Origin of the sequence: Burkholderia sp. S171, from assembly GCF_009766085.1 — a bacterium.
GTDB lineage: Bacteria > Pseudomonadota > Gammaproteobacteria > Burkholderiales > Burkholderiaceae > Caballeronia.
Window position 1 is genome coordinate 57,672 of sequence record NZ_LMUF01000038.1, and the last position, 98,192, is coordinate 155,863.

89 protein-coding genes and 3 pseudogenes (1 of these 92 only partly in view) are annotated in these 98,192 nt (G+C 59.1%); 42 read left to right on the forward strand and 50 right to left on the reverse strand.

The features are described 5' to 3' along the window. Together GSQ93_RS19760 and GSQ93_RS19765 are read left to right on the forward strand one after the other, a co-directional pair. On the forward strand, positions 1-548 hold the end of the coding sequence (locus tag GSQ93_RS19760; protein ID WP_158937340.1) for a CoA transferase. It extends 685 nt beyond the left edge of the window; only the last 548 of its 1,233 coding nucleotides appear in the window; the start codon falls outside the window, past its left edge; it ends in the stop codon at positions 546-548. An 8-nt stretch (positions 549-556) separates the two neighbouring features. Continuing rightward, positions 557-1,798 carry an acetyl-CoA hydrolase/transferase family protein gene (locus tag GSQ93_RS19765; RefSeq protein WP_174254652.1) on the forward strand — a complete coding sequence of 414 codons (1,242 nt, stop codon included), beginning with the start codon at positions 557-559 and terminating at the stop codon, positions 1,796-1,798. On the opposite strand, the gene GSQ93_RS19770 is transcribed toward GSQ93_RS19765, so the two are convergent. The 4 genes from GSQ93_RS19770 to GSQ93_RS19785 are packed head-to-tail and all read right to left on the reverse strand — an operon-like array spanning position 1,793 to position 6,513. After that, complete coding sequence (locus GSQ93_RS19770) at positions 1,793-2,812, reverse strand: NAD(P)-dependent alcohol dehydrogenase (protein ID WP_158937341.1); 1,020 nt, start codon at positions 2,810-2,812, stop codon at positions 1,793-1,795. The genes GSQ93_RS19765 and GSQ93_RS19770 overlap by 6 nt on opposite strands. A 13-nt stretch (positions 2,813-2,825) precedes the next feature. After that, entirely contained in the window at positions 2,826-3,965 is a 1,140-nt protein-coding gene (locus GSQ93_RS19775) for a thiolase family protein (protein ID WP_158937342.1), read from the reverse strand. After that, positions 3,958-5,586 (reverse strand): AMP-binding protein, encoded by a 1,629-nt coding sequence (locus GSQ93_RS19780; RefSeq protein ID WP_158937343.1) that lies wholly within the window; start codon positions 5,584-5,586, stop codon positions 3,958-3,960. The genes GSQ93_RS19775 and GSQ93_RS19780 overlap by 8 nt, the downstream gene beginning before the upstream one ends. Before the next feature lie 24 nt (positions 5,587-5,610). Continuing rightward, positions 5,611-6,513: an SMP-30/gluconolactonase/LRE family protein gene (locus GSQ93_RS19785; RefSeq protein ID WP_158937344.1), complete on the reverse strand. Its 903-nt coding sequence runs from the start codon at positions 6,511-6,513 to the stop codon at positions 5,611-5,613. 110 nt (positions 6,514-6,623) lie between these two features. Here GSQ93_RS19785 and GSQ93_RS19790 point away from each other — a divergent pair, with 110 nt between their 5' ends. After that, entirely contained in the window at positions 6,624-7,583 is a 960-nt protein-coding gene (locus GSQ93_RS19790; RefSeq protein WP_158937345.1) for a LysR family transcriptional regulator, read from the forward strand. Between the two features lie 753 nt (positions 7,584-8,336). On the opposite strand, the gene GSQ93_RS19795 is transcribed toward GSQ93_RS19790, so the two are convergent. The 3 genes from GSQ93_RS19795 to GSQ93_RS19805 all read right to left on the reverse strand — a co-directional run bounded on the left by GSQ93_RS19795 (position 8,337) and on the right by GSQ93_RS19805 (position 11,273). After that, positions 8,337-9,143, reverse strand: coding sequence for a CoA ester lyase (locus GSQ93_RS19795; RefSeq protein WP_158937346.1), 807 nt, complete (start codon positions 9,141-9,143; stop codon positions 8,337-8,339). Between the two features lie 88 nt (positions 9,144-9,231). Further along, positions 9,232-10,395 carry an acyl-CoA dehydrogenase family protein gene (locus GSQ93_RS19800; protein ID WP_158937494.1) on the reverse strand — a complete coding sequence of 388 codons (1,164 nt, stop codon included), beginning with the start codon at positions 10,393-10,395 and terminating at the stop codon, positions 9,232-9,234. A gap of 35 nt (positions 10,396-10,430) precedes the next feature. Continuing rightward, complete coding sequence (locus tag GSQ93_RS19805) at positions 10,431-11,273, reverse strand: MaoC family dehydratase N-terminal domain-containing protein (protein ID WP_158937347.1); 843 nt, start codon at positions 11,271-11,273, stop codon at positions 10,431-10,433. Between the two features lie 526 nt (positions 11,274-11,799). Between GSQ93_RS19805 and GSQ93_RS19810 the strand changes: the two genes are divergently transcribed. The 7 genes from GSQ93_RS19810 to GSQ93_RS19840 all read left to right on the forward strand — a co-directional run bounded on the left by GSQ93_RS19810 (position 11,800) and on the right by GSQ93_RS19840 (position 19,553). Continuing rightward, the gene (locus GSQ93_RS19810) at positions 11,800-13,146 is read left to right on the forward strand and encodes an MFS transporter (RefSeq protein WP_254073950.1); all 1,347 of its coding nucleotides are present in this window, start codon (positions 11,800-11,802) and stop codon (positions 13,144-13,146) included. 178 nt (positions 13,147-13,324) lie between these two features. Beyond that, positions 13,325-13,984 carry an NADPH-dependent F420 reductase gene (locus GSQ93_RS19815; protein WP_158937348.1) on the forward strand — a complete coding sequence of 220 codons (660 nt, stop codon included), beginning with the start codon at positions 13,325-13,327 and terminating at the stop codon, positions 13,982-13,984. Between the two features lie 881 nt (positions 13,985-14,865). Continuing rightward, positions 14,866-15,450 (forward strand): hypothetical protein, encoded by a 585-nt coding sequence (locus GSQ93_RS19820; protein WP_158937349.1) that lies wholly within the window; start codon positions 14,866-14,868, stop codon positions 15,448-15,450. A gap of 198 nt (positions 15,451-15,648) precedes the next feature. Beyond that, positions 15,649-16,848: a hypothetical protein gene (locus GSQ93_RS19825; protein WP_158937350.1), complete on the forward strand. Its 1,200-nt coding sequence runs from the start codon at positions 15,649-15,651 to the stop codon at positions 16,846-16,848. An 88-nt stretch (positions 16,849-16,936) separates the two neighbouring features. After that, the gene (locus GSQ93_RS19830) at positions 16,937-17,128 is read left to right on the forward strand and encodes a hypothetical protein (RefSeq protein ID WP_158937496.1); all 192 of its coding nucleotides are present in this window, start codon (positions 16,937-16,939) and stop codon (positions 17,126-17,128) included. Between the two features lie 159 nt (positions 17,129-17,287). Continuing rightward, complete coding sequence (locus tag GSQ93_RS19835; protein ID WP_158937351.1) at positions 17,288-18,658, forward strand: hypothetical protein; 1,371 nt, start codon at positions 17,288-17,290, stop codon at positions 18,656-18,658. A 460-nt stretch (positions 18,659-19,118) separates the two neighbouring features. Then, positions 19,119-19,553, forward strand: coding sequence for a pyridoxamine 5'-phosphate oxidase family protein (locus GSQ93_RS19840; RefSeq protein ID WP_158937352.1), 435 nt, complete (start codon positions 19,119-19,121; stop codon positions 19,551-19,553). 493 nt (positions 19,554-20,046) lie between these two features. Here GSQ93_RS19840 and GSQ93_RS19845 read toward each other — a convergent pair whose 3' ends face one another. The 10 genes from GSQ93_RS19845 to GSQ93_RS19890 form a co-directional block, all read right to left on the reverse strand. Beyond that, positions 20,047-20,451 carry a DUF1488 family protein gene (locus tag GSQ93_RS19845; protein WP_367889768.1) on the reverse strand — a complete coding sequence of 135 codons (405 nt, stop codon included), beginning with the start codon at positions 20,449-20,451 and terminating at the stop codon, positions 20,047-20,049. A gap of 980 nt (positions 20,452-21,431) precedes the next feature. Further along, positions 21,432-21,905: an RES family NAD+ phosphorylase gene (locus GSQ93_RS19850; protein ID WP_158937354.1), complete on the reverse strand. Its 474-nt coding sequence runs from the start codon at positions 21,903-21,905 to the stop codon at positions 21,432-21,434. Beyond that, positions 21,905-22,345: an antitoxin Xre-like helix-turn-helix domain-containing protein gene (locus GSQ93_RS19855; RefSeq protein ID WP_158937355.1), complete on the reverse strand. Its 441-nt coding sequence runs from the start codon at positions 22,343-22,345 to the stop codon at positions 21,905-21,907. Before GSQ93_RS19855 ends, GSQ93_RS19850 begins: the two co-directional genes overlap by 1 nt. A gap of 199 nt (positions 22,346-22,544) precedes the next feature. After that, positions 22,545-22,943 carry an antitoxin Xre/MbcA/ParS toxin-binding domain-containing protein gene (locus GSQ93_RS19860; protein WP_158937356.1) on the reverse strand — a complete coding sequence of 133 codons (399 nt, stop codon included), beginning with the start codon at positions 22,941-22,943 and terminating at the stop codon, positions 22,545-22,547. 280 nt (positions 22,944-23,223) lie between these two features. Next, positions 23,224-24,267: a YhcG family protein gene (locus tag GSQ93_RS19865; protein ID WP_158937357.1), complete on the reverse strand. Its 1,044-nt coding sequence runs from the start codon at positions 24,265-24,267 to the stop codon at positions 23,224-23,226. 171 nt (positions 24,268-24,438) lie between these two features. After that, entirely contained in the window at positions 24,439-24,594 is a 156-nt protein-coding gene (locus tag GSQ93_RS19870) for a helix-turn-helix domain-containing protein (protein ID WP_158937497.1), read from the reverse strand. A gap of 372 nt (positions 24,595-24,966) precedes the next feature. Continuing rightward, positions 24,967-25,749 (reverse strand): ABC transporter substrate-binding protein, encoded by a 783-nt coding sequence (locus GSQ93_RS19875; protein WP_158937358.1) that lies wholly within the window; start codon positions 25,747-25,749, stop codon positions 24,967-24,969. Positions 25,750-25,837: 88 nt separating this feature from the next. Next, positions 25,838-27,289: an NAD(P)/FAD-dependent oxidoreductase gene (locus GSQ93_RS19880; RefSeq protein WP_158937359.1), complete on the reverse strand. Its 1,452-nt coding sequence runs from the start codon at positions 27,287-27,289 to the stop codon at positions 25,838-25,840. Then, entirely contained in the window at positions 27,286-27,579 is a 294-nt protein-coding gene (locus tag GSQ93_RS19885) for a (2Fe-2S)-binding protein (RefSeq protein WP_158937360.1), read from the reverse strand. Before GSQ93_RS19885 ends, GSQ93_RS19880 begins: the two co-directional genes overlap by 4 nt. Next, a complete protein-coding gene (locus tag GSQ93_RS19890) occupies positions 27,572-28,708 on the reverse strand; it encodes an FAD-binding oxidoreductase (RefSeq protein WP_158937361.1) in 1,137 nt (378 codons plus the stop codon). The genes GSQ93_RS19885 and GSQ93_RS19890 overlap by 8 nt, the downstream gene beginning before the upstream one ends. 127 nt (positions 28,709-28,835) lie before the next feature. Between GSQ93_RS19890 and GSQ93_RS19895 the strand changes: the two genes are divergently transcribed. The 9 genes from GSQ93_RS19895 (at position 28,836) to GSQ93_RS19935 (ending at position 38,639) form a co-directional block, all read left to right on the forward strand. Further along, positions 28,836-29,741: a LysR substrate-binding domain-containing protein gene (locus GSQ93_RS19895; RefSeq protein WP_158937362.1), complete on the forward strand. Its 906-nt coding sequence runs from the start codon at positions 28,836-28,838 to the stop codon at positions 29,739-29,741. 340 nt (positions 29,742-30,081) lie between these two features. Continuing rightward, positions 30,082-31,371 (forward strand): MFS transporter, encoded by a 1,290-nt coding sequence (locus tag GSQ93_RS19900; RefSeq protein WP_158937363.1) that lies wholly within the window; start codon positions 30,082-30,084, stop codon positions 31,369-31,371. A gap of 155 nt (positions 31,372-31,526) precedes the next feature. After that, a complete protein-coding gene (locus GSQ93_RS19905) occupies positions 31,527-32,711 on the forward strand; it encodes a porin (RefSeq protein ID WP_158937364.1) in 1,185 nt (394 codons plus the stop codon). Positions 32,712-32,885: 174 nt separating this feature from the next. Continuing rightward, positions 32,886-33,281 (forward strand): cupin domain-containing protein, encoded by a 396-nt coding sequence (locus GSQ93_RS19910; RefSeq protein ID WP_158937365.1) that lies wholly within the window; start codon positions 32,886-32,888, stop codon positions 33,279-33,281. Next, positions 33,282-34,055 (forward strand): HpcH/HpaI aldolase/citrate lyase family protein, encoded by a 774-nt coding sequence (locus GSQ93_RS19915; RefSeq protein WP_158937366.1) that lies wholly within the window; start codon positions 33,282-33,284, stop codon positions 34,053-34,055. 34 nt (positions 34,056-34,089) lie between these two features. Continuing rightward, entirely contained in the window at positions 34,090-35,037 is a 948-nt protein-coding gene (locus GSQ93_RS19920; protein ID WP_158937367.1) for a DUF6282 family protein, read from the forward strand. Between the two features lie 43 nt (positions 35,038-35,080). Beyond that, positions 35,081-35,995, forward strand: coding sequence for an IclR family transcriptional regulator (locus tag GSQ93_RS19925; RefSeq protein ID WP_216857639.1), 915 nt, complete (start codon positions 35,081-35,083; stop codon positions 35,993-35,995). Beyond that, complete coding sequence (locus GSQ93_RS19930; protein WP_158937368.1) at positions 35,992-37,041, forward strand: dihydroorotate dehydrogenase; 1,050 nt, start codon at positions 35,992-35,994, stop codon at positions 37,039-37,041. The genes GSQ93_RS19925 and GSQ93_RS19930 overlap by 4 nt, the downstream gene beginning before the upstream one ends. Before the next feature lie 248 nt (positions 37,042-37,289). Further along, the gene (locus GSQ93_RS19935; protein WP_254073951.1) at positions 37,290-38,639 is read left to right on the forward strand and encodes an MFS transporter; all 1,350 of its coding nucleotides are present in this window, start codon (positions 37,290-37,292) and stop codon (positions 38,637-38,639) included. Positions 38,640-38,718: 79 nt separating this feature from the next. Here GSQ93_RS19935 and GSQ93_RS19940 read toward each other — a convergent pair whose 3' ends face one another. After that, on the reverse strand, positions 38,719-39,330 hold the full coding sequence (locus GSQ93_RS19940) for a fumarate hydratase C-terminal domain-containing protein (RefSeq protein ID WP_367889769.1): 612 nt from the start codon (positions 39,328-39,330) through the stop codon (positions 38,719-38,721). Beyond that, on the reverse strand, positions 39,330-40,202 hold the full coding sequence (locus tag GSQ93_RS19945; protein WP_158937369.1) for a fumarate hydratase: 873 nt from the start codon (positions 40,200-40,202) through the stop codon (positions 39,330-39,332). The genes GSQ93_RS19940 and GSQ93_RS19945 overlap by 1 nt, the downstream gene beginning before the upstream one ends. 157 nt (positions 40,203-40,359) lie before the next feature. On the opposite strand from GSQ93_RS19945, the gene GSQ93_RS19950 reads away from it, so the two are divergent. Beyond that, complete coding sequence (locus tag GSQ93_RS19950) at positions 40,360-41,394, forward strand: ketopantoate reductase family protein (protein ID WP_158937370.1); 1,035 nt, start codon at positions 40,360-40,362, stop codon at positions 41,392-41,394. A gap of 21 nt (positions 41,395-41,415) precedes the next feature. Here GSQ93_RS19950 and GSQ93_RS19955 read toward each other — a convergent pair whose 3' ends face one another. The 4 genes from GSQ93_RS19955 to GSQ93_RS19970 form a co-directional block, all read right to left on the reverse strand. Next, complete coding sequence (locus tag GSQ93_RS19955; RefSeq protein ID WP_158937371.1) at positions 41,416-42,276, reverse strand: hypothetical protein; 861 nt, start codon at positions 42,274-42,276, stop codon at positions 41,416-41,418. Positions 42,277-42,302: 26 nt separating this feature from the next. Further along, positions 42,303-42,929, reverse strand: a complete 627-nt coding sequence (locus GSQ93_RS19960; protein ID WP_158937372.1) for a flavin reductase family protein — start codon at positions 42,927-42,929, stop codon at positions 42,303-42,305. 29 nt (positions 42,930-42,958) lie between these two features. Further along, positions 42,959-43,921 (reverse strand): amidohydrolase, encoded by a 963-nt coding sequence (locus GSQ93_RS19965; protein ID WP_158937373.1) that lies wholly within the window; start codon positions 43,919-43,921, stop codon positions 42,959-42,961. 91 nt (positions 43,922-44,012) lie between these two features. Then, a complete protein-coding gene (locus GSQ93_RS19970; RefSeq protein WP_158937374.1) occupies positions 44,013-45,185 on the reverse strand; it encodes a porin in 1,173 nt (390 codons plus the stop codon). Positions 45,186-45,559: 374 nt separating this feature from the next. Between GSQ93_RS19970 and GSQ93_RS19975 the strand changes: the two genes are divergently transcribed. The 4 genes and pseudogenes from GSQ93_RS19975 to GSQ93_RS38185 all read left to right on the forward strand — a co-directional run. Further along, positions 45,560-46,879 carry an MFS transporter gene (locus GSQ93_RS19975; RefSeq protein WP_158937375.1) on the forward strand — a complete coding sequence of 440 codons (1,320 nt, stop codon included), beginning with the start codon at positions 45,560-45,562 and terminating at the stop codon, positions 46,877-46,879. Positions 46,880-46,906: 27 nt separating this feature from the next. Continuing rightward, complete coding sequence (locus tag GSQ93_RS19980; protein ID WP_158937376.1) at positions 46,907-47,638, forward strand: HpcH/HpaI aldolase/citrate lyase family protein; 732 nt, start codon at positions 46,907-46,909, stop codon at positions 47,636-47,638. Positions 47,639-47,736: 98 nt separating this feature from the next. After that, positions 47,737-48,513, forward strand: a complete 777-nt coding sequence (locus GSQ93_RS19985) for a DNA-binding transcriptional regulator (protein WP_254073952.1) — start codon at positions 47,737-47,739, stop codon at positions 48,511-48,513. Positions 48,514-48,787: 274 nt separating this feature from the next. Next, a pseudogene (locus GSQ93_RS38185) lies at positions 48,788-49,070 on the forward strand (ABC transporter permease); the annotation flags it as partial. A 350-nt stretch (positions 49,071-49,420) separates the two neighbouring features. Here the strand turns inward: GSQ93_RS38185 and GSQ93_RS38730 are convergent. Continuing rightward, positions 49,421-49,828 carry an FAD-binding protein gene (locus GSQ93_RS38730; protein WP_121947658.1) on the reverse strand — a complete coding sequence of 136 codons (408 nt, stop codon included), beginning with the start codon at positions 49,826-49,828 and terminating at the stop codon, positions 49,421-49,423. 373 nt (positions 49,829-50,201) lie between these two features. Here GSQ93_RS38730 and GSQ93_RS20000 point away from each other — a divergent pair, with 373 nt between their 5' ends. From GSQ93_RS20000 to fahA, 6 genes are all read left to right on the forward strand, one after another. Next, positions 50,202-51,020, forward strand: a complete 819-nt coding sequence (locus GSQ93_RS20000) for a LuxR C-terminal-related transcriptional regulator (protein ID WP_158937378.1) — start codon at positions 50,202-50,204, stop codon at positions 51,018-51,020. 117 nt (positions 51,021-51,137) lie between these two features. Then, positions 51,138-52,640, forward strand: a complete 1,503-nt coding sequence (locus GSQ93_RS20005; protein WP_254073953.1) for an MFS transporter — start codon at positions 51,138-51,140, stop codon at positions 52,638-52,640. A gap of 117 nt (positions 52,641-52,757) precedes the next feature. Next, the gene (locus GSQ93_RS20010) at positions 52,758-54,455 is read left to right on the forward strand and encodes an FAD-dependent oxidoreductase (protein WP_158937379.1); all 1,698 of its coding nucleotides are present in this window, start codon (positions 52,758-52,760) and stop codon (positions 54,453-54,455) included. Between the two features lie 29 nt (positions 54,456-54,484). Then, a complete protein-coding gene (locus tag GSQ93_RS20015) occupies positions 54,485-54,664 on the forward strand; it encodes a hypothetical protein (RefSeq protein ID WP_121947662.1) in 180 nt (59 codons plus the stop codon). Positions 54,665-54,753: 89 nt separating this feature from the next. After that, positions 54,754-56,049, forward strand: coding sequence for a homogentisate 1,2-dioxygenase (hmgA, locus tag GSQ93_RS20020; protein ID WP_121947663.1), 1,296 nt, complete (start codon positions 54,754-54,756; stop codon positions 56,047-56,049). A gap of 22 nt (positions 56,050-56,071) precedes the next feature. Further along, the gene (gene fahA, locus GSQ93_RS20025) at positions 56,072-57,388 is read left to right on the forward strand and encodes a fumarylacetoacetase (protein WP_158937380.1); all 1,317 of its coding nucleotides are present in this window, start codon (positions 56,072-56,074) and stop codon (positions 57,386-57,388) included. 82 nt (positions 57,389-57,470) lie between these two features. Here fahA and GSQ93_RS38190 read toward each other — a convergent pair. Beyond that, a pseudogene (locus tag GSQ93_RS38190) lies at positions 57,471-57,693 on the reverse strand (DUF6429 family protein); the annotation flags it as partial. A 209-nt stretch (positions 57,694-57,902) separates the two neighbouring features. Here GSQ93_RS38190 and GSQ93_RS20030 point away from each other — a divergent pair. The 3 genes from GSQ93_RS20030 to GSQ93_RS20040 all read left to right on the forward strand — a co-directional run bounded on the left by GSQ93_RS20030 (position 57,903) and on the right by GSQ93_RS20040 (position 60,261). Continuing rightward, on the forward strand, positions 57,903-58,163 hold the full coding sequence (locus GSQ93_RS20030) for a hypothetical protein (protein ID WP_158937381.1): 261 nt from the start codon (positions 57,903-57,905) through the stop codon (positions 58,161-58,163). Positions 58,164-58,351: 188 nt separating this feature from the next. Next, complete coding sequence (locus GSQ93_RS20035) at positions 58,352-59,620, forward strand: M20 family metallopeptidase (RefSeq protein ID WP_158937382.1); 1,269 nt, start codon at positions 58,352-58,354, stop codon at positions 59,618-59,620. Continuing rightward, positions 59,617-60,261 (forward strand): trimeric intracellular cation channel family protein, encoded by a 645-nt coding sequence (locus tag GSQ93_RS20040; protein WP_158937383.1) that lies wholly within the window; start codon positions 59,617-59,619, stop codon positions 60,259-60,261. The genes GSQ93_RS20035 and GSQ93_RS20040 overlap by 4 nt, the downstream gene beginning before the upstream one ends. A gap of 61 nt (positions 60,262-60,322) precedes the next feature. Here GSQ93_RS20040 and GSQ93_RS20045 read toward each other — a convergent pair whose 3' ends face one another. From GSQ93_RS20045 to GSQ93_RS20090, 10 genes are all read right to left on the reverse strand, one after another. Next, positions 60,323-61,699 (reverse strand): MFS transporter, encoded by a 1,377-nt coding sequence (locus GSQ93_RS20045; protein ID WP_158937384.1) that lies wholly within the window; start codon positions 61,697-61,699, stop codon positions 60,323-60,325. 86 nt (positions 61,700-61,785) lie between these two features. After that, complete coding sequence (gene purU, locus GSQ93_RS20050) at positions 61,786-62,655, reverse strand: formyltetrahydrofolate deformylase (protein ID WP_158937503.1); 870 nt, start codon at positions 62,653-62,655, stop codon at positions 61,786-61,788. A gap of 41 nt (positions 62,656-62,696) precedes the next feature. After that, complete coding sequence (locus GSQ93_RS20055; protein WP_158937385.1) at positions 62,697-63,137, reverse strand: dihydroneopterin aldolase; 441 nt, start codon at positions 63,135-63,137, stop codon at positions 62,697-62,699. Between the two features lie 45 nt (positions 63,138-63,182). After that, positions 63,183-63,770: a sarcosine oxidase subunit gamma gene (locus GSQ93_RS20060; RefSeq protein ID WP_158937386.1), complete on the reverse strand. Its 588-nt coding sequence runs from the start codon at positions 63,768-63,770 to the stop codon at positions 63,183-63,185. Next, a complete protein-coding gene (locus GSQ93_RS20065; RefSeq protein WP_158937387.1) occupies positions 63,760-66,756 on the reverse strand; it encodes a sarcosine oxidase subunit alpha in 2,997 nt (998 codons plus the stop codon). Before GSQ93_RS20065 ends, GSQ93_RS20060 begins: the two co-directional genes overlap by 11 nt. After that, on the reverse strand, positions 66,753-67,034 hold the full coding sequence (locus GSQ93_RS20070; RefSeq protein ID WP_158937388.1) for a sarcosine oxidase subunit delta: 282 nt from the start codon (positions 67,032-67,034) through the stop codon (positions 66,753-66,755). The genes GSQ93_RS20065 and GSQ93_RS20070 overlap by 4 nt, the downstream gene beginning before the upstream one ends. Before the next feature lie 30 nt (positions 67,035-67,064). Continuing rightward, positions 67,065-68,309: a sarcosine oxidase subunit beta family protein gene (locus tag GSQ93_RS20075; RefSeq protein WP_158937389.1), complete on the reverse strand. Its 1,245-nt coding sequence runs from the start codon at positions 68,307-68,309 to the stop codon at positions 67,065-67,067. A gap of 11 nt (positions 68,310-68,320) precedes the next feature. Beyond that, positions 68,321-69,697 (reverse strand): L-serine ammonia-lyase, encoded by a 1,377-nt coding sequence (locus tag GSQ93_RS20080; RefSeq protein ID WP_158937390.1) that lies wholly within the window; start codon positions 69,695-69,697, stop codon positions 68,321-68,323. A 10-nt stretch (positions 69,698-69,707) separates the two neighbouring features. Continuing rightward, positions 69,708-70,967 (reverse strand): serine hydroxymethyltransferase, encoded by a 1,260-nt coding sequence (gene glyA / locus GSQ93_RS20085; protein ID WP_158937391.1) that lies wholly within the window; start codon positions 70,965-70,967, stop codon positions 69,708-69,710. 81 nt (positions 70,968-71,048) lie between these two features. After that, positions 71,049-72,260, reverse strand: a complete 1,212-nt coding sequence (locus GSQ93_RS20090) for a M24 family metallopeptidase (RefSeq protein ID WP_158937392.1) — start codon at positions 72,258-72,260, stop codon at positions 71,049-71,051. A 562-nt stretch (positions 72,261-72,822) separates the two neighbouring features. On the opposite strand from GSQ93_RS20090, the gene GSQ93_RS20095 reads away from it, so the two are divergent. Continuing rightward, positions 72,823-73,557, forward strand: coding sequence for an IS6 family transposase (locus tag GSQ93_RS20095; protein WP_158937393.1), 735 nt, complete (start codon positions 72,823-72,825; stop codon positions 73,555-73,557). 52 nt (positions 73,558-73,609) lie between these two features. On the opposite strand, the pseudogene GSQ93_RS20100 reads toward GSQ93_RS20095, so the two are convergent. Then, positions 73,610-73,882, reverse strand: a pseudogene (locus tag GSQ93_RS20100) (IS6 family transposase); the annotation flags it as partial. 449 nt (positions 73,883-74,331) lie between these two features. On the opposite strand from GSQ93_RS20100, the gene GSQ93_RS20105 reads away from it, so the two are divergent. The 5 genes from GSQ93_RS20105 (at position 74,332) to GSQ93_RS20125 (ending at position 79,446) form a co-directional block, all read left to right on the forward strand. Then, on the forward strand, positions 74,332-75,525 hold the full coding sequence (locus tag GSQ93_RS20105) for a phosphotransferase family protein (protein ID WP_158937394.1): 1,194 nt from the start codon (positions 74,332-74,334) through the stop codon (positions 75,523-75,525). A gap of 2 nt (positions 75,526-75,527) precedes the next feature. Next, complete coding sequence (locus GSQ93_RS20110; protein ID WP_158937395.1) at positions 75,528-76,076, forward strand: hypothetical protein; 549 nt, start codon at positions 75,528-75,530, stop codon at positions 76,074-76,076. A 58-nt stretch (positions 76,077-76,134) separates the two neighbouring features. After that, positions 76,135-77,625, forward strand: a complete 1,491-nt coding sequence (locus tag GSQ93_RS20115) for an aldehyde dehydrogenase family protein (RefSeq protein WP_158937396.1) — start codon at positions 76,135-76,137, stop codon at positions 77,623-77,625. Between the two features lie 50 nt (positions 77,626-77,675). Next, entirely contained in the window at positions 77,676-78,548 is an 873-nt protein-coding gene (locus tag GSQ93_RS20120; RefSeq protein WP_158937397.1) for an oxidoreductase, read from the forward strand. A 202-nt stretch (positions 78,549-78,750) separates the two neighbouring features. Next, entirely contained in the window at positions 78,751-79,446 is a 696-nt protein-coding gene (locus tag GSQ93_RS20125) for a tyrosine-protein phosphatase (RefSeq protein WP_158937504.1), read from the forward strand. A 106-nt stretch (positions 79,447-79,552) separates the two neighbouring features. On the opposite strand, the gene GSQ93_RS20130 is transcribed toward GSQ93_RS20125, so the two are convergent. The 5 genes from GSQ93_RS20130 to GSQ93_RS20150 form a co-directional block, all read right to left on the reverse strand. Then, a complete protein-coding gene (locus GSQ93_RS20130) occupies positions 79,553-80,926 on the reverse strand; it encodes an MFS transporter (RefSeq protein ID WP_158937398.1) in 1,374 nt (457 codons plus the stop codon). A 438-nt stretch (positions 80,927-81,364) separates the two neighbouring features. Beyond that, entirely contained in the window at positions 81,365-82,198 is an 834-nt protein-coding gene (panC, locus tag GSQ93_RS20135; protein WP_158937399.1) for a pantoate--beta-alanine ligase, read from the reverse strand. Positions 82,199-82,221: 23 nt separating this feature from the next. Continuing rightward, positions 82,222-83,889 (reverse strand): AMP-binding protein, encoded by a 1,668-nt coding sequence (locus GSQ93_RS20140; protein ID WP_216857641.1) that lies wholly within the window; start codon positions 83,887-83,889, stop codon positions 82,222-82,224. 81 nt (positions 83,890-83,970) lie between these two features. Then, positions 83,971-84,819, reverse strand: a complete 849-nt coding sequence (locus GSQ93_RS20145; RefSeq protein ID WP_158937400.1) for an enoyl-CoA hydratase-related protein — start codon at positions 84,817-84,819, stop codon at positions 83,971-83,973. Positions 84,820-84,894: 75 nt separating this feature from the next. After that, the gene (locus tag GSQ93_RS20150) at positions 84,895-85,746 is read right to left on the reverse strand and encodes an enoyl-CoA hydratase/isomerase family protein (RefSeq protein ID WP_158937401.1); all 852 of its coding nucleotides are present in this window, start codon (positions 85,744-85,746) and stop codon (positions 84,895-84,897) included. Between the two features lie 217 nt (positions 85,747-85,963). On the opposite strand from GSQ93_RS20150, the gene GSQ93_RS20155 reads away from it, so the two are divergent. Together GSQ93_RS20155 and GSQ93_RS20160 are read left to right on the forward strand one after the other, a co-directional pair. Further along, positions 85,964-87,175 (forward strand): CaiB/BaiF CoA-transferase family protein, encoded by a 1,212-nt coding sequence (locus GSQ93_RS20155; RefSeq protein WP_158937402.1) that lies wholly within the window; start codon positions 85,964-85,966, stop codon positions 87,173-87,175. Positions 87,176-87,267: 92 nt separating this feature from the next. Then, entirely contained in the window at positions 87,268-88,914 is a 1,647-nt protein-coding gene (locus tag GSQ93_RS20160; protein ID WP_158937403.1) for a class I adenylate-forming enzyme family protein, read from the forward strand. Here the strand turns inward: GSQ93_RS20160 and GSQ93_RS20165 are convergent. Together GSQ93_RS20165 and GSQ93_RS20170 are read right to left on the reverse strand one after the other, a co-directional pair. After that, positions 88,911-89,792 carry a PaaX family transcriptional regulator C-terminal domain-containing protein gene (locus GSQ93_RS20165; protein ID WP_158937404.1) on the reverse strand — a complete coding sequence of 294 codons (882 nt, stop codon included), beginning with the start codon at positions 89,790-89,792 and terminating at the stop codon, positions 88,911-88,913. The two genes, GSQ93_RS20160 and GSQ93_RS20165, sit on opposite strands and share 4 nt — an antisense overlap. A gap of 164 nt (positions 89,793-89,956) precedes the next feature. After that, positions 89,957-90,274 (reverse strand): PaaI family thioesterase, encoded by a 318-nt coding sequence (locus GSQ93_RS20170; RefSeq protein WP_254073967.1) that lies wholly within the window; start codon positions 90,272-90,274, stop codon positions 89,957-89,959. On the opposite strand from GSQ93_RS20170, the gene GSQ93_RS38195 reads away from it, so the two are divergent. Further along, positions 90,164-90,427 carry a hypothetical protein gene (locus tag GSQ93_RS38195; protein WP_254073970.1) on the forward strand — a complete coding sequence of 88 codons (264 nt, stop codon included), beginning with the start codon at positions 90,164-90,166 and terminating at the stop codon, positions 90,425-90,427. The genes GSQ93_RS20170 and GSQ93_RS38195 overlap by 111 nt on opposite strands. 185 nt (positions 90,428-90,612) lie before the next feature. Here the strand turns inward: GSQ93_RS38195 and GSQ93_RS20175 are convergent, their stop codons facing one another. The 7 genes from GSQ93_RS20175 to GSQ93_RS20205 all read right to left on the reverse strand — a co-directional run. Further along, the gene (locus tag GSQ93_RS20175) at positions 90,613-91,146 is read right to left on the reverse strand and encodes a hypothetical protein (protein WP_158937406.1); all 534 of its coding nucleotides are present in this window, start codon (positions 91,144-91,146) and stop codon (positions 90,613-90,615) included. Beyond that, positions 91,146-92,381 carry a phosphotransferase family protein gene (locus GSQ93_RS20180; RefSeq protein ID WP_216857642.1) on the reverse strand — a complete coding sequence of 412 codons (1,236 nt, stop codon included), beginning with the start codon at positions 92,379-92,381 and terminating at the stop codon, positions 91,146-91,148. Before GSQ93_RS20180 ends, GSQ93_RS20175 begins: the two co-directional genes overlap by 1 nt. Further along, positions 92,378-93,364 carry a hypothetical protein gene (locus GSQ93_RS20185; protein WP_158937407.1) on the reverse strand — a complete coding sequence of 329 codons (987 nt, stop codon included), beginning with the start codon at positions 93,362-93,364 and terminating at the stop codon, positions 92,378-92,380. The genes GSQ93_RS20180 and GSQ93_RS20185 overlap by 4 nt, the downstream gene beginning before the upstream one ends. Positions 93,365-93,419: 55 nt before the next feature. Then, the gene (locus GSQ93_RS20190) at positions 93,420-94,769 is read right to left on the reverse strand and encodes an MFS transporter (protein WP_158937408.1); all 1,350 of its coding nucleotides are present in this window, start codon (positions 94,767-94,769) and stop codon (positions 93,420-93,422) included. Positions 94,770-95,126: 357 nt separating this feature from the next. Beyond that, entirely contained in the window at positions 95,127-96,356 is a 1,230-nt protein-coding gene (locus GSQ93_RS20195) for a porin (RefSeq protein ID WP_158937409.1), read from the reverse strand. Between the two features lie 942 nt (positions 96,357-97,298). Continuing rightward, positions 97,299-97,496: a hypothetical protein gene (locus GSQ93_RS20200; RefSeq protein WP_158937410.1), complete on the reverse strand. Its 198-nt coding sequence runs from the start codon at positions 97,494-97,496 to the stop codon at positions 97,299-97,301. Between the two features lie 549 nt (positions 97,497-98,045). After that, the coding region (locus tag GSQ93_RS20205) for a BON domain-containing protein (protein WP_158937507.1) at positions 98,046-98,192 on the reverse strand (147 nt) is incomplete at its 5' end.

A 98,192-nucleotide genomic window follows, 5' to 3' on the forward strand; every position in this document is an offset into this window, starting at 1 on the left:
ATGGCGCGTTTGGCCGTGACTTCGTGTGCGCGGATGGAGTCCGCGTCATGGTCGTGGCGCTGACCGGAAAGCAGTGGAAAGCGCTCTGTCGCGCGACGGAGCTTCAGCCGGCTATCGCCCAACTGGCGGCGAACACGGGACTAGATCTCGACAGGGAAGGCAACCGCTTCATCGCCCGGGCGGCGATCGCCGGGTTGATCGAACCGTGGATATCCGCGCGTGCCTTTGCATATGTTGCCGACACGTTCAAGGCCCACGGCGTCTGTTGGGGAAAGTACCAGACAGTGTCGCAACTGGTGCTTGACGACCCTGCTTGCTCAACCGCGAACCCGCTTTTTTCACACGTCGATCAACCCGGTGTCGGACGCGTCCTCGCACCGGGGTCCCCGCTGAATTTTTCCGCGTTCGAGCGGTTGTCCGCAAGCGCGGCACCGCTTCTCGGCCAGCATACCGAGGAGGTGCTGGCGTCCGTGCTTGGTTTGAGCGGCGCGGCGCTTGGACGGTTGGTCGATAAAGGCGTGGTCGGTCGTCTGGTCGACGCCGCATAGGGGATACGATGCGCGATGACATGCTTCCAGACCTGACGCCGTATCTGCGCAGCGGAGACACCGTCCTGTGGGGGCAAGCCACGGCCGAGCCGCTCACGCTAACACGCGCGCTGGTCGAGCAGCGGTATCGCATAGGGCGGCTGCGGCTCATCCTTGGCATTGGTCTCGGCCAGACGCTCAAGCCCGAACACGCGGACAGCTTCGACTTTGTCAGCTACTGTGGCACGGGCGCGAATCGCGCTCTTTCGCGCGCGGGATTGCTCGATATCCTGCCTTGTTCCTATTCGCAGCTGGCCCGCTGGCTGCGCGACGGCGCGCTGAAAATCGACGTGGTATTCGTGCAGGTGTCTCCACCCGACCACGAAGGGCGTCACAGCCTTGGCCTGGCGAACGACCTGCTGCCAGGCGCGCTGGACAGTGCGCGGGTCGTGATCGCGGAAATGAATCCGGACGTGCCCTGGACGTACGGCGCGCGGACGTTACGCTCGGTGGATGTCGACCTGATGGTGCCGGCAAGGTCTGGCCCGCTGGAACATCGGCTGGATCGCCCGTCGGATACGGATATGAAGATCGCCGGTCATGTCGCCTCTCTGATCGACGACGGCGCGACTTTGCAAGTGGGCCTGGGAAGCGTCCCGGACGCGGTCCTCGGCCTGCTGACAGCGCGGCGCGATCTGGGGATACATTCGGGCGTTATTGGCGACGGTTTGGTGGATCTGGCGGAAAGTGGCGCGCTGACGAACGCCCGGAAGAGCATTGATCCCGGCAGCAGCGTTGCGGGCGTCCTGATGGGAAGCCAGCGTCTGTTCCGCTTCGCGCACTGCAACCGGGCCCTGCAATTGCGCGGCTCCGAGTACACACACGGCGCATCGGTACTGAGTCACATAGATCACTTTGTTGCGATCAATTCTGCGATAGAAGTGGACCTGACCGGCCAGGTCAATGCCGAAGTGGCCGGCGGTACCTATCTTGGCGCGGTAGGCGGCGCGCCGGACTTCTTGCGCGCCGCGCAGCTGAGTCGGGGTGGCTTGCCGGTCATCGCGTTGCCAGCCACGGCAGGCGAGCGCAGCCGCATTGTCGCGGCGTTGTCCGGCCCCACCACTACCCCACGGTGCGACGCGGGAGTCATGATAACCGAGCACGGCATTGCCGATCTACGGGGCCTGAGCCTCAAGGGCAGGGTCCGCCGAATGATAGACATTGCCGCGCCGGAACACAGGGAACGACTGGAACGCGAGGCATGTCTATGAATTCCCCATCGATACGACGACCTTGCCGAAGAACATTCGCTGCTCGTAGAATCGTAGTGCATCGGCTGCGTGTTTGAACGGAAAAATGCGGTCAACTACCGGTCTGACGCGCGTGTATTCAAGCGCGCGGATCAGGTCCTCGAGCGCCGCCCGGTTGCCCGCTGAGCTGCGACGAATTAATGCTGCACTCCGGAATAATTCCTGGAAATCCACCTCGGGGCTGGAGCCGTCGAGGAAGCCGATCAGCACAACCTCGCCACCGGCGGCCACCGCCCTGATCGATTGCGGAAGTGTTCCCGAACCGCCTACTTCCACAACACGGTCTACACCCCTTCCTTGCATGAGCTCGCGCGCCTTCTCGCCCCAACGGGGGTGGTCCAGGTAATTGATGACCTCGTCCGCGCCGAGTGTTAGTAGTTTTTCGGCCTTGCTGGCGCTGGATGTGGTGGCGATCACGCGCGCCCCCAACATCTTGGCGAACTGCACGGCAAAGATCGAAACGCCACCCGTTCCTTGCGTCAACACTGTGCAGCCGGCGCGAATCGGCGCACCGTCCGTCAGTGCGGACCATGCGGTGAGGGCGGCGCACGGAAGCGTCGAAGCCTCCTCGAACGAAAGATGAGATGGACATGGGACCAGTGCTTCCTGATTTACGGTCTTGTATTCCACAAGCCAGCCGTCCCGAGCCGATCCATAGCTATCCTTCGATAAGGTCGAAGGAGGCGCTCCGGCGTACCAACGGGGATGAAACGAGTTGATGACTCGTGCCCCGACGCTGAACCGGTCGACGTCCGCGCCCACTGCGACGACCTCTCCTGCCGCGTCGCTGACCGGAATCAATCCCGCGCGCTGCCCTCGAGGGTAGGAACCTTTGATCATCGCCAGATCACGGTAGTTCAACGATACCGCGCGCACGCGAATAAGTACCTCTGAGCGTTGCGGCTGTAGCATCGGTTCATCATGAAGCGTCAGATGCTCGATAGCGCCACCGTTGATAAAACGATACGCCTTCATGCTTGCTCCATGTTCACGGCGTATCCGAAAAGATGATCGAACTGCACAGCGGCGATGCGCACATGTAGTGAACATTGTGGGCATTTTTAACTTGCCGCGCGCCAGCCGATTGCCTTACCTGACGCACGCTTTCCGCTATCAAGCCCCACCCCTGCATGTAGCTTTCCGAAAGATGTCCGCCATTGGTATTGGCAGGGTAACGGCCGCCCAGCGCAAGATGCCCTTCGGCCACCCAGGCGCCCGACTCACCCGGCTCGCAGTAGCCGAAACCTTCAAGCGAAAACAACACGGTAGGACTGAAGTTGTCATAGATCATCAGCGCGTCCATGTCGTCGCGCGAGAGACCTGCCATCGAATAGACCGACTCGCCCACCGCCTGCATCGGTGCCCGCCAATAATCTGCAGGAGGAAACCCGGACCCGACCATTTTGGTTTGCGTACCAATCCCGCGCACATAGACCGGAGGATGCGGCTGATCTCCTGCGGTCTCTGCGTTAGAAAGAATGACTGCGACGCCACCGTCGTTGATCAGGCAGTAATCGAACAAACGCAGCGGCTCTGCGATAAACCGCGAGTTCTGATGATCCGCCACGCTGATTGGCTTTTGCATGACCGCGTTCGGATTGAGCGATGCGTGTCGTCGGAATGTCACCGCAATGTTGGCCAGCGCAAGCGGGTCCGTTCCGTACTCATGCGCATGCTGGGCGAACATCATGGCGTGCACCGCGCCCGGCGAGGTCATCCCGTAGGCCCGCCAGATACCTGCATTACCGCTCCCGTAACCGTCGGCCTTACCGCCGTACTTCGCGCCGGCCGAGCGACCGTCGTTGCCGTACACGATAGCCACGGTGCGCGCCGCACCAGATGCTATTAGCGAGGCGCCGAGTTGCATTGCAACGCCGGTCATGCGTCCTTGTCCCTGCAAAGCAAATGCAAGGTTCGGGTCGACGCCGTAGCCTTCAGAGAACTGCTGATAGTCGGGAATACGGACAACAATCAGCGCATCGATATCACTCCGATCGATGCGCGCGTCGGAAAGCGCTTCTGTGAGCGCTTTCGTGCCAAGCGAATAAGCGTCCTCGTCGGGCAGCACGCCAAACCTCGTAGCGCCGATACCCGTCACTATCGCCTTGCTGCGCATTTTTTCAGCCATGCGGCACCTTGGCTTCAAGGGTGGCTGAGACACTACCCGCGAGGTTGCGGCGGTCCCAATGTGACGGAGGCAGGCCAGCGTCCATGATGCGAAATTTCTCTATCTTGCCCGAGGCGGTCTTCGGCAGGCTAGCCTGGTACTCGATATAACGCGGCAGCATGAACTTGGGCAGTCGCGAATCGAGCCACTCGGCCAGCCCGGCTTCGGCCAGCGTCGCCTGCTCCTGAATCACGACAACCAGTCTGATATCGTCTTCGCCGTCGCCCGCCGGGTGCGCGACGACCGCGCATTCGACTACTGCTGGATGCTGCATGACAATTCCTTCAAGTTCGTACGACGATACGTTCTCGCCGCGACAGCGAATACGCTCCTTCTTTCGGCCATCGAAATAAAAATAGCCTTCTTCATCCTGGCGCATGTAGTCACCGCTGTGAAACCACAGGTTGCGCATGGCACCCAGCGTTTCGGCGGGCTTGTTCAGGTAGCCCTTCATCATCAGCGAGGGCATTTTTGGACGCATGACCAGTTCGCCGATTTCGCCCGCCGGCACATCGCGGTCGAGTTCATCCACCACGCGCACTTCCCAGTCCGGCGCGGCCCGTCCCGATGAACCTTCGCGCCGCTCAGGATGTGGACTGTAGACGGTCAGGCCCAACTCAGTCATCCCATGCGCCTCGACCAGACGAACCCCGAAACGCTCTTCAAACTCGCGGTCGTGATGAGCGTTGAACATGACGCGCAGACTATGCGCGCGGTCAAGGGGCGACGGTGGCAAGGCCTTGAGTGTCGGTGGAATGGTAAAGATAGTGACGCCAACCGTCGCGCGGGCCTCGGTTACTTCCTGCCAGAAGCGCGAGCCACTGAACCGCGGCGCCAAATGCACATGTGCTCCGAGCAGCAGCGCCGGAATCGTGCCCATCGTGCGGGACATGCCATGAAAGAGCGGCAACGGCGCATAGATGATGTCGTCGCGACCTATTCCGGCTGCGTCGATGCAGGTCAGTGACGTATGGACCGTTTGTGCGTAAGGAACAATGACACCCTTGGACGGACCCGTTGTGCCCGAGGTGTAGGGGATGATATGAACGTCGTCGAAATGCGCGGGGTCGCACACTATGCCGGTTGCTTGGCCTGCATCGACAAGTTCTGCATACGATGTGATGCATTTTATGTCGAGGTCCGGATGGGAAACGGGGCCGCCACCGACCACAGCTAGAACGTCGACTTTAGCCATCGGTTCCGGTCCCAAGCCTATCAGGTTGGCAACTAGATCCGCGTCCGCAAGGATTGCCCGCGCGCCGTTGTCCCGCAGGATATAAGCGAGTGTGTCACCCTTTAGAGCCGTGTTGACCGGAACGATAATGGCGTTCAAAAACGTCAGCGCCCAGTAAGCGACCATGAATTCAGGGCGGTTGTTCATCAGAAGGACGACAGGATCCTGACGACCGATGCCCACTTTCTTCAGGCCCTTTGCGAGCGCCTGCGACTCGGCAAAGAATTCCGCGTAGGTCCACTGGCTTTGCTGGAAACTTAGGTACGGGCGTTCTGCGTCGATCTCGACGCGCTCGATAATCAACTGGCCGAAAACCCGCTTCTCCAGCGGGATGCTCAATGCGCTCACAATGTCTCCTTGTTTGGATATTAGCTAGTCGTGCTTTGGGATAAACCGATGTTCGGGAAGGCCTTGCGCGTCTACCTGGTAAGCGAGCAAAGCGCCGGCGGCGGCTTCATTGGCAAAGGCGGGCTTGTCCGGCGGGTAGCGCGAACTGGTGACGAACAGCGTTTTCAGATCCGGGCCTCCAAAGGTGCAATGGGTTGGATGAGAAACGGGAAGTTCCAGTACGTCTACCAGCCGTCCGTCGGGTGAATATCGGTCTATTCGGCCACCCCCCACGCGCGCGCTCCACAAACAGCCCTCGCCGTCGACGGTACAACCGTCTGGTCGCCCCGCGTCGCCATCCAGTCGCGCGAAGACGTGGCGTTTCCCGAGACGGTCGCCGCTCGTGGTGTCACCCGCGGACAGTTCGTATCGGTAAAGAGTCCGTTCGAAGGTGTCGGAGAAATAGAGCGAGTCATTTTCGGGACTGAAGCACACGCCGTTGCCTAATATGGCGTGGGTTGGCGAGACGGCCGTGTTCAGCCTGGAATCAACACGAACGAGCGAGCCTATGTTGCTCTTGAGCGCCCGGTCCATTGTGCTGATCCAAATATGTCCGCGGTGATCGCATCGTCCGTCGTTGAAACGCTCGTTAGTGGAGGGCGGTAACACGAGCGGAAGGGCGGAGAGATCGCCGCTCGTCGTGTCCATGAAGGCGAGCGATCCGCGCATAGCGACAAGCAGGGACCCTGTTTCGTTGATGAAAATGGAAGCGGGTGGCTTCGGCAGGGTGAACCGGCGAGTCATCTGGCTGGCCATGTCCCAGCGCAAAACGGCGAGTCCGATTACGTCGATCCAATACAGCGCCGACTCTGCTGCGCACCAGAGCGGACTCTCTCCAAGAACGCATTTTTGCGTGGATATCTCAACGACCTTCGAACGCAGTTTCATAACGAGCCCTTGCAGCAATTCAACTCATGTTAGGCATCGAAAGGACATAGCACAACGCACAAGCGAGGCATATAATTAATAACTAAAAGTATGAGAAGCAGGAGACATGAATGGACGAGTTTGACGTGCGATCAATTCGCTATTTCCTGGCAGTCGCACACCACGGAAGTTATTCGGAAGCAGCCTTTCATCTGCAGATCACGCAGCCTGCGGTAAGTCGGCAAATCCTTCTGATGGAACGCGCTCTCAACGTTAGATTGTTTAGGCGGGACGGCCGCAGGTCGCTCCTCACCGAGGCAGGACAAACCCTGCGCGCGCAAGGGCAAAAGATCGTGGACCAGATGGACGCGCTCAAGCACGCTGTTGGGCCCTCCGTGCAGGAGCCGAGCGGGCGTCTCAATGTCGGCATTCCGATCACTACAGCCGAATATCTGATGCCGGGCGTGGTACAGCGCTATATGGAAAAGTATCCGCGCGTGTCGCTGCATCTGGTTCAGAGTTATGGTTCGGACTTGTGCAACCAGTTGGTGGCCGGGAAGCTCGACCTTGCTTTGATATATGGCAATCCGAGACTTCCCGAAGTGGAGTTGAAAGGGCTGATCGACCTGGAAATGGGGGTTATCGGCGCGGCGGACTGTCAGTGTCCGGAAGTCATGTCAAACGATGGCGCGAGGAGTATTACTCTCGAGCAAGCCGCTATGCTTCCGTTGATCCTGCCGGGAGAAAACCAGGAACTGCGGCGCTTTATCGAAGAGGCCTGTTTGCGTCAGGGCGTGGCGCCGAACGTGGTCATGGAAGTCGACGGTATCACGCTGGCAAAAGCGCTGGTCAGCAAGGGCATGGGCTATATGTTTCTGGGCTATAACGGCGTTCACGACGATGTACAGCGAGGGGTCCTCCGCTATATCCCCATCTCCCAACCTGCCTTGCCTTGGCGGCTCAGCGTGGCAGTGCGCTCGCTAAAGCAGGAAACGCTTGCCGCGCGTGCAATGACAACTGAAATATCCGATGCAATAGTGCGGGGCGTGAGCGACCATACGTGGACGGGCACGCTGTTGCCTTCGGGCTGATCAAACCGGCGCTTGAGGCCACCAGGGTGCGATGTCAGGGCGGAGTTGCCCGGGTAGGCGTTCAGCCCGTGATGAGCGAGACAACGTCGTGATCGAACGCGATGGCAAAGCGTCAAGCACATTGCCTAGGTTGACTGAAAACGTGGACTCGAATGCGGCGGAGAAACGCCTTGCATCGCCCATGCCGGACATCCGAAGAGTCGGGTCGCGTAAGGCGCGCTCGTGAAGCAGGCCCAGCAGCGCGCGCATCAGTCGCTGTTTTAGAACGATGCCGTTGAAGCTCTCGCACTGTGCGAAGAGCAGCGCACGCAGTTTTGACTGCGTGCATCCGAGTCTCGTTGCGACTTCGCCGCAAGTCCATTCATATTCCGGTGCGCAGAAGATATGACGCTTGATCGCGTGAACCAGCGTCCCGCTTTCGCGTTGCACGGGCTTTGCGTCTGTTATGGCGGTGATGGTCGTTAAGTCGATTTCCCATGTTGCCGATGCACCGCCTTGATTGTCGGGTTCGGCGACATAGTCGAATTGTACGAAAGAGGGAATCCTCAGTATATCGCGACTGCTGGCGCGCTCCAGCCGCCGGTCGTATCTGAAGGAATGCGTGCCTCCTTCAACGCAGCACGTCATGTCGAACGGAAGCGCAATTTCGCACAAACGCAGCGGTTTAGAAATACAGATACGAATCAGCATGAGCGTTATAGTCGACCAGGAGAGCGGATGAGACTTGTCGAACCCGGGAGGCTTGCTCGCCTATCAAGCCGTTGACGCGATTCGCTTGGCTTTTAGCATGACGGGCAGGTCGACCATCTTGCCGTCAACAGCCACTGCTGCGCCCATGCTTTTGTCCACTGCGGCGAGCACGCGCTGCGCCCACGCCAGCTCTGCGTCGCTCCACGAATATGCACGATGCACAGCGCCAATCTGCGCTGGGTGTATGCAAAGCTTGGCGCCGAAGCCAAAGCGCCGTGCGCGCCGGCTCTCGGCTTCGATCACGTCCTCTTCCATAATGTGGGTAGAGACACCATCGACGGGCGGCGCAATATCGGCCAGTCGCGATGCGGCCACGATTTGAGACCGGAAGAAATCGAGCTCTTCGGCGTCTCCGTCGATGCCAAGATCGATCTGAAAATCAAGGGTCCCGAACGCAATTCGGCTCACATGTCGCGCATCGCACAGTTCCCGAAGATTCCCGAATCCGCGCGCCGTCTCGATCATTGGCACGATCGCCAAAGCCGGGTGCGCGTGCTCTAGTACCGCCATCACCTGATCGCCGGTCTCGGCCTTAGGCAGCAGGATGCCGGCCACGCCGAGGATGCAGCTGAGCGCAGCGATGTCATCGGCAAACCACGGCGTCTGCGAGCCGTTGATTCTCACCCAAGCCGGCCGCGCGGCGTCCGCGGCCGCGAGCACGGCCGCGCGCGCGTCGGCTTTGCGGTCGGGCTGCACCGCGTCTTCGAGATCAAATATCACCGCGTGAGCGCCTGCCGCGCGAGCTTTGTCGAAGCGTTCCGGGCGGTTGCCCGGAACGAACAGGTAGGAACGCGGCAATGCGGCGCTCATGCCTCTGCCCGCATGCCGACCGATCGTACTTCGAGAACCGAGTAGCGCGCGCTGCCCAGGTAGTATGGAAATTTCATATCGATGCCTGTCAGAAGGAGCGCGGCAAACCAAGAACGTGCTCGGCCACATAAGAAAGAATGAGGTTGGTCGAAATCGGCGCGACCTGATAAAGACGTGTCTCACGGAATTTGCGTTCGACGTCGTACTCGCACGCAAAGCCATATCCGCCATGGAATTGCAAACAGGCATTGGCCGCTTCCCACGAGGCATCGGCAGCCAGGAGTTTCGCCATGTTCGCCTGCGCGCCGCAGGGTTCGCGGGCATCGAAACGCCGGGCTGCCTCGAAACGCATCAGGCTTGCCGCCTCGACGTTGATGAACGATCGCGCGATCGGGAACTGTACGCCCTGGTTCTGCCCGATGGGCCGTCCGAACACGATGCGTTCCTTGGCATAGGCACTGACCTTGTCGACGAACCAGTAGCCATCGCCGATACATTCGGCCGCGATCAGCGTGCGCTCCGCGTTGAGGCCGTCGAGGATATATCTGAAGCCCTGACCTTCTTCGCCAATCAAATTCTCGGCCGGGATCTCGAGATTATCGAAGAACAACTCATTGGTCTCGTGATTGACCATGTTGAGGATCGGCTGCACCGTCATGCCGTGCCCAATGGCGTCCCGCAGATCGACGATAAAAATCGACATCCCCTCGGACTTCCTGGTCACGTCCGCGAGCGGCGTGGTTCGCGCGAGCAGGATCATCAGGTCGGAATGCTGAATTCGCGAGATCCAAACCTTCTGGCCATTGATGACATAGCGATCGCCGCGCCGCTCGGCGGTGGTCTTGATCTTGGTTGTATCGGTTCCGGTGCTGGGTTCGGTGACGCCCATCGATTGCAGTCGAAGTTCGCCGCATGCGATCTGCGGCAGGTACCTGCGCTTTTGCTCTTCTGAACCGTGGCGCAGCAGCGTCCCCATGTTGTACATCTGTCCGTGGCAGGCGCCCGAATTGCCACCCGCCCGGTTTATCTCCTCCATGATGACCGAGGCCTCTGTCAAGCCAAGGCCTGAACCGCCGTAGTCCTGGGGAATCAGCGCGGCAAGCCAACCGGCTTTCGTTAGCGCGTCGACGAACGCTTCGGGGTAGCCACGCGCCTCGTCGATCTTGCGGAAATAATCGCCGGCAAATTGCTTGCACAGATCGCCAATTGCTTCACGAATGTCTTGAAAAGAATCTGATTGCGTAGTTTGCATTGGGAAGTGATCGAGTCGGGAAAGATCTGAAGAGATCAGGAAAGAGTGGCGGTCGCGCGCATCGTCAGATAACCCTCGTGGTCTCTTGCCCAAAGGTCGACGGTATTGCCGTCGTCGGATGGCTTGCCGCAAAGCGTAAGCGGGCAGTCCGCAAATGCCGGACGCAGTGCCTTGAAGGTGAAGCTCTGAAGCGTGGCGTGCTTGCGCTCGCGCCGAATGAGATCGACAAGCAGCGTCGCAATAAGCGGCCCGTGGACGACAAGACCTGGGTAACCTTCCTCCCGGATCACATAGGGGTGGTCGTAGTGAATGCGATGACCATTGAAAGTCAGTGCTGAATAGCGGAACAGCACGACAGCGTCGGGGATGACGGTGTTATGCCACGATTCGTCGTCCGGCGCACGTGCCGGTTGCGGCGCCGCTGCTCCGGGCTGAGGCGCCCCGCGATACACGATGTCTTGCTCTTCCTCTATCTTTAACGCGCCGCCGACCTCAACCGTGTGCCGCGCCGTGACGAATATCAAGCGCCCGGAGCGGCCCGTCTTGTCTTCGATGGCGGCTATGCTGGAGCGCCTTGTAGCGGTATCGCCGAGCTTGAGCGGCGCGTGAAAGGTGATGCGCCCGCCAGCCCACATGCGCCGCGGCAGCGGCCCCGGTGACAGCAGACCGCCTCGGCGTGGATGCCCGTCCGCTCCGATGTCCACAGCCGGTGCGGCGGACAGGAAATAAAGCCAGTGCCATAGTGGCGGAAGGTCGTCGCTCGTTCCAGCACAATCGAGCGTAGCTGCAAGCGCATTCATCGGAAAGAATGTAATGGAGTCCTCTATAATTGTTTCCTTGACGGACCGGTCGTCGAGTTCCTGAATCTGTTCAGCCACGCAATGTCTCCTGATTTCCGCACTCGTCTGTAATCTTGAACACGCATGTGGCTTTGTGTTCCCGATTGAGACTGTAAGTAATACGGCGGTTTCACGAAAAATCATAGGTTCCCACGGGCCATAATTCAATCCCGTGTCGTGGCATATGACGTATAACTGAATGTATGGGCGCTGGCCGGCAAAACGTCAGGAAGCGCTCGCTTGTTGCGCATATAGCCGCGGCGTACCTAGGGGATTTCACCAGTCAGAGTAAATGGCCTTTGTCGGAAAATTACACCGCGGGCAAGGGTGCGCGCCCGGCAGCGGGTGCAACGAGGCGCGTTATACCGATTCGGTATAACGCGATAGCTAAATCGCTCTACCGGGAGACTTGCGACGGCATATATATTGGAGTCGGGCCTTGTCATGTCGCAAAAAAAAAGCCGGTTCCACGAGATGCCTTGCAAAGCAATGAAGCTATCCGCCGCGTGATCGAGTTTGCGTTTTGAACCAACGCACCAGCATTCAAAAAATAAATGGAGACATCTTGCAACCCGCCTCATCGACTCTGACTGACCGTTCTCCTGCCGACGCGACTTATCGCAAGATTACGCTCCGCCTAATACCGCTGCTATTTATCTGCTACACCCTCAATTACATGGATCGCGTGAATATTGGCTATGCGCAGTTGCAGATGAAACATGCGCTCAATTTCAACGACGCTATCTATGGTCTGGGTGCGGGGATTTTCTTTCTTGGCTATTTCATTTTCGAGGTGCCGAGCAACCTGCTGCTCAATCGGATAGGTGCCCGCAAGACAATCTTGCGGATCATGTTCTGCTGGGGTGCGATGTCGGCAGCCACGCTATTCGTTACCACCTCTTTGCAGTTTTACATCGTGCGATTCCTGCTGGGTGTTTTCGAAGCAGGACTGTTTCCCGGGATCATCCTGTATCTCACCTACTGGTATCCGCCGGCGCGACGCGCGCGCGTAGTCTCGCTGTTCATGCTTGCGACCGTGGCGGCTGGCCTCATCGGCGGCCCCACGTCAGGCTGGATCCTGCAGAACATGAACGGCGTGAATGGCTGGGCTGGCTGGCAATGGATGTTCTTGCTGGAAGGCCTGCCGAGCAGCGCGCTGGGTATCCTGACATACCTTTACTTGTCCGATGGCCCGGCCGCCGCGCGCTGGATGAGCGACGCGGAAAAAGAGCTCGTCAGGCGTGATGTCGCGTCGGCTACGGCAGCTCAGGGGGTCCCCGAACGGGAGCGTTCGCATCACGCGTTCCTCGACCTAAAGGTGTATCTGTTGAGCTTCGTGCTGTTCTGCGTACTTTGCGGTTCTTACGCGCTCAGCTTCTGGTTGCCGACCGTGATCCACGAACTGGGCGTAACCAGCATGCAACAGGTCGGCTTGTACGCCACTATCCCGGAGATAATAGCCGCGGTCGCGACTCTTTTATATAGCCGTCATTCTGACAAACATGCGGAACGCCACTGGCACTTCGCGATCGCAGCACTGCTGGGTGCGTTGGCGTTAAGCGCCACGACCTTATTTCGCCAGGATCTCGGCATGTCGCTCGCGATGTTCGGCCTGGCGCGCGCCTGCATTGTCTCTTCGTTGCCGGTATTCTGGGCCATGTCGACGAGTCAACTGTCGGTGCGCTCAAGCGTCGCGGGCATCGCCGTCATTGCGAGTCTGTCGAATATGTCTGGTGTGTTGAGCCCGTATTTGCTGGGCCTTATCAAGAATGCAACGGGCAGTCTGGACAACGGGCTCTATGTGATTTCGATACTGATGGTGATCGCGGCAATCTGCGTTCTCCGGTTCATTAAGCGCCCCGACTTGCGCAACGCGTCGGGCCCAACCCAGCCATCGGAGGTGCAGGTTTAGGGCGCACCCGTCGGCTTCGAGTGGTTCGAACAAATAGGGCCAGTAACGACGCGTCAAACAGCTGTCTCGCGATATTTCCGAGGGGCCCATGTATCAAGTAGCAAGGGAAGGGCGGCAAGTTTCAGCATAGAGGAGCTCCATGCAATGAGGCCGATAACTTCAACAACTGGAAACTACGATGAAAATTGGGATTCTTGGCGCGGGGTTCATAGGTCGCGCGCTTGCTACGTTGGCAACAAACGCCGGTCACGAGGTCATGGTGAGCAATTCGCGCGGCCCCGAAACGCTGTCAAGCACCGTGGCAGCGATCGGCTGCCGGGCGGGTACCGCCCAGCAAGCAGCGGAATTTGGCGACGTGGTCGTGGTCGCTGTACCTCTACGCAACTATTCGGCGTTGCCGTACGCGGCGCTCAACGGCAAGATCGTCATCGATACATGCAACTACTATCCACAACGTGATGGGCACATTGGTGCGCTTGATCGGCACGACACCACGACTAGTGAACTCATCGCAGGGCAACTGCTAGGTGCGAGGGTGGTCAAGGCTTCGAACGCGATTCTGGCGAAGGATCTCGATACGGACGGCAAAGTTCCCGGCACGGCGGACCGGCGGGCTTTGCCCATGGCAGGCGACGACGAGAAGGCGAAATGCGTGGTCGCCGAACTGATGGACCAATTTGGCTTTGATACGGTCGACGTTGGCGCACTGTCGGAAGGATGGCGCTTCGAACGCGCAAAACCGTCTTACTGCATCCGTTTGACGCGCGCGGAACTCGAGCAGAAATTGGCGGAAGCCCAGCGCGATGTCGAGTTGCCACACGGTTCGTGGCGCCATTAAGCTAGTCCAGCATCGGTGATTATATAACTTTGATTCTCGGGCCGGCGTCAGAACGCCGGTTCACTAAGGCTTTGCGGCCCCCATACCGTACGGATACACAAAAATTATATTTCTTTCAGATTAATGACTGTATGAGCAAGTAGCTAGCCGACGTCCAGATCGCGTAACGGCTTAAAACAGTTTCTAACACGCGATGGTTGTTCGACTCGAAGGGTATCGTGTCGAGACCGCCGTCAACGGGGATGCGGGCTTGGCCGACGCGAAGGAGGTGCAACCAGCCCTCGTGATCGTTAACCGTTCGACGTCGCAATGGATGGAGTTGCGTTCTGCCGTCGACTTATGGGCAATACTTCCTTGCGTTGCGCCAGACAATCGCCAACCGCCGGGTGAGAGGCAGCACTGTTAAACAGGCGACGCCATCAATGATGGTTACTGCCACCTTCCCGATTGATTTTACATAATTAACATTAACAACATTTGAGCGATCGTTCTATTCAGCTTCATTTATCCATTTCCTACGCCAGCAGATGACTCGCACGACGGAGCCCAAGCCGACTGCTCCTCAAACTAAATTATCAACCTTAGTAAGCAATCTTTATCAATGAACAAAGCCGACCGGCTGGCGCGAGCTACCCGATAAACACGCCGATTGAGTCGACTCAGCTCGCGCTCAGCGCTTGGCCGCCAGAGATCAGCCATAGAGCAACACGAACTCGAGATGTCGTGCACGTTGCCGGCGCCTAGTCAGGCTCCAGTGTCTTCTCAGGCGTGAGAAAATAGGCACATCGCAGACGAAACCGATCTTTTGTGCTGCACACGGCACCGCGAGGTGGCATGCGGTGAACAGCGCGCTGCCTATCCGATTCACCTGGAGCTCCGTCATGTCCGTCAGCCAATGCGCAGCGTGCGGCGCCATCGTGCCGCAGTACGACACCGTCAATACCGTCAGCGAGGGACATGGCGACCGATTGTTGTGCACCGCCTGCTTCAACCGAGAAGTGGCTCACCACACCGATCTTGATGGTTTCGGCGAAGTCAAATTTAAACCGGTCCACCTGTCCGATGCCAGTGGAACCGTCCACGAGTACCATTTTCGAAGTCTTTTGTTTGGCGACAAACTTTCTCTGGAGGCATTCGACTCGACGAGCGAGGAAGAACCATCGGGATATCGCTTTCAGATCCTCGGCGATCCGTTATCGGATCAATTTGTTTTGCTGGGAAAGCTGATTGAAAAGATGCGCCGCTTGCTTGCGGTCTCCCACATAAAGGATGGCGATCTCGGATTGCGGATCGTCGACGAGACCGTCCGAGGCAGAATCGAATGGGACGGTGTCGAGAATTCTCGTAAGCCATGCGTCGTCATAGATGGTCGCCGCGTCGAGTGGGACGAACTCGGACGCATGCTGATGCCGTTTGAAGGTTGGCAGTTCAAGCTCGAAGTGTGCGATCCGAGTGACGAGATCTGAGTGTGGTGGCCACAATCAAGTTCGACATACTGCCGTGCTGTTTCGGCCGGTGACGCAATGCGAATCTAATTGAAGCTGAGAGCCGCGTGTGCCGATGCCGGGCCCGCTAATTGAACAACTTCGTGCCTGAAATTAGACTTGGCGTGGTTTGAAGTGCGACCTGCTTGTCCAGTCCCGAACACGTCTACGAAATAGGTCATGAGCGAATATCAATACTATGAGTTTGCCGCGGTTGACCAACTACTGACGGAGCAAGCTCAATCCGAATTGAGAAGCCGCTCCACACGGGCGACGATCACGGCATCGTGCTTTATCAACGAATATCACTGGGGCAATCTGAAGGGCGAACCGCTTGACTGGGTCGAGCGGTTTTTCGACGCCCATGTCTATTCCTCGAGTTGGGGAAATTGCCGCCTGCTGCTCCGTATCCCACGGGACGTCATCGACGCGAAGCTCCTACTCGACTGCGTCGGCACCCCAGGTCTCTCGGCGAGTGCTTCCATGCCGACGGCTTTCGAGGTAAATCGAACCGCTCAGCACTCGATTCTTGATTTGTCGTTCAATGATGATTCCGGCGAACACGCCAGATTTTATGAACAGGCGGACGGTCCGGGGTGGATGGAAAGGCTGTTGCCTTTGCGTGATGAACTACTAAGAGGCGACACACGCCCCCTGTACCTCGGCTGGCTCGCCCGGCTAGGCAATGGCGAACTCCGCGACAGCGACCGTGAACCCCCGTTGCCGAACGGGCTGCAAACACTGACGCCTGCGCAGGCGTCATTGGCAGAGTTCATGATGCTCGATCCAGACTGGCTCGCAGCTGCAGCCGAAACCAGCCCGCCTCTATCGGCCGACGTCGACGACGACGCGCGCTTCGAGCCATGGTTGCTTGCACTCACCGCAGCGGAAATGCGCGATGCTTTGCGCCAACTGCTGCGTGGGAACGCTCAGGAAACCGAACGTGGTTTGCGCACTCGGTTTCTAAACTGGGATCGCACTCGTAATCCCGGCGGGGCCGAGCCAGTGACGCGTCGGACGGTTGCTGAAATAGACGCTCGACGCGATGCTGCCCGCGCGCTTCGACTACGTCGCGAACGGGCAGCAAATGACGCTGCACAGGTGCGCCGTATTGCCGAACGTCGCCGCTATCTGGATTCGCTGATCGAGCACGAAAGCACGATATGGGAGCGTATCGACACCACACTAGAGCGCGGGTCCGGCCACGCATACGGTCAGGCGTTCCAACTTCTTCAGGATCTTGCAGAGGCCTACGCGTGCGTCAAAAACGAAGCCGTATTTCGCAGAGGCCTCGTTCATTTGATGGCGAAACACGGGAACCGTGGAGCGTGGGTGAAGCGCCTAATGAACGGCGGCTTCATGTGGACGCCGAAAACGTAAGCCGGAATGTCACCGTAAAAGGAGCCGGCAAACGACCGCGCTGATAAAATCCGGCGTGACAACGACCTTCCCCGGACTCTCCCGCATCATGGACTATCGCGTCAGCTACGAGCACAGCCTGGCGAGCGCGCCCGATGACTACATCGCCAAGGTTCCGTCGCAGGTTGTCGAAGGCGTGCCCGCGAACATTCCGCGCGCCCTTCTTCCCGAGTACATCACTGATCTCATCCTGAAGCGCTCCATGCGCATCGGCAAGATTCGCCATCTACGAATTATTTAGCGAACGCTGCCCCTCGATCCTGACATAGAGGTCACCGACACAAGACAGTCAGCACCCGGGTTACGAGAATGGTTCATCGGCTTACGGCGAGTCGTGTGTCAACACCCTCGCCTATAATGCCAAAACTGATAGTGATTTCACGGCGGGGAGCCCCACTTTATGAGTCAAGCACACGGGCGATACTCGGGATCTCGAGACAATGGCCAGCGTCAATCGCGCCAACCTTCAAAAACGACATCCCACCGACAGAACAAGCCATACATCAAAGCTTCGACTGCTCGAGACCCGGCGCAAACGGCGTCCATCTTCAAGACGCGTTCATTTAAGCTGTTGGTCGATGCCGTGGGCGCAGAGAACATCGCGCTAGGACTCGACTCCAATTTAACGCGTGTGGCTGAATTGGTAAATGGCGAAAGATTCACGCCCGAGACAGCCTTTCACATGGAAACGACGCTCGGTCTGCCGGATGGGTTTTTCGATCAGCCAAATCCTGTCCTTACACCCGAAATCATCGCTCGCTTAAGTTCGCCGCTAGACTTCATTCATGCGAACGTTGAGCCGGAATCTGTTCACGTGGATGCTATCAGGCCGGCTCCCGACACTCAGGCCGATCACGACGCTACCCTTATCGATCCTCTGTCCAGAGAACCAGAAATGCCCAAGAAACCAAATGGCGGGTCACCCAAGGCAGTCGCCAAAAGCAATGTGACGACGGCAACACCGGCCAAGGTAACGCCGCCGGAAACAGCCCCCGCGAAAGTCAAAGCGCCGTCAAAGTCGGGGGCTCAGCAATCCTTGCCGTTGAACGACGTCGCCGCTCTGGAAAAAATTCGTCGCGCCAATCTGCACATACTCACGACCGTCAAGGGATCGAAGGTGCGGCTCGGCGCAGTGATGGAAATTAGTGGCCCGAACATGGCCAATCGTTTCTATGGACAAAAACGCATAGATGATGTCGAAGCAAAGCGGTTCACGGATCGCCTTGGTCTGCCGACTGGCTGGCTGGACGTACCTCGGTCAGTAACGGACATTCCTGAGCCAGTTTCGAACTTGCTTGTCCCTCCGCCGCGTCTAAACGCGATCACTCAGGAAGAACTGCCGCCCGTGGCTGAGCCAAAAGCCACAATGGCAAAGAAGCCTGCGAACACCAAGACGCGGACAGCGGGCGCTCGAGTCGTCCCACTCCATGATACGGATGGCACGAGCGATCCAATGGGTGTCGCGTCCGGGGCAGATGCGCCGGCAGTACAAAAGGATGAAACGGTCTCGTCGGCCGCCGAATCTGCAGTTCGGCACTCCGCTGATCGTGGCGTCTCGTTGTCCACTGTCCGTCAGCAGCGTGCGCCGACCCCCGTAATGCAGGGCACAGTAGAGCTTTCCCGCCTCACTCCGACGACCAGGTTGGACGATTTGCTCGGCATTGCACCAATCGCGGAGGCGCTGCTAAAGACGCTCGCGGGCAAAGCACGCACAGGTCGCCTGGACGAATTGAAAGCCTTGGAACTCTTGCGACAAGCCGTATTGCTTTGATCTCATTTGATATGGCAATTGATATCGCCCGTCGGCGGTTTTGCAGGTTCATCCCGCTTGGCTGCGGTGACGATACTCGCTGGCGACTCAAGTGCACGTGGAATATCGAAAAGGTATCGGAGTTTCGGACCTAACGTACCGCAAACTTTGATCGTGCGGCTGCGCGCGCCATATCAACGTTGCGTTTGCTCACAGGATTAGGTCACCTCGCGTCGTCCCTCGCGTGACTCACGGCAGGAATGGCGCGACTTGTTTTTCCAATCCGATTGCGGATCCGGGAAGATCATTGCGTCCAATTGGGTAAGGAGCGGTCTTTGAACGTCATGCGTACGTCGCCGTCCGGCGATCTGAGCGTAGGCGTTAACTCTTTGCTCAGCCCAGCGCCCTTTGAGCCGTGTATGGGCGCGTGAGGAACGGCGCTTGCAAGGGGAGGGTGACTTATAACCCTACCGGAGCAGACATGACTGCTATGACCCTAGCTGAGATTTCCAAGACAATGGCGAAAATCGATTTCGCGATGCTTTCGACTCGATCGGCGGATGGCGAGATCGCCAGCCGCCCGATGAGCAACAACGGCGACGTCGAATACGATGGTGACAGTTACTTTTTCACCTCCGAAGAATCACACACAGTCAGAGACGTTCAGCGCGACCCCATGGTCGGATTGACCTTCACGGGCGCAAAGCACCTGCTCGGCAAGCCCGGGGTGTTTCTTTCGATAGAAGGCCGTGCCGAGTTGATCCGCGAGAAGCCGGCGATCAAGGCGCATTGGTCGAAAGAGATTGATCGCTGGTTCGAGGAAGGCTTCAATACGCCGGGTGTCGTGTTGATCAAAGTGACTGCGAAACGCCTCCATTACTGGGACGGCGAGGAAGACGGCGAAGTGGTCATGTAACAGTCCTTGCTCGCCAGTTGGTAGCCTGTACGTACGGGCCCCGGCTTAAACGAGCGTTTAGCTTAACTCGCTTCGCCGCAGGCGCTGCGCGTGTGCGTAGGGCGCCTGTCTCAACGCTCGTAGGCTGCAACAATAAGAAAATTCTGAACACGCCTCGGCATAGCGCAGCTACGCTGCTGGAGGAGGGGACCCGCCAGCTAAAAGCAAGTCGAACGCTTCTCGCGCATCCTTTAGCTCCTGCATCGCAGCCGAGAAACGGGCTAACTCAAGGAGTAACGGCTGCTGAGCATCGCGCTCGCCATAGCGACGCTCTAATACAGAGGACGCAGCCTGCACCTCGCGCGCTGCCCCGGCTACTCGTTCAAGTGCCTGAGCTTCCGGTGAGCGTCGACGGACAGGCGTAGGCTCTTCGCGTTTCAACGGCACCAAAGCCCCTCGTAGTAATAGTCCACGAGAATTATCCGCAACATGTGAGTAACAGACGACAGGGCGACTATCGCTCAAAGTCACTAGCCGTAAGCTTCAAAGAATCAGTCTTGGTCTGCATTGCCCTACGCACGGCCAAAGCGAAGATGCGGTTGCGCCCGTCTGCGAATGCTTTGAGCAAACGAGCTTCGTCGGCATTAGATGGCAGCCAAAAGCACTGTTCCAGCGCATCTCGCGTTAGCACACAACGAACCTCGCGACCACCAACGACAATCGGAAATTCGACTGCGGTTCCATCGGTTGCGAGGACAATTTCGGAAACGTTAGTTGTGTCCATCTTGCACCTCTGCCTTTTCGCTGAAATCCGTCTGCCACGGAGCTGAGGTTTATTTTGACCTCGCCGCTTCGAAGCCAAAGAGAAACCCCCATGCTTCGCAATTGATGAGGCGCACTGTACGTCCATACAGCTCATTTTGCCATCAATGGCGCGTCTGTGACCTCCAAAGATGCAAACTCGTCGCTCGGGCGGAAAGGATTTCCTCAGATACGGGAGAGATGTCGTGGCCGGTTACGCGTTCCTGCTGGGAAAAGTTGCCCGGAGGCGTCGGACAGGACGAGCATACCCCTGCCTTACCACGCCGGATTTCACGCTATGAACGCCGTGCGCAACTCAAGTTGATTGAACTCTGGGCAGAAGATCGCAATGTCGCGGCCGACCTCGGGTGATATGCCTGGCACGGGTTGGACATGCTGAAACGACGGGGCGACATCGAGATCGTGTTGGCCAAGCCAGTTGCAGCGAAGCACGGACTTGGCGCAAGGCAACCTCGCGGTAGTCCTTCTCTTCCGCATAACATGTCCGCCTGTCCATCTGAATGCGCGGACTTTTCTCGCCTATGCGCGGCCCAAGTTTTATGGTGAAACTGTGTCGTGCGGTTCCACGATAGCCACGATTGTGAACATCGCTCGATGTCGCGCACGACGCTCTCATGAGTCCTGCATGGACACGCCGGGCTAGCATTCTATGGCCCAAGGTAATTGGATCGGGGACGCGGGTGTGGGTGTCGGTGTCGGGCTTGTCATGGGGGCAATCACGACAATGTTTCAAGCTTTCAAGCGGCAGCAGCCACAAAGGAGCAACGAGCGAGGGTGACTCACTGGCTCGCCTCGGCATTTCATGTTGGGGGCAACTGCTGGCACCGACCCGGAGCAGTTGTCCTGGCCGTCAGACTTGTTCTTTTTCCAACGTCGAAGGAAACGGTAATACAACTAACTGTCATCCATTACAGCATCGACCAACACGCGGCCCTGATCTCTCCTGTATTTCTATGAAGAATCGGTACTCAAGAAAAGGAAGGCGATGCCAGCAAGCAGCTTTGCAAAGGCTGGGGGTATTCCGCGCCGGGTCAGGGGTGGTTGGGATCTCGGTCCAGACCAGTACCCGAGGGCGCGCTATTTAGGACCGGGCGCGCGCCGCAATAACCTCTGGTCAGTCAACCACTCTGTTCGCGTCCCGATCTCGAGCAGCGGGTAATCGGGATGAGCGGGATTGAGTAGAAAGTTAAACTCTGCAGGCACGACCGCGCTCGGAACTGCAAGCACGGCACTCGTTTCTGAGCGCACCCAGGCGGCCCCAATTTGTTGAAGCTCGTTCCTAGCGGAAAGCTCGCGCCAGTCAGTGGGCAATGTTGCTTGATCGATGTGGGTAACGATTTGCTCCGGCACGCGAACTGGAATCATCACGTAACTGGCATGAAGTGGCGCGTCCTGCACCAGCATTTCTAGAAGAGCAAGCGACTGCGTTTGAGCCGTATAAACCATCGCGCAGCCCTTGGGATTCCACCGCCCGCCATACAATCGCGCGCCTTCACCCGAAAAGGCCGTATCTGCGTATCGTTGCGAGACCACTCGCCATACCGTACGCATCAAGCAAACACACCATGCTCAATGCGGCCCAACGTGTCCATTACACTATCCGCCCCGATATCGGTATCTATAAGACTGAGCGGTGTCGCACCTTCCAAAGCCTCAATGGGAGTTTTTAGCCAATTGAGCGCTGCGTCGAGTCCCTCGAATACCTCCGCAGCCCGAGCTACGGTCCGCGCGAGTCGGAGAAGTTTCGCAGACTCTTCACGGCTGAACACGCCTTCGCGCTTGCGCCGCGCCAAGGTCCGCTCGGGAATATCCAGTGCCTGCGCAAGTTCCGCCTGCGACAAGCCGATCGACTTCAGCATTGAATCGAGGGCTCTCGAGGAGATACCATGGCGGACCACATCGACCCATTCAAGGCCTGACCGAGGGGCGCGGGCAAATACCGCTCGTCCACCAAGTAATGCGTCTGCCGAAACAGTCTCTATAGCGCTCATAATTTCTCACTCCTCCAACCTGCCATTTGGCATCTATTTTACACAAAAATGGCGTAGTTGACACTCTATGAGGGTGGCAGCGCAAGTAACACTAAGTGGTTGTGTGTCGGCAGCGAAAGCCCGGTCACGCGCATAGTTAATATGCCGACACGGCTGCTTATCGCGGTGTATAGGGTGGCATTAAATCAGAGAATGACAATCATCCGGCCGCGCCTGCTTCGAGCGATACCACATAACGAATCACATCGTCAGCCCGACCGTCGGAGACGAGTTGTTCAGCAGTTTTATAGCCAAATACAGGCAGAGGTTCGTTTCGATACCAAAACAACGCTCGCTCAACGTCGCCGGAAACATCGCTTGCGGCACGCAGGACTCGTACCGCTTCGCGCAAGAACCGTTGTACGCTCTCAGAGCCAGGCGCCCGGCTGAGCGTATTCCGGTGCACATGGGCTTGCTGGGCCAAGGTTTGCAGGTCAATTTTCAGCGCTTGCCCGAATGCCCGCGCAGACAAGGCCGGCGAGTCCGAGTCACGCAGGGACTCCATGAATTGGTCGAAGCTTGCCCGATGACCGACAGCTTGTGATAGTGACGTATCCATTTTTTTAATCCGGGACGCACAATATTTGCACCATTATAGCAGCTTAATCGCACAAGACCGTGTGACCCATATCTGGCCGGTGCCCGAACCGTCCTACCAGCTCGCGGCGCTCGGGAGGGATGATTGACATGTAGCCGGGCGCCGAACTACATGCATTCGAGTCCAAACAACCCTATCACGTCTCCAATTACTTAATGTTGATAAATAACCTTATGTCAAATTATGATCGAACGAGCCCGGAGCACACTCATGTATTCACGCACCTGCTGGTGCGCCTGCATTAAATGTCAGGCAAATCTGGCCGAAGCTCTGCTTCGATCTGGTCGATCGACGGGAGCGTTGTTTCCAGTGATTCGGGCACCTGCCTAAGCAGCTGGTACTCGGCCACGCCCATTGGCTTGGCGACGCCTCGCAGCGCATATTCCGCGACCAGCCGATTCTTTTCCTTGCACAGGAGCAAGCCGATCGTAGGTTGATCATCCGGTGCTTTCACCTGCGCATCGATCGCGGAAAGGTAGAAGTTAAGCTGGCCCGCATACTCTGGACGGAATGGGGTCGTTTTCAGTTCAACCACCACGTAGCAGCGCAGCTTCAGGTGATAGAACAGGAGATCAACGAAAAATTCGTCGCCTCCGACGTCCAGCCGGTATTGCCGCCCGACAAACGCGAATCCTGCGCCTAACTCAAGAAGGAACCGGGTGATATGGCGGGTAAGCGCCTGCTCAATGTCACGTTCCTGCGCATCTTCTGTCAGACCAAGAAAGTCGAAGATGTATGGATCCTTCAGCGCATCCCGGGCAAGATCGGACTGTGGCGGTGGTAAGGTTTCCCCGAAATTGGTCACGGCGCTGCCGGCTCGCGTATAGGCGGCTGTCTCGATCTGCATCGTCAGCACCTGCCGCGACCAGCCATGCTCAAGCGTCTTGCCGGCATACCAGCTTCGTTGCTCCGGATCCTTGACCTTGTCCAGCAAGGTACAAAGATGGAACCAAGGCAATTGTGCAGCAGGCTGCTGCACAAATTCCGCGTCGGGCCACGCCTGCGCCAGCGAGCGCATATATTTCAGGTTCCGCGGGGAAAAACCGCGCATGTCGGGAAACGCTGCTTTCAGGTCCCGGGCAAGCCGGTCAACTACTGCGGCGCCCCACCCCTGGCGCTGCTGACGATCCAGGATTTCCCGGCCAATCTGCCAGTACAGCGTCACGAGTTCGCGGTTCACGCTCGTGACTGCGCGAAGTCGGGTTCGCTCGACCCTCTGTTTAAGTTCAGCGAGCCAGCGTCTGTAGTCTTCGCCCCACGAATCGTTGGGCAGGTTATTGGTCATGCAGTCTCTACGGTTGCCGTTGATCAAAAGCTCATTATCCGGGTATCGACAACCTCGGGCAATCGCGGGCTTCGAGAACGTACAGGTCCAATGGGCGTGAAGGCGCACGAGGCGACGTCAATTAAAAAGGGGTACTTCAATTCCGTCAACTGAGACGGCACTGGTGAATAGTCAGCGGGTACGCCTCGCGATCCCGATCCACTTTCTCCATAGCGTCGTCTTGCTAATTCCGAGCGCCTCACAGACGGGACCGCGTTCGCCGTTATTTGACGCCAGTGATGCGCGGATTTCAATTGACTTTATGTGACGGCTTGTTTCCTCATGTATCCGAGTTTCGAGGGTTTCCGGGCACTACGACCGGGTGCGAGAAATTGGTCAGCCAGCGTTTGATAGAGCTTGGTTGCTTTCGGGGCATGCACGCCAAACAACAACCCAAGCGGCGAGGCAACCGATAAAGCGAATTCGACCAATTCGTCACTCCGTAGGCGACAACTGCAACGCGTTTGTATGGACCGCTCCCGCCGACTCCATCCTGGCCAAGATACATCGGCTTCGTATCGGGATCAGCGCGACCGAACTCCGAGCATGCTAAGACGTAGCTCGTGTCGAGCCAGAGCAGACTCTCAATAATGAAAGAGGTAATGCTTTCCACGAGAGTCAAGCGCCTCCAAGCTCGATCGCACCGCCGGTCTGCGCATTTTATTTGCCATACATGTCGAAGTCGAAGTAACGCGCTTCGATCTTCTTGTAGGTGCCGTCGGCGAGCAAACCGGCAAAGGCTGTGTTCAGCGTGTCGCGGAGATCGGAATCGCTCTTGCGGATCCCGGCTGCATCGCCGTCGCCCATGATCGTGGGGTCATACACCGTGTCGCCGACAAATGCGTAGTCCTTACCACGCGGCGTATCGAGAAACCCGAGCTTGCCCTGGACCGCATCCATCAGCACCCCGTCGAGCCGGCCCGTGGTCAGATCGTCGTATGCCTGATCGTAGTTCTGATAGGAAACGATCTGTGCGCCCGATGGCGCCCATTTCTCGCGTCCGTAGGTTTCCTGCACGGTACCTTGCTCGACGCCGATATGCTTGCCCTGCAATGACGACGCCTCCGGCTTCACGCCGGAATCCCTGCGCGCCACCAGTTTCGTCTGATTGCGATACAGCCGGTTCGTGAAATCGATCTGCTCGCGTCGCTTTGCCGTGGCGGCCATCGACGAGAGGATCACGTCGAACTTGCGCGCCTGCAAGCCAGGAATGAGACCATCGAAACTACTTTGTACCCAGACGCATTTCGCCTTGAGCCTGGCGCAAAGTGCATTGCCCAGATCCACGTCGAATCCCACGACACGACCATCCGGCGCCACCGATTCGAATGGCGCATAGGTCGGGTCCACACCAATGCGGATCGTCGTCCAGTCCTTCGCCGATGCAACGCAAGACAACGCAAGCAGCGCGGCGGAAACACTCAATTTGAGGCTTGTTTTCATTGCATCACTCCGGCAGGGAAAGGATAAAGAAACTGCAGTCGCTGTTGATAACTTTGTCTCTGGCCATCCAGTTAATGATCCGATGTCGTCAACTTGGAAACTCGCCTCGATGCAGGACAGCATCAGCGGGAACGGCTGCCGCGATTTCGGCGATCGTCACGGGCTTCACCGGCGGACGGATTCGGAAATAACCGACGTCGCCAGGGGTGCGCCCTTGTGCATCGGCGATCAGTTCTGTGACTGTGCTGCCGCACCAGCGGCCTTGGCACGGCCCCATGCCGCAGCGAGAAAACGCTTTCATCTGGTTCGGGCCGGTGCAGCCCAGTCCGGCGATCTTGCGGATGTCCCCCGCTGTCACTTCTTCGCATCGGCAGACGATGACATCGTCGGCGGGGAGGCGCTGCGCGCGCGGCGGCGTGTACAAAACGTCGAGCAGTGGCCGGATTGCAGCGTGCTGCACACGCCGGGCGCGGATTGGCTTGATGGCGTGCTCGAACGCGGCCATATCGATCCGTTCCTGCACCCGCGCTATATCAAGCGCAGCCATCTCGCCATCGCATTCGGCAAGCTGCGCGCCGCCAATCGCAGCGCCGTCACCGGCAATCCATATAAGCGGTACGCTCGTACGGCCGAAAGCGTCGACTTCCGCATGCCAGCATGCTTGCGCCTCGCTCCATCGATGCCGGCAGCCGACGGATCGACTCAGGTTCGTCCCGGGGATCACGCCCTGATGCAGCAGTACCAGGCCAGCCGCGACTTCATGCGTCTTGGCGCCCACGCGAAAGCGCAAGCCTTCGGCGCGCTGCTCTCCGAGCACTTCCACCGCCTGCGCCGAGCGATAGATACTTACGCCGGCGCGGCGGACGTCCCGCATCATGCTCAAACCTTTTGCCAGATAACTCGTTGCACGCAGCGCACGCGGTAATTTCGGCATCGCACGCCAGTACGCGCCTTCCGGCGCGGTATCGACGATTGCGCGAAATGAACGGCCCGCGCAGATCAGTTGAGATGCGTAGAGCCACAGCAACGGCCCGCTTCCGGCAATCACCGTATCCGCGCCAGGAACCAGGGCGGCCGACTTGAGTAGGGTTTGCGCCGCGCCCACGTTCATGACGCCGGGAAGCGTCCAGCCGGGCACGGGCCATGGTCGCTCCTGCGCGCCGGTGGCGAGGAGGATTGCGGTTGCCTGAACTCGCAGCGTGCCTGGAGAATCGCCACGGCGTGTCAGCATCGCTTCGCCATCCTTACCGATCTGCCAGACAAGCGTCTGTGGGAGAAACGACGCGCCGCTCTGCCTGAAACGCTCGATCAGCGGTCTGCCATGCGCGTAGTCGCGCCCGAGCAGGCTGGCATCGGCCAGGGGCGAGTCACTGGCCTGCCGATAGACTTGTCCCCCCGGTCCCGTGCCCTCCTCGGCGACGACGACCGACAAGCCGTACCGGCGTGCGGCAATGGCCGCTGCCATCCCGGCCGGGCCGGCGCCCACGATCAGGAGGTCGCAGCGGGCCGCGCCGGTCCCCGTGCTAGCGTCACTGGTCATGCAATCCTCGCTTTGCCATGCATCGGATGGATTCGCATGCCATCGCGGACTTGCACCATGCAGCCCTGTTGATTGGGCACGCCATCGATTTCCACAAGGCAATCGAAGCACACCCCCATCAAGCAAAACGGGCCACGTGGCATGCCGCTGATGGGGGTCGTACGGCACGCCTGCAGTCCCGCCTCGAGCATCGCGGCCGCAACGTTCAAATGCCCGGAAACGACATGCGCCTCTCCGTTTATATCGACGCAAACCTTCGCCCCTTCTGAAAGAGGCAGCAGTTCAAACATGGATCGGTCCAGGTTGAATGTGAAAACGACGGCTACTGAACGTGTCCAGCGCGGCGGGTCGCACGCCGCCCGCAATCCACGGCGCGATGCAATCCGCATGGGTCGCGGCGAGCGTCACGCCGCTATGGCAGATCGCGATGAATGCGCCGGGATGCGTCGGTGATTCTTCATAGACCGGCAATCCGTCCGGCGTCATGATGCGCAGCGCGCCCCAACTGCGGACAATGCGCGCGTGGGCGAGCATGGGAAACGCGTTCTGCGCGCGACGGGCAATATCAGCCATGACGGTGGTACTCACTCCGTCGTGCAGACCGACGTCCTCGGCTGAATCGCCGATCATCACCGAGCCTTCGCGTGTCTGACGCACGACAAGCGTCGGATACGCGAGGAATGGCGCGAGCTTCTCGGTCACCATGATCTGGCCGCGCAGCGGCTTGATCGGCGCATCGAAACCGAGCATCTGGCCGAGCTCGGCGTTGCCCAAGCCGGCGGCGAGAACCACCCGCCCCGCTTCTAAAACGCCCTCTGCCGAGACAATCTCGAAGTGACCCACCCGCGCCCGAACCTCCGATACCTTACGCCCCGGCAAATAGGCGCCGCCGCGCAGTTGAAACGCCGCGTGCATGGCGCGCAACGTAGTGAGGGGGTTGGCGTGGCCATCGTTCGGGGAATAGAGCGCCCCCGTCAACTCGGGCGATGCCGCCGGAATCCTGCGACGCAACTCGGTGGTACTGAAGACCTCGTAGGTGAGCCCGGCATCGCGACCATGCAGCGACGCGAGCAAAGCCTGGGCATCGGCAAATTGGTTTTGCGTCTCGCACAGTTCGAAACCACCCGGACGTTCGAACGCGGGATCGACGCCCGTTTCGCGAATCAACTGCGCGGAAAACGCCGACCAGCGTTGTGACGATTCGAGCGACCACTGCGCGTATGGCAGGCAGCGCCCGCCTTTGCCCTGAACCCATACCAGTCCGAAATTGCCGCGTGCCGCGCGATAAGACGTGTCTTCGCCGTCGCAGACCGCTACGCGCAGCTTCTCACGCACCAAGCCATATGCGATAGCCATGCCCACGAGCCCGCCGCCGACGACCACGACGTCGAAGTTGCCGGGAGCGCTCAACGAGTGCATCGCTTAAGATTTCTATTATGAACAACCATGGAAGCCTTTTATGCGCTAAAACAAGCTTATCCGGAGCTTCGGTGATACAAAATGCGTGGTCAAATACCATTTTTTTCGTCAACCATTCACAAATGTTATGGCCTCTCCCGACCTCAAGATTCGCCAGGTAGAAGCGTTCCGGGCGCTGATGCAGCGGCACACCGTCACCCGCGCCGCACAGATGCTGCATATTTCGCAGCCGGCGATGAGCCGTCTTATCGCCGATTTCGAGGAGCGCGTCGGCTTTGCATTGTTCACGCGGCAGCAAGGACGGCTGTTGCCGACTGTCGAGGCGAATGTGCTTTATACGGAGGTCGAGCGGGCTTTTGTCGGACTCGATTCCATCACCCAGGCAGCGCAGCAAATACGCGCGATGCGACGCGGTTCCCTGCGCATCGCAGGCTCGCCGGCGGTGGCGCTGGAATGGCTGCCGCGCTTGTTGACGTCGTTCGCGCGCGACCATCCGGGTGTGGATATCACGCTCCTGACCCACAGTTCATCGACGGTTGTCCAGCTCGTGGCGTCGCAACGAATTGACATCGGCTTCATTGCCGAAGCCATGCCTCATCCTGCCGTCCGGCTCGACCGGCTCACGCACGAACCCATGCGCTGCATTCTGCCGGCGGGCCATCGGTTGGCGCGCAAGCGCGTATTGAAACCGGAAGATTTACGCGACGAACCTTTCGTGTCATTTCCGCTTTCCTTCGACGCCCGCCGCACGATCGACCGGGTGTTCGTTGAGCACGGTGTGGCGCGGCAGATGACAGTCGAAGCGCAACTCTCGCAGACCATCGTTGCATTCGTGGCACAAGGCGCCGGAGTCGCGCTTATCGATCCGGTCACGGCGAGCTTTGCAGGTGAGCGCGTAGCAGTTCGCCGGTTCGAACCGGCTATCGCTGATGAGCTTTATCTTGTTAGTGCAGTGGGATCGCCTGCGTCGAGTCTCGTGACTGCGTTCGTGGCGGATATGAAGTTGGCGCTTGAGAAAATCAAGACGACGTAAGGCGAAATTAAGAGGAAGGGACTGTTTTGGATGTGCGCATATCCAGATATGCCCTCACCCGGCAGCCCGTTCGGGTAAGCGCAACCGCCCCTCTCCAATAAAGGCGGCCCGATCATGCCCGCGAGGCGCATGCTCGTATTCCCTCAGCAATACCCAATCTACCCGCGCTGTTCTGGGCCGCCTGCCGGCTCCCGCCGCTCGTCGCAAAGCTCGTCCTTGACAAAAACAAATGATCAACATATTGTTTCGCCCAAGAGAACGTAATTCTCTACAAAAAAATGAAGTGCACGAGTAATACCGCTCCGTGTCACACAAAACGGCCCGCAGGAGACGCCTCAAAATGCAAAGTTCCGATTCGCCGGCAGACCACGCGTTGCTAAATCGCGTGTTCTGGCGGGTAATGCCCATCGTCATGCTGATGTACATGGTCGCGGTCATCGACCGGCAGAACGTCGGCTTCGCCAAGCTGCAAATGGTGCATGCGCTCGGCATGAGTGAAATGGCGTATGGCCTCGCCTCGTCGCTATTCTTTATCGGCTATCTCGTCTTCGAGGTGCCGAGCGCACTTGCGGTCCACCGCTTTGGCGCGAGGGTATGGTTTGCGCGCATCGTGCTCACGTGGGGATTGCTCACGATCCTGCTCGGCTTCTGCGTATCGGGCTCGATGTTTACCGCCATGCGCTTTCTCCTGGGGTCCGCCGAGGCCGGACTGTATCCGGGTCTCATCTATTACCTGACGCTGTGGTTTCCGCGGAGCTATCAGGTCCGCGCGCTAGGCGTGCTGACGCTCGGAAGCGCGATCGGCAACATGGCTGGCTCCATCATGGGCGGCCTGTTTCTCGACATCAATGGCTGGCTTGGTTTCGCAGGCTGGCAATGGGTGTTTATCGCCACCGGCATTCCCGCCCTGATCGTCACCGCGTTGATATGGATTTATCTGCCGGACACACCAGGGCGCGCCGGCTTCTTGACGAGCCCGGAGAAAACCCGCCTCCTCGCCGCGATCGAACGTGAACGCATCCCTGTTACCGGGCATGCAAGTATCTGGTCCGCCCTTGTCGACCCGCGCACGTTGCTGTTTTCCTTCGCCTACGTGCTCATCCTGACTTCCCTGTACGGCGTGATCTATTGGCTGCCGACGGTCATCAAAGGTTTCGGCGCGACGGGTTCGCTCAATGGTTTGCTCAATGCGATTCCCTGGGGCATCGCCACGGTCATGCTGTTGATCCTGCCGCGGCGCTTGCGCGACGAACAGGAGGTACTGCTGACCATGGCAGCAATCGCCGCGCTCGGCGTGGTGTGTTTCCTTGTCAGCATCAGCGCGGATTCCGTCATGGTGCGCTTCATTGCGCTGGCCATCGGCACACCCTGCATCTCGCTTGTCCTGCCCTGTTTCTGGTCGATTCCGCCGCGATATTTCAATGGTGCACAAGCGGCGGCAAGCGTTGCGGCAATCAGCAGCTTCGGCAACATTGGCGGTTTTCTCGCCCAAAACATCATGCCCTGGGTCGCTAAACAGGCCGGCACTCCCGGCGCCGCGATGTACGTCCCGGCCGCATGCCTCGTTGTGCTGGCGATCGGCGCGATCCGTTTTCGCACCCGGCGGACGGCGCTCCCCGCTAAAGCCTGACGCCGCCCGGTTCACTCGTCCGGCCTGACCATTCGTTTTTCGATCAAGGCGCCGCGAATTTCGCGGCGCGTGGATAGTGACATCGGCTTTACTTCAATGCATCTTTTTTAATTTATTTAGTCATTCTAAGAAATATAAAAAACCGGAGACCCTTGATGAAGAAAATACTCGTTGCTACGCTCGCCTCTGCCTTTGCAAGTGGCGCATTCGCTCAAAGCAGCGTCACGTTGTACGGAATTGTCGATGCGGGCATTCTCATCAACACGAACGCGGGAGGCAAACCGCTAACGGCGCTTACAGGGGGTAACCAGAGCGCGAATCGCTTTGGCTTTTCGGGCACGGAAGACCTTGGTGGCGGGCTGAAGGCCATCTTCACAATGGAGAACGGGTTTAATCTCGCCAACGGCACGATGTCGAGCGGACTCGAATTTGCCCGTCAGGCCTTTGTCGGACTGAGCGGGCCATTCGGCACGATCAGTCTGGGACGCCAGTATCTGACGCTGACCGCGTTCCTCACGCCGTTCGAAGCGGGCGCGGACTGGGCGGCGCGCGGATCGGGCTACGGCTATCACCCTGGCGGCCTGGACGATGTGGACGGCTCCGAGCGCGCCAACAACGCAATCAAATTCACCAGCAATTCCTATCGCGGCTTGCGCGTGGGCGCCACCTACAGCTTCGGCGGCGTAGCCGGCGCGGTGACGCAGAACGAGTTGCTCTCCGCGGGTTTGGCGTACAACAATGGCCCGTTTGCTTTTGCCGCGGCCTACCTGTTCGTCAAGGCCCCGAACTTTTCGTTGTTCGGCAATAACGGCACCAGCAATGCACCTACGAGCGCGAGTGCCATCAACATCACCAGTCCCGTGTTCAGAGGCTATGCATCGGCGGCCTCCCAGCAGGAATTTGGCGCGGGTGCGTCGTACACCATCGGCCGGGCAACGGTCGGCGGAATATTTACCAGCACGCAATTCAAGGACATCGGCGGCACGGTCATCAACGGTGCGAAGCCGGCTACGGCCATCGCCGGTTCATCGCCCACCTTCAATACCGCCGAAATCAATCTCAAGTACCAGCTCACCCCGTCCTTTCTGCTTGGCGTGATGTACGCGTACACCCGGGCAAGCTCGTATGCCGGGGAGAGCGGCGCGAGCTACCAGCAGCTCAGTCTCGGCGCTGATTACTTCTTGTCGAAGCGGACCGACCTGTATCTCGTCGGGCTCCACGAAAAGGCCGCAGGCATTGATTCGACCGGCAAACCCGCCGTCGCCGCCATGACGTTCGCGACCCCCTCTACGAGCAACGAGCAAACCGTGCTGACGTTCGGCATGCGCCATACGTTCTAACGGGAAAAAGAAGGTTACCGAAGCACTAAAGCGCCTTGACACCGCATCGGCCGATGTCTAGTATTGTTTCTACAAACGAAATACGATTCTTTTGAAAAGAACTTAAAAGATCATCGGAAAGCGACGAGACGGGTCGCTTCCGACCGCCCCCAACAGAATGGAGAGACAGCCAGAATGACAACTCAAGACTTGCTGCATAACTGGAATGACCTGCCCCGTGAAGTCGTTCGGAAGGGAGTCGAGCGGGTTGGCTTCCGCGGCGACAACGCCATGTGCGTGATGAACTGGCTGACGCCCGGCATGACGGTTTTTCCGCATAGCCATACTTTCGAACAGCTCGTCATCATCGTGCAGGGCCGGGTGCGGTTTCACCTCGGCGACGAGGTGGTGGAAGGCGGCCCGGGCACCATGATTCGCATCCCGCCGCATGTCATGCACTACGCAGAACCGGTTGGCGACGAGGTCGTGCTCAACCTGGACGTATTTGCACCGCTGCGTGAGGACTACCGGCATCTGGTGGAATATCAAGCCGCGGAATTCGAACCACAACGCGCAAGCACAGGTGTTTGAATGAGCCAGCATTTCGCGGCCCGACTGCGGGACCGGCAATTATTAGGCGGCACGTTCATCAAGACGCCGCAGTCGCATCACGGGGAGATCGCCGGTCTCGCGGGGCTTGATTTCGTGGTGTTCGACAGCGAACACGCGCCCTTTTCCGCCGCCCAACTCGATCATTGCCTGCTCGGCGCACGCGCCGCGGGCATTGCATCGCTGGTGCGCCTCCGTCAATCAAGCCCTTCTGACGTGTTGCAGGCACTCGATATGGGCGCTACCGGCGTACTGGTGCCGCACGTCACTTCCGCCCGGCAGGCGCGTGAGATTGTCGCGAGCGCGCGTTACCGGGACGGGTTGCGCGGCTTCAGCAACTCGCCGCGCGCCGGTGCCTACGGTGGCCATTCGATGCTCCAACACATCGAGCGCAGCGATAGTGAAACCGCTGTGCTCTGCCAGATCGAAGACCGCGAAGCCGTCGAGGCAATCGACGAGATCGCGGGCGTGGCGGGCATCGACTGCCTCTTCATCGGCCGCGCGGATCTCTCGGTGTCGTATCGATTGTTCGACGTCGATCATCCCGAGGTCGAACGTGCAATTCAGCGCGTGGCATCGGCTGGGCGCTCGGCATGCGTGCCGGTTGGCATGTTCGTCGCCGATACCGCGGCGATGGCCCGTTATGCCGCCCTCGGCGTCACGCTGTTCGTGATCGGATCAGACCAGAGCCTCTTGCGCAGCGGCTTCAGCAAACTCAGCCAGAGCGTTGCCGAACTGCGCAGCCAAATTCAATAGCCGTTACGACGTGCTCAACCAGACGGAAAATCTCATGTCCACACTAGACGACACCCGCACCACGCGCGATCCGGCCTATATCGGCAGCCTGCTGCGCGGCACGATCGACCTGCATTGTCATAGCGGCCCCTCAGTCATGCCGCGTTACCTGGACCACATCGAAGCAATGCGCGAAGCGTCATCGGCGGGCCTGCGCGCGGTGCTGCTCAAGGATCACTACTACTCGGCAACGCCCGTTACGGCGCTGCTGAACAAGCACTTCGCGGATCTCGGCGTGCTGATGCTCTCTGGCGTTCCTCTGAACAACACGGTCGGCGGCATCAATGTTCACGCGGTCGAGCACGGCATCAAGCTGGGCGCGCGGCTTGTGTGGATGCCCACGTTCTCGTCGGCGAACCACATCAACCATCACAAGCAAGACGCGCATTTCGACCAGAAATTCCCGCAGACCACGCAGAAGATGCTTGCTCCCATTCCGCTCTCGGTGCTCGACGGCGACGGCAAGCTCAAGGAGGAAGTCAAGGCGATCCTCGATCTCATCGCGGATGCGGACATTGTTCTCTCAGCCGGGCACCTGAACATAACTGAAATCTGGCCGCTCTTCGAAGAAGCGCGCAAACGCGGCGTGAAGCGGCTGCTCGTGAATCATCCGACCTATGTGGTGGACGCGACACTCGACGACATGCGCCAGCTCGCAAAAGAAGGCGTGTACATGGAGCATTCCATGTGCATGTGGGTACCGGGCTCGAAGTTCCGCTTCTATGATCCAGAGTTCCTGCGCGACGTCATCGAAGCGGGCACAGTCGATCTCACCATTCTCGGCTCCGACCTCGGTCAGAAGGGCAACCCGACAATCGTCGAGGGCTTTCGCAGCGTGATCGAAACCGCGCTCGACATTGGGTATAGTGAAGCGGACATCCGGAAGATGACCTCCACGAATGCGGCGCGATTGATGAACATTGAACTGCCCGCGTCCCGCTGAGCATCCCCCGCCAACCATCACGAAAACGGCACAGGAGATCGAGTTGCCCAAGAGTCTGCCCCGTCCCAGGAATGCCGTATTGCCTTCAGAGCCGGCTATCGAGGCCAGCAATACCACGCCGATCGACAAGAGCGGCCCCGCGCTGCTCGAATCGGTGGCCATCGTGTTCAGGCTGCTCGACGAGCTGTCGGCGGCACGCCGGCCGCTCGGCGTCACCGAGCTTGCGGATATCGTCGATGAGCCGAAGCCACGTGTGTACCGACATCTGGCGTCGATGCGGCAAATGGGCGCCGTCGAACAGGACCCTTCGACCGAGAAATACCGGCTGGGGGCGAAGCTCGTTATTTACGGCACAGCCGCCAGCGAGCAGTTCGACTTGCGCGCCATCGCCGATCCGTATCTGACGAAGTTGCGCGACACACTCGGTCAAAGCGCGGTGCTGTCGGTCGTCACGCACGATTCGGCACTGGTTGTCGCGGCGGTCGACTCGAACAACGGCGTGTGCATCACGGTCAAGCCGGGCAACCGGGTGCCGGCGCACTGCTCCGCCCAGGGACGGCTCGTGCTGGCGTTCCTGCCGCCAGAGGACCAGCAGCGCATCTTGCGCCGCAAGCTGCAAAGGTTCACGGCCCGCTCGATCACGGACCCGGTGGTGCTGGCGAGGCGCCTCGAAGCCGTGCGTGCGCAACTGTACGAAGATGCGAACGGTGAAATGATCGACGGCATCAACGTGCTGAGCGCGCCGATCTTTCGCGACAACGACGTGATGGTCGGCGCAATTGGCATTATCGGTCCCACGCACGACGTGCCGTCGCCGCCGCCGCCGGCCTTGCTTGAACACGTGCAGCAGGCCGCCGCCGAATTGAGCGAGCGGCTTAACTGCGACAAATATCGTCGCGCCGGTCTGCCGTCGACCGTGGGTGACCAGACAAAAGCATTAGCAGGAAATCACCGATGACCTCCCTGACCACCCGGATCGGGTCGATCGTGCTGAAAAACCCGGTGATCTGCGGATCGGGCGAGCACACCATGACGGCCGCCGGCATCCGCGCCGCACTCGAGGCTGGCGCGGCCGCCGTGGTGGCGAAATCGACCAATGAATCGAACGCTGCCAAAGCTCAGCTCGACAAGACCGATTACGCGCTCTTCGACAGCAACTGGACGCGCTTGCCCTGGAATTTCCAGCCGCCCGCCGATGCGTCGCTCTTCTGCCGCTCGGGTCTCGTGCAGAGCGAATTCGAGCCGTGGCTCGACCAGCTCGCGGCATTGGATAAAGAAGCTGCCGAGCGTAACGCCTACGTGATCCCCAGCCTGATTCTCGCCGACCTGGATCGCTGCGTTGAACAGGCGCAGCGGATCGAAGCGCGTGGGCTGCGTGTCCTCGAGCTGAACATCGGCGCGCCGCATGGCGAAGAGGCCGCAAAGGGCGCCATCGTTCTCGAACGCGATGTCGAACGTATCGAAATAATCGTGGCCCGCGTACGTGCCGCGATCCGCCTGCCGCTGTGGATCAAACTGACGGGTCAAAGCGAGAACGTCGTTGCACTCGCGGATGCCGCGAGACGGGGCAGCGCGGACGCGGTCGTGATGATGGGGCGCTTCATGGGCTTCCTGCCCGACCTCGATACCGGCGCGCCTGTGCTGGGCACATCGGCGGCTATCGGCGGCGGCTGGGCATTGCCGCTGACGGCGCGTTGGCTGATGCTCACACGCAAGAAGCTGGGCACGTCGTTCCCCTTGCTCGCCACGAACGGCGCCCGCAATGGCCTCGATGTCGCGCGATTTCTGCTGTCGGGCGCGGCTGCGACTGAAATGACCTCGGCCGTTTTCACGCGTGGTTATCGCGTGCTCACAGAGGCGATCGAAGAACTGGATGGATACGTAAAACAACGCGGAAAATCGGTGGAAGAACTGCTGGGTTCGGCCGCCGACCGCGTCGAAACCTATCAGGAACAGAATGACCGGCCGCAGTATTGGCAGGAATTCGCGCCGCCTGCTGGATAGCCTGCCCGGGCGCAGGAAACCTGCTGTCGTTTGCGGCCGTAGCTGATTCAAACGCATCAGGTTGCTTCACCCGGCCTTAAGTCGTTGCAACCCCGCTGCATCTATTGAATACGCCCAAGCCCGCGTCCGATCTGTCGAACGCGGCGGGACACCCCTGCCCGTCATTCATGGCGTGGACAGACCGAACTCACGATACGAGCCGGCTCGACCGGCCACTCGCACCGCACATCCTGCGTGCGCAAGGAGACATGATGAGATTTCTCACCGCCGCTTCGTTCGACGATCCAGTCGACGATCGAATCTACAATCGCGTCGCCACGCGTTTGCTGCCGTTCCTGATGCTGCTCTATATCGTTTCGTTTCTCGACAAGATCAATGTCGGGTTTGCGAAGGCGGGCATGTCGGCGGAACTGGGGCTCAGCAACACCGCGTTTGGCATAGGCGCCGGCATATTCTTTATTGGCTACTGCATCTGCGAAATCCCGAGCAACCTGGCGTTGCAACGCTTCGGCGCACGCGTGTGGATCGCCCGCATCATGATCGTGTGGGGCGCCATTTCGGTCGCCATGATGTTCGTCACGACCGAGCGCGAGTTTTTCATTGCGCGTTTCGTGCTCGGTGTCGCCGAAGCGGGATTCTATCCGGGGGTCGTCTTCTATCTGACCTTCTGGTTTCCGGCTCGGCTGCGTTCGCAGGTTTGCGCATTATTCTTCCTCGGCATATCGCTCTCGGGTGTCGTGGGCGGACCCTTGTCGGGCGGGATTCTGACGATCTTCGAAGGCGTGCACGGACTGCACGGCTGGCGTTGGTTATTTCTGCTCGAAGGCCTGCCCGCCGTACTCCTCGGCGTCGTCACGCTGTTCTGGCTCGACGACGGCCCCGCCAAGGCGAAGTGGCTGCCGGCCGCTGACCGGGAGCGGATTGCCGCCACGCTGGAACAGGAGAATACGAGCCGCGCCGGCGAATCCCAACACCGTTTCGCCGATGCCTTTCGCAATCGCAACGTGTGGCTGATGACCGCCGTGAACTTTGCGCTGCTGGGTAATACTTATGGCGTGTCGTTCTGGCTGCCGCAGATCGCTCGCGGTCTCGGCGTGCGCAACCCGATGGCCAACGGACTCGTGACCATGCTGCCGTTTGTCGTCGCTTCGATCGCCATGCTCGTCATCAGCCGCAGCTCGGACCGCCACGGTGAACGGCGTTTCCATTTGATTGCGAGTTCTTTCGCATCGGCGGCCGGCCTTGCACTCGCTGCCGTCTCGGCGGGCATGCCGGTGCTTTCGCTGACCGGTCTCGCGCTTGCGCTGTCCGGCGCGCTGGGCGGTCTCGCGGTGCTCTGGGCGATCCCCGGCACGTTGCTGAGCGGTACCGCCGCCGGCGCGGCGATCGCGCTGATGGCGACCGTCGGCAACCTCAGCGGCTACGCAAGTCCCGTGCTGATCGGATGGATCAGTCAGCGCACCGGACATGTCGAAGACGGCCTGCTGGCGTTGGCCGCTATCACCTGCGCGTTGTCGGTATGCGCGTGGGGCCTGGCTCGCGTCATGGTCGTCGCCAGCCCGGACAGCGAGCCGGCGTTGCTCTCGTCCCGTCCCTGAACTGAGTCCGCTCTTCGCTCTTTCGGAGTCCGTTGTAAATTCACTCTCGCTGACCATTTGACCGGTCAGCGAGCAACGATCAGCGATGCCCGAGCGTATCGACAATGCCCGGCATCCGCGCCGTGGCTTGCTCGTGAAGCTGCGTATAGAGACTGTTGCCATGCGCGTCGATCGCGACTGTCGCCGGTCCGAGCTGCTCGACTTCGAGCGTGAGCAGCCGGAACTGCGAGATGTACTCGGTCCAGTTCATCGCCACGACCCGGCGCAGCGCACGCGACAGCAGATTCGCGCCGCCGCCGAGAAACGACAGATAGACGCAGCCGCTTTCGCGCAACGCCGTCGTGCTGGCTTCGTCGAGGCCGCCCTTGCCACCCACCAGCCGCACGCCGAGCCCGCGGATCAGTGTCGGCATCCACGGGTTATAGCGCGTGCTGGTGCTCGGGTTCAGATAAAGCGGCACCGGTCCGTCCGCAGTCTCGTCAACATAAGTGCTCAGATGAAAGAACGCGCCGCCGCGCAGGTCGATCGGCAACGGCGCGCCTTGCGTCACTGCCTCCGCGAGCCGGCAGTGGGTCGGCAGGCCGATGCTGACGGTGATCTCACCGGACAGCCGCACCATGTCGCCGAGCTTGAGATCGAGCACGCTGTCACGCGTGAGCGGCAAACGTAGATCGTGTAATTTGCTCATCATCAGCTTTCCATGAATTCGACGCGGCCATCGCCGTGAATACGGGCCGCCGTGCGCCGGTTGATCCAGCAGTTGAAACACACCGCGATCGGCACGAAGCCATGGCTCGCGGCATAGTCGATGTGCACGGCCATCGCCGTGGTATCCCCGCCGGTTCCCATCGGTCCGAAACCCATCGCGTTGACGGCGTCGAGCAGGCGCTGCTCCATGCGAGCAAGAATGGGCTCGGGATTGGTCTGGCCGAACGGCCGCAGCATCTGCTCTTTCGCGAGCCGCGCCGCGTAGTCGAAGGTGCCGCCTATGCCGACACCGATCACGAGCGGCAAGCAGGGCTGCGAGCCGGCCCGCAGCATTGTGTCGAGCACGAAGCGCTCGATCTGGTCGAGCGTCGGATACACGAACGCTTCGATCGCTTCCCAGCGGCCCGTGCCCATCGCCTTCGGCGCGCAGACGATATCCACGTAGTCGGCGTCGTCGATCACGTCGAAGGCGACGATCGGCATGTCCTTGCCTGCATAGCTGCGTTCGTGCGTCAGCGGGTTCGTGACCATCTTGAGGATCGGTGGCGAGATGTTCGCCGCGAGCTCGGCAAAGCCTTCGCGAATCGCGGCTCGCACCGGCCCGTCGAATTGAACCCGGGTGCCGATCTTGATGCTGTAGGTCGGAATGCCGACGTCGCTGCACACCAGCGTGCCGTCGCGCTTCGCGCCGTCGGCGCTTTCCAGCATGATGGTCAGCGTGGCCTTCCCGGTCGGATGGGTCTCGGCGCCCGACGCGCGCTGCAGAAACGCGCGCGTATCGTTGGGTATCGCCTTGAGTGACCGTTCGTAAAGTTGCGCGGTGACGCGCTTGAGAATCGAGCTGTCAATAGACATTGTCGTGCTTCCTTCAGATATAACCGGGCCGGCCACGGCCGGCGCATGTCATGCGAGCGCGCCGGATTCCGCCAGGAGAAAAGCCCGTAAAAACGCGGAGGCCGAACGGGCGGCGCAGCGACAATAGGCGAATTCCATCGATAAAAATGAGGCCACCATGAATCCACTCCTCACTACTACGCGACGCATCGGCATCGTCGGCGCGGGCGCGATCGGCGGCCATTTCGCCGCGCGTCTCGCGCTCGCCGGCCATCGCGTGTCGATACTCGCACGCGGCGCGACGCTGGAAGCGCTGGCAACTTCCGGACTGCGTTATACGTGCCCCGGCGAAGCCGAACGCACCGTGCCGGTCGACGCCCACGCAAATTGTGCGGACATGGGGCCGCAGGACCTGGTGATCATCGCGCTGAAGTCGCATGAGTTGCCCGGTATCGCCGCATCGCTCGCGCCGCTGCTTGGGCCTGAAACCGTCATACTGCCGGTCGGAAACGGCTTGCCGTGGTGGTACTTCCTCACGCCAGGCCAATCCACCCAATCCAGCGCCCCGCTCGAAGGCTTGCGCCTCGCCAGTGTCGACCCGGACGGTGGTATCGAGCGGGCACTGGCATTCGAACAGGTGCTCGGCGGCAGCGTGATGGCGTCGTGCAGTTCGCCGGCGCCCGGCGTGGTGCATCACCACAGCGGCGGCAAGATCGTGATCGGCGAGCCGTGCGGCGGCATTAGCGCGCGCGCAAGCGACTGGGCGCAAGTGCTGACGGCCGCGGACCTGCCCGCCCACGCCAGCGACGACATTCGCCGCGATCTGTGGATCAAATTGCTCGGTAACGTGTGCTCGAATCCGCTCAGCCTGATCACGCAGGCAAGCACCGACCGCCTGCTCGACGATCCCGGCACGCACGCGCTGTTCGCAAGCCTGATGGCGGAATGCCTCGCGCTCGGCCGGCGCGCCGGTCTCACGCTCGACATCTACATCGCGCAACGCATTGCCCAGACGCGCCAGCTCGGCGCGGTCAGGTCCTCGATGCTGCAGGACCTGGAGGCCGGACGCCGCGTCGAGCTCGACGCGATTCTCGGCGCGCCGCTGGAGTGTGCTGCAAGGCTCGATTTCGAGGCGCCATTGATGCAGACCGTATTTGCGCTGAGCCGCCTGCGCGCGGCGCAAGCCGGCCTGTATGGCGCACGCTCTCTCTGATGCTGATTCGGACACGAGCGCTCAGCCGCGCGTGGAGTCAGGCGTGGAGTCAGGCGTGTAGTCAGGCGTGTAGTCGGCTGAATTGGCGACCCAGCCTTTGTCGATAAAGTCCTTGCGCGGCGGCGAGAACACGTCGATCAGCAGATGACGGCCCGCGCCGACGCCTTCGGTCGTATGGATCAGTTGAACCGGCACCGTGATCATCGAAGCCGGGCCGGCTTCGAGATGCTGGTCGTCGCGCCACTGGTTCGCATCGGCACCCCATTGCACGCGCAGGTGATGAACAAAATGCCCGTCGATGGCGAGCGAGCCCTGTTCGAACTCGCCGTGGCTGTGCGGGCTCAATTTCGAGCGGTCACGCGCGTCCTGATACTCGACCCAGTTGATGCTGAGCGTGTCCGTTTGCAGCATTTTCAGACGCGGCTTGTCAGCCGGCGGCTGAATGCCGTCGATCGCGATCACCTGTAGTTCACCGTTGCCGCGCGTGCGCCGGTAACCGGCGTCGCTGCCGATAATCCGGGCGTCGGGCGACGCATAGTCGTGGTCGTTGCGCGCGGTGCCGGGCGCAAGATCCTCACGCGACGACGCGATCAGCACCGCGTGGGCGCCGTGGTGCGGCTGCACGGCGATCTCGCCGGCCGGCAGCACGCACACGCTGCGGCCCGCCACCGTTTGCGCGGCGTTCTGTCCGCTGCGTCCGATGCGCACTTCAGCGCCGTCCCCGGGAAGCAGCAGCAGCATTTCATGCGCGCTGTGCGCTTCGAACACCTTGCCGTCGCCTTCCAGCCATTGCACGAAGAAGTTCTGGCCGCGCGCCACGGCGCCGGGTGCGAGATCGTAGACAGCGGTTTCCCGCACGCCGGTTTCGGTTGTAGTCGTCATGTTGGTTCCTTCAATATTATGTGGAGTTAGTCGCGCCGCGGGCTCGGCCGGCCCAGGATGTCCATGCGGCCGACGGTCGAATAGCGGTTGCCGTCCATGCGGGTCAGTGGCTCGGCGCGGGCGGTGTCGAAATTCCCGTCTGCATCGACGAAACGCTCGTCCAGATGCACGCCGACGATGCGCCCGAACACCACGTTGCTGAACGTTTCGCCGGGCCCTGTCGGCTCGATGTCGACGATCCTCAGCAACCGGCACTCCATGCTCGCCGGCGACGCTGCGACCCGCGGCGGTTTGACCATCACGCTCGGCGCTTTTTCGAGGCCGGCCAGTTCGAACTCGTCGACGCCGTACGGCGCGTTCATCGAACTGAGATTCATGGGCTCGCGCAAATCCCAGGTGGCGAGGTTCGTGACGAATTCACCGGTTTCGCGCACGTTGGCGATGGTGTCCTTCTCGTGCCGGTCGGCCGGCGCGTTGCACGAAAAGATCACCACCGGCGGTGACGTCGAGACAAGATTGAAATGCGAGAACGGCGCGAGATTCACCTGGCCTTTGCCGTTGATCGTGCTGATCCAGCCAATCGGGCGCGGTGCGACGATCGCGTTGAACAGCGTGCGCTTGAAGCCGGGCGTATCCGCCGGGTCTAGAAACATTGTTATCTCCTTGTGCGGACCTGGCGCCCTCAGGCGCGTACGCCGCCTTTCACGAACACCTTCTTGCCCGTTTCGTACAGCACGGCGTGGCGCTCCGCATCGGTCAGCAGAACAGTCGCGTCAAGGATGCGTTGCACCATGTTCTGGTACGTGCCCGACGACGTGCCGATATCGGAACCCCACATGATCCGGTCGGCGCCGAACATATCGACCGCACGGCGCAGCACCTGATCCGCCGGCGTATCAGTCTCGCGATAGATGTCGAGGTTGATCGACGTGAACTTGAAGAAGATGTTCGGCTCGGCCGCGAGCGGCACGAAGCGCTCGTCGAAACCGTAGTTGTCATCTTCGACCTCCGGTTCGAGCATGTGATCGAGCACCACCCGCAGATTCGGGAAGCGCCGCGCCAATTCGATAATGGCCGGCACCGACGGTCCGCCGCCCCCAATCGCCAGAACTTCCAGATCCATCACGATGCCGTATTCGTCGGCCACGGCCCACGTCTGCAACGCGCGTGGCGAATTCAGCCACGGCATCGTGCCGTCGGCTTCGCGGCCGCCGAACAGGCGCACGCCCGCGAGGCCGTGTTTCTCGATGTACGAGCGCACCAGCGACGGCGTGCCTTCGTCTTCCGCATCGAGAATGACGACGGCGGAAAAGATCTCCGGATGCTCATCCGACGAATCGAGGATGTAGCTGTTGTCGAAGCGATAGACCATGCGCTTTTGCACCGCCACCGCGCCCTCGACACGCTCATCCGCCATCCAGGGCAGCATGCGCGCCACGTCCGGCACTTCGTTGACCGGATGCTCGCCGTGTTTGCCGCCGGGCAGCCCGATCACGCCGGGCAGGCGCGGCGGCGCATTCGGCGAGCGCTTCATCGGATTGCGCGGATATCGCACCTGGTCGTCGGCCACGAGATGCGCGTGCGAGTCGAACAGTTTGACGGTCTGGCCAGCAGCGGCATTCGTGTTGTCTTGCGGGGAAGGCATGATGTCTCCAATGAAGTACGGGGGGTGCAAAAGCGGATCAGGCACCAAGGCCGGCAGTCGCGCTCGATCACCGGCCTTGCGCGCGTCACGTCTAGAACATATGGCGGATGCCCACGGTGACGCCAGTTTGCGCGTCACTCGTCGACGGCGTCGCGAACGTCAGCGCGGCGACCGCGCGATGGCCGGTCGAGTCGAAACCGCCGGCGGTCTCACGCAGCACGACGAAATACAGATCGGTCCGCTTCGACAGCGCATAGTCCGCGCCGAGATTCCATTGCTGATAGCTCGCGCCGCTCTCGCCGTTGTACGAACTCGCGCGCGTGTACGCGTAAGCGACGCCGAGCAGCAACGACGGTGTCAGACGATATTTCAAATTCGCTTCGGCCGTATTGAACGTCGCGGTCTGGCCGACTTCGCCTGCCGGCGGTTTCGAGCCCGCGACAGCAACGCTGCCGATATTAAAGAATTTCGTGTTCGTGTAGATGCCGCCGACCGTGAACGATCCGAACGCATACGACGCACCGGCGCCCGCCACCTGTTGCGAAGCGGCGGTCGCATAGCCGCTGAAGATCGGGCTTGCAAAGTTGTTGCCGGTCGCGCTGCTGGTAGCGTTGTTGCCGAACAGCGAGTAGTTGGGATTCTTCAGGTACAGGTAGGCCGCAGCGAACTTGAACGGTCCGCCGTCGTAATCCACGCCGGCGGAAATCATCTCGTTCTGCGTGGCGTTGCCCGCTACGCCGCCGAGGCTGTACGTCGCGCCGACCTGCACTCCGTGATAACGCGGGCTGACATACTTGACCGCATTGTTCGCACGCTCTGTACCGTCGACGTCGTCGAGGCCGGCCGGGTGATAGCCCCAGCCGGCGCCACGCGCCGCCCAGTCGGTGCCGGACGCAAACGGTCCCAGATAGCTCGACAGTGTCAGGTACTGGCGGCCGAGCGTCACCGTGCCGTAAGGCGTGCCAAGTCCGACGAAAGCCTGGCGGCCGAACATCAGTCCGCCTTGCAGTGCGCCGGTGGTCGTGGTGAAACCGTTTTCCAGCGTGAAGACCGCTTTATAGCCGCCGCCCAGATCTTCAACACCGCTCAGGCCGAAGCGCGACGCGCTCTCGTTGCCGCCGGCAATAGCGAATTGTGATTTGCCGCCCGCATTGGTGTTGTAGCGAAACCCGGCATCGACGATGCCGTATAGCGTCACGCTGCTTTGCGCATGTGCGGTGACAGCGGTGCCGCAGGCGGCAATCAGAAGTAGCGATTTTTTCATGTGGGGTCTCCTCACAATATGTTGGCCCGTTCGCGCTTGCATGACGGATCTTCCGAAAGCCGGCCGCCATTACGTTGGCAGCGCAACCTTCGATGCCTCATATGGTTTCATGCGAACCCGGCTGCGCCAAGCGCGCTTCCGCAACTTTCCGCACCGCGAAAAGCATGCGTCGCCGTGTGGCCCTCAATTCCATCCTCCCGATATCGATTCCGCCACGCGAAATTTTCATGATTCGCACTTGGACGACCGCTGGCCGCGACGTAGTATTGCTCGCCATTGACCCCGCGCCGTTCCGACCGGGGTCACCCCATAAAACCGGTGCCGCGCCGCGTGTCTTGCGCGCCGTTCAGCCGGTCCGCTACGTTGGAGGAGACATGCAGATTTCAGTTGCCCAGGCGGCCCACCCTGAAGTGGCGCAGGACGAAAGCCTGATCCGGCGCGTCTGGTGGCGCATCATGCCGTTGATCCTCGTGACCTACCTGGTGTCGGTCATCGACAAGATGAACGTCAGCTTCGCCAAGCTGCAAATGGTGCATCAGATCGGCCTGACCGAAACGGCTTATGGCCTGGCGTCGTCGCTGTTTTTCATCGGCTACCTGATCTTCGAGCTGCCGAGCGCGCTCGGCGTCCACCGCTTCGGGGCGCCGAAATGGATCTTCCGCATCGTATTTAGCTGGGGCATCGCGACCTTGTTGATCGCGTACACCTCGTCGGGTTCGATGTTCGCGGCGCTGCGCTTCCTGGTCGGCGCGGCTGAGGCCGGGCTCTATCCGGGCATCGTCTATTACCTGACCGTGTGGTTTCCGCGCCGCTATCAGGTGCGCGCGCTCGCACTGCTGACGCTGGGCAGCGCGCTGGGCAACATGCTGGGCTCGGGGTTCGGCGGCTTGCTGCTGTCGCTCGACGGCGTCTGGCATCACGCGGGCTGGCAGTGGGTGTTCATCGTCACCGGCGTGTTGGCGCTGGTGCTCGCACCGATCGTGCTGTTCTATCTGCCGCGCAGCGTGGAGACCGCGTCGTTCCTGAATCCGCAGGAGCGCAGCCGCCTTGCGCGGATGGTCGCCGACGAAGCGCCGGCCGCGCATCACGAAGGCAGCCTGTGGTCCGTGCTGTGGGACCGCAGGGTGCTGGCGTTCTCGCTCGGCTATACGTTGCTGCTCACGTCGCTCTACGGGCTGATCTACTGGCTGCCGACGGTGATCAAGGGGTTCGGCGTCTCGAGTTCGATGAACGGCCTGCTCACGTTGATTCCGTGGGCGCTGACCGCCGCGTTACTGCTGATCGTGCCGCGCCTGCTGACGAAAGAGCGTCACGTGCGGGTGGCCGCTGCGGCGATCGGCATGATCGGCTGCGTGGCGTTCGTGGTCAGCCTGCTGGTGAGCGATCCAACCTTGCGCTATCTCGCGCTCGTGGTCGGCACGCCTTGCACGTCGTTGCTGCTGCCGTGCTTCTGGTCGCTGCCATCGAAGTATTTCAGCGGCAAGCGCTCCGCCGCGAGCCTCGCCATCATCAGCAGCATCGGCAACTTCGGCGGCTTTCTCGCCCAGAACGCGATGCCGTGGATCGGCAAGACGCTCGGCCACCCCGGTTACGCGATGCTGCTGCCGGCGCTGTGCCTGCTGCTGCTCGGCTGCACCGCACTCGCGATGCAGTTCAACAGCGCTCGCGAGCCGCTCAATCCTGCCGCGTTCTGATACGGCCCTTCCCTTCTGCTTTCGTCCATGTCCACTTCTACGCAAGACCACACCGCACGCCAGATCGGCACTTTCGTCAAGACGGGCGCGCCGCAGATCATCGAGATTCTCGGCGCCGCGGGTCTTCATTTCGCCGTGATCGACGCAGAACACGCACCGTTCGATCGAGCGACGCTCGACGTCATGGTGATCGCCGCGCGCTCCGTGCAGCTGCCGCTGTTCGTGCGGATTCCCGACATGAACGCCGCGACGATCCAGTCCGCGCTCGATCTCGGCGCGTCGGGGCTGCTGGTGCCGCACGTCGACTCCGCCGACCAGGCGCGCACACTGGTCGCGCGCACCCGGTTCATCGACGGCGAGCGCGGTTTTTCGAGTTCACCGCGCTTTGCCGGTTACGGCGCGCTCGGGATGCAGGCGGCCATCGCGGCCGGCAACGGCACGGTCGTCATGTGTCAGATCGAGAGCCGTGCGGGTTGTGAAGCCGCGCGTGAAATCGCGGAGGTGGAGGGCGTGTCCGGTCTGTTCGTCGGCCGCGCCGATCTGGCTTTGTCGTTCGGGCTTACCAGCGCCCGCGCGCCCGACGTGATGCGAGCCACCGTTGAAGTACTCGACATCGCGCGGCGGTCCGGCAAGACGCCCGGCGTCGCGCTCGGCGAAGTCAGCGAATGCGCCGAATTCGAGCAGATGGGCGCCTCGTGGTTCGTGATCGGATCGGATCAATCGCTGCTTCGCAAGGGCGCGCTGACGTTGATGGCCTAGGTATTCGCCTTGCCTCGGGGCCACCGAAAAACTGCGATAATTCGCGTTTTTCGAGGAGCCTGCGCCTGACTCATCCGGCGCGGCCGACCACTGAGACCATGCAAGGCGAAAAGATGGCGGAACGCGAGTCCTCGATCCGGGCAGTGGAGCGAGCGATTACCCTGCTGCGCGCACTGAACCGGATGCCCGTTTCGACGCTCGACAGCCTGCATCAGTCGACTTCACTGCCCAAGCCCACCTTGATCCGGCTGTTGCGGACGTTCGAAGAACTGGGCCTCGCCGCACGCGGCGCGCGCCCTGGCGAATACCGTCTGCTCGACGGCGTCAACGCACTTAATTCGGGCTATCACCATGTGCCGCGTGTGGTCGAAATCGCTGCGCCGCTCGTGCGCAAACTCACTGAAGAAATCAAGTGGCCCATCGCTGTCGCCATGCTCGATGTCGACGCGCTGGTCGTGCGCTACAGCACGATTCCCTATTCGCCGCTGTCGCTGCTGCATTCGTCGATCAACATGCGCCTGAGCCTTGTCTCCCGTGCGTTGGGACGCGCGTATCTGGCGTTCTGCTCGTCCGAAGAACAGGAGATGCTGCTCGAAGTGGTGCGGCAAAGCCATCATCCCGAAGACCGGCTCGCCCAGGATCGCGAAGCGGTGCAAGCGATGCTCGATCAAACTCGTGGACGGGGATACGCGTTGCGGGATTCCACCGTTCGGCCGGTGTCCGGCACGATCGCCGTGCCGGTGATGGCGAAGGAATTCGTCGCCGCGTCGATTGGGCTGACGTGGTTTTCTTCTGCCCTGACGAGCGAGAAAGTGGTCGATAGATATCTCGATCGGATGCTCGACGTGGCGCTGCAGATTTCCGAACAGCTTTAACCGTCTAGTTCGGAACGTAGTTTAGCCGAAGGCTTGAACGGATCTCCACGAGATCGAACTGATGGACTCGTTCCGCGTATGTCAAGGTGCAAGAAGCTTGCTACGCTTTTGAACTTCCGGAACACCGCTTACGTCACTTGGCTAGACATGCGACGAAGGGATCACAACATTAAAGGCTCAGTGGCACCGAGACAAGTTTGCAAAAAAAACGGGCCAAAGGCTTCTGGGCTATCCAGTGGCAACGGCTGCCTTCTACGGGCCAGACGACACGGTGCTGGCGGCTTTGTTGCTGGCAGCATTCTCGGGCGGCGCAACGCTCGACATGGGCGCGGACGACGTGCTTTTATCGGTCGCCGTCGTGGTGATTGGCGGCACGCAGGTATCGGGCGGCCGAGCGGGTCCGTCTGGTGTCTGGAGCGCGGCCTGCTTTTTTGTTTCTGATCAATGCGCTGTTGAATGCGACAGGCGCAGGAGCCGGCTTGTGGGCGATTGTTTATGGGCTCCTGATTGTGGGCGTGACGGCCGTGGCGAGTGGGTCGGCTGCAGCGCGGCTTTGATGGGGATAGCCGATCTTTCGCTGCTTGGCAAGCGAGTACCGTTGCGCTCAAAACTCTCCGGACCGCAGGTGGCAATCACCGACAATTTTGATGCAATCGTCAATATTGCTCTGTTCATACGGCTGAGCTTTCGAAGACGATCCTTTATATGGCAGCGTTCGCATTAGTGACTTGAACGACGTATACGGAGCCGCCTCAGCACGCGCCACAGCGATTAGCTACTCAAGTATTTGTATATACTAAATACTAAAAATCGGTCAATTTTAGCTTTATGTCAAATTAAGTTACACCGGTCGTCGGCGGCACTGGTAATTGGCGCTTTCAGATCCTGGTTGATCGAGACGATCACCTTAGACTTTTTCCATGCCGCTCAGGTGGTGGATCGAGCCCGAGGTACCGACGCCGACATCTAGGTGTGGCGCGACGATCTTGTCGATCTGGCCCGGCAGACAATGCTTCCGCGCGAAGCCAGCATCGACCGCGGTACGCGAGGCACCCAATGCCGCTTTGAGCTTGTCGGCGAGCGCCCACCACCTTCGCGTAGTTCTCGTCGCCTCAGACCGAGGCCGGCCGGCACGACGAGGTGCATCGACATCCGTTTCGGGCGGTCCAGTTTCGGCGCTTCGCGGCTCGCGAACTAGGACAGGCCTGTGTGGGCGGCGGGTTTGAGCTTTTCTACTGCGGCGCTTCCGGCTTTGGATGCAACCGAGACGAAGCCCCTTCCCCGCACGGTAACTGCCTTGATCGCGGCGGCCGATTCAACGACGGCGATCGCGGCCCCTTACGTATCGGACGAACCCGCCGCCCACTGCGATGGACTCGACTGACCCGATGTCGAGCAGGGCCTAGAGCGCGCGCCCCACTGTCTTGGTCCCGCTGGGAAATCCAGTTAAATCGCCGCCCTTGCTGATCGCGAGTAAAATGCATCCGCAACATTTGACTGTGAGGCGCCGGCGGAGGCCGAAACGAGCATATTCCTCGGCTAACAAAATGTCCCCCAGCCTGTGATAATCACTTGTCGTCATGCGTGTTGGTGCGTCGTCGCCGCCCTCGCATATGGGTTTCTATCTGCGACATGATCGGACACCGGTCGCTCAGCGGGCGGGTAATTCACGGTTTCGGAAGCCAATCATGCGCTCATGGCGTCTCGATCGCGCAAGTCCGACGGGCCACCTAGACCTGTCCGGAGCGACAAGCCTAGTCTCATCCATCGGGTGTGAAGATTCCAATGCGTTCGCCGCGGAAGTCTTGAAGTTGTTAGGGGATGCCGCGGGAATCTCACAGTGCACCGTATTTGCATACGAGTTCGGCAATCGCCCCAGGACGATCTCCGTGGCGGATCACCGCGGCGGCCGATATTTGCGTGACGTGGCAGATACGTACGCCAAGCGCTTCTACGCCCTGGACGGCAACCAAACGATTATCTCGGCGGTCAGTCCCCAGAAGCTCGGCTCATCCGTCTTGCTACACCAGCAAGGCAGCGAAGACATCTTGCATGAGGGCTATCGGGCCGCGTGCTATCACCAGCCCGACGTGTCGGGCCGACTTTCCCTTTTGCTGCAACCGTCACAGGAAATCTGGCTCTCAGTCAATCTCTATCGGGATCGTAGGCGGGGAAATTTTCACCCGAGCGAAATCGCGCTGATCGAAGCCTTCGCCCCGCTGATCGCTAATGCCGCCAAGCATCATTACGCGCTTTGTGGCCAAATTCAGACCGGCATTCCGCAGCTCATGTTGGCGCGGGTCCGTGGGATCTGCCCGGACTTATCCAAGCGAGAACTCGATGTGCTCTGCGGCGTGTTGGAGGGCCGCACGGCGCAAGAAATCGGCGAACTGATGGGCGTCAAGGCCTCCAGCGTCGTGACCTACCAGAAGCGCGCTTACCGCCGCCTCGGCATTTCGAGCCAACGTCAGTTGTTCGCCTTGTGCCTGGCTCCCGGCAGAAACTGATCCTGCACTGTCCCGTCAATCCGACGTCGACTGTCCATTTGGTCGCGTGACGTTAAGGGTTTCCCCCATCCCATCTCGCCCTTCAAGTCGTACCCATTTTGGGGACAGCGCGAGCTAGTGGCACCCCATACTCCAGTCATCGCCATACCTCGCCGCCCTGACGAACCTGATGCGATTGCATTGAGCGCTGTGGCGCTCGACATAGACCTGATTCTGGAGACGACCTACATGGAAACCACCCCATCGGCCGACCGCGGCCCACTGCCTGGCGGTCCGGCGAACGGTGCTGGACCGGGCGCTTCACTGCAAGAGCAGCATGTCATTGCCAAGGTTTCTCGACACTTGCTTTGGTTTCTCTTCGTCCTGTTCTTCGTCTCGTTCCTGGATCGAATCAATATTGGATTTGCCGGACTAACCATGATGAAGGACCTCGGCCTTTCCGGAGTCCAGTTCGGTCTGGCCACAACGTTGTTCTATATCGCCTACATCGCGTTCGGCATTCCGAGCAACATCGTTTTGGCGCGCATCGGTGCGCGGAAATGGATCGGAACCATCATGATCGCATGGGGTCTGGCATCCACGGCAACCATGTTTGCGTCCAGCCCGGGCACGTTATATCTATTGCGCATTTTGGTCGGCGTGACGGAGGCCGGTTTTCTGCCAGGCATTTTGCTTTACATGACCTACTGGTTTCCGAGCGCATATCGCGCGAGAGCCAATGCCTTGTTCATGATCGCAATGCCGGTGACGGCCGCTGTCGGCTCCGCGCTGTCGGGATACATTCTGGCACTGGACGGGACTCTCGGACTTAAAGGTTGGCAATGGCTGTTTTTTCTTGAAGGCTTGCCCTCGGCAATCCTAGGACTCGTCGTGTTCGCTTATCTTCACGACGGCCCGGCAAAGGCGACCTGGCTCAGCGCAGATGAAAAGCGCACGCTGTCGCTCACGCTCGCCGCGGAGCACCGGGTCGATCCCGTGCCGCGCACATCGGCAACGGAAGAAAGAAGCCTTCTCAGCGAACTCGTCTCGCCGACCGTTATCAAGTTTGCGCTCGCCTATTTCTGTCTCGTCAACACGCTCGCCATGGTCGCCGTCTGGACACCGCTGATCGTGAAGAGCTTCAATACCGACGCGAGCAACCGCACCGTCGGTCTAATGGCTGCGATCCCGCAAATCTGCACGATCGTCGCGATGATCTGGTGGGGAAGGCGTTCTGATCGTAAGCAGGAACGCAAGTGGCACCTGTTGCTGCCCATGCTCTTCTCCGCTGCTGGCTGGCTTTGCACGGCTTACTCGGCAAAGCCCGTGGTTCAAATGCTGGGTATTTGCCTGGCGTCGGCAGGATCGTACACCGCCATGTCCATCTTTTGGACGACCCCCGATCACGCGCTGAGCTTCCGAGCCCGTGCGATCGGCATCGCAGTGATCAATGCTACAGGCAATATCGGCTCGGCCTTGAATCCACTGGTGGTGGGATGGCTGAAAGACCTGACGCATAGTTTCTCGGCCGGGTTGCTGTATGCGGCTGCACTGCTCGTGATTGGCGCCGTCGTAGTGGCTGTACTGCCGATCGAGCCGACGCGCCAGCGCCGCACTGAACCGGCAAGCAGCGTGAGCTAGACGGTGCTCGCTGCGCCGGCTGTTCGACTCAAACTATGGCGAAGTGTCTAGCGACGAGGGACGGGCCAACCACGATCCCAGCCGCACTTCGTTCAAGAATTCGTTAAGGAGCAAACGATGGAATTTAAACCTTACCCTTTTACTGCAAAAAAATACGCTGCCAAGTTGCCGAAGCTGGACAACGGCATTGAAACAAAGCGACATGCAGTTACGATCGTTGGCGGAGGTCCAGTCGGTCTGACGGTGGCCCTCGGACTGGCCAACCATGGCGTTCCCTCCGTATTGATCGAAGCCGACGACTCCGTTTGCTCTGGGAGCCGGGCCATCTGTATCTCGCGCCGGAGTCTGGAAATCATCGAGCGCCTGGGTGCAGCGGACGGGTTTCTGAAGACCGGGCTGCCATGGGCCGGTGGGCGAAGCTTCTACCGCGACACCGAAGTGCTGCACTTCAAAATGCCGCAGGACGACAACCAGAAACTGCCGCCGATGGTGAACCTTGCGCAATATCACATCGAGCAGTTTCTGCTGGACGCCGCGCAACGGAAATCCGACCTGATCGATATCCGCTGGCAGACACGGGCGACCGCCATCGAATCGCGCGTGGACGGCGCCACCCTTAACCTTGCAACTCCCGAAGGCGACTATTCGCTCAACACGGACTGGGTCGTCGCCTGTGATGGCGGGCGCAGCACGATTCGCGAGGCGCTAGGGCTGCAGCTCAAGGGCACGAGCTACGAGGGCCGCTATGTGATCGTCGATATCGAGCTTGAGAGCGACCGGCCGACCGAGCGCCTGGCCTACTTCGACCCGTCGTCCAACCCGGGTTCCACTGTGTTGGTCCACAAGCAGCCTGACAATGTCTGGCGCATCGACTATCAATTGCGTGACGGCGAAGACGCCGAGCAGGCGGTGAAGCCGGAAAACGTATTCCCGCGGGTGCAGAGCTTGTTAAACATGATGGGCGAGCGTGGTGACTGGGCCCCGATCTGGATCACGATCTACAAGGCCAATGCCCTGACCCTTGAAAGCTATCGTCATGACCGCGTGCTGTTCGGCGGCGATGCAGCCCACCTAGTCCCGATTTTTGGCGTACGCGGCGCAAACTCAGGAATCGACGACGCGGACAATCTGGCGTGGAAACTGGCCTTCGTGGTCCGCGGCCTCGCCTCCGAGGGACTTCTCGACAGCTACTCAGCCGAGCGCGTCTTTGCCGCCCACGAAAATCTCAGTTACGGCACCAAGAGTACCGAATTTATGGCGCCGCCGTCGTTCGCCTTCGAGTTGATGCGCAAAGCTGTTTTGAGTTTGGCGATCAAGCATGAACGCGTGCGTTCCTTGATCAACCCGCGGCAGACCTCGGCAATAACCTATACCGCGTCACCGCTGAATGCTGCGGAGATAGAGCCGGGCGCATTTACGACAGGTCCTGTGCCGGGCGCAGTACTTCCCGAGTGTCCCTTGACGATCGTCGAGGGCGGCAACGCGAGGGAAGCTCACCTGACAGACCTGGTCACCCCCTGCTTCACAGCCTTGCATTTTAGCGAAGACGGTAGGATACCTACAGAATTCTTTGCGCTCGAAGCAACACTTCAAGGCGAGAAGCTACCTTTCAAACTAATCCCTGTGACTTCGCATCTGCACCCTGAGACGAAAAGCGATCACAACTGGGACCATACGGGTCGGCTGTTTGCCATGTATGGCGCCAGACCCGGCACCGTGTATCTCGTTCGCCCGGACGGTCATGTGCTGGGGCGCTGGCACGCGGCAGCAGCCGCAGATATTGCGACAGCCATCCACCACGCCCTTAACTCGTGATCACGACCAACCCGATAAAGGAGAACGCCATGACCGACAGCGACCTCGATAACGTCTACACCCGACTGTGCAAGACCATGACCCAAGTAGGCGAGGCCAACACTTCATTGTTTCTCGCGCGTTTCGCGATGCTCGCGATCGATACGATCGACGACCCGGCCGTCGCGCTGAACCTAATCGACGATGCGAGCGAGGGGATGTCTGAATAAGTGACGGGTCGCCGGCCACGCATGCAAGCGCGGCCGGCATCGCCACCCTTTTCTAAGGGGGCCAATGTTTTTTGCAGGAGATCGAAACAATGACACTTAACTATCAAACCGGCTTCGCCAATGAATTTGCCACCGAGGCCCTGCCCGGTGCGCTTCCCGTGGGGCGCAACTCTCCGCAACGCGCGCCTTATGGGCTTTACGCCGAGCAACTCTCGGGCACGGCATTCACTGCGCCGCGCCATACCAACCGTCGTTCGTGGTTGTACCGGATCCGTCCGGCCGCCATGCACTTGCCGTTCGAGCGTATCGAGAACGCTCGCCTGCTGAGCCGCTTCGACGAAGTACCAACACCGCCGAATCAGCTGCGCTGGGACCCCTTGCCGATGCCCGATGGACCAACGGATTTCGTGTCGAGCCTGGTGACCATGGCGGGCAACGGTGGCCCCGACGTAGGGAGCGGATGCGGAATCCACCTGTATGCCGCCAACTGCTCCATGACCGACCGTTTCTTCTACAATGCCGACGGCGAGCTGCTCATCGTGCCGCAGCAGGGACGGCTGCGCCTGGCGACTGAAATGGGTTTGCTCGAGGTGGAGCCGCAGGAGATCGTCGTCATCCCGCGCGGCGTGCGCTTTCGCGTGGAATTGCCAGATGGCGAGGCGCGCGGCTATGTTTGCGAGAACTATGGCGCACTGTTCAAGCTGCCGGACCTCGGCGTGATCGGATCCAACGGCCTGGCTAATTCGCGCGACTTCCTCACGCCGGTCGCTTCCTACGAAGACCGTGAAGGCGAGTTCGAACTGGTCGCGAAATTCGAAGGCAATCTCTGGCACGCCCAGATTGACCATTCCCCGCTCGACGTGGTCGCGTGGCACGGCAACTATGCGCCGTACAAATACGACCTGCGCCGCTTCAACACGATCGGCTCGATCAGCTACGATCATCCCGATCCGTCGATTTTTTTGGTGCTCCAGGCCCCCACCGACACACCTGGCGTCGACGCAATCGACTTCGTCATCTTCCCGCCGCGCTGGCTGTCGATGGAAAACACTTTCCGCCCGCCGTGGTTCCACCGCAACTTCGCCAGCGAATTCATGGGCCTGATTCATGGTGCGTACGACGCGAAGGCTGAAGGCTTCGCGCCTGGTGGCGCGTCGCTTCACAATTGCATGAGCGGGCATGGCCCGGACGCCGATACATTCGCCAAGGCGAGCGCAGCTGACACGACTCGGCCCGACCACGTCACGAACACCATGGCGTTCATGTTCGAAACGCCTGCCGTCATCCGACCGACGCGCTACGCGCTCGAATCGTCCCAATTGCAAAGTGAGTACTACCAATGCTGGCAAGGCTTGAAAAAGCATTTCAATCCGGCGCAGCTCTGAATTCGCACAATGGAGATACCGCATGTCAATGCTCAATGAATCGCACGACCCGACTCTTACGAGCTGGGTCGCGCAAGCAAACGAGCCGGGAAGTGATTTCCCGATTCAAAATCTTCCCTTCGCCGTGTTTCGCCGCAAGGGTTGCGACGAGGCATTCCGCGTTGGCGTAGCCATTGGCGACCGGATCGTCGATCTCGGGGCAGCCGCAGGAAGCGGCGTTTTCTCGGGTGAGGCGGCCTTCGCCGCAGCTGCGTGCGGCGACGCAAGCCTGAACCGGCTGATGGCCATGGGACCCGCAATCTGGTCCGCACTGCGGCTCGCCCTTTCTCGGGCATTGCGCACAGGTGCGCCAGAGGCAACGATTCTTTCGGACAAGCTGGTATCACAAGCGGAGGCTGAGTACACCGTTCCGGCGCGCATCGGTGACTACACAGATTTCTACACGTCGGTGCATCACGCGACCAATATCGGCAAGCTGTTTCGCCCGGACAGTCCCCTGATGCCAAACTACAAATGGGTACCAATCGGCTATCACGGCCGTGCGTCCTCCATTGGCGTTTCCGGCCACGCGTTCTCACGTCCTATTGGCCAGACCTTCCCTCCGGGGGCAACGCAACCAAAGTTTGGTCCTAGCAAGCGCCTGGACTATGAACTGGAACTTGGAATCTTTATCGGCACAGGCAACGAGTCAGGAACGCAGGTCCCGATCACCGAGGCTGAATCGCACGTCTTCGGCCTATGCCTGCTCAACGACTGGTCAGCCCGTGATATCCAGGCTTGGGAATACCAGCCACTTGGACCATTCCTCTCGAAAAACTTCGCAACGACCATCTCACCCTGGGTCGTCACGCTGGAAGCGCTTGCGCCGTACCGTGTCCCCTTCACAAGGCCGGAAAGCGATCCCCAGCCTCTGCCCTATCTGGATTCGGCACAACAGCGCGAAGTTGGCGCGATCGACGTGCAACTCGAAGTTTGTCTCGAAACGGAAGCGATGCGCGCGGCCGGCAGGCCAGGCGCACGGCTCAGCCTCACGAGTTACCGGCATGCCTATTGGACGATCGCGCAGATGGTTGCGCATCACACAGTGAACGGTTGCAACCTGCAGCCCGGAGACCTTTTCGGCACCGGCACTCTCTCCGGCCCCTCTCTGGATCAGGCCGGCGCCCTTATTGAACTCACCGCTGGCGGAAAACAGCCGCTGAGCCTGCCCGACGGCGAACAGCGGACTTTCCTCGAAGACGGCGACCTCATCATCATGCGCGGCTGGTGCGAAACGGCCGGCGCTGCACGCATCGGATTTGGGGAGTGCCGCGGGATGGTGTTGCCGGTGAGGCGCTAAGCTCCGGATATTGCTCATCACGAATCACGCCTCCTGGCGGCCGGCGTGGCGGCCGCTGTTCCTCGCGAGCGCCGCCGGCATCGAAATGCAGGTTAAAGAGCCGTTCGGACTCTCGTAAGCCCTCGTCTCAGTCACGATCACTGACCTCGTTTTGGTGGTTGGGTCACTGATTAGGCCTCCTTTGTAGGGTCGATTCAACATAGCCCTGTCGACGTCCTTCCATGCCCGATTACGATCGTGCAAGGTCAAGTTGAGTGGAGGAGTGCTAATACAACCTTATCGGTTGCGTCAGTGTTGATGTTCATAGCGTTTACGCCTCGACTTTTTCAAACTGCGCGATAGCCAAGATTTCGTCGGCTGATTTCTCCCACATAAACGGTCGAAGATTTTCGTCATAGCTATCAATTTAATCGCGGATCGCGGCTTCAAGTTGGCGAGTCGAACGACTTTTCAGCGAGCCGTCGACCGATGCTGCTCTGTCCAACGTCCCCAACGACAAGGCAGGATCGGCCTCATGCATCTACAGAATGGCTTCGTCGCTGGGTGCGGCCTTTGGCGTGGCTATCTCGGCGGCGATTTTACGTCGCTAAGCCACATGGAGGGTCTTTCTCCGATGGCTGAGATCGCCCTTGGGCGAACCAACAATCTTGCCGTGCGCTATGCGGCCGCCATCGCATTGCTGTTCAACGTGCTGATGGTCGTGGTGGCGATGATCGCCATCATGCGGACAATACCCAAAGGGAATTCTCAAGCGTCCGGCACCCCGGCAGCCTAGACTCGATAGGTGATCTCACCCGGCGCGATTGTCACCTCGAAGAAGGTGGAAGTAGACTTATTAATTGTAGCCGTCCGCGTCTACTGCCGGCAGGCACTCCGCATCTTTCAGCTTTGGCGCGAAAAATCGCGTCCCCGCCATGGTGTTCCTATGGCAATGCAAGCTTTGTAACCATTGAAGGTGGACATATGAATTCGTTCATGACTGCGTTGACCGTTCGCGTTGACGAACTGCTCCCGGAACTCGAAGCGATCTACAAGGATCTGCATCAAAACCCGGAACTGTCGATGCAGGAGGTGCGTACCGCGCGCATTGCAGCCGACTACCTGGCTGCGCAGGGATTCGAGGTAACGCGCGCCGTCGGCGTGACAGGTGTGGTGGGCGTGCTGCGCAACGGTGAAGGCCCGACGGTCATGCTGCGCGCGGACATGGATGCCCTTCCGATGAAGGAGGCGACTGGTCTGCCCTATGCGAGCATCGCCACCTCCAAGGATGAAGATGGCGTCGAGGTAGGCGTCGCCCATGCCTGTGGGCACGATCTGCACGTGACGTGGCTGATGGGTGCTGCACGCCTGCTGGCCGAGCACCGGGAATCGTGGAAAGGAACAATCCTGGCTGTATTTCAGCCAGGCGAGGAAGTTGGTCGCGGCGCGCAAAGCATGATGGACGACGGCATGGCGAAGCGGTTTCCAAAGCCCGACATTATTCTCGGACAACATGTGATGGTAGGAGAGGCCGGCACTGTGGGATACCGCAGTGGCACGATTCTTTCGGCAGGCGACAGCATCAAGGTGAAGCTATTCGGGCGCGGCTCGCATGGTTCGCAACCGCAAACATCGATCGACCCGGTGATCATGGCGGCAGCGACGACGATGCGCCTTCAAACTATTGTTTCGCGCGAAATCGCGCCGAGCGACAGTGCCGTGCTGACAATCGGAGCGCTGCAAGCGGGGACGAAAGAAAACATCATCCCCGATGATGCGACGCTCAAGCTGAACATTCGAACCTATGACGAAGACGTGCGTGACTACATGCTGTCAGCGATCCGGCGTATCTGCTGCGCCGAATGCACAGCCTCCAATTCGCCGCAGGAACCTGAGTTCACCACGCTAAGCAGTTATCCGTTAACCGAGAACGACGCGCAAGCCACCGCGCGTATTGCGCATGCGTTCGAGACACAGTTCGGCGACCGCGCCCATGAAACCCCTCCTGCCGCGGCAAGCGAGGACTTCAGCGTATTTGGCCGTCGCTGGGAGGTGCCGTACGTATTCTGGATCGTCGGTGGCACGGATCCGCAGGTTTATGCGAAGGCGAAGGCAGACAAGCAGCTCAATCTGCTGCCCAGCAACCATTCTCCGAAATACGCACCAACCTTAAATCCCACGTTGAAAACGGGACTACAGGCCATGTTGTGCGCTGCAGCGGAGTGGCTCTGTGAAGAGAAAGTTTCTACGTGACCGGACATGCCTTGTTTCTGCTACTCGATCTGATCGGCACGTTCGTGTTTGCCATCAGCGGGGCCGTGGCAGCGAAACAGCGCAATCTTGACCTGTTTGGGGTTGTTGTAATGGCGTTCGTTGTCGCATGTGGCGGAGGCATCGTGCGTGATGTGTGCATTGGGGCGGTGCCGCCAGCGGGGCTGTCCAACTGGCGCTATCTGGTTGCCGCCATGGTCGCTGCATTGACGACGATCGTCGCGTACCCACAAGTGAGGCGGATGCGACACCCGGTGCTTTTCTTTGACGCTATCGGCCTCGGGCTGTTTGCAGTATCGGGCGCCCAAAAGGCGCTTGCTTACGGTCACAATGCCGAAGTCGCGATATTGCTGGGGGTGACGACCGCCGTAGGCGGCGGAACATTACGCGATGTGCTACTTGCACGGGTACCAGTCATCCTGCAAAGGGAGATTTACGCGTCCGCGGCACTGCTGGGCGCGGCAATCCTGGTCGCCTGCGAGGAATTTGGCCTGTCACAACCGTGGACCCCATGGGCTGCCACGCTTGTATGCGTGGGCTTGCGTCTCTTCTCGCTCCGTTATCACTGGCATCTCCCCACCTTCGCTAGGCGCGATGCCGAAAAGACAGGGTCTGGCCGGTGATGAACGCTGATGACAGGAGCTGCGCCATTGCGACGCGAGTCCACGCAATCAAATGGAATAGCTAGTCGTCTGCGAGTGGCGCTCGTGATGTTTCTCGGCTAGCAAGCATGGCAACTAGAGCGACGAGAGCCGCGCCGACCATGTACCACGCTGGGGCGAGCTTGCTACCCGTCGTATGGATTAACCAAGTCGCAACGAAGGGCGCCGTGCCACCGAACAACGCGTTTGCAGCATTGAAACAGAAGGCAAACCCGCTATACCGGACGCGCGTCGGAAAAATCTCCGACAGAAAGCATGGCAGCGTGCCGTCGTTCATCGTCAGGAGTGCACCGAACGCAATCTGGATCATCACGATTGTCATGAAGCTGGCACCGACAAGTCCCTTGAACAGCGGTACCGTCAGTATGACAAACAGGACCGAAGCACCGATCAGCATTGTTTTGCGACCGAAACGATCCGAAAGAGCCCCCATGATGAAGATGAAGCCAATATAGGCGGTGAGAGAAATGGTCGCCGCGATAAATGATTCCGTTTCTCCCATGCCCATCTCGGTCGACAGATAGGTGGGCATGTAGCTCAGCACCAGATAAAACGCCACTGCGTTCAGACACGTGACGCCAAACGCGATCAACATCTTTCCACGATGGACGGTCAGCAGTTCCGTGACGGGCGCACGCGCGACGTGTTGCGACGCTTCGAGTGCCTTGAACTTCGGCGTATCTTCCAGACGTACTCGAATGTAACGCCCGATCAGCCCGAACGGCGCGGCAAGCAGAAACGGCAGGCGCCAGCCAAACGACTGAATTTGTTCAGCCGTGAGGACCGCGTGTAGTACGGCTACAAAAATCGACCCGAACAAAAGACCCGCAGCTGTGCTGGCGGGAACGATACTCGTATAGATGCCCCGCTTGCCCTCCGGCGCGTATTCAGCGAGAAATGCGGATGCTCCCGCATATTCACCGGAGGCGGAGAACCCCTGGACAAGTCGAACGACCAATAGAAGAATCGGCGCGAGGATGCCGACTTGGGCGTACGTCGGTAAGAAAGCAATCACGAACGTCGAGGCCGACATGATCAAGATGGATAGCGAAAGTGCCGTCCGACGACCGATCTTGTCGCCAAAGTGGCCCCAAACGATACCTCCGATCGGCCGCACGATAAACGAAATTGCAAAGATGGCGTAGGCGGCAAGCAGACCCGTTGCGGCATCAGTCTTTGGGAAAAAGACTACTGCAATGATGGTCGCCAGATAGCCATAGGACGCGTAGTCGAACCACTCGACGAAGTTCCCGATGAAGCTCGCCATCGCCGCGCGCTTAAGCAGACGCCCGTCTGGCGCCGGCGTTGCCTGGCCATTTCCCGACGGGAAAGGTATGCCCGGCCGTGAGATGACGCCGGCAGCCGCTGACCGGCCTGAAACCGCTTTCTTGGTACTCATTTGGTGTCTCCAAACATGAATCGTGAGATTGCTGCGTTTTCGGCTGCGGCTCTTCGGGCCACTTCACCGGCCTCGACCTGCTGAAACTACTGAAGTACGACGGTTCGGTTACCGTTGATAAAAATGCGACGTTCGACGAAGAGCTTGACCGCGCGCGCAAGCGCGAGGCATTCAACATCGCGTCCCGTTGCAAGCAGCCGCTCGGGGTCATACGCGTGATTGACCCGTTCCACGACCTGTTCGATGATCGGACCTTCGTCGAGATCATTGGTCACGAAGTGCGCTGTTGCGCCGATCAGCTTCACGCCGCGGGCATGGGCCTGGTGATAGGGCTTTGCGCCTTTGAATCCAGGCAGAAACGAGTGGTGAATATTGATGGCGCGCCCCGCGAGCCGCTCACTAAGTTCGGCTGAGAGCACCTGCATGTAGCGCGCGAGCACAACCAGTTCGGCACCGGTGCGTTCGATCAGGGCCAACATCTGCGCTTCCTGCTGCGGCTTGGTATCGGCGGTCAGCGGCAAATGGTGAAACGCGATGCCATTCGCGAGCGCGAGCGGCTGCAGGTCGGGATGATTCGATGCAATACCGACGATGTCCATCTTCAACTCGTCCATGCGCCAGCGGAACAGCAGGTCGGCGAGGCAATGATCAAGCTTCGACACCATGATCAGCACCTTCGGCTTGACAGAGACGTCGTGGAGCGCCCAAATCATGTCGAAACGCTGGGCGACCGCCACGAACTCTGCCCGCAACGCGTCGACTTGCAACTCGTGCGAAGAAGTTGCGTGAAAAATACAGCGTACAAAAAAACGCGCGTTTGAGTCGTCGTCGAACACGTTAAATTCGTCGATATAGCATCCGTGCTCATCGAGAAAGCGAACCATGGCGGCCACCTGCCCGGGTGCACTTGGACAGGTAACGGTCAGCGCAAATTGGGGGCTTCGCTTCGCTCTCATCGTAATTGTTTCAGTCATTGCGACTCCGTGGGTCGGATGTGTCATGCGCGCCCGCCTTTGGTGACAGAGAGCGCAACCAAGTGGGCACGCCAGCGCAGATAGTCATGACGACTCCAGCGCAGGCGTACACCAACCCGCTCAGTGGAGCGCACTGCGTGTGGCTTGTAGAGCGTGAGCACGGCGTCTTCCAACATTGGGAAGCGGTCGAAGCCCAACGCCAGCAGATCGGCGGCAAGCCGTTCCACCAGATCTGTGTGTGGCTGTTCGTCGAGGTAAGCGCAGAGCATCCGGCAGAACGCGTCGTAATCCAGACAATCTTCGATATGCTCCGGCAGCGCCAGGCTTCGACAATGCAGCACCGCATCGATTACCACTGGTTGCGACACGCGTTCATGGCCGTAGATCCCGACCCGGGTCTGCGCTCGCAACTGATCGATCACGACCTCCCATTCGATTGTTGGTAGGGCTTCGGTCGGGTTCATCGATTGATCTCCTCTGTATGGCGAGCGCAGCAACGAACACGGGTGCTATACAAGATACGGTTGCGCCGCGTCGAGCAACATGAGGCAGCCGTATTCGGCAAAGCTGCGCCGCACGATGACCTGAAACCGATCGTCGCCATTGCGGCACAGCGTGATGCCTGCCTTGAAAAAGTGCGTTTGCGCACACTGCCCCTCAACGAACGCACGCGGATGGAGATCAAGCGGACAACCACTTGCCAGCACAGCGCGCACATTCGCCCCTTCGATGTCGATCACGGTATAGCCACTGCTGACGTCGACAACTGCGTAGTGTTGACTGCCGAGTGCGTCGCGAAATCCTCGCTCCAGATCGGCGGCCATATCCTGGGTCGACTGGATCAGCCACTCGTCTGGCCCCATCCAGATCGCCACACGTTCGCCTGCTACCGCGCGTTCGCCAGACGACGTCGGCAGCGCGACGCCCAACACCCGCTCAACCGCCGCGTGGAACATAGCGCCATCGCCGCGTAATGTCAGAAGCGTCATGAACGGTCGCTCGGTGAGCTGAAAGCGCCCGGACATGCCGCTCGAGGAAGACGCGACTATCGGCTCGATGCCGACCAGCGGCGACTCCTGAATCAGATCATTGAACATGTTGCCGTACTCCTTCCGGATCGTAGAACACAGGACTGCAAACTTCAGCTTCGACGCACTGCGTGGCGGAGATCGACACAAAGACTCGTTGGCCCATTTTTTCGAGGCCGCCCTTCACCACGGCAAGAGCAATCGAGCGTCGCAAGATTGGACTCATGTAGCTTGACGTAACGTGGCCCAACATCGGCGCAATGCCCGGCGCTGACGACGTCGTCACAATCTGCGCACCTTCGGCCAAGACAATGTGCGGGTCGACGCTCTTCAGCCCAACGAGTTGCTTGCGTCCTTCGCGCTGTGTGTCCGAGCGCGTCAGCGACCGCTTGCCGAGGAAGTCTTTTTTCGCAACCATCCCGCCCATACCGAGATCGAAAGGGGTGATTGAACCGTCCGTATCCTGGCCGACGATGATGTAGCCCTTCTCCGCGCGCAGCACGTGCATCGTTTCCGTGCCGTAGGGCGTGATGTCGAATTCGCGACCGGCGCTCATCAGTTCTTCCCATACGCCGCGTCCGAAATTCGCCGGCACGTTGACTTCGTACGCCAGTTCACCGGAGAAGCTGATACGCATGACGCGCGCGGCTGCCCCGGCCACCGTGCCGTTGCGATAGGTCATGAATGGGAACGCCGCGTTTGCGAAATCGATGTCCGCACACACCTTTTGGAGCACTCTGCGGCTGTTGGGCCCAACCACGGCGAATGTCGCCCAGTGATCGGTGACCGAATTCAAATGCACCTTCAAGTCCGGCCATTCCGTTTGAAGCCACCGCTCCATCCAGTTCAGCACCCTTGCGGCGCCGCCCGTTGTGGTGGTCATCATGTAGTGCTGTTCGGCGAGCCGGACGGTCACGCCGTCGTCAAACACCATGCCGTTTTCATCAAGCATCAGGCCGTAGCGGCATTTGCCTACCTCCAGCTTGCTCCACGGGTTGGTGTACATCCAGTTAAGCAGTGTGGCGGCGTCCGGGCCCTGGATATCGATCTTGCCGAGTGTCGATGCGTCCAGAATGCCCACACTGTTGCGCACCGCGAGGCATTCGCGCGCGACCGCTGCGTGCAGGTCCTCGCCGTTCCTCGGGTAGTACCAGGGGCGCTTCCAGTTACCCACGTCCTCGAATGCAGCACCGTGTGCTTCGTGCCAGGGGTGGATGCAAGTCTTGCGGATCGGATCCAGAAAGTCGCCCAATTCGCGTCCGGCGATTGTCCCAAAGGTCACCGGGGTATAGTTCGGTCGGAAGGTGGTGGTGCCCGTTTCGGGAATGGTTTTGCCCAGCGCGCTGGCAAGAATCGCCATGCCGTTAATGTTGCCGAGCTTGCCCTGATCGGTGCCGAAGCCCATCGCGGTATAGCGCTTGACGTGCTCGACAGAGTGATAGCCTTCCCGCGCGGCGAGCAGGATGTCAGCCGCGGACACATCGTTTTGGAAGTCGACAAACCGCTTCGGCCCCCGCGACGCCTCGCCTAAATTTGCTACCAGCCACAGCGGCAATAGCGGCGTCTCACCCGAGGATTTCGCCTGCCATTGCGGTACGGTGCACTGTGCAAAACCACAAGATTTTGCCGATTGCCGGCCCGCAGCGACGCCGTCAGCGAGCGCTTCGGGCAACTGAAAGGCGCCACGCGCCGCACCAACGCTGCATTCGGCCTGAACGCTCGCGCCCGGCACAAAACACGCGTTGTCGTCTTTCCATGCGGCTTTGCCGCCCGACTGGGCAAACAGATGCAGCACCGGATTCCAGCCTCCGGACATACCCACCAGGTCGCAACCCAGCGTAGCCATATGCCCGACTACACGCCCGTTGGCATATTGTGAAACGGACACGCTCTTGACTCGCTCTTTACCCTTCGCCTCGGTAATTACCCCGTTATTGACAATCGCGACGCCATTGCGCGCTGCATGTCGGGGCAATTCACCGGTGCTCGCGCTGCGTGCATCCACCACTGTGACATCAGCACCGCACGCCTTAAGATCCAGCGCGGCGCGATACCCTTCGTCATTGTTGGTGAAAATCACGGCTCGCCGTCCTGGCACGACACCGTATCGCTTGATGTATGTCGTGATCGCGGACGCCAGCATAATTCCGGGCAGATCATTGTTGCCAAATACCAGCGGTCTTTCATGCGCCCCCGTTGCAAGAATCACCTGCTTCGCGCGAATCTTCCACAAGCGCTCGCGTGTGACGCCACGCGTCGAAACCGGCAGGTGGTCGGTCAAACGTTGCGTTGCCGTGACCAGGTTGTGATCCTGATAGCCGAACGCAGTACTACGCGTCAGGACGGTCACCTCGGGCATGTTCTCGAGCTCGCGTTCGATGGCCTGCACCCACGCGCTGGCCGGTCGGCCGTCGATGGTTTCGCCGGTCGACAGCAGACTTCCGCCCAGTTCAGGCTGGTCGTCGACGAGAATGACCCGTGCGCCGCTTGACCCGGCCGTTCGCGCCGCAGCGAGGCCCGAGGGACCTGCGCCCACCACCAGAACGTCGCAATGCGCAAAGCGTTTGTCGTAGCGGCTGGGGTCAAGGACTTCGGGTGCCTTGCCCAGACCCGCGGCGTGCCGAATGCGCTCTTCGTATTTGGGCCAGAAGCTGCGCGGCCACATGAACGTTTTGTAATAGAACCCGGCCGGCATGAAGCGCGAAAACTTCTGGTTGATCGCCATGCGGTCATGCTCGAGGCTCGGCTCGGCGTTCACGCTCGTCGCAACGAGTCCCTGATAGAGCTCGATCTCGGTCGCCCTAGCATTGGGAATCGTGTGAGCACCACACTCGAGTTGCACCAACGCGTTCGGTTCTTCAACCCCTGCGGTGACAATGCCGCGGGGCCGGTGATACTTGAAGCTGCGTGCGACAAAGTGTACGTCGTTCGCGAGCAATGCCGAGGCCAACGTGTCGCCTTGGAAGCCCTGATACGTGCGGCCGTTAAACGTGAAGGTCAGAGGGGTTGCACGATTGACTCGGCCGCCCGATTGCAAACGGTTCTGCTGGCTCATGCTGATTCTCCATCATTCAAACTGCCGATCTTGCTGACTGACCGGAATGCATAGGTCACCGTGTCGCGCTCGGCGTTAAACCAGCGCCGGCAGCCCTGCGCATGGTTCCATTGTTCGCGGTGCATGCCGCGTGTGTTCTTGCGCATGAACAGGTAATCGCCCCACTCTTTGTCGGAGAGATGCTCTGTATCAAGCGGTCGCACGATGTCGGCTTCCCCACCGTATGAAAACTCCGATTCGGCGCGCGGACCACACCAAGGGCATTGGATGAGCAACATAAAGGTCTCCTGCTTAGTCGTAGTGCGCGCTTAGTGCGCGACGGCTGCGGCGCCGTGTTCGTCAATCAGATGGCCGGTGTAGAACCGGTCGAGCGAGAACGGCGCGTTTAGCGCATGCGGCGCATCGTTGGCGATCGTGTGGGCGAATGCCCAGCCCGACCCTGGCGTCGCCTTGAAGCCACCCGTGCCCCAGCCGCAGTTGAAGTACAAACCTTTGATGTCTGTCTTACTGACGATCGGGCACGCGTCCGGGGAAACGTCGACGATGCCACCCCACTGGCGGTTCATACGCACTCGGCTGAACACCGGGAACATCTCGACGATCGCCTGCAACGTGGCTTCGATCGTATGGAAACTTCCGCGCTGACCGTAACCCGTGTATTGATCTATGCCCGCGCCGATCACCAGATCGCCCTTGTCGGACTGGCTGATGTAGGCGTGCACGGCGTTGGACATGATCACCGTGTTGACAATCGGCTTGATCGGCTCCGACACCAGCGCCTGCAACGGGTGACTCTCGAGCGGCAAACGGATACCGGCCATTTCGGCGAGAACACTTGTATTGCCGGCGGCAACCACCGCCACCTTCTTCGCCCTGATAAACCCTTTGACGGTTTCGACCCCGGTGACGGCGCCATTGTCACGACGGATGCCAGTTACCGCGCAGTTCTGGATGATGTCTACGCCATGGTGATCCGCGCCACGCGCATAGCCCCACGCCACCGCATCATGTCGCGCGACGCCGGCGCGCCGCTGAAACGATGCGCCCAGCACGGGATAGCGGCTCTGAAGGTTGATCACCGGTACGATCTCCTTGATCTGTGCCGGTGTCAGAAATTCAGCGTCGACGCCATTCAACCGGTTCGCATTGACGCGGCGCTCCGTGTCACGCACGTCCTGCAGTGTATGCGCGAGATTCATTACACCGCGCTGGCTGAACATCACGTTGTAGTTGATGTCCTGCGAGAGACCTTCCCACAGCTTCAACGCCTTCTCGTAAAGCGCAGCAGACTCGTCCCACAAATAGTTCGAACGAACAATGGTGGTATTTCGAGCGGTGTTGCCTCCGCCAATCCAGCCCTTTTCCAGCACCGCGATGTTGCGCACGCCGAGTTCTTTCGACAGGTAGTAAGCTGTCGCCAGACCGTGCCCTCCTCCCCCGACGATGACCACGTCATACTCCTTCTTGGGCTCCGGGCTCTTCCACGCCCGCTCCCAGTTCTCGTGATACGACAAAGCATTGCGCACCAGACTGAATATCGAATACCGACTCATGATTTTCTCCTTCAACACTCGATCACGTTGACCGCAAGGCCCCCGCGAGACGTTTCCTTGTACTTGGTTTTCATATCGGCGCCCGTCTCACGCATGGTCTTGATGACCTTGTCGAGCGACACGTAGTGCTTGCCGTTTCCTCGCATCGCCATGCGTGCGGCATTCACAGCCTTCACCGCGCCCATTGCGTTGCGCTCGATGCAGGGGATTTGCACGAGGCCCCCAACCGGATCGCAGGTCATGCCGAGGTTGTGCTCCATGCCAATTTCGGCGGCGTTTTCAACCTGCTCCGGGGAGCCACCCATCACGGCCGCAAGCGCTGCGGCAGCCATTGAGCAGGCAACACCGACCTCGCCCTGGCATCCAACCTCAGCACCTGAGATTGAAGCGTTTTCCTTGTACAGCAGGCCAATCGCCGAGGCGGTCAACAGGAATGTGACAACGCCGTCATCGTTCGCGCCCGGGACAAACTTCATGTAGTACTGCAGCACCGCCGGGATAATCCCCGCAGCGCCGTTTGTCGGCGCCGTCACAATGCGGCCGCCGGCCGCGTTTTCCTCGTTCACCGCCATCGCATAGAGGTTGATCCAGTCGATCATCGACAGCGGGTCACGCAGGCTCTCTTCAGATTGGGCTTTCAACTGTTGAAAGAGCTCCGCCGCTCGACGCCTGACCTTCATCGGTCCGGGCAAGTGACCTTCCATCGCGCAGCCGCGGGCGATCGCCGCTGACATCACGTCCCGGATCTTCAATAACCCTTGCCGCACTGCTTCAGGTGTGCGCCAAGTGGTTTCATTGGCGACCATAAGTTGCGCGATTGATATACCGCCCTCCCCGCACATGCGCAACAGGTCGAGGCCTGTCTTGAACGGGTAAGGAACCTGCGCCACGCCTTCCTGACCGTTGAGCCGTTCTCCTGCATCGTCTACAACAAAGCCGCCCCCGACAGAGTAATAGGCCTGCTCATCGAGTACCTTTCCGCCTTCATCAAACGCGGTGAATCGCATGCCATTGGAATGAAACGGCAGCACCTCGCGACGCAGAAACACAATCTGCGATTTTTCCTCGAAGGCAATCCGATGGACCCCGGCGACATCGATCGATTTCGTTGCACGAATGTGGGCAAGCCGGTTATCGACGTAGTCGGGATCAATGGTGTCCGGGAGGTTTCCCTCAAGCCCAAGCAAAACCGCCTTGTCAGTGCCGTGGCCTTTGCCGGTCGCACCCAGTGAACCATACAAGTCTGTGCGGATCGCACGAACCTTGTTCAGCGTCTGCGCCTTAAGCATGCGTGTGGCGAACCGGCAAGCCGCGATCATCGGCCCCACCGTGTGGGAGCTCGACGGTCCGATGCCGATTTTGAAGAGATCAAAGGTACTGACGTTCATGGCTTTTCTCTTAGAGTCCGGCGTACACAGGCAAGCGCGCGCATAGTGCCGCGACTTGTTCGCGGACACGCTCCTCAACTTGCGTGTCCCCCAAGTTGTCGAGCACATCGCACATGAGCGCGGCCGTCAGCACAGCATCGGACTCGTTGAAACCACGCGTCGTGATCGCAGGCGTTCCAATTCGGATGCCGCTCGTCACGAAAGGCGATTGCGGATCGTTTGGCACCGCGTTCTTGTTGACCGTGATGTGAGCACGGCCCAACGCCGCGTCCGCGTCCTTGCCGGTCATCCCCTTTGCGACCAAGTCGACGAGAAACAAGTGATCGTCCGTGCCACCGGACACAACGTCGTAGCCGCGTTCGATGAATACCGCGACCATTGCTCGCGCGTTTGCGATGGTCTGTTTTTGGTACTCGACGAAGTCCGGTCCGAGCGCTTCCTTGAATGCAACCGCCTTTGCCGCAATCACGTGCATGAGCGGGCCACCCTGGGTACCCGGGAAGACCATCGAGTTGAGCTTTTTCTCGATCTCGGCGTTGGCTTTGGCTAAAATCAGACCGCCGCGCGGGCCGCGCAAAGTCTTGTGCGTGGTCGTCGTGACAATATCGGCAAACGGTACGGGGTTCGGATAGAGCCCTGCTGCAACCAGCCCGGCGACGTGCGCCATGTCGACGAACAGATAGGCGCCGACTCGGTCCGCTATTGCCCGAAAACGTTCGAAATCCAGCACACGCGAATAGGCCGAAAAACCCGCCACAATCATCTTGGGCTTGTGTTCAACCGCAAGCCGCTCGACCTCGTCATAGTCAATCAGCCCGGTCTTTGTATCGACCCCATACTGAACCGCGTTGTAGAGCTTGCCCGAGAACGACACCTTCGCGCCGTGCGTCAGGTGGCCGCCATGCGCGAGACTCATGCCGAGAATCGTGTCGCCGGGCGTGAGCAGCGCCAGATAAACTGCGGCGTTCGCCTGCGAACCACTGTGCGGCTGTACGTTTGCATAGTCAGCCTTAAAGAGCTGCTTGGCACGCTCGATTGCCAGCGACTCCACAACGTCAACGTGCTCACAGCCACCGTAATATCGCTTGCCGGGATAGCCCTCAGCGTACTTGTTGGTCAGCACGGAACCTTGTGCTTCGAGCACGCGCGGGCTTGCGTAATTTTCTGACGCGATCAGCTCGATATGAGCTTCCTGACGCTGGCGCTCAAGCGTCATCGCGTTGGACAGATCCGGATCAAACCCGGCTATAGTTTGTTGTACTGAAAACATTAAATGCCTCCTGCTTAATCTACATGAGCTACTTGAGCTGCTTCGCCCTGCGGCTGTCGCCGCAGGGTTTCTTCGGGATAGTTAAGCCTTGATGATGTTCTTATCAGGGCCGTACGCGAAACCAGTGATGTTGGTGGCGTCCTTCTCCCCGATCACCAGGATGTCATGCTCGCGATACCCGCCCGCACCCGGCATGCCCTCGGGCAGCATGATCATCGGCTCCATCGAGATCACCATGTTCGGTTCCAGAATGGTGTCGATGTCTTCGCGCAGCTCAAGCCCCGCTTCGCGGCCGTAGTAATGCGACAGCACCCCGAACGAATGACCGTACCCAAACGTGCGGTATTGCAGCAGGCCGTATTCGTCGTAGATCTTGTTCAATTCATGCGCGATGTCGCTGCAACGTGCGCCCGGTTTGATCAACTTGAGGCCCGCTTCGTGCACCTCGACGTTGACCTTCCAGAGCCGCAGGTGTTCGTCCGAGCAGTGGTCGAAGAACATCGTGCGCTCGAGCGCCGTGTAGTACCCCGCGATCATCGAGAAGCAGTTCAGGCTCAGGATGTCGCCCTTTTGTACCTTGCGCGTGGTGACCGGATTATGAGCGCCGTCGGTATTGATACCGGACTGGAACCACGTCCACGTATCCATCAACTCCGAATCGGGAAACCGGCGGGCGATCTCGCGCACCATCGCCTGGGTCGACGCGAGCGCCACTTCATGTTCCGGCACGCCTTCGTGCACCGCTGCAGCAAGTGCGGCGCCGCCTACATCACAAACGTTCGCGCCGTGGGTAATCACCGCGATTTCTTCGGCCGACTTGATCATGCGCAGGCGCATGGTCTGCGCGCCAATGTCGACAAACTCGACATCAGGCAGCGCCGCTTTCAGCTTAGCCAGCACATCCACCGGTACGTGGTCGAACTCAATACCCACGCGGCCCTTGTTATCAATCTCGCCCTGCACTGCACGGAAATAATTATCCCGCTGCCAGTCGGTGTAGACCACGTTGTAGTCGCCCACTGTGCGGCGCCATGGCTGACCACCATCGATGTTCGCCGAGATCGACACGACCTTCTTCTGCGTGACCACGAGCCCGTACTTGCGCCCGAACGAGCAATACAGGAAGTCGGCGTAGTAGTTGAGGTTGTGATACGAGGTGAACAACACCGCGTCGATGTTCTCGCGACTCATTAGCTCTCGAAGCTTGCTTTGCCGGCCGGCGTATTCGGCGTCCGAGAATGTGTGCTTCACTTTTTCGCCATTCTCGATTCGAATCAGATTCTTCAGTTCCATCCACTTGCTCCTTGGTGACGAGGTGAGTTCGTGGAGCAAATAGTAGAAGTTCGCCAATTTTTAAAATAATCGATTGCGACAAAGCACTTTTCAATTTCGACACCGAGGGTATACACAGCGCCCTATATTTTTAATAGGTAACGCTAACGAAAGGTATTCGTACGTCGACGGAAAGCGGATTTGAGATTAGGGAGCGGGAGTGTTTGCTTCTGAGGGCTCGCGAGTCTGAACGTTTTGTTTTCATCGCGTGCAGTCACGCTTGCGGAAGCAAAACGTCGCTCCGTACCCGAACTCAAACTGGCCGCAGACGAGATGGTCATGGCACTCGAGGCAGAGGAAGTCGCATCGCGGGCTGAAAAAGAGGCATCGTGAGACGCCCGCGTAGAGTTTTGCCGGAGGAAGGGCTTTCGGATCAACAAGTTTGCCCTTGCCGTGGGTCATCCTGGCAAGCAGATACGCGCTGGCATTAATGCTCTGATTCACAATAATCCAGGCAAAAACGGAATTAGACTCGTAATAATGGCATTGTCAGGTTGTTGGGTCGGTCACGTAAGATGTCGCGATGAAGAAATCGAAATCGCTCTATCACGGTCACCGTTTTCCAGCCGAGGTCATCAGTTGCGCGGTGCGCTGGTATTTTCGCTTTCAGTTGAGCTTGCGTGACATCGAGGAACTGCTTTTTGAGCGCGGGGTGATCGTGACCTACGAGACGATCCGTTGCTGGTGCGACAAGTTCGGTAAAGGCTTTGCTCACCGGGTGAAAGCCGCGCGACGCAAGCCCGGTAGTACGTGGCACCTTGACGAGATGTTCGTCACCCTGCGTGGCGAGCCGTATTTGCTATGGCGTGCGGTGGACGAGCATGGCGCGGAACTCGATATCCTGGTACAAAAGCGGCGCGACAAGGCGGCCGCCAAACGCTTCTTCAAGCGCTTGCTGCGTTCGAACCCGGTGCCCCGCAAGATCGTCACCGATCAGTTGCGCAGCTATCCGGCGGCAAAAGCCGAGATCTCGGAACTTGCGAAGGTGAAGCACGTGTTCGTCAAAGCGGCAGCCCGATTAAACAACCGGGCAGAGAACAGCCACCAACCGACACGCGAACGCGAGCGTCGCATGCGCGGCTTTCGAGACGCGAAATGCACGCAGAAATTCCTCTCTTGCTTCGGGCCGATCCGGCAACATTTCGCGCTCAAGCGACATCTGCTGTGCGCTTCACTCTATCGCAAACAACTCGCTGCCCGATTCGTCGCCTGGCGCGAATTCACTGAACTCACCCAAGATCCGTCCTCTGCTTTCTGACAGATCGTCCAACGACCGCCATATCGCTCACTTCCCTCAAGTTGACAACGCCGCCACGAATCTTCAGGTAGGTTTCGTCAACACGCCATGATCGCCCTGTGGGTATGCCAAAACGATTCCAACGCTTGACGAACTCCGGCGTAAAACGCTTCACCCAGCGCATAATCGTCGTGTGTGCCAGCGACAAACCCCGCTCGGTCATCATCTCGACAAGATCACGCAGACTGAGCTTGTAGCGAAGGTACCAGCGCACGCAGAGGATGATGATTTCCCGATCAAAATGTCGTCCTTCGAACGCCTGCTCTAAACCCTTCAGCTTGCTCATCACCGGTCGCTAGATTATTGGGCTGAGTACTTTAACCGATCCACCGAACCTATTTGCACCAAAGCCAGAAGTAGCCGGCTGCCACCTCCATTGAAAGATGCTAGTCACCATATTTGGCTAAGGTCGGCGTTTACCCCGATCGAATGTCGTCGATTCTCGGAATATCCTTCATTTATTCTACACGAATGATCAATATGTTCTAGATAAAGTAGCAAATACGGCGGATACGTTGATACGGACTTTAGGCCCTTGCTCCTTGGCAGAGAAAATCCATCAGAAAGCTTTGGGTGAATCAAATTCGTCAGCGACGACCTGGAAGTCGGTTGCAAATTCGCTTCGGTAATGCCACGTCGCATTTTGCCCGGTTTCATCGACCCGGTATCAATCTTTTGCTGGTGCACTCACGCGGCATTAGTGACTCAAACGGTCCTAACGTAGGGAAAATACGAATGAATCTCGCAACCATGAAGCACACAGAGAATAGTACCGACACTGGAATCGTGTCTGCGGAGGCCTCTCGCCGCATTGAACGTAGTCTCGAAGAATTGCTTTCCGAAAGACTCCGTCGGCGCGAAAGCGCCGCGGTCTCGCCAGGACAGGTTAGCCTCAAAGAAATACAGGCTCAGTTGGAGAAATTTCTTGGCGACAACATAGAACACCATTTCGCCGTTCAGAACCTCAAACGCATGTCCGGAGGCGGCGCTAACGAGTCTTATCGATTCAACCTCGTTCGCGCCGATCTTTCTGAGACCCTGGTTCTTCGAATTAAGGCGCTCGGCGCCTGCTGCGAAACGCATGTCCCACGCGAATTTCAGATGATGCAGGCGGTGTTCGGCGTCCTGCCGACTGCCAAGCCCTATTGGGTGGCAGCGGACCACGCACACTTCGGTGCTCCGGCCTTGATCTGCGGTTTTGTGCCGGGAATCCAGGCGCCTCCTTCTGCGGTCGTTAAAGCAACGGGCATGGGAACGCGCTACGGCGAACCATTGCGCAAGCTCCTCGCACCTCAATTCGTTCGTTACGAAGCTACCTTGCACGCGTTCGACTGGGAGACGTGCAATCTTGATCACTTCGACAAACCGCGTCCAGGCACCACAGATGCGATTGATTGGCGGCTCGCTTTCTGGGACCGGGTGTGGGAAGAGGACAAGATTGAAGAGCACCCCACGATGCTTCTGGCGAGAGACTGGCTTTGGGCCAATCGGCCTATCGTCGACCGTGTGTCACTTCTGCACGGGGATTTCCGTAACGGCAATTTTCTTTATGCCCCGGAGACCGGAGAAATCACGGGCGTCCTTGACTGGGAGCTGTGTTCGCTGGGAGACCGGCACTGCGATCTTGGCTACACCATGCTCCGCGCGTGGGGACACGACGGCCCCGACGGAAAATTTCTGAACTCCGGGTTAATGGACACCGAAGCGTTCATCGCTGAATACGAACGAGTCTCCGGGCTGAAAGTCGACAGCACGCGTCTTCACTACTATCTTGTGTTTGCAATTTACTGGTCTGCGGTGGCGCTTTACGCAACAGCAATTCGGAACGCAGACGCGCGCTTGACACAGCTTGACGTTATGTACAATTTAATTGCCGGCAAAGGCGGATTTGACATCGGCGAGCTCAATCGCCTTGTAGTGGAGAAATAATTATGAACCCGACCGTTGCCCAGCAACTCCAGTCGATGAAGCTTCGAATGGAAGAGACGATCATTCCCGAGATCAACGAAGACGCAACGTTCGCGCGTGAACAGGCGGCTTTCATTGTCATGACCCTCGACTGGCTTATGCAAACCCATGAACATCAATACCGTTATGAGGTCGTCGAAAATGCAGAATACCGTGCGCTAGTCAGTCGCATGCTCGATGCCTCCGGCGATCTTCCGAACGATGAGGCGCTGCGCGCGCAGGTGCAACATGTGCTTCGCGAACCGGGGCCGGCACCGCAAGAAGCCGTGATCCGGTTGAGCGAACTGATTGGCCAGAACCGCCGGTTGAAACAGTTGACCGCCCAAATTTTCAACGCACTCTGCCGACGTTCGACATCAGACGCGGACGCCGCTCGCGCGCTTATTGGAGGGGTATCGATCAATCAGGGAAATCGTGAACTGGCCTTCTTCAAAGGTACCGGATTTACAAACACGTCCTATGATCTTGGGCAGCTTCTCGGAGAGACCGCAGGAGTGACGACCCACCCCTGAAACGCGGTGGTTGCCGTCTGCCTCAACAATCTCCCGCCCTGGACAACCGGACCGAACCATGCAACAACAGACACCCTTTGACCGCTCGCACCCCTTCCTCGACGGTAACCCTAAACTTCTCCTGATCGACGGCAAGTGGGTCGTGTCGGAGTCCGGCAAAACGTTCGTCAGTATTGACCCCTCCACGGGATCAGCACTGGCAGTGGTAGCGGAAGCTGGCCCGGAAGATATCCAGCACGCCGTGCGGGCGGCCCGTAAAGCGTTCGAGGGGCCGTGGCGAAAGTTCAAGCCATTCGACCGGCAACAAATACTGCTGAAACTGGCCGACTTGCTCGATCACAACTATGACGAGTTGGCCAAACTTGAATCCCTCGACTATGGCGGTCCCATCAGTCGGACTGTTGGCAGGCGCCGGCGTCACGTTGGACTGCTTCGCTATTACGCGAGCCTCGCGGTATCGATTCACGGCGAAACGATTGAAAATTCGATCCCTGGCGACGCATTCAGCTACACGCTAAGAGAACCTGTCGGCGTAGTCGGTGGCATCTTCGCTTGGAACGCGCCGCTCGACATGGCGATCTGGAAAATCGCGCCTGCGCTTGCCACCGGCTGCACGATCGTCCTGAAGCCTTCTACCGAGGCAGCCCTCACCGCCCTTCGCTTCGGGGAGCTACTCCAGCAAGCAGGCCTTCCCGACGGTGTCGTGAATATCGTGCCGGGAGGCGTGGCCGCGGGCGCCGCGCTCGCGGACCATCCGGACGTCGACAAGATCACGTTCACTGGATCCACGGCTACAGGACAAGCAATCGTGCGAGCCTCCGCTGGCAATCTCAAACGGCTTTCGCTCGAGTTAGGCGGAAAGTCGCCCAATATCATTTTCAATGACGCCGATCTCGAAGCCGCCGTGCCCGGCGCGGCGATGGCGGTCTTCGCGAACTCGGGTCAGTCGTGTGCGGCAGGAACCCGGCTTTTTGTGCAAGACGGTATTTATGAAGAGTTCGTCAACCGGGTCGCAGCCCACGGAAAAAAGCTGAGGGTTGGCGACAGCCTCGATCCGCAAACCGAAATCGGCCCGCTCATTTCCGATCGGCAAATGCAACGCGTGCTCGGTTATATGCAAAGCGGAGTCCGCGAAGGCGCACGGCTGCTGGTGGGCGGCGAGCGCCATGCGAATCCTGCGCTGAATAACGGATACTTCGTGCAGCCAACAGTATTTGCCGACGTGAAAGACGACATGACCATCGCTCGTGAAGAGATTTTCGGGCCGGTGGTATCGGCGATTCGCTTTACGGACATCGACGAGGTGATCGCCCGCGCCAATCAATCCGCTTACGGGTTAGCCGCCGGCATCTGGACGAACAACATAAACAATGCTCATCGGACTGCTCGCGCCCTTGCTGCCGGCTCAGTATGGGTCAACTGCTATACGAATCTCGACCCTGCCGTTCCATTCGGGGGTTACAAAATGAGCGGCCAAGGGCGCGAGTCGGGCGTCCAGCATCTTGAGAGCTTTCTCGAGGTCAAGGCAGTCACCATCAAAATCGTGTGATCAGATATCGGGTTGTAGCGACAATGCAGCCCGGTAACAAGGAGACTTGAATGTTCCCAACTTCGCAGCGTCTATGGTTTATTACTGGTTGCGACAAAGGACTTGGCTATGCAATCGCCGAGGCGGCTTTGGAAAAAGGCGATCGGGTGGTGGCCACGGTATTCGCCGCCGATGGCAAGAGTGCCCTGAGCGAGCAATTCGGCACTCGTTGCTTATCCCGCCATCTGGATGTGACCGATAGCAAAGCCGTCCATGAAGCGGTTCAGCAAGCCGAAGAAGAATTCGGCGGCATTGATGTCGTGGTGAACAATGCAGGTTACGGTCTCGTCGGCGCTGCGGAGGAAATCGATTCGCATGAGTACCGACCCATGTTCGAGGTTAATTTCTTCGGGCTCGTCGAAGTTACGCGAGCGGCACTGGCAGGCATGCGCCGCCGCCGACGTGGTCACATCATCAATCTTTCTTCTCTGGTCGGCTTTGTCGGTGCACCTGGTTTTGCGTTCTACAGCGCCAGCAAGTTCGCGGTTGAGGGTTTCTCGGAGTCGTTGGCGAAGGAAGTCGGGCCATTGGGTATCAAGGTAACGATGATCGAACCCGGGGGCTTTAGAAGTGACTTTGCCGGCGGCTCTCTTGCCCGATCGCAGACCATGATCGAAGATTACGCCTCGACCAGCGGCGCGACCCGCGACTACCTCTCCACGCGGCATGGCACACAACCAGGTGACCCAGCCTTGCTCGGCGCCGTGCTTACGCGCCTTGTTGACATCGAAGATCCGCCGCTACGCCTGCCACTGGGACGCGACGCTCTCGAACAGGTCAGCGACAAAGCCAATTTCGTTCGTGCCGAGCTTGATAAATGGAGTGAGCTTTCTCTCTCCACGAATTTTGTCGCTCCCGATGCATCCAGCGAATCTACTGCCTGAGCGCCTGCTCGCCGCAGATTGGCACCCCTGCCAAGCCTTTCTCCGAATGCCGTCGTAGTCACGCTTCGCGTGCGCCAGGCGGCTCTTTCCGATCCCATCCAATGTTCAATCCCCATCTTATCGCGCTGCAAGGCGCACCCAATTTCCGCGATGTCGGCGGTATTCGGACAACTGAAGGACTTGCCCTGTTGCCGAACCGCGTATCCGTTCGGAGCGCCTCTCCTGCCTTTCGCTCGCCGACATTGCCATCGTGCGGGCGCTTGGGATCCACTCTGTGTACGATCTTCGCAGCAAAGCTGAAAGCCTTCGAAACCCGAACCGGATGCCTCCTGATTGGACAGGGCACTACGTTCATCTCCCGGTCGCTGCGGATATCCGGGCTCGGAAATCCGTGTTCGAGCCACTGATTGCAAAGCCAACGGCAGCCGGCGCTCGCGAGGTCATGGAGTCCATCTACCGGTCGTTCCCATCAGCATTCGCACCACACTTGCGCCAGCTTTTCGATCGAATGACAGTTCCCGCGCTTCCGATGGTGATTCACTGCACAGCCGGAAAAGACCGCACTGGATTTGTAATCGCAGTTCTGCTCTCCGCGCTCGACGTCCCGATCGGAACGATCTTTGCGGACTATCTGCTCACTTCGAAGTTCGGCTTTGCGCAGGCCACGTTCGACGAGGTCAGAACGCTGATCGCCTCGCAGATCAGTGTCATGCCGGCGGAAGAAGTGGTTCACACGATCCTCGGTGTCGACCGAAGCTATTTGCAAGCCGCGCTCGATCAGATCGACGAGTCATACGGCTCGATCGCTGGATATCTCCGGGATGCATGCGGCGTAAGCCGGGACCAGATCGCCAGGCTAAAAGCGGCATTGCTTGTGGATAGCGGAGCCGCTGCCTAGAGAGCCTGCGTTGAATAGGTTGCAGACCCGAAAGCGGCGTCAAGCGACTGCCACGCCGATGGCGGCCGCTCGTCAGATGATTCCTTCTTACCGCCCTGGCATCGAACTAAACTGGTAGCTGCTTTCTCAGGACCAGCGCGTACATCACAGCCGAAAACATCGCCAGGCAACCCGTCAAGACCAAGGCCACGAAGAAGCCCCCCAGTCGGTCCACAACAATGCCTGTCACCAATGGCGCGCAGGCCGCCCCTAAAAACCCGCCGAAGTTTTGTATGCCTGCGAGCGACGCAACCATGCGCCCGGTGGTCACTGCTTCCGCGGCGAGCGTTCCGTAATTCGCGGTAGAAAGGCTGTAGGCAAACATCCCGGCGGTGAGCATGACGATTGCAGTTGTTGGCGTCGTGCAATAAGCCGTGCCGAACATGGCGAGTCCTGTCAGCACAGCCGAGATCGCCATCATCGTTCGCCGGGCAGTGAATGGGTGATATCCGCGACGAACTAGCATGTCCGAAAGCCGGCCGCCCAGCAACACTGCAATCCCACCAGCGATATAGGGAATGGACGCCAATATTCCCGCGCGGCCGATCGTAATACCCTGGCCTTTCTGAAGATAAGTGGGCAGCCACGAAATGTAGAACCACAGAACATACTGGAAGGAAAAGGCGCAGATCAGCATGACCCACGTCGTGCGGTATCGAAAGAGCGAAAGCCATGGGCTTGCGACCACTGGCTCGCTGCCTTGTTTAGCCTCGTTAGCGGAGTGCAACCGTCCTGCCCTGATGTAGGCCAGTTCCTGTTTGCTCAACCACGGATGATCCTTGGGGTCGTGATACAGAACCAGCCATCCCAGCAGGCCGATTGCTCCCAACGCACCCATGATCATGAACATACCTGGCCAGCCATATTCCATCATCAGGAAAGTAGACAAAGGCGGCACGATTGCGAGCCCGAACTGGGAGGCAGAGAGGTAAATGCTCGACGCGGCGGCTTTCTCGTGGTCAGGAAACCATGCGTCGGTCGCCTTGAGGCTCGCGGGAAAGAGAGGTGCCTCGGTTACGCCAAGTGCCAGCCGCAAAAATATGAATGTCTGCACGGATTTGGCAAATCCAGTAAGAATCGCGACGATCGACCACGCGCCGGCAGCGAACGCCATCAATACCTTCGCGCCAAAGCGGTCTGTGGCCCACCCGACAGGTAAGCTCATCAATGCGTAAGGCCAGAAGAACGCTGACAGGATGACGCCCATCATTGTGTTGCTGATATGCAGATCGCGCATGATCAGCGGCGCGGCAACCGCGAGATTTCCGCGGTCGAGGTAATTGGTCAACATCAGAATAGTTAGGATTGCTACGATTCCCCATCTCAGGTTATGGCCTTTTGGTCTGCTGATGGGAACGAGATTTTCCTGTCCCTCTCCGTCAGACGCGATCATTGGTTTTGTATGCATATCCATATCGTCTCCAGCATAGCCTCGCGGCACATTTATTATCCGACGGCAGCGCCAGCGGGCGCTGATCGATCGAACCGCTCAAAAGCACCGCGAATTCATCCTGGCGTAGCGGCTCGACCAATCACAACTCACTCATCTGCATTGCCAGCAACTTAGCCGAGTGAAGGGTCGATTTCATTCCGCCGTCTTTCACTTCGTGCTACTTATAACGATACTTTAATTATTAATTTGTAGTATGTAGGTGTTTTCGCGAGTTTTCCCGATTGTTCGCGGCGTCGCACACTTCTGCTCGCGTTAGCGGCCGCGTCGGCGAGTGAATTGAGTGAGTTCAGTGCAGGTCACGAATCCGCACCGTGGCGAGACGCAAATGCAGGCCTGCGGACGGGAAAGAACCGACACAAATGTGCATCGCTGCGGTGACGGCGACGCTAGGCGCGATCGTCGATAGTCCTCCGAGCCGAGGGCGCTTCAGATTTCGAGATTGTTGATGAGCCGTGTCGCACCCAATTTGGCCGCTGCGAGCACGACTAGCGGCGAGTCATTGTCCTGCGCGGCCGGCGGCAGCAGATTTTGACGCTTGCGCACGGCGACGTAGTCGGGTTGCCAACCACGTGCGGCGAGCGCCGCCTTCGCTGTCTCTTCAAGTTTCGCGAAATCGCGCTCACCGGCCAGCACCGCATCGCGCACGCGATTGAGCTCGGCGGCCAGTTTCGGAGCTTCGGCACGCTCGGCCGTTTGCAGAAAGCGGTTGCGCGAGCTAAGCGCGAGACCGTCGGTGTCACGCACAGTTTCCGCTGCGATGATGTCGGTCGGCAGCGCGAACTGGTGGCACATGCTGCGCACGATCATCAACTGTTGGTAATCCTTCTTGCCGAACACCGCGACGCGCGGCTGCACGCAGGACATCAGCTTCATCACCACCGTGCAGACGCCTTGGAAAAATCCCGGCCGGAATTCGCCTTCGAGAATGTCTCCCAGGCCGTGCGGCGGATGCACACGGTACTCCTGCGGCTCCGGGTACAAATCCCGTTCCGTCGGCGCGAACAGCACGTAGACGCCTTCATTCGGCAGTTTGTCGATGTCGGCTTCGAGCGTGCGCGGATATTTATCAAAATCTTCATTCGGGCCAAACTGCAAGCGATTGACAAAGATGCTCGCCACCACCGGATCGCCGTGCTGGCGCGCGAGGCGCATCAGCGAGAGATGGCCCTCATGCAAACTGCCCATGGTCGGGATGAAGGCGGTACGATTTTGCCCGCGCAACTGGTCGCGCAGTTCGTGCACGGTTCGGACGATTTTCATGGAGTCGACTGTTTGACTATGAATTACACCGCTGACGCACGCGGAGCTGACCCCGTATGCGACACGATAGGGGGTTCACTGACCAATACGCCGGCAGCGATCTGCTCGCGCAGTTTGTATTTCTGAATCTTCCCGGACGAGGTAGCCGGAAACTCATCGACGAAAAACCAGAGCGCGGGTGTTTTGTATGCAGCAAGCCGCGCACGGCAGAATGAGTGCAGCTCGTCGGCTCCCGGTCTCGGAGAGCCGAGCTTGAAACGGACAACCGCCGCAACGATTTCACCCCACTTTGCATCCGGCGCACCGACTACCGCGATTTGCGCGATAGAGTCATGAGTCCAGAGCACATCTTCAATCTCGCGGGGATAGATGTTCTCCCCACCGCGAATGATCGAGTCTTTCAACCGGCCTGTGATACGCAGGTAACCGCGTTCATCCATACACGCCTGGTCACCGGTGCGCAGCCAGCCATCAACGCGCAGCGTGCTTCTTGACGCTTCCTGCAAGTCGAAATAGCCGAGCATGGTTTGGTAGCCGCGGGCCCAAATCTCGCCGTTCTGGCCAATCGGCAACGTCTCCCCCGTCTGCGGATCAGCGATTTTTACTTCCATCTGCGGCGCTGGCCGGCCGATGGTTTCAGCCTGACGTTCCGGTGCATCATTTGGAAACGTCTGGCAGATGACACCGTTCAGTTCCGTCTGACCGAACGTGATCGTGAAGCGACAGTCGAATGTTTTCATAACCTTCACCACAAGCGGCGCGGGAACCGGTGTGCCGCCGCTCATGATGACCTTCAGGCTGGAGAGATCCAGGCTCGGCCGGCTCGGGTGCTCCATCAGTCCGATCACCATCGTCGGCACCGCATGAATGTGATTGCCGCGTTCACGGGCAATCAGTTCGAGCATGTACGCCGCATCGAAGTGGGTCAACATCACGAAGGTGCCAAGCCGTGTGAAAGCGCCCAACTGACTGCCCGCACATCCGCCTACATGAAAGAGCGGCATTGCACTGACCCATACGCCGCCCTCCGGAAAATCAGCGCGGAGCGACGCGAAACGCGAGGCATTGACCAGACCACGATGATGCAGACACGCGCCCTTGGGGAACCCCGTGGTCCCCGAGGTGAACTGGATTTGCACCATGGCGGAAGGTTGCACGTGCGGTAGATCTGCGCCCGCATCGCCGGCGGCACAGAAAGCCTCCCAGTCAGCGAAGCAGACCATCTCGCGCAGATGGGGTAGTCCCGGCGCAATCGCTTCGATTACCTGGCGCTGATTCGTATTGCGGTACGCTTCTGTAAAGAAAACGCCAGCCGCCCTGGCACTGCCCAGTACGTGCCTGACCTCGTCAGCCAGATAGGCAGGATTAACAGTCACCAGCACGAGACCCGCGAGGCTGGCGCCATGCTGCAGCAAGACCCACTCCGCCGAATTTGGCGACCAGACGGCAACCCTGTCACCTGGCGAGAAACGCGTCAAAAGCGCACGTGCGACCCGTTCCGCATCAACCAGCAGTTCCCGGTAGGTCCAACGCCGCGTGCATTTCGTAGCCGCATTACCCTCGACGAATGCGGTCCGGTCGGGCACTTGCTGTGCACCGCTTCGGAGCACATCACCAAGCGTTTTCTCCCACAGTGCAAACGAGCGGTCCGCAGGCCAATATGACTCGTGTAGCGTGATTTCACCTTGCATTCTGCCCCTCCTCCACCAGCTCTCTTGGAGCTGGCAAATTGATCGTCAAATGTATCGCCGCTTGCACGACGTCGCCTCCGCTCAGGGGGCGGAGCGCGAGGCCAGCGGCGCGAACTCCGGTAACCGCTTTTCCTGCACTGACTTAACCCCTTCGAGGTAGTCGGGAAATTTCATCAACTCTCCAATCAGTCGCTTTGAATTTTCCACGGCTGCACCAACATCCGCGCTCAATATTTCTGCGTAGACCTGTCGTTTTGCGGTCTTCACGGCAATCGGCGAGGTAGATTTCGCGAGGTTTTTCGCAATCTGCATGACCTGTGCATCGAATGTCTCCGCATCAAACAGGCCATTTAGCCAGCCCATCCGATCAGCCTCCTCCGCCGTCAGCACGCGACCCGAGATGAGAATGTCCATCGCATGAGTGAGCCCGACGATACGCGGGAGAATCCACGCGAGGCCATACTCCGCTGGCAACCCCAACCGCGGCGTGGAGGTTGTGAGTTTGACATTCCTTACGGCGTAGCGCAGGTCGCAGAATGACGCGAGCGCAACCGCGATGCCCGCGCAGGCACCATTGATCGCCGCGATCACGGGCTTTTGCAAACCCCAGTGCCAGACCATCTCGTGGTCGAATTCTTCACGCACACCATGCCCGGGTTGCGGCAATACTTGCGCATTAGTACTTTCCACATAATCCTGTTTCGCATCGACATAGTGATCGAGCGCCTTGAAATCGGCGCCGACACAAAATTGCCGTCCTGCCCCCGTCACCACGATGACACGCACCTCCGGGTCTGCGTCGTGACTCGCCATCAGCCAGCGATATTCCTCATTCATGCGTTTTGTCCAGGAGTTTCCTCGACCCGGGCGGCTGAGGCGCACGATCGCGACGCCGTCTTCCTTGCTCGTTTCCGTGACATGTAGATCCATGCTCTCGTCTCCTCTATTGTGCGTGCGACCGGCGCTCAGTCACGGTGCCGCTGATGTTTGCAAACCTTCGACGAATCAATCGAACACCTTGTTGCGCTCCTTGAAGGCCGCAGTGGTGCCCTTGTCGCGTCGCTCACGCAAAAAGTTGTATTCGTCTTCTTCGAGACGAAGATTGGTGCCGAGTGTGTGCCCGACGTAGCCACGATAGAACTGCTGCGAGCCACCGAGACTGTCGAGCGCCATCTGGAACATCGCCTTTCCAGTAACGAGTGCGTCGCGCGGATGCTGGGCGACGCGGCGCGCCCATTCTTCGACGGTGGCTTCGAGCTGATCCTGCGGCACGCTCTGATTCACGAGGCCGAGGCGTTCGGCATCGGGACCGTCGAAGTTGTCGCCGAGCAGCAGCAGTTCGCGCGCTTTCTTCGGACCATAGGTCATGATCTGCGTATTCAGGTGCCACGTATTGCCGGCGAGTCCCAGGCGTTGCTCCGAATGGCTGAAGCGTGCGTCGTCCGCAGCGATCGCCAGATCCACCAATTCCACCAGGTAGAGCCCGGCGCCCGTGCACCATCCCTGTACCTGCGCAATCACCGGCTTTAGCGAGTACTGAAACGCCATGTAATTCTCGCCGAGCTTACGATCGCGAAGCAATCGTGAGCGCTGACTGGGCCGGCGCGGTTTCACACCGGGTTCGGCCGCTTCTAGTCCGTATGAGCGCACGGCGTCGTTGTAATCGTGTCCGGAGCAGAATGACGGTCCCCGGCCCTTTAGGATGATGACTTTGACGTCGTCGTCGGCCTCCGCTTCGTGGAGCGCCTCGACCAGCGTGTCTAGGTCGTCGAACTTCAGCGCATTGTGCTTTTCGGGGCGGTTGAGGATCAACCGCGCCACCGGACCGTCTTTCTCGACCAGGATCGCTGGTTCCATACATAGCTCCATGTAAAAGTCTGCTAGCTGCCGGGACCGGGCCACCGCTCGTTCACTCGTCTTTGCTACGCCGGCACCCAGATTAAATACTACATTGTTTGACTAATAGTATCAACGAATGTAGTATTTTTCAATGATGGCTCGATGCGCTGTTCGCGTCGCCACCGCTTTGAATTGCACCAAACGGGAAGCTTCTGAAAAACCTTGGAGAACACATATGAGCGAGACAACGCACGTCACCGAACCGCAGCACGACCAAGGCGGACAGCCATTGGCAGGCTTACGTGTGATCGAATTTGCGCACTGGATGGCCGGCCCGCTCGCGGGCGGGCTGCTGGCAGATTGGGGCGCGGACGTGATCAAGATCGAGCCGCCCGGCGGCGAACCAATGCGTGCGCTGTTCTCATCGTTCGGCGCGCGCAGCGATGCGCCCAACGGTGCATTTCTGGCGGCCAATCGCGGCAAGCGCTCGGTGGAACTCGAAATCAAGTCCGAAAAAGGCATGCGTGCATTCGACGCCTTGCTGGCGACCGCGGACGTGTTGATCACCAACCTGCGCCCGGACGCCTTGATGCGCCTCGAACTGACACCCGAGGCGATTCGCGAGCGTTATCCCCGGCTCGTGTACTGCTCGGTCAGTGCATACGGTTGGGGCGGTCCCGACCAGAACCGGCCCGGCTACGACGTCGCGGCTTTTTTTGCGCGTACCGGCATCTCACACGAGATCACACAGCAGAACAGCGCGCCGCTTGCCCTGATGCAAGGCATCGGCGACAGTTTCACTGCCATGACCGCCGCGAGCGGCACGCTCGCGGCGCTGCTGGAACGCGAACGCACCGGCCGGGGGCAATTCGTCGAGGCTTCGTTGATGCGCACCGGCATGTGGGCACTGTGCGGCGAGCTTGGTGTACAGGCCATGGGTGGCAACCCGAAGCCGCCGTATCCGCGCAGCGAGTCGCGGACCCCTCTGTACAACTCCTATCGAACCGCAGACGATCGTTGGTTTTTCCTCGTCGGCGTAGAGGCGCAGCGTCATCTGCCTTCGGTGCTCGCAGCAATCGGCCGCAGCGATTTGATGACCGACGAGCGCTTCAAAAGCGCGCGGGCGATCGCAAAGAATCGCGCGGACTTCATTCCGATTCTGGACGCGGCGTTCTCCGCGCATCCGCTCGCGCATTGGGCTAAAGTGCTCGATGAAAACGAGGTGTGGTGGGCTCCGGTGCAGACGCCGGCGGATCTGATCGAAGACGCGCAGGCGGCCGCCACGGGCGCCTGGGTCGACGTGGACACTGGCTCGGGTTCGACAACCGTGAAATCCGTCGAAGCGCCGGTCCGTTTTGACGGCAAGCGCCGTAAGCACGTGGCGGCATCGCCAGCCGTCGGCGAACACACCGAAGAAGTCCTCGGCGCGCTCGGACCATTCGCGTAGCGAGGCGCCGATTCGTGAGCTGCTCGATGCGGCGCCCACGCGCCGCGCATGTGTGATATCCAATTGATGAGGTAACGAAGATGGCGGAAGTCATGGCCCAAACCGGCCAAACCAAACGATGGGGCCGTGATGTCGAATCGATCGTGGTCGATCAGCACGCATGCCGCGCCTATCGCCACCGACCCCGCTCGCTCGCCGAGTTGCTGACTGACAGCCTGCGCTGGGGCGAGCGGCCATTTCTCGTCCAGGGACAACGGCGCTTGAGCTTCGAGACGCATGCGCGCGCCGTCAGCGTGGTGGCGACGCAGCTTCGCGCGGCCGGCGTGCGCGCCGGTGACCGCGTGATGCTGCTCGGGTTCAACCGCGTCGAGTGGTTGCTCGCGTTCTGGGCGATCCAGCGTCTGGGGGCCGTCACAGCGCTCGGCAACGCCTGGTGGAGCGATGAGGAAACCGCCCACGCCGTGGAACTGGTGAAACCGTCGCTGATCGTCACCGACCGTCCGGCGAACCGCGCCCTTCCCGCCGGTTATGCGCGGCTCGCCTTCGATCTGTTACAAGCGGAACAGGGTATCGACGCAATGTTTCGTCTGCCCGACGTCGAAGTCGCGGAAGACGATCCGGCCATTCTCATGTTCAGCTCCGGCACGACCGGTGCAGCGAAGGCTGTGGTGATGTCGCATCGCGCGGTGATCGCCAACATCCAAAACCTGCTCGTGCTGACCGGCCGCCTGCCGGATGAACTCGGTCCGGACCACGCCGGGACCACCAGCTTGCTGACCGTGCCGCTGTTTCATCTTTCGGGTATTCAGATCAGCTTCTCCACGTTGCTGTCCGGTGGTTCGCTGATCTTTCTCGAAGGCCGCTTCACGCCAGAAAAAGTATTGAGCCTGATCGAACAGGAACGTGTTCGCGTGTGGGGAGGTATCCCGACGATGGTGTCACGGGTGGTCGACTTCGAACACTTCGCCAACTACGATACGTCCAGTGTCAAGTCGATACCCATGGGCGGCGCGGCCGTCTCGCCGGAGTTGCGTGCGAAAATCCAGTCCGCGTTTCCGCTCATCAAACGACGCGTCAACAGCCTGTACGGTTTGACCGAAGCGGGAGGCGTGCTCGCCGCGGCATCGGGCGCGCAGTTGCAGGGGCGGCCGGGTTGCGTGGGCCATCCATTGCCGGTGGTCGAGATCCGTATCGATAACCCGGATACGCATGGCGTAGGTGAAATCTGTGCACGTACACCCTCGGCAGCAAGCCGCTACTGGGGAGAAGGTTCTTCGATTGCTGACGCGGATGGCTGGATTCGGACCGGCGACCTCGGCCGCCTCGACGAAGAGAATTTGCTTTACGTGGTCGGCCGATCGAAAGACATTATCATTCGCGGCGGCGAGAACATCGCGTCGGCTCACGTGGAACGCTGCCTCGCCGCGCATCCGGATGTACTCGAAGTTGCGGTTGTCGCGCTGCCGCACTCAGATCTTGGCGAGGAGGTGGGAGCGGCCGTCGTTCTGCGTCACGGTGCGATCGTGCAGATTGAGGATCTGGAGACGCATGCTGGCGCGCATCTCGGCCGTTTTGAGATTCCCTCACGCTGGTGGCTGCGATATAACGCACTACCGACCAACGCGACAGGGAAAATTGTCAAAAGCGAATTGATCGCGCACTGGCCGGAAAATGCCACTCAGATCGAGCCAGCCAGCCCCGCTCAAACCGATCAATCTATTGCGCCACTCGACAGCTAACGTGAGGGGGCGGTGTCAGCCAGTGCCGCCCACCTCGCATGGGCTGCATCATGCCAACGCTGACGGATTGCGACGAGTTTGGCCGCATCGTCGCGCCCCTTCCAGCCGGCCGGCAGTAACACCTCCGGCAATCCCGGGTCGATATACGGCAGTCGTTGCAACTGGTTAACCAGTTGAACGTGTGCGAACAGGATGGCGTCTTCAGAACGGGGACGAAGCTTCTGAAAATTCGATGCCAATTCTCGGTAGTGTGCGGATACAGCATCGAGATCCCACGCCCGCGCAACCAGCTGCGCATCGTTGACACCGAGATCAAACGATTTCCCTACGAAACCGAAGGCCACGTCAGCCAGGTTCAGTTCTGCGATCAAAACCTTTGTTTCTGCCTGACGGTTGACATGTGGATTGACCCATAGTGCAGGCGACGGATTGCCAAAGCCCAAATAGCTAAGCGCGCGATATGCCTTGACGCGCATCGTGCGATGCGTTTCGGGCAACGAGAGATGCAGGATCAGCCAGTCGTTATCCCATGCCTCTCCCGCCAACGATTTCAAACGCTGTGAGCCAGCAACAATAAGATCTCGGCCCCGGTCGCTGAGTGTCCAGCTGGCGCGTCTTCCATCACGCACATTTTCAATCCAGCCGGCGGCAGCTGCACGAGCAATGGCCTGACGAGCCGCTTTTTCTGCTATGCCGACACCGCAAAGAACATGTAACAGGGTGGCAGTCCATACCTGCGCCTTCTCGTGCAGGACAAACTCGCCGAGGAGCGTCAACAGCAGTGAGCGCGCGCTCCCCGGGCTGACGCGGTCGACTTGCTCGGCATCGCCTCGGGAGTCGTCGAGCGACTCCACCTCATTGGATAACAAGTTACTCATACCGCTCTTCCTGAATTGAGTTTATTGGCCAAAAAACGATCAATCCTTTCAAGCTAAGCGTGAAGCGCCCGCAGCGTTAGGCATCTTAGAGGCTGATCAACTGCCGTGAATCCTGGCAATCAGCCCACAAGTATCGGTGTTCATCAGCGCTGTCGGGCAAGCTCTCATTGCAAAGAATGCGCGATTTGGTGGCTGAATACCCCTTGACAGCTGCAGATCAACAAGCCGCTGTCGGACCAGGCCTCCCCGCTCGCGAAAAACACAGACCGCCCCATGCGCTGCAAACGCCCCTTACCAATTACCCGTAATCCAACACCTTTGTTTAGATAAGACAGGGTTAGCGACAACGTAGATCCGAGACGCCGCACGCCTTGATCTGGACTATACAGCCCGGCGAGCCCGCAAACGGTGTCGAGCAGCGCGGCCGCTGTCCCGCCATGCAGGACACCCGCTGTGTTCAGGACACATGGGGCCATGGGCAAGCTGATTTCGGCGTAGCCTTCGCGCCAGACATCAAGCGTTCCACCGAGCAGATCGATAAGCGGATTTATTTTCATGCCAAGCTTCCCGGCTTCCTGTCCGTGCGTTCGGCACCGAATCAGGACAACCATCCGTCCGTTTTAAAGAGTACCTGATAGCGGCGCGGGCGTCGCGAATCATACTACATAATTCGAATCAATAACTTCTTCGCTGTAGTCACTTACGATCCGGAGCATACTCCTCCAAAGCTCCCAGAGCCTGAACCGACGCAATCATCGCCGACCGGTTCTGCAACGATCTCGCACAGGATACCAACTTGTTCCGACGCGCTCGGCTGGGCTCACACGGGAGACGCTGGCAGCAGGCAAGAGAGGGGCAAGACCTCATGCGGAGCATTGTCCAACTCGAGCGGCAAATACCAGGACCGCTCGAAACCGATGCGGGTTGCGCTCGCACTCAAAACACATCGCTCGACCTCGCGCCGCACTTCGGACTCCAGCGCCGGAGCCCCGCGAACCACATCCGCAACAGCGAACGCGAGAGACGCGGTAGCATCGCGAATCGCCTGCAACGGCGGGGCGCCCACGGGCATAAAGCGCTCAGCATGTTCAATTGATGTAGCCAACACTTCGTTTGGCAGAAGTCCGTGGTGAACGACGATCTTCTGCAGCTCCGTTGCCATTAAATAATTATGGCGGTGCTCAAAGTGCGCCAGATCGTGAACATGGTCCAGCCGCTGGATTACAAAATCGATGTATTCAATCACAAGCCGAAGCTGATCATGCGCCTGCGCGTGGGTAGCATCCACCGCTGGCGCAACGACGTCAGATAGCGCCCGACTTGCCGCACGCAAGCCAACGGGAATTTGGTCCATCAGACTTCTCCTTGTAGCAGTTCGCAAAGCTCATGGGCTCCTACCGAGGCTATAGCCCTCAGCCGGGCCAAGAGGATGTCCTGGTGAGACTTGCCGAGCTTGGCAACGCGATACATGGTTGCCATTGTCGTAGCGACAACCTGAAAGCAATTGAGCACGCGGTACCATTTCAATCGCTCGGCGTCCACAGTCAGGCCCGATGCCTTTTCATAGCGATCATAGAATTCTTCAAGCGGAATCAACCCGCAGACCAAATACGTCTTGTTGTCTTCGGCAAAGTGACCCTTTTCGTTTTGCATCATCCAGGCCAGATCGCGATGGCGATCTCCCAGGTGGCCGCGTTCCCAGTCGAGCCACGCCGTGATTTCTCCAGTGGACTCATCGAACAGAAAGTTGCCGCTGCGGAAATCGCCGTGGACCACGCTGACTCGATCGAGAGCTGGCAGGTGACGTTCCATCCAGTTCACAGCGACGTCCATCAAAGGAAAATCCTCACCGCGGTCTTCCTCCCATACGCGTCGTGCGCGATTGAGCTGCCATCGTGCGCACTCGGTTGAACCGACCGATGGAACTTGCATGCTTGCGGAGCGTATCGATCCAACGTCAGCGGTATGGATTACCGCGAGATGGCGGAGAAACTGCGGGGCAAGCAATTGCCGCAGTCGTGAACCGAAGTCCGTCCCGAGACCAACCACATGTCCGGCGCTAGAGCCTCTCGGTTTCGCGACACCGCGCTCGAAGGTATAGATGATGACGGGCTCTGGAAACCACCGCGCATCGCGGTCTATCCACAGTACCTTCGGAACAGGCAGAACGCTTTCAAACGCTGCAAGCAGTTCCGCCTCTCGCACTCTACTGGTCGTGTTGGAAGCTTCGGCTGGATCCATACGTACAACAAGCTCGTCGCTCACGACACCCCGATCCGGCGCGGTCCAATCAAGAACGAAATACACCTGCAGCTTCGATGCCCCACCTGTGAGCCATCGCGGATCTCTTACACGGAATCCGCCCCCGATAACATCCGTAAGCATGACATGTAGTCGGTCAAGAAATACCTGCAACGTGACATGGTTGTATGCGGGACCACTGCGGCGCCGCATTTTCCGCGTGAGAAGTTGATCGGTTTCCTGCTCCGTCGGAAACCGGCGACGCAATTCCTCAATGAATTCATCACTCGGATTGTCGCGAACGTCTGGCGCGCCCTGAATATTCGATGCGCAATGGATTTGGATCACTGTTCTTCTCCGTTCAGACGTTGGGCAAGGAATGACAGCCCGAACAACTTTCCATGACCGCCATATCCTGTGAGATTGCCGTACCGGTAGCGCATCAGGGAGACAAACGCTGCAATCGAAGGATTGACCGAGCCCATTGGCCTTGTACCGATCGCCGCACCAAAGAATTCATGCCGCATACCGCGCTCATCAGTCACAACGATGTGATCGCTGATCGCAAGCATTTCTACAGTGGTCGCCGTCACGCTTGCCTCGATCAAAGGCGTCACGGTACCGTTTTCGACAATGAAACCTGAATTGAGGCTGTCGTAGCGCACTGTGCCGTCAAGTGTTACATCCAACGTCATAGTGAGCCACATGGAGAGGACTTCTCCACAATTGACCGATATGTACGCAGTTGCACGGTTAGGTGTTTCATTACGTGGACCCCAACTACGGTCCATCCCCTCATAGCAGTCCACTTCATAGCGGAGCCCTCGAAGCGTTAACGTCCCATTAATTCGGCCCTTCAGGTCGAAGTGCCCGTTGGACCACGCATCGCCTATGCGCGGATCGGAAACAGACGACGAATTGCTTGATACAGACGGCTTCATAGCCGGATCCGCGGGGTCGTATGGGTGATGCAACCCATGGAATGCCAGATCAAAGTTGCAATGATCAAGTTTATGCTGATAGCTGAAACGCCATTCGGTGAGCGATCGTGCTTCCACTGAAAGTCCGTTCTCAAGGCTGAACTTCGCGTTCGATGTCGGACCCGGAAGATGGATCTGCGGGTCGCAGAAATCGACCTCATAGGGACGGCGCCGCACCCCACGCGCTATGACTACAGAAGACATTGCGATACCGAGATTCGGGCGACAAAGCACATAGCACGTCCCATGCAACGCAGCCTCTGGAACGTTGAATGCCAGATAGGTGGTTTCGGTCCAACTGCGATCCGTGGGATCACGCGGATGGAACTCTAAATCGGAAGGATGGATCATCGCGAGTGGTAAAGAGTACAGTTTAGAAAACGGGCCAATTTCGGCATCCCAAACATCATTCCTTCGCTCCTTGAACAGGTTCGCCCGAGCCGAGTACTTCGGGCGTCTCTCCCGGTGCCCGAATCCGCAAGGCGACAAAAGCGGCGATCAGCGACAGAACTGCAAAAATAATCAGACCGAGGCCGATTCCGTGTGTCAGATCCCTTATCCAACCGATCAAATAGGTCGCAAGGAAGCCACCGAGGTTCGTTACCGCACTAACGACGGCGATCCCGACAGCGGCGGCTCTATATGGCAATATTCGCCCCGGAATTGACAAACAAATAGGGATAGCTGCAAAGGCGAAGGCGTTGGCTATCGTCAGCATGATCAGGGTCACGACGGTGCCACCCCCGTATGCCGCGCAACAGATCAAACTCGCTGCCGCAGCGGTCAGAGATAGGGCGAGATGCCGCCGATATTCGCCGTGAGCATCGGAACTGGCAACCATGTAAAACATCAAAATGATTGCTGCAACACTCGGAATCGCGCTTAAGAAACCATTGGTGAATTCACCTTTCACCCCAGTCTCCCTTATTATCGTCGGCAGCCAGAAGCCCACCAGATAGAAGACCATAGCCACTGTCATGTTAACGAATGCCAGCTTCCATACGTTGCTATCGGAAAACGCGTAGGAGGCCTGGCAGCCTTCTCTTACTGGCGTATCTGCGCTCAATTCGCTTGACACCGCATCGAGTTCTTCTTTAGTGAGCCAGGATACTGAACGTAAGTCCGATGGGAGGAACAGAAACACGAGAACTCCAAGAACAATCGAGGGAAGACCCTCAAGGAGGAAGAGCCATTGCCACCCAGCAAGGCCATGAGATTGCGCAAAGGTCGACATGATCCATGCGGACAGCGGATTACCCAGTAAGCTGGACACGGGCAGTCCAACGACAAAACATCCCATTACTTTTGCTCTCCGACTGGCCGGGTACCAAGTGGTCAAATAAAGCACCACACCGGGCAGAAAGCCAGCTTCGACGGTACCCAGCAAAAACCTGACGACGTAGAACTGGGGAGACGTATGGATCCACATGGTACAAATGGAAAGGGAGCCCCAAAGAATGGCGATGACACCGATCCAGACTCTAGCCCCGAGGCGAAGAAGAATAAGATTACTCGGAACCTGAAAGAGCGCGTATCCAATAAAGAATAACCCCGCGCCCAGACCATACATTGTTTCCGTCATGCCGAGATCTCGCGCCATCTCGAGCTTAGCCAGAGCCACATTCACGCGATCGAGGTATGCGAACAGATAGCATACGCACAAGAACGGTACGATTCGAAACGTAATTTTTCGGTACGCATTAGCACTCAAATCCACCGAGTCGTCCACAACACGCTGCACAGCGCTATCCAGCATCTTTGCCTCCTTTTTTTTCGACCACCGTCCAGTCAAACGATCAAGGTTCGCAGCGCCTGGGTAACTCGTTGGGAAGCAACGCATCCTCGTGGAGAAAACCGTTCTTTCGGCCGTTGGCTGGGCTCAATAATCTACTCGGGACTAGACCGTCCGGATTCTCTAACGGCTTCCAACGGCAGCACATATCCGTGCTGAATTGATATCAACGACAGAGATGCCTCGTTTTTTTCAACGATAACGACTCTTGAATTTACGCGAACTCCTGCCAAAGCAGCGTCGAATCCATGACGCAGATACTTTGACGCATCTTCACTTCCGAGCGAGGCTAACCGGTATTTTGAATGTGGCTCCTAGATTCTAAAAAGAGTGGCTTATCCCGACTCGGACCACGATCTGCCTATTACTGTTCGAAGGGGTCACAGCCTCCATCGACGCGACAGCAGCTTGCCCCGTGGAATCCGTCCCGGATGCTTTTTGACCCGACGCAACAACATAGACTAAGGTTCGTTTCGAGAGAAAGTATTGGACCGCAGCATTCAGCATGTTATAGCTCGCCTGTCCTTTATTATCAATACGGCCGCCAATCAAGAAGTCGTATGAGATGTTAAGAGAAAGGGACGGCGTGACATAGTAAGTAGCATAGGCGTTATAGTTGTCAAAATGGGTACTGCCACTGTACCCAAGAGGATTAGTCAGTGTGAGACTTCCTGACTCTGGATTATTCAGGTTTTTGAATTTGATGTTGGTATATTGCAGTCCAAATAACAAACCTCCGGTCGAATAGCGAGCGGCAGCCCCGTAAGTTTCCAATGTGCGGGCCGAAGCGAATCCTGCGATAATCGGGTTGCTTGTCACTCCCGTCACAGCTCCCAGGTTATTTCCTGTCGCCGAGCTATTCTGATTGTTTCCATAAAACGATTGGTTAGGATTGTTAACGTTTAGGTAAGCTGCTGCCACGACCAGCCCGCCGTATGCATACGATGCTCCAAACGATCTCACACTATTATTCGCGAAGTTCCCGGCCGTCCCGCCAAATCCGTACAAGGCGCTGAACTGAAAGCCGTTGTAGTTTTGGCTCGTAAACTTGACAGAATTGTTGACTCGCCAGTCGTTACCAGTGTTGTCGGCATCCCCTGGATGATCACCGAATGCACCGACGCCAGGCGACCCTTGTAGTAGGCCGAGATAATCGACCATCTCGTCATACTGGCGTCCAAACGTCAATGATCCATATCCATTGCTAAGTCCCACATATGCCTGTCGGCCAAAGAAAGTACCACCTTGCTGGAATTTTCCAGTTCCAACGTCGAATCCGTTTTCCAGCACAAACAACGCCTTGTAGCCGCCGCCTAAATCTTCATTTCCTTTAAAGCCAAAACGGTTGCCCCTCATAATACTGCTGCTCGTATTCCATTGCTTACCTCCGGTTCTCCCGTTGGCGCCGGTGCTGGGAGTCTGTGCGTTATTGACAAAGTTGATGCCATAGTCGATCACACCGTAGAGCGTTACGCTGCTCTGAGCGGCAGCGAATCCGCTCCACGTCACAATCAAAGCCATGATGACTGTTTTTGCCGTTGTCTTTGTCATATCTCCAATCCATACACTTAGTTATACATATCATCAAGACGAACGAGATGTGCTGAATCTACATTGATACCAGCTGTTCTTCCGCAAGTGCGCGCACGACGTTTTCGATACATTTGCATTCGACTATTTTTTCTTCACCTTGTAAACCGTATTAGGCGGGTGTTTAATTGTCTCCGTTCCATGAATCATGCTACGTTCATAGGTACTAATTCTATATTTCGGTAGCATTTCATCAACCGGCGTTTACCCGATCTTCATGTTGTTAGGCTGCAGCAACGATCCTTGCGAACCAAGCACAAGTCCAGAAGTCACAACGTTGAAAGGAACGGATTGCCACGCGCTCTCAGTTCGAGCACGGATACCGAGATAAAACGTCACTGTTGCGCGGGAGGGCTAAAAAACTTGCGTAACCGGGTTGGGCGTCTAGCATCGAGGTGTTTTTCGGCGCCCGACTGGGAGTTCGGCACCGTCATCCTTTTGGAGCGTTGCAAACGCTAGTCTCGCTACGGCGGCGGGTCGCCCTTCCACCCGCGTCCAAGTAGTCGTATCCCACGGGTCGCACCTGGATGAACTCGGCCACCATTAATGGATCGCGAGTATCAACGTCCGCGTCGACCCGCAATCGGAGGTCGGTTTCGTGACGGCGCAGCCAGGCGACCACAGTTGCTGTGCGCCCCGGCTGATGTACAAAATCGAGCGGCCACCAGCCGCCGCCGCGCCGTTTGCAAACGCGATCACTACGCCGATCGTTGCGATCTCCCCCTTCAAGCGGCTTGCGATGCGCGGACGAACCACCGACCGAGTGCGATGCGTCAGGTGGGGCAGCCGCAAGCGTCGGCACCTCTCGGTGACCATGGGGAAGGTCACGGCCGTCAGTTTCAGTTTGCCGTGCTTACGTTCCGACGCGCAAGTGCCCCGCGAGCGCGGGCGAGCCTTGCGCGATCACAGCTTCACAAGACTGTCGAGCATCATGCGCAGGTGTCGCTTCATCGCCGACGGGCTCGCGGCAAGACCATCTTCGTCCGGTATCGCGATAGGTGCTCGCGACGATGGCCGGCCCCACGCGCGCTGGACGTACTCGCGCACCGCGGCGAGATCTTTCGCGGTATAGCCGTAGCTGAGCGTGAGAACTTCACTCATGTCGGTCCGTCGATATACGCGTGAACCGCGCGGGCCCCAGCAATAGCGCACATGCTCGCTGAGGGAGCCAATCACGTTGCGTAGGGCACCCAATATTGTCCCTAGCCACGGCTTTTGAGGGCACATTTTCGCGTCTGCGGGCACTACGAAGGCGTTCCCACTGCCGGAAAGTGACCAAACACGAAGTATTTGATTTAATAAGATTTTCTAATAGCATCGTTTCGCAAAGACGCATGCCGCCTAGGCGCTGTTGATTTCTCCAGATTCCTCAACCACTTTTGGCCCCGGTGGCCATTTTGCGCAACGATGCCGAAATGTCGAACGCTTCACCGCCTTTGGGCTTTGCCCGTCCGCGCAACTCGGCCACCGGTGTCAAAGAAACTAAAGCTGCTGAGGCGAGCGTTTCCGCCTGCCTCAACGGTACGCATAAACAGCACCACTGGACTCTGCTACGTGCCGCGAAAGCCTCGCGTAGGAAAATGACATTTTTGCAAGCTCCCCTACGATATAATCCGGCCGGCGCGAACCGGCCGACTGGATCAAGAAGGATCACTGACCCACTTCTTTGATCGTCAGAGAATTATTCAAGGACGTCACCCCGGGTACCCCTTTCGCTACCTCGCCCGCCTTACTAACTTGGGTCGAGTCAGGAACTGATCCCGCAAGCGCCACTGCGCCGCCTTTCGCAATTACGCT

Excerpts from the sequence above, each read along its gene's own strand:
- GSQ93_RS20055 (WP_158937385.1), bottom strand. The coding sequence starts at position 63,137 with ATGAACCCGACCGAAGCCCTACCAACAATCGAATGGGAGGTCGTGATC.
- GSQ93_RS19815 (WP_158937348.1), top strand. The coding sequence starts at position 13,325 with ATGAAAATTGGGATTCTTGGCGCGGGGTTCATAGGTCGCGCGCTTGCT.
- glyA (WP_158937391.1), bottom strand. The coding sequence starts at position 70,967 with ATGTTTTCAGTACAACAAACTATAGCCGGGTTTGATCCGGATCTGTCC.
- GSQ93_RS19845 (WP_367889768.1), bottom strand. The coding sequence starts at position 20,451 with ATGAGCTGTATGGACGTACAGTGCGCCTCATCAATTGCGAAGCATGGG.
- GSQ93_RS19785 (WP_158937344.1), bottom strand. The coding sequence starts at position 6,513 with ATGAAACTGCGTTCGAAGGTCGTTGAGATATCCACGCAAAAATGCGTT.
- GSQ93_RS19855 (WP_158937355.1), bottom strand. The coding sequence starts at position 22,345 with ATGAGCGCTATAGAGACTGTTTCGGCAGACGCATTACTTGGTGGACGA.
- GSQ93_RS19890 (WP_158937361.1), bottom strand. The coding sequence starts at position 28,708 with ATGCACTCGTTGAGCGCTCCCGGCAACTTCGACGTCGTGGTCGTCGGC.
- panC (WP_158937399.1), bottom strand. The coding sequence starts at position 82,198 with ATGAAAATCGTCCGAACCGTGCACGAACTGCGCGACCAGTTGCGCGGG.
- GSQ93_RS19935 (WP_254073951.1), top strand. The coding sequence starts at position 37,290 with ATGATGAGATTTCTCACCGCCGCTTCGTTCGACGATCCAGTCGACGAT.
- GSQ93_RS19970 (WP_158937374.1), bottom strand. The coding sequence starts at position 45,185 with ATGAAAAAATCGCTACTTCTGATTGCCGCCTGCGGCACCGCTGTCACC.
- GSQ93_RS20185 (WP_158937407.1), bottom strand. The coding sequence starts at position 93,364 with ATGATCCATCCTTCCGATTTAGAGTTCCATCCGCGTGATCCCACGGAT.
- GSQ93_RS19900 (WP_158937363.1), top strand. The coding sequence starts at position 30,082 with ATGCAAAGTTCCGATTCGCCGGCAGACCACGCGTTGCTAAATCGCGTG.
- GSQ93_RS20150 (WP_158937401.1), bottom strand. The coding sequence starts at position 85,746 with ATGGAACCAGCGATCCTGGTCGAGAAAGACGGTCCGGTGGCGCGGTTG.
- GSQ93_RS19950 (WP_158937370.1), top strand. The coding sequence starts at position 40,360 with ATGAATCCACTCCTCACTACTACGCGACGCATCGGCATCGTCGGCGCG.
- GSQ93_RS20065 (WP_158937387.1), bottom strand. The coding sequence starts at position 66,756 with ATGAGCCAGCAGAACCGTTTGCAATCGGGCGGCCGAGTCAATCGTGCA.
- GSQ93_RS19825 (WP_158937350.1), top strand. The coding sequence starts at position 15,649 with ATGAGCGAATATCAATACTATGAGTTTGCCGCGGTTGACCAACTACTG.
- GSQ93_RS20000 (WP_158937378.1), top strand. The coding sequence starts at position 50,202 with ATGCGCTCATGGCGTCTCGATCGCGCAAGTCCGACGGGCCACCTAGAC.
- GSQ93_RS19965 (WP_158937373.1), bottom strand. The coding sequence starts at position 43,921 with ATGCCTTCCCCGCAAGACAACACGAATGCCGCTGCTGGCCAGACCGTC.
- GSQ93_RS20095 (WP_158937393.1), top strand. The coding sequence starts at position 72,823 with ATGAAGAAATCGAAATCGCTCTATCACGGTCACCGTTTTCCAGCCGAG.
- GSQ93_RS19775 (WP_158937342.1), bottom strand. The coding sequence starts at position 3,965 with ATGGCTGAAAAAATGCGCAGCAAGGCGATAGTGACGGGTATCGGCGCT.
- GSQ93_RS20110 (WP_158937395.1), top strand. The coding sequence starts at position 75,528 with ATGAACCCGACCGTTGCCCAGCAACTCCAGTCGATGAAGCTTCGAATG.
- GSQ93_RS19945 (WP_158937369.1), bottom strand. The coding sequence starts at position 40,202 with ATGTCTATTGACAGCTCGATTCTCAAGCGCGTCACCGCGCAACTTTAC.
- GSQ93_RS20070 (WP_158937388.1), bottom strand. The coding sequence starts at position 67,034 with ATGTTGCTCATCCAATGCCCTTGGTGTGGTCCGCGCGCCGAATCGGAG.
- GSQ93_RS19860 (WP_158937356.1), bottom strand. The coding sequence starts at position 22,943 with ATGGATACGTCACTATCACAAGCTGTCGGTCATCGGGCAAGCTTCGAC.
- GSQ93_RS20140 (WP_216857641.1), bottom strand. The coding sequence starts at position 83,889 with ATGCAAGGTGAAATCACGCTACACGAGTCATATTGGCCTGCGGACCGC.
- GSQ93_RS19835 (WP_158937351.1), top strand. The coding sequence starts at position 17,288 with ATGAGTCAAGCACACGGGCGATACTCGGGATCTCGAGACAATGGCCAG.
- GSQ93_RS20145 (WP_158937400.1), bottom strand. The coding sequence starts at position 84,819 with ATGGATCTACATGTCACGGAAACGAGCAAGGAAGACGGCGTCGCGATC.
- GSQ93_RS20075 (WP_158937389.1), bottom strand. The coding sequence starts at position 68,309 with ATGAGTCGGTATTCGATATTCAGTCTGGTGCGCAATGCTTTGTCGTAT.
- GSQ93_RS20010 (WP_158937379.1), top strand. The coding sequence starts at position 52,758 with ATGGAATTTAAACCTTACCCTTTTACTGCAAAAAAATACGCTGCCAAG.
- GSQ93_RS20090 (WP_158937392.1), bottom strand. The coding sequence starts at position 72,260 with ATGGAACTGAAGAATCTGATTCGAATCGAGAATGGCGAAAAAGTGAAG.
- GSQ93_RS19960 (WP_158937372.1), bottom strand. The coding sequence starts at position 42,929 with ATGTTTCTAGACCCGGCGGATACGCCCGGCTTCAAGCGCACGCTGTTC.
- fahA (WP_158937380.1), top strand. The coding sequence starts at position 56,072 with ATGTCAATGCTCAATGAATCGCACGACCCGACTCTTACGAGCTGGGTC.
- GSQ93_RS19800 (WP_158937494.1), bottom strand. The coding sequence starts at position 10,395 with ATGCAAACTACGCAATCAGATTCTTTTCAAGACATTCGTGAAGCAATT.
- GSQ93_RS19880 (WP_158937359.1), bottom strand. The coding sequence starts at position 27,289 with ATGACCAGTGACGCTAGCACGGGGACCGGCGCGGCCCGCTGCGACCTC.
- GSQ93_RS19865 (WP_158937357.1), bottom strand. The coding sequence starts at position 24,267 with ATGACCAATAACCTGCCCAACGATTCGTGGGGCGAAGACTACAGACGC.
- GSQ93_RS20030 (WP_158937381.1), top strand. The coding sequence starts at position 57,903 with ATGCATCTACAGAATGGCTTCGTCGCTGGGTGCGGCCTTTGGCGTGGC.
- GSQ93_RS19875 (WP_158937358.1), bottom strand. The coding sequence starts at position 25,749 with ATGAAAACAAGCCTCAAATTGAGTGTTTCCGCCGCGCTGCTTGCGTTG.
- GSQ93_RS20080 (WP_158937390.1), bottom strand. The coding sequence starts at position 69,697 with ATGAACGTCAGTACCTTTGATCTCTTCAAAATCGGCATCGGACCGTCG.
- GSQ93_RS19885 (WP_158937360.1), bottom strand. The coding sequence starts at position 27,579 with ATGTTTGAACTGCTGCCTCTTTCAGAAGGGGCGAAGGTTTGCGTCGAT.
- GSQ93_RS20195 (WP_158937409.1), bottom strand. The coding sequence starts at position 96,356 with ATGACAAAGACAACGGCAAAAACAGTCATCATGGCTTTGATTGTGACG.
- GSQ93_RS20015 (WP_121947662.1), top strand. The coding sequence starts at position 54,485 with ATGACCGACAGCGACCTCGATAACGTCTACACCCGACTGTGCAAGACC.
- GSQ93_RS19905 (WP_158937364.1), top strand. The coding sequence starts at position 31,527 with ATGAAGAAAATACTCGTTGCTACGCTCGCCTCTGCCTTTGCAAGTGGC.
- GSQ93_RS19915 (WP_158937366.1), top strand. The coding sequence starts at position 33,282 with ATGAGCCAGCATTTCGCGGCCCGACTGCGGGACCGGCAATTATTAGGC.
- GSQ93_RS19895 (WP_158937362.1), top strand. The coding sequence starts at position 28,836 with ATGGCCTCTCCCGACCTCAAGATTCGCCAGGTAGAAGCGTTCCGGGCG.
- GSQ93_RS19765 (WP_174254652.1), top strand. The coding sequence starts at position 557 with ATGCGCGATGACATGCTTCCAGACCTGACGCCGTATCTGCGCAGCGGA.
- GSQ93_RS20120 (WP_158937397.1), top strand. The coding sequence starts at position 77,676 with ATGTTCCCAACTTCGCAGCGTCTATGGTTTATTACTGGTTGCGACAAA.
- GSQ93_RS19975 (WP_158937375.1), top strand. The coding sequence starts at position 45,560 with ATGCAGATTTCAGTTGCCCAGGCGGCCCACCCTGAAGTGGCGCAGGAC.
- GSQ93_RS19920 (WP_158937367.1), top strand. The coding sequence starts at position 34,090 with ATGTCCACACTAGACGACACCCGCACCACGCGCGATCCGGCCTATATC.
- GSQ93_RS19940 (WP_367889769.1), bottom strand. The coding sequence starts at position 39,330 with ATGATGAGCAAATTACACGATCTACGTTTGCCGCTCACGCGTGACAGC.
- purU (WP_158937503.1), bottom strand. The coding sequence starts at position 62,655 with ATGAGAGCGAAGCGAAGCCCCCAATTTGCGCTGACCGTTACCTGTCCA.
- GSQ93_RS20035 (WP_158937382.1), top strand. The coding sequence starts at position 58,352 with ATGAATTCGTTCATGACTGCGTTGACCGTTCGCGTTGACGAACTGCTC.
- GSQ93_RS20200 (WP_158937410.1), bottom strand. The coding sequence starts at position 97,496 with ATGAGTGAAGTTCTCACGCTCAGCTACGGCTATACCGCGAAAGATCTC.
- GSQ93_RS19980 (WP_158937376.1), top strand. The coding sequence starts at position 46,907 with ATGTCCACTTCTACGCAAGACCACACCGCACGCCAGATCGGCACTTTC.
- hmgA (WP_121947663.1), top strand. The coding sequence starts at position 54,754 with ATGACACTTAACTATCAAACCGGCTTCGCCAATGAATTTGCCACCGAG.
- GSQ93_RS19910 (WP_158937365.1), top strand. The coding sequence starts at position 32,886 with ATGACAACTCAAGACTTGCTGCATAACTGGAATGACCTGCCCCGTGAA.
- GSQ93_RS19770 (WP_158937341.1), bottom strand. The coding sequence starts at position 2,812 with ATGAAGGCGTATCGTTTTATCAACGGTGGCGCTATCGAGCATCTGACG.
- GSQ93_RS20105 (WP_158937394.1), top strand. The coding sequence starts at position 74,332 with ATGAATCTCGCAACCATGAAGCACACAGAGAATAGTACCGACACTGGA.
- GSQ93_RS19795 (WP_158937346.1), bottom strand. The coding sequence starts at position 9,143 with ATGAGCGCCGCATTGCCGCGTTCCTACCTGTTCGTTCCGGGCAACCGC.
- GSQ93_RS19985 (WP_254073952.1), top strand. The coding sequence starts at position 47,737 with ATGCAAGGCGAAAAGATGGCGGAACGCGAGTCCTCGATCCGGGCAGTG.
- GSQ93_RS20060 (WP_158937386.1), bottom strand. The coding sequence starts at position 63,770 with ATGTTCAATGATCTGATTCAGGAGTCGCCGCTGGTCGGCATCGAGCCG.
- GSQ93_RS19820 (WP_158937349.1), top strand. The coding sequence starts at position 14,866 with ATGTCCGTCAGCCAATGCGCAGCGTGCGGCGCCATCGTGCCGCAGTAC.
- GSQ93_RS19790 (WP_158937345.1), top strand. The coding sequence starts at position 6,624 with ATGGACGAGTTTGACGTGCGATCAATTCGCTATTTCCTGGCAGTCGCA.
- GSQ93_RS20160 (WP_158937403.1), top strand. The coding sequence starts at position 87,268 with ATGGCCCAAACCGGCCAAACCAAACGATGGGGCCGTGATGTCGAATCG.
- GSQ93_RS20190 (WP_158937408.1), bottom strand. The coding sequence starts at position 94,769 with ATGCTGGATAGCGCTGTGCAGCGTGTTGTGGACGACTCGGTGGATTTG.
- GSQ93_RS20165 (WP_158937404.1), bottom strand. The coding sequence starts at position 89,792 with ATGAGTAACTTGTTATCCAATGAGGTGGAGTCGCTCGACGACTCCCGA.
- GSQ93_RS20155 (WP_158937402.1), top strand. The coding sequence starts at position 85,964 with ATGAGCGAGACAACGCACGTCACCGAACCGCAGCACGACCAAGGCGGA.
- GSQ93_RS19930 (WP_158937368.1), top strand. The coding sequence starts at position 35,992 with ATGACCTCCCTGACCACCCGGATCGGGTCGATCGTGCTGAAAAACCCG.
- GSQ93_RS20045 (WP_158937384.1), bottom strand. The coding sequence starts at position 61,699 with ATGAGTACCAAGAAAGCGGTTTCAGGCCGGTCAGCGGCTGCCGGCGTC.
- GSQ93_RS19830 (WP_158937496.1), top strand. The coding sequence starts at position 16,937 with ATGGACTATCGCGTCAGCTACGAGCACAGCCTGGCGAGCGCGCCCGAT.
- GSQ93_RS19955 (WP_158937371.1), bottom strand. The coding sequence starts at position 42,276 with ATGACGACTACAACCGAAACCGGCGTGCGGGAAACCGCTGTCTACGAT.
- GSQ93_RS20175 (WP_158937406.1), bottom strand. The coding sequence starts at position 91,146 with ATGGACCAAATTCCCGTTGGCTTGCGTGCGGCAAGTCGGGCGCTATCT.
- GSQ93_RS20115 (WP_158937396.1), top strand. The coding sequence starts at position 76,135 with ATGCAACAACAGACACCCTTTGACCGCTCGCACCCCTTCCTCGACGGT.
- GSQ93_RS19850 (WP_158937354.1), bottom strand. The coding sequence starts at position 21,905 with ATGCGTACGGTATGGCGAGTGGTCTCGCAACGATACGCAGATACGGCC.
- GSQ93_RS19840 (WP_158937352.1), top strand. The coding sequence starts at position 19,119 with ATGACTGCTATGACCCTAGCTGAGATTTCCAAGACAATGGCGAAAATC.